Origin of the sequence: Mycobacterium persicum (genome assembly GCF_002086915.1) — a bacterium.
Taxonomy (GTDB): Bacteria; Actinomycetota; Actinomycetes; order Mycobacteriales; family Mycobacteriaceae; genus Mycobacterium; species Mycobacterium persicum.
This window is the reverse complement of the sequence record NZ_MWQA01000001.1, coordinates 1,740,115-1,843,912: the sequence shown is the minus strand read 5'-3', so window position 1 is coordinate 1,843,912 and position 103,798 is coordinate 1,740,115. Positions and strand designations below refer to the sequence as shown.

Genomic DNA, 103,798 nt, shown 5'->3' with positions numbered 1-103,798 from the left:
ATCACCTGGAAGTTGCGACCCAACTGGGTGATGAACTCCTGGCAGGCCACCGAACCGGCGCCGCCCCAGAAGTCGCCGGCAGCCAGCACATCGCGAACGATGGCCTGGTGCTCGGCCTCGAGCGACGCCGCCTGGGCACGAATCGTGGCGCCGTGGGCGTCGACATCGCCGAACTGGTAATTGATGGTCATTGGTCTTGTCCTCCTGAATCGAAGCTGTCGGGCCGGGGCTAGCTGCTGAGGATCTGCTGGGAGGCTTGCTCTTGCTGCTCGTAGTTGTTGGCGTCACGGACCAGGCCGTCACGGACTCCGTGCAGCATGTTCACAATGTTGCGGAAGGCCTGGTTCATCTGGCCCATGGTGTCCAGCGAGGTGGCCTCGGCCAGACCGCTCCAGCCCGCGCCGGAGATGTTCTGCGAGGACGCCCACATCCGGCGGGCCTCGTCCTCAACCGTCTGAGCGTGCATCTCGAAGCGGCCCGCCATCGCCCGCATCGCGTGCGGGTCGGTCATGAAGCGTGCGGTCATGGTTCCTGTCTCCTTGTCTCGCAGTCTGCAGTTTTAAGAGTTCTAGCACGTGATTGGTGCGGTGGTAGCCGCTTCGCGGAACACATTACGGCGCGCCGGTTAATTACCGGCCTCGAACGAGTGACATATCCCCCATTTCTTCGCCGGGTCTTATCGCGGCTACACGACGACCTGTTTGGGCATGACGATCGGCTTGAAGCCGTAGCGCGGCCCGGCGTACGCACCGGCGCCCTTGGCGGCCGCCGCCATTCCGGGCATCCCGGCCATTCCGGAGACCGGTGCGGCTTCCTCCGGGACGCTCCAGCCGCTGCCGGACAACAGGCCGGCGGTGGAAGCCGCCGCAGGTGTGGCGCTCGACCAGCTGGCCGGCACCGACAAGCTGCCGACCAGTGACGCCTCGCCCAGACCGGCCGAGACCGCTCCGGCGCCGGCCGCCGGTGCCACCGATTCCGCCAGCCCCGCGCCCGCAGCGGCGGCCGCGCCGGCGGCACCCTCGACGGCTTCGGCGGCTGCCTCCGTCGGCGCGAGGGCATTGGAGAGAAATATCGCGTTGGGGATCGCGGCCATGACGAACCATGCGGCGGTGTTGATGCCGCCGTTCAATATGTTCGCCACCATCGGAATCGCGAGCAGGTCGTCGATGCTTTGCATGATTCCGGTCAGCCCGGTTGCGTCGGCAACCGAGGTGATCGGGGAGGCCAGGCTCATTACCGCGTTGGGCAAGTCGGTGATCAGGCTGCTCAGACCAACCTGGTTGACCGTGGCAGCCGCAGCGGCCTGACCGACCGCCGCCGACTGGGCGGCCAGCCCACCGGGGCTGGTGCTCTGCGAAGGCGTGGTCAGTGGGTTCAGGGTTCCGCAGCCCGCGGAGGAGGCCGCATAGGCGTACATGGCCATGGCGTCTTGGGCCCACATTTCCATGTAGTGGGCCTCGGTGGCCATGATCGCCGGCGTGTTGATGCCCAGGAAGTTGGTGGCGACGAGCGCCGCCAACAGCGCCCGGTTGGCGGCGATGATCGGCGGCGGTACGGTCGCGGCAAACGCCGCCTCGTATGCCGCCGCGGACGCCATGGCCTGCGCGCCAGCATGCTCCGCCGACGCGCCCGTATAGGTCAACCACGCTATGTAGGGTTGGGCCGCGGCGGCCATCGACAGCGACGCCGGGCCGAGCCACTGCTCGCCGGTCAGCAACGTGACGATCGACTCGATCGAGGCCGCCGTGGTGTTCAATTCGAGGGCCAGGCCGTTCCAGGCCGCCGCGGCGGCCAGCAGCGGGCCGGCACCGGCGCCCGCGTACATGCGTCCGGAGTTGATCTCAGGAGGCAGAGCTGCGAAATCCATTGGTTCCCACCTTTTGAGTTAGTCTCACTCGTTGATTTGTGCAATTGCGCTGTGCGCAGCGCCTATACGCTCACCGGTTTGGGCATGACGATGGGTTTGACGCCGTAGCGCGGCGCACCGAAGCCGGCGCTGTTGCGCGCGGCCGAGGCCAACCCCGGCACGCCCGGGTAGAGCACACCGGGAGCGGCTTGTGGGGCGGCGGCGGTCCAGCCGGCGCCCTGCAGCGCTCCGGCGGTGGTGCTCGAGACCAAGGTGGCCTGTCCGGCCCAGTTGGGCGGCACCGACAAGAGACCGATCGACGACGCCTCGCCGATTCCGGCCGCGACGGAACCTCCACCGAGCGCCGCCTCCGCCGCACCGAGCTCGCCCAGTGCGGCTTCCCCGCCGAGGAAGGAGTCGGCGGCAGCCGCCTCTTCGGCGGGTAGCAGTCCACCGCCTGCCAAACCGAGCAGGTTCGAAGTGGCGGACGCCCAGTTCCCCATCCCGATGTTCATCATGTTGGCGAAGCCGCCGTTGAACGAGTCCGGAATCATCCCGGAGGTGCCATCGATGAGGCCGCCGATGCCCGACGTGAGTCCGGAGAAGGGCGAACCCGCTGCCGCCGAGTTGAGCGACTCGGTGGCACCGTAGGTACCGGCGCTGAACCCCAGGGTGTTGACGAACATGTCGTGCATGGCCGCGGCCTCGGCGCTGACCTGCTGGTAGAGGGTGCCGTATGCGGTGAAGAGGGCCGCTTGCAGCGCCGAAACCTCGTCCAGAGCCGCCGGAGCTATCGCAGTGGTAGGCACGGCGGCGGCCGTGTTCTGTGCGGTCAATGACGTGCCGAGTGCCCCTAGCTGCGTGGCCGCGGCTGTCAGCTCTTCCGGCACTATCTGCAGGAATGACATTGGTGCCTCCTAATGTGAAACATGGCGACCTGTTGACTCCCCGGGTCAACCCTGTGTGTTTGCGTAACGACCCCTGTGTATTGGCGTAACGCTAACCAGCCATGTCCCCACATTCGGCGCTGAAAGGCATAGGGTGACAGACGTTTACGGCCTCTTAACGCCGACGCCGGCAGTTTTAACAAGCTCCTTGCGGGCGATACGGCCATGTCATATGACCCCGATGGGCGCCCCTGTAGTCAGGCACGCGGCGGGCGATCCTACTCAAACTCCGGCCGAGGCGCACGCTAGTGTTTTGCGGGTTCGTATCCAGGAGTGGATGTCTCGTGCCCGGTCGTTCGCGCGCTACATTCGCCGCCTGGCCCCCATAGCCCAATTGGCAGAGGCAGCGGACTTAAAATCCGCACAGTGTCGGTTCGAGTCCGACTGGGGGCACGGGAAAAGGCCTGGTCAGCGGTCTACCGTTGGGTAGCGCCGTCGCTCGGCGGACGAGGAAGCCGGCGAAATTCCGGCGCGTGGCGCCGCGGCTGCGCTGTAGCTAGTTGTCGCGGTCGCTGGGATGCTGGCCAGTGACGAGTCGCGTTACATCACCGGGCAACACTCGCCATCGATGCCGGTTCATTCTCAACGGGAACGGCTGTTCCCGCCGTGAGGACGATGCGATGAAGCAACTGATGGGCGGCTGATATGCGGTTCACCTTCTCGGACTCGATGACGCGTTCGGAGTATCTGCCCCGCCTCGTGACGGCGGCGGAATCTGCGGGGTATCACGGGTTCGCCATCCCCGATTCCATCGGCTATCCGCAGCATTCCGATGCTGTATACCCGTATACCGCAGACGGTGACCGTAGCTTCCTCGAGGACAAGGAGTTCATCGAGCCGTTCGTGCTCGCCGCCTACCTCGGAGCGATCACCCGACGCAGCCGCTTCAACACCTTCGCGTGCCGTCGATGAAGGTCTGTCCGGTACCCACTCGCCCCGTTCCGCTGTTGATCGGCGGCCACTCGGAGGCCGCCCTGCGGCGCGCGGCCACCAAAGCCGACGGGTGGATGCACGCGGGCGGTCCGAATGACACGCTGGAGTCGATGCTGGGCAAACTGCGGGCGTTTCGCGCCGAGGCGGGAAAGTCGAACGAGCCCTTCGAGATTCATGCCGCCAGCCCCGACGGCCGCTCGGTTGACGGATGCAAGCGGCTGGAGGACCTGGGTGTCACCGACGTCATCGTGGGTTTCCGAAATCCCTACACCAAGGGTGAAGATCCGCAGCCGCTGGCGGGCAAGGTGGCCAAGCTCGAACGCTTCGCCGACACCGTCATCGCCAAGGTCAACCCCTGAAAGGACGTCGTGAAAAACATCTTCTACTTTGACTGGCGCACCTGGTGGGCGATGGTCCGCCTGGTTCGCTTCGAGCAGGACCCTGCCCGGCGTCGGCGCCAGTACCGCACTCTGTGTGTCGTCGTCCCGGCCATGGCTCTTCTGCACACGGTGACGTTCGCACTCGACCCGATCGTCTTTCCGGCGTTGCGGCGCACCGACATCCGACAGCCCATCTTCGTGGTGGGTCACGCCCGCAGCGGCACCACCTACGTGCACCGGATGCTCGCCAATGATCCCCGGTTCTCCTATGTCCTGCTGTGGGAGATGTTTTTCCCGTCGCTCATTGAGAAGAAGGTGTTGCGGGCGATGTTGCGGTGGGACCAGCGGCTGGGTGGCCGGCTGCGCAGGCGCATCGACGCCCTCGATGAACGGCTTTTCAGCAAGAGCAACCAAGTTCACGAGTCGGGGCTGTTCGCGCCGGAGGAGGACGAGTTCCTGCTGACGATGTCGTGCGCCTCAGGCTATTGGGTGGTGCAGTATCCCCGGGCTCAGCACCTCGACTTCTACTACGTCGACGACCGGTGGCCAGCGCGCAAGCGGCGCCGGGTCATGCAGTTCTACAAAGAGTGTGTGCGCCGCCAACTGGTCCTCAATGGTCCCGGCAAGACGCACCTGTCCAAGGCGCCGGTTCACTGCGGCCGCGTCGAAAGCCTGATCCAAACCTTCCCGGACGCCAAATTCGTTGTGCCGGTGCGCAATCCCTACGAAACGATCCCAAGCCTACTGAAGCTGATGCAGTTTGCCTGGTCGGCCCGTAAGCAATCGGAGCGCGACATGCAGGCGTCGTTCCGGTCGTTCGTGGAGTCGTCGTACCACTACTACCAGCACCCGTTGGACGTGCTCGACGCCCACCCCGAGGTGCCCAGCGTGATCCTGAACTACCGCGACCTGGTGACCGATCCGTCCGGCACGATGCACCGGGTGTACGACAAGCTCGGTCTTGACATGCTCCCAGAGCAAGAGAAGGCGCTCGCGGCCGAGAAGGGGCGTGAGTACCGATCCGGTCACTCCTACAGCCTCGAAGAGTTCGGTCTGGAAGCCGACGCCATCCGCACCCATCTGGCGCCGTTGTTCGATCGGTTTGGTTGGGAGACAAACCATGTCGGATGACCACGCCGCCGCATTGCGCGGTGCCTGGGACGAGATGATCCAGCGGTTGGGCAGGGCGCGAGATGCCCTGGAATCTCCCGAGTTATACGCTCCGCCGCAGTCCGGGCCGCGCGAGCTCGCCGAGGGTTATCGCTATCTGCTCGGCTTCGTGCACTCGGCTGTGGAGCGCGCCTTCTTCGGTGATCCCGCGTTTCCGTACTTCCGCCGCGCCATCGGGGTGCTCGACAAGGCCACCATCGACAATGCCGACGCGATGTACCTCTCGACACCCATCGACGGCCGGTATGAGTACCGGATCACCGGGCAGGTGCCGGACTCGCGCCACTGGCGCGGTGAGCCGCCAGCGCCGTCGGGTGCCATGGCGCCGCAGTACCTCATCGTCGAGGCCCATACCGGCTACGCCGGCGACACCGGCGACCTCGCTGAACTGCAGCCGGGCGTGCGCGGCAACACCGGAAAGCTGGATTCCGCCGAGCTGGCTATCGGGCAGGACGGACGTTTCGACATCCTCCTGGCCCCCGAGCGGCCGTCCGGGTACTCGGGGAATTTCATCTGCACCCAACGCATTTCAACGGGCTCTGGCGTTCAGTATTTCGCGGAGTACGTGACCGTGCGGGCGTTGTATCACGACTGGGAGGGCGAGGAGGCCCCCGAACTGCTGATCCACCGGCTCGACAAGGTCGGTGAACACCCGCCCGCACTGGACCCGGCCACTGCGGCCGAAGCAATGCGCCGCGTCGGCGAGATCGTCGACAACCAGACCCGGTTCTGGAACAAGTTCTACGACGTGGTGCTCGAGGCGCACGGAGATCGCAACGGCGACGGACTGACCTTCATGCCCCGCAACGGGTTCAACGCCCCGGCCGGTGCGTCACTGGCCACCGGCGGAGGACAGAGCACCAACGTCTACTCCGGCGGGATGTATGACCTGGCCGAGGATGAGGTCCTGCTCATCGACACCGAAGTGTTCGAACCGCCCGCCTACATGGGCTTCCACCTGGCCAACGTCTGGGGCGAATCACACGACTACGCCAACCACGTCAGCAGTCTCAACGGCACCCAGGCCCGCCGCGACGACGACGGGCACTACCGTTACGTCGTCGCCCACCGCGACCCCGGTGTGCCCAACTGGCTGGACACCACCGGGCTACGCCGGGGCTTCATGACCATGCGTTGGACCTATTCCCAGCCGACAGAGCGGCTGCCCGTGGTGACGGCGCGCAAGGTCGTTTTCGACGAGATTGACGATCACCTACCGGCGTCGACACCCAGGTTCTCGCCCGAGGACCGGCGCGAACAAATCCGTGTCCGCCAGGAACACGTCCAACGTCGCTACCGGCAGTACTGAGTGGGCTCCGGGCTCGAACCGCAACGCCGAAGGATCCGGCGCCCGGGAACCCATCGAGGGTCGGCAGAGGGCCTCGACACTGTGCATTGAGGTCCAAAGTCCCTGTACGAGGAGCACCTCGAAGAACGAGCGTGGCTTCATGATGCGTATGAGCTGCATTGTTGCCGCCATGGTTGCGACCGCCGTGAGTACCGCCGCGCCGGCCAGCGCCGACCCGCTGAGCGACCTGACGGGCTTGCTGCCGGCGGGCTACGCCAGCGGCGTATGCAAACCGACCGCTGCTGGGGCGGCACTTGCCGCTGTGAGCTGTGGGGCCAACTCACTGCCCGGCGGCCCGACGGCGGCAACCTATCGGCTGTTCGGCGATGACAAAGCGATGCAAGAGGCTTTCGCGTCCGCCTTGAGTGGTCCGGATTGGACGCCTGCGGCGTGTCCCGGCATGCGGTCGTCGCTTCCCATTCCGCTGACGAAATCCGACGGCACCAGATACGGGTCGGTAGTCTGCGGGCGCGCGAGCACCTTCCTGCAAGACCGAGATGGCGGCATTGCGTGGACGCGAGACGCTGACAAGCTTCTCGGCGTGGCATATGTGGGATATCAGGGCCAGGCGTATCCGGCCGGTCTGTTCGAGTGGGTGCGGGCGCAGCAGACCTAGAGTCCTTATCGCGCCGCCGGCACCCACGCAAAGCTGTCCGCGCCGGTGTCGATCCGGGTAGGGCTGCGGTTGTCGAGATCCGTTACCACCAGCCAGTTACCGGAGGAAGTGTCCAGGTAGGCGACGAAGTCGCCGGCACCCCACACCGGTGCCTGGGCGGCGTTACAGACGCGCCCTCCGCGAGGGGAGTCTTGGCAGATCGACATCACCGCGCCGTCGGTGACCGTGGTGCGCGGCAGCGACGAACCCGCGTCGAGGACCTGGATCGTCTTCGACGGATCGGCGGCGCTTCGCCCGGCAGATTGCGTCGTGAACGCCACGGCGCCGGAGCCCAAGACCGCGATGTCGCCGTAGTGCGAACCCGGCTTGGTGAACAGCGGAGTGGGTGTGGGCAGCTTCCCGCCGATTTCGGCGGCGGCTGCCACGGAGTAGATGCCGCCAGTGCGGACGGCGAATGAGGGCACGCCCGCGTCCAGCCCGGATGCGTCGCCGTTGGCGAACAGTATTGCCTGGCCGTCCTTGGTGTAAGTCACCGAGGAGGCATTCGTGTCGGTGGCGGCAGGCGTGGATTCACCGCCGACGGCGAGGACGTTGACATCCGCCGGCCGCACGTCGCTGCGTGCCTGAACCCAGGCGATGTGGTGGCCGTCGGGCGCCCACGCGAACCCGGATTCGGCGAACAGCTTCTGTTGTGTGGGTGCGAGCGCACCGGTGTCGGCCGCCGCGACCAGCAGGTAGCCGCCGTCCACCGCCCCACCGGTCGGGTTGTCGACGAAGGCAACCTGTTTTCCGGTCGGTGACCATCGGGGACTGGCGACCATTGGCGGTACGTCGCCGCCGCCCCGCGTAAGGGCGGCTGGGTCCACCAGGCGCCGCGGTCCGCCGACGGGTTCCAGTTGCGGTGACAGGTCGAGTATCCACAGTTCACCGCCATAGTCGGCGGCTGTCGCCTTGCGGACGAATGCCACCTGCGACAGGTCCGGGGCCGGCGCCGGCTGCGCGTCCGCAGGTCCGTCCGTCAACTTCCGGCCGGGGGTACCGGCAGGTTCGCTGACGTAGAGCGACCCCGCCTTGGTGTAGAACAGCGCACCCGGTCGAATGGTCATCGGGGCAGTTGTCCGGGACGTCGGGGCCGGTTTCGCTGGGGTCGGATTCGTCCTGCTCGCCGAATTGCATCCGGCCAAAGCCAGCACGGCCAGCAGCACAGCCCACCGAGCGTCCCGGCGCCGGATGGTGGGCGTCGCCCGACTGTGGGCACCCATGCCGAACGGTTAGTCGCCGTCTTCGATGATGTGCATCGCGGCTTCCTCGGCCGAGGCGGCGCCGCCGCTGATGCCGACGTCCTCGGCGACCAGCTCTGCCTCGGTGTCTTCGCCGAAGCCCAGGTCAGGCGCCACAAGGCGGCCCGCTCGGGCCCGTCCGACCTCGCTGCGCTGCGGAAACTCGGCTTCGCGCTCGGCTTCGTCGGAGCGTTGCCGTTCGTCTTCGTCCAACAACACATCAATTCGCGACGCCGGATCCGGTTCTTCCTCAGCAAGCAGCTGGTCCAGTGTTTCGGAGGGGCCGAAGGCGCCGGGTGCGTACGGACGCTCCGGCGGGGAGTAACCCTCGTCGAGGATGTCGTCGACGCCCCGGTCGATCAGCGTGTCCTCGGGCTGAAGCTGATTGTCGTCTTCGGTGCCGTATTCACCTGCCGCCGGGCCGGCCCAATAGGCATTGCTCACGGTGTCCCTCCTCCAAATCCTGATCGCGCGGAATCGTTCGACTCGCGGGCAATCCACAACTTAGAGCTTTGCGAGCGTTCCACCCTAGGGCCGTTGGGCCTTCATGGGCGGCGACGTTGGGCTCGTCGGCCATACCCGCAGCCGCGAATGAGCTGCCTACTCGACCACCGACCACTTGTCTGAGCTTTCCCATATCCCGCCCTTGCCGGACTCCGAACCTGTGCAACTGCCACCGCGCGTCGAGTGCGCCTCTCCGGGTCCCCCCCGCATCGCCACCGTCCCGTCCAGACTGAAGACATACGTAACCGGATCCGACGTATCCGTGGTCCAGATGCACGAGCGATCCGCCTCGTCGGGATACCTCTGGTGCGTGGTCTGCGTTCCCGTCAACGTAACCCCGGACAAAGTGCCGGTCACGGTTCCTTCCTACGACAGCACCAGGTACGACGGCTCCATGCTCAGGGTGCAGGTGACCGCGTTGCCGTTGACGTAGCAGTCGTGTACGGCGCCGTAGCGTTGGTCGCCGATACGGAAGTGGTTCATGGGCGGCAGGCCGATGCTGGACGAGGTGGTGCTTGCTGGTCCGTCCTTGCGGCCATCCTCCGGCTTGGCTACCGGCCTACCCGTCGTCGTTGAGTGGCAGCCCGCAAGCCAGAGCGTGACCACCGTCATCGCCGCGACGGCGCCCGGTGTTGCTCTATGTGCAGGTATCTGCATGATTTCCCGATTTCGACGGTGCTGAGTGGTTGCGGCTAGGTGAGCGCTGATTTCGTCGTCGAGGTTGGGGTCGGCGGGACCGGCTTCCCGCCGCCACCGGCACCTCCGTGTCGGCACGCATTGAACGCCTCGACGCACCGTGACGCATCCTCCGGCAGGACATATCGGACCCGTAGAGGCCGATCCTGACGTGGGCATGCAGGCAGTCGCGCAGGTCGCTGGCGCATGTGGGGGAGGGGGCGGGCGATGGGGCAGCCGCGGCCACCCGGACGTCCATAGGTAAGTCTGCTGTGGCAGCGGCAGACCCACGGCCGGCTGTCAATAGGGACTTTGGGCCTCGCAAAGCTGTCCGGGAACGCTGTTCGACTGTTTCGGGTGCTGCCCGCATAGCCACACGCCAACTACCTGCGAACTGAGGTCGGAAGTCCCTATCCGGCGAGCGCCCCAGCGAACGAGGGTGCCCTTATGATCCGGCATCGCGCGCATCGTTTCCGCTCTCGTCGTCACCGTGTGTCGCCGTGGCGTTGTTGGTTGCTGGCCGGGCTGGGCCTGACGGTGATCTCGGTCGCGCCGGCGGTTGCCGCCCCGCCCGGGGACGACAACCCGCCGCGGGATGACCTCGACCGCTATCCGCTCGCGGCCGGGCTCTACGAAGGTGTTTACGGCAGCCTCACGCCACAGACGCCCAACTTCTGGGGGTACTGGCTCTACTTCAAAACACCCGGGGGATGGTCGTGCGGTCTAGCCCCCAACGGCGGCCCGATCGGCTGCGACATGGTGCCCGCCGACGCGCCGCCGGGCACCAACCAGACCTACGCCGATGCCGCTCATCCCGCCGCATACCGCCAGTCGAGCACTTCGACCTTCACCCGCGACGTCCCCGTGCTTCCCGCCGGTCAGCGGCTGCAGAGCCTCGGTGCCAAGTGCGCCGTCACCGACACCGGCGCGGTGCAGTGCGAGACGGAAGGCAGTCACGGCTTCATCCTGACCGCCGGCCACGGCGTGCTGTGGTAGCTGCGCGCCGCGGTTGCGGCACCGGCCATAAACTGAGCCTTCGTGGGAATGCTCTTTGGTTTCGCGCCGTGGATCGTTTACTGGGTGCTGGTCGGCAATGTCCCGTTCGAGATCGCCGTTGCGGTCGCGCTGTTGATCGCGCTGGCGGTGTTCGCGGTCGGGCGGGCCACCGACAAGCCCGGCCGAACGATTGAAATCGCTGCTGTCGCAACGTTTTCGGTACTTGCGGTGCTGACCTTTGCGCTCAGCGAGCCGGCCATGGCGCGGTGGATACAGCCGCTGAGCAACGCGGGGATCTTGCTCGGCGCGCTGGCCGGCCTGCTGATCGGCAAACCGTTCGTCCGCGAGTTCGCCGCGGCCGAACAACCGCCCGATGTGGTCAAGACCGAGCTGTTCGACAGGATGACCGTGAGGTTGACCTGGTTGTGGGTCGCCGCGTTTGCCGGTATGACGCTGTCATCGGCGATCCCGCCGGTCGTGCTGCGCGACGCTACGATCCTCGACACGAAGACGCCGCTGTCGTTCCTCTGTTACTGGGTCGTCCCGTTTTCGCTGTTGGGTCTGGCGTCTCTGGCGTCTCGGCTCCTGTCCGACCGGATGCTTGCCGGGGTGGGCGATGCCGTCCGGGAAACCTCCTTCGTCGCCTACGACGAAGCCACCATCGATGAGCTGTATTACCTTGCCCAGGAGCACGCCAATCGCGAAGTCGGCCCAGGTAAGGAGGCCTACAACGTCAAAGTCGGAGGGATGGGCACGCCGCTGACGGGCGACGAGTCGCGCAAGTCATGGCCCTCGACCTACAAGGTCCGCGACAAGAAGCACTAGCAAATGTCGGCTCCCGTTACCCGCGCGACAACTTCTCCTGCTAAATCATGCCCATGGCGAATACGACGAGATGGTGGGTTGCGACGGTAGCGGTATCGACAGCGCTGACGGCCTGCTCGTCGAGCACGTCCGACTTCAGGGGGGCGCATCCGGGCAAGGTGGACCTGAGCACCAAGGCCGGAACCGTTCTCACGATCACCCCCGACCGGATGCTGGCCGCCACCGGTGGCCTGACACCCGTGGCCTTCGGCACGCCCGCGCACGGCAAGCTGGCATACGCCGAAAACGGGGCAATGACCTATACCCCCGATGCCGGCTTCACCGGTACCGACGAACTCGCCGTTACCGTCAGTCGCGCCGTCAAGACCTACGCCGAGAATCAGCTGCCGCTGGTCACCATGGGCGGTGTCGCCATCAAGGCCAGCGCGCACGGGTCCGCGATCGCCGCGGTGCCCGGCGATTCCGACGAAATCTACGGCCTCACCGACCGCGGCCCCAACGTCGCCGGGCGTGCCCCGAACGAAAAGGTGTTCCCGGTACCGGATTTCCAGCCGCATATCGCCAAGCTCAAGCTGACCGACGGCGTGGCCACAGTCGAGCGGACTATCGCACTGCGCGGTCCGGACGGGTCACCGCTGGTCGGGCTAGTCGACCGGCAGGCGAATACCGGTGAGTCGGCGGTGGACCTCAACGGCACGCCGCTGCAACCTTCGGACTACGGAGTCGACCCCGAGGGCCTGGTCGCCACACTCGACGGCAATTTCTGGGTGTCCGACGAGTATGGCCCCTACCTCATCCACTTCGACGCCAATGGCAAAGAGCTGGAACGTCTTTCACCGTTTGACACCACATTGCCCAAGGAGTTGTCGCTGCGCAGCCCCAATCACGGAATGGAAGGACTGACCATCAGCCCCGACGGCACGATGCTGGCCGGGATCATGCAGTCGGCGTTGCAGACGCCGGGGCTGCAAGGCCCGGCGAAATCGGTGCCGCTCGCCCGTATCGTGACCGTCAACGTCGTCGACCCCCAAATCGTCCACGAGTATCTGTATCCGCTGGCCAATCCGCAGGACACCGACGTCTCGGTATCGGAGATCACGGCGCTGAGCGCCACCACCTTCCTGGTCGTCGAGCGGGACAGCAAGCCTGCGCCCAATGCGAACAAGAAGATCTACGCGGTGGACATTGCCGGGGCCACCGACGTCGGCCCCCGCTCGACGGTGCCCGGTGCGTCGTATCAGCCCGACGCTGGCGGCCTGCTCGTCAACGGTGTTCCTATTGAGACCGCCGTCGGAGTCAGTACCGATACGGACGCCGTCGCCAAGCTCAGGGCCGTCGGGATCACCGTCGCCGCCAAGACGCTGAAGCTCGACCTTGAAGCTCTGTTGCGAACCCTGTCGGCCAACGGTGATTTCTACGGGCACGACAAGATCGAAGGCCTCATCACCCCAGACGGCGGTAAGACACTCGTCATCGCCAACGACAGCGATTTCGGACTGGCCGGCCTGGCTTCGGCGACCCCGCCGATGCGGCTGCGGCCCAAGATCCTTCCCAATGGGACGGAGGACAACGGCGAGATCCTGGTCGTCGACACGACAGCGCTGCCGGCGAAGACCGAATCGGTGACGATCGCGATCAAAGTTCGCTGAACGTTCAGCCGGTCAGCGGCCGCAGCCGAAACACCCTGATCTGTCGCGGAGCGCACTTGGTTCGATAGCGCTCGTAGCCGGCGTAGAAGTCGGTCGCGATGGCCCATGCCCGGGCGCGCTCGTCGCCGGTGAGCAACTCGGCCCGGTATCGCCTGGGCGGTCCCTTGAACTCGACGGTGCATTCGGGGTGCGCCAGCAGGTTGGCGCTCCACCCGGGATGGTTGGCCCGCCCGTAGTTGGAGCCGATCGCCAAAAGCCCGTCGGAGTCTTCGAGAAACGTCAATGGCTGGGTGCGCGGCTTGCCGGACTTGGCGCCGGTCGAGGTGAGCAGACCGACCTTGTCCCAGCCGACCGAACTCAGCCGGCCATTGGTGCGTGGGATCAGTGTTTTGTCGATCCGCGGCGCGACATGGAGGACGAACAGCGTCCCCACCGGGCTGATCAAAGTGCGTTCCATCAGCGCCTCATCGAGCCGCAACCGCCGCCCGCGAATCGGGCTTTCCCGCCTCAGTGCCACGGCTCGACGGTACTCGATAGGTTGGACGGGCGGGGGCGAGAAGTGACTGCGCCAGAGACAAGGAGTGTCGCGATGAACACTGTCGGTCCGGATGCGATTCGCGCGGAGACGATCACGATCACCGGGCACCGCGGCGATGAGATCGAGGCCTACCGGGCCATGCCGCTCGCCGAGGGGTCACGCGGCGGCATCGTCTGGATCCACCACATGCCGGGCTACGACCGCGAGACCAAGGAGTTCGTCCGGCGGCTCGCGGTCAACGGTTACCACACCGTGGCGCCCAACCTCTATTCCCGCGAGGCCCCGGGCGCCGAACCGGACGATGCCGCCGCCGCGGCCCGGGCAGCCGGCGGTGTCCCCGACGAACGGCTGGTCGGCGACGTCGCCGGCGCGGTGGAACACCTGCGCTCGCTGCCCGGGGCAAACGGCAAATTCGGCGTCATCGGGCACTGTTCGGGCGGGCGGCACGCCTACCTGGCGGCATGTTCGCTGCCGTTCGACGCCGCCGTGGACTGCTACGGCGCGTTCATCGTCGAGGACCCGCCGGAGGGGATGCCCAAGACCATGAAACCCATCCTGAACCTGGCGGCCAACCTGAGCTGCCCGCTGCTGGGGTTGTTCGGGGTCGAGGACCGGTTCCCGGCGCCCGCCGGGGTGGCCGCACTGGATGCCGAGCTGACCAAGCTGGGCAAGTCGCACTCGTTCACCTCCTACGAGGGCGCGGGTCATGCGTTCTTTTCCGTCGACCGGCCGGCATACCGCCCGGAGGCGGCGCTGGACGGTTGGCGACGCATCGACGAATTTTTCGCTACCCACCTGAAAGGCTAGGTGTCCCAACGCATGTGCACTTATCTGACCGAACACCTGGCGATCGACGGCAGCGCCAAGGGCGCGACCGGGTGGTTCGACGCCAGCCGGGCCACGGTATATGTCGATCATCCGGTGCATGCCCGCTACGGCCACACGGTGAACATCGATGTGCTCAATCCGGAGCTCGGCCCGTCCGCTCGGGTCGCGCTCGAACTCACCGAGGAAAGCGCGCTGTCGTTGGCCGACGCAATCCGCACGGCGATCGCCCACGCGCCGGCCGGCCTGGCGTCCAAGGACCAGTAGGGAACAGATGGTCAGCGAGCACGACTACCCGCAGCTGGCGGCCGCCCGCGGACGCATCGAGCCGGCGCCGCGCCGCGTCCGCGGCTTTCTTGACGGCGAATTGGTCTTCGACACCACAGCGGCCCGCTATGTGTGGGAATTGCCTTACTACCCAACGTATTACGTGCCGATCGTCGATGTCCGCAGGGAATTCCTGCGCGACGAGGACCACCCTCAAGAAGTTCAGTTCGGTCCGTCGCGGTTGTATTCGTTGGTTGGCGCAAATCGGACCCACCCGTCGGCCGCGCGGGTATTCGACGCCGACGGCGACGGTCCGCTCGCGGGCACGGTGCGCTTCGACTGGGACCCGCTGCGGTGGTTCGAAGAGGACGAGCAAATCCATGGCCACCCGCGCAATCCGTACACCCGCGTGGACGCGCTGCGCTCGCACCGCCACGTCCGGGTGGAGCTGGACGGCGTCGAACTCGCCGACACCCGCGCGCCGGTGCTGGTGTTCGAAACCGGTTTGCCGACCCGCTACTACGTCGACCCCACCGACGTCGCCTTCGAACACCTGGAACCCAGCTCGACGCGGACGCTGTGCCCGTACAAGGGAACGACATCGGGCTACTGGTCGGTGCGGGTCGGCGACACGGTGCACCCTGACCTGGCGTGGACCTACCAGTACCCGCTGCCGGCCGTCGCCGCCATCGCCGGCATGGTGGCGTTTTACAACGAAAAGCTCGACATCCTTGTCGACGGTGTCGTGCTACCACGGGCGCGCACGCACTTCAGCTAACTGCCGGGTGCCCGGGCCAGGCCCCGGCGCCGCCGGTCACCACGAGCTTGATTTCGCGTCGGGGAATCACCGCGATGCCCCGCGGTATCGATCGGGGCGGGCTTCTGCGTCGTTCGCGGCGCGGCATGATCAGCGCCACGGTGCGCATCATCGTTCCGATCGCAATTGCCAGTTCATCATGGGCGAACGCGGCTCCAAGGCAGCGCCGGTGCCCGCCGCCGAACGGCAAGTACGCGAACGGGGTCGGCTTGCTGTCGAAGAAACGATCGGGATTGAACCGATACGGATCGTGCCACAGGTCATGACTGAAATGTATTGCAGGTATTGCAATTCCGACGGTATCGCCGGCGCTGAATTGCATTCTGCCAACCGATCGCGGTTCGACGAGCGTGCGCAATATGATCGGCACCGCCGGATGCATCCGCAAAGTTTCCTTGATCACTGCGGACAGATACGGCAATCTCGGCATCTCGTGCGGCGCCGGATCGGTGGACAACTCCTCGGCCAGCCGGGCAAGCACGTCGGTGTCGCGATGAAGGTGATAGAGCGCCCACGCCAGGGCGGCAGCGGTGGTGTCATGCCCAGCGATCATCATGGTCCGCAGCTGCTGTTGCAGGTCCTGATCGTTAACCGGAGCGCTTTCGCTCTCGGTTTCGTGTAACAGCTGGCTCAGGACGGAACCGTTTGTGGCACAGGGACATCGGCGGTCATGCTCCAGCTGGGCGGAAAACAGGGTCTCAAACTGCGTTCGCAGGCGCTCCAGTCGAGCCCAAGGCCCCAGGCCGGCAAGGTTTCTGCGCAGGGCCGGCAACAGCATCAGCGGGGCGGTGTTTGCGTTCATCAGCTCGGTGACCACGTGGGCGAATTCGTCGGCGCGATCGTGGCGTAGGCCGAGAACGGTTTCGATGATGATCCTCAGGGTGATCTTCCTGGCCGTGCGGTGCAATGGGACTCGGTCACCTGGGCGCCAGTCGGTTATCTCGGTGAGTACCGCTGTCGCCATCGTGTCGGCCCGTCGCCGCATGGGAGCACCCTGAAAAGCGGGCGAGAGCAGGCGGCGCTGGCAGCCGTGCTGCTCACCCGAGGTCAAGATGACGGAATTCGGCCCGACGATCGACTCGATGGGATTGGGGGTCGGCGCGCACAAGGCCTCACGCGGCATGGTCAGAATCCGCCTGGAGTCCTCGGCGGTGGTGAAAAAATGTACTCGGCCAAGTCCTGGGAAGATCACGACGAACGGGTCAGGCCGGTCGCTCTGCCGGCGAAAGTAGGTTTCCGGATCGAGCCCGGCGCGAACCGATCGCAGCCCGGTCGCAAGACCTACCGTCGGCGAAGCCGGCCATGCCGACCCTCGTCCCTCCGGCGGCAACCTCATGTCTTGCAATACGAATCAGCAAATTAATTAGTTCACTAAATTATAGTGCGCGCATGTTGAATAATCCCGGTACACAAGAAAGTACGAAGTGAGTTCACTGTGCTGTTGAGCACCGTGCGGCTATGCACTAGATCAGTGGACTCGATACGAGGCGGAGCTTTCCAGTTCCGCTGCGACGCGCTTGGCAACGTGCTTGGACTGCTTGGCAACAAAGCCGAGCAGCCCAGGACGCGACTGGAAGCCGATGAAGCGTAGGCCCGTATCGGCCGGCGTCACACCCGCCGTCCTCGGTAGACCGCGTTCGTCGAGTACTCCGAGGTGCCCGACCATGGGCTCCAAGCCATGCAGATAGCCCGTCGCGCAGATCACCGCATCGGGTTGCAGCCGTTGGCCATTGGCCAGCCAAACGCTGGCACCGTCGAATCGTTCGATCGTCGGGACCACCTCGAACGAACCGTCGCGGATCGCCTGGATCACTTCCTTGTCGACGATCGCCGGTGCCCGCCCGAGTCTGATCCCTCGGGCGAACACGCCCTCGGCGGGCACCGGTAATCCAAATGCGGAGAGATCGCCGATGGTCAGCCGACGTCCAAATGCCGCCAACCTGTCGGCGAGCCAAACCGGCGCGTGGAAAAGCGGTGTCGCGATGAGATCGGCCGGCAGTCCGCCCGGCAACGAACGAAGCATGATGTTGGGCGTGGTAGGCACCGCCAGCCAGGCTTTTGCCGCTCCACCGGTAGCCACATCGTGGACAATCTCCATCGCCGAGGAGCCGGCCCCCACCACCAGGACGCGCTTACCTTGGTACGGTGCGGGATTGCGGTAAGCCGCCGAATGAAGCAACTGCCCGGCAAAACCGTCGATGCCTGGCCACCGGGGAATTCGGGGGGTGTGTTCGTACCCCGTCGCGATGACCACTTGCTGGCAATCAATAGTCCCGGCTGTGGTGCGTAGCCACCAGCCGTTGTGGCGGCGGTCGATTCGGCATACCTCGGTGTTGAGCCGCAACTCAATGCCGGCTTCGCAGGCATGCCGCTCAAGATGGTCGACGACTTGGTCGCGGGTCGGAAAGACAGGCGTGTTCCTGAGATAGGGGCGGTCGGGGAGATGCGAGAACTGCTTGCAGGTATTGAGTTTCAGCCTGTCGTAGCGTCCTCGCCAGGATGAGCCGACAGCATCGGATCGATCGACAAGCAGCGGGCGTAAGCCGCAGTCGCGCAAGCTCAGCGCCATCGACACGCCGGCCGGGCCTGCCCCGACGACGACGACCGGACGTTCCACTGCGCCGGTCACGACGAGCCCGGGTGGATTTCCTTGCATGCCTTGGTCACTCAACTTTCAATCGGTGGTTGGCAGCCGGCCAGGTTTGAAACCGAACACCGTCGAGGTAGGACCGATGAGGTGGCGGACCTTGACTCGGGTGAAACCACCGGCGCGAAGCATGTCCGCGCATGCACGGGTGGACGACTCGTAGCCCTCGCGCGATTCCAGCATGATGTTGAGGCTGGACAGCAGGCTCTGGTAGTTGTGTCGTCGGCCGGGTCTGATCATCGCGTCGTAGACGATCACGGCGCCGCCCGGCGGGGTCGCGGTGTACGCCTTGGCCACCAACTCCTGGCGAATCTGGTGATTTCGTCCGTGGAACACATGACCGAAAGAGATCACGTCAGCGCTGGGCAGTGACACTTCAAGGAAGTCGCCCGCACTGAAATGCAGTCTGTCGTGGAGCCCGAATGACGTTACATACTCTTCGAACACCGGTCGCACCGCCGGTAAGTCGAATCCGATGCCACGTAAATGCCGATGACTCAATGCGATTCGGACCGGCAGCGCGCCCTGTGCGCAACCGATGTCGGCGAAAGTGCGGAAGCGCTGCCACGGAAACCGCGCTGCCAGCAGCGTCGCCTCTCCGGTCGAGATGCCGGTCATTCCGGCCAGAAAACCCCTCAGCGCCAGCGGGTCACGGTACATCATTGAAAAGAATTCGTTGTCCCCGCGTTCCTCTTCCGCCCCGGGCCGACCGGTGCGCAGCAGGTCGTCGAGGCCTGACCATAGGTCGTACAAACGCTTGCTTGACAGTTCCATCAGTCCACCCACATAACTCGACTTGGCCCGATCGAGGAACATGGCGCTGCGTGCTGTGTTGGCATACCGCCCGGCCCTGTCGCGTCGCAGCAGTCCGGCGGCGACCAAGGCGTCGAGAGCGGTACCCGCGGCGCGCGGATGCCAGCCCAGGACGTCGGCCAATTCCCGCTCGGCCATCGGTCCGTGAGCCAGCTCGGTGAACACCCCGGATTCCACCGCCGAAAGGATCAGCCGCGACGACCAAAACGACATCCCCATCGCCACGATGTCTTGCGGACCTCCGAACCGGCGCAATAGTGGCCCCAGGATTGGATTTTGGAAGGCCCGCATCATGAGCCGCTCGCGTCGGATGTCGGGTGTGCGGTCACGAGCTGGAACGGTGGAAGCCGCATCGAGCACCATCGCGTCGCGACCCCTTCCGATTGTGTTGGGAAGCTGGGTATGTGGAATGAAACGGAGGCGGACGCCTGATGGTTCAATCGATCGACATCCTCACGCGGCAGGTCACCAGCGGCGGCGGGAACGTACTGCGGGCCGGGCCGGCGACCCTGCCGGCCAAGAGGTTCGGATGTTCTTGGCTCGGCCGACACCGACCGATCACCTAGCGCGTCGGTCGCTGGTTCGGTGTGCCCTAGCTGACTCCGCCATTGACCCGGTATTCGGTGTGACTTTTTCCTCTCCCCGGCCGCAAATATAAGAATTTCTTATCTAGCGCTCCTCTGGCCGATCCCCAATGCGGTAGCTAAATGAGATATAATCGCAGTTAAATCACCTTTGATTCGTTTGCTGACAGCGTGGTTATGAAATGGCCGACTTTCGCATTCTGAGCGTATGCTGAGTCGCTGATGTGACATAGTTAACAATGGCGAATTCAAATCCTATTTGCCTGGAATTCAACGGCTAGACTCTCGCAAAGACGCTGGAAGGACAGCACATCGGATGCTGGCGTCCGGCTAATCGCGGGGGGTCAGGTCGCACAGAGCAGTCGCGATGTCTGAAGCCCGCGCAACACAGCAAAGGCGGTGCCAACGTGAGCGATGTGAACGGCCAAAACCCCGGCTGGGATGAACAAGATGACGCACAGGTCCAGCTTTTCGGGTCAGGCGCCACACCCGATTTGCCGGCCGCGGTCGAGTGCCGGGTGAACAACGGCCCCATCGCCGCCATGGCCATGAGCCCCGACGGCAGCCGGCTGCTGGTGACCAATTACAGCGACCACAGCGTGTCGGTCATCGACACCGACACCTGCCGGGTGGTGGAGACCATCGCCGGCGTCAACGAGCCGTTCGCCATCACCACCGGCAGTGCGCCGGCGGAGCGGGCATACGTCAGCATCGTGTCGCCGGCCTACGACTCAATCGGCGTCATCGACGCGTCCACCAACACCCTTGCCGCCACCCACCCGCTGACGCTCAGCGTCAGCGACCTCACCGTCGACCCCGGCGGCAACTACGTCTACGCCAGCCGGAACGGCGCCCGCCGTGCCGACGTCGCTGTCCTGGACACCGCCACGGGCGCCGTCGAGGCCATCGACATCGCGACCGCCCCGGGCGCCACCGCCGAGTGCGTGCGGATCAGCGCCGACGGAAGCCGGCTCTACGTCGGCATCAACGGTCCTTCCGGCGGCCAGCTGGTCATCATCGCGACCCGCGCAGAGCGCGACGCGGATCGTGGCGCCGCCGGCCGCCCGCGCTGGCGCCGCAAGAACCCCAGAAACCCGCACGGCGGCCAAGACGGTAAGCCGCAACTGCGCGTCGTCGACACGGTCGACATCGGTTCGGCGGTTCGCGATGTCGCGGTGAGCCCCGACGGCGCGACCGTCTACGTCGCCAGTTGCGGAACCGACTTCGGCGCCGTAGTCGACGTCGTCGACAGCCATGCCCGCAAGGTCACCGCTACCCGCAAGATCGACCAGATCGGTGGTTTGGTCACCCGCCTGACCCTGAGCGGTGACGGTGATCGGGCCTACCTGGTGAGCGAGGACCGGGTCACGGTGCTCAACACGCTCACCCAGGACATCGTCGGCACCGTCCGCGTCGCGCAACCGTCCTGCGTCATCGAGAGCCGGGACGGCGGCCACCTGTACATCGCCGACTACGCCGGCACGATCACCATGGTGCCGGTCGCCGCGACCGTTCCGGGCATCGGCGACGCCCGCGAGTACGAGGCGTCGACCGAGTGGATCATGCCCGAGCTGCTGCAGTACGAGGCGGCGCTGGCCTGACGGTCGCGGCCGGGACGCTCCGGCCCGGCATTGAATGCGGTTCTCGGGGGAACCCGTTCTCATGACTTGCCCGCGGCGATAGCATTCGCCCGACCAGACATGAGGCGGTGCTGCGCCGTGACCCGTAAGGCGGTACCTCGATGTACAGCACGATGCAGGAATTCCCGCTGACCATCACCGCGATCATGCGGCACGGCTGCGGGGTCCACGGCCTACGCGAGGTCGTGACGGCCACCGGCGATGGGTATCGGCACACCAGCTACCGCGAGGTGGGGCAGCGCGCCGCCCAGCTGGCAAACGGATTGCGTCGCCTCGGGATTACCGGGGACCAGCGGGTGGCCACCTTCATGTGGAACAACACCGAACATCTGGTGGCCTACCTCGCCGTGCCGTCGATGGGCGCGGTGCTGCACACGCTGAACATCCGGCTGTTCGCCGAGCAGATTGTCTACGTGGCCAACGAGGCCGAAGACCGGGTCATCCTGGTCGACCTCTCCCTGGCCAAGCTGCTGGCCCCGGTGCTGTCCACACTCGACACCGTGCACACCGTGATCGCCGTCGGGGACGGCGACACCGCGCCGCTCGAGGAATCGGGCAAGACCGTGCTGCGCTACGCCGAAGTGATCGACGGCGAGTCGGCCGAATTCGACTGGCCGCAGCTCGACGAGTATTCCGCGGCCGCGATGTGCTACACCAGCGGCACCACCGGCAATCCCAAAGGTGTTGTCTACAGCCACCGTTCGAGCTTTCTGCACACCATGGCAACGTGCAGTACCAACGGCATCGGAGTGGGCTCCAGCGATCGGGTGCTGCCGATCGTGCCGATGTTTCACGCCAACGCGTGGGGCCTGCCGTATGCGGCGCTGATGGCCGGCGCGGATTTGGTGCTACCCGACCGGCATCTCGACGCTCGATCGCTCATCCACATGATCGAGAACCTGCGGCCCACCCTGGCCGGCGCGGTGCCGACCATCTGGAACGACGTCATGCATCACCTGGAGAAGGACCCCGGCCACGACGTGTCGTCGCTGCGCCTGGTGGCCTGCGGCGGCTCAGCGGTCCCGGAATCGCTGATGCGCACCTTCGAAGAGAAGCACGGCGTCCAGATCCGCCAGCTGTGGGGCATGACCGAGACCTCGCCGATGGCCACCATGGCGTGGCCGCCGCCGGGAACCCCGCCGGACCGGCACTGGGCCATCCGCTCGACGCAGGGCCAGCCGGTGTGCGGGGTGGAGGCCAGGATCGTCGACGACAATGGCCAGGTGCTGCCCAATGACGGCAAAGCCGTGGGCGAGGTAGAAGTCCGCGGGCCGTGGATCACCGGCTCGTATTACCTGGGATATGACGAGTCGAAGTTCGACTCCGGGTGGTTGCGCACCGGCGACGTCGGCCGCATCGACGAGCAGGGCTTCATCACGCTCACCGACCGGGCCAAGGACGTCATCAAGTCCGGCGGCGAGTGGATTTCGTCGGTCGAGCTGGAGAACTGTCTGATCGCGCATCCCGAGGTGGTCGAGGCCGCGGTGGTGGGTGTGCCCGACGAGCGTTGGCAGGAACGGCCGCTGGCGGTGGTCGTGACCCGTGAAGGGGTCCAGGTGAGCGCCGCGGATCTCCGGAAGTTCTTGGCGGACAAGGTAGCTCGGTGGTGGCTGCCCGAACGATGGGCGTTCGCCGACGAGATTCCGCGCACCAGCGTGGGCAAATACGACAAGAAAACCATCCGCTCCCGCTACGGCGACGGCATCTACGACGTTGTCGAGGTGCATAACTGAGCGCCCCGGGCCGCCACCCGCTGTGCGCGAGCAGTCATAGAATCGCATAGCCACGCGGCAAAACGTGCGATTGTGTGTCTGCTCGCGAGGAAGGTGAGTTCGAGGACATGAGTCTGCGGGTCGTTCAATGGGCAACCGGGTCGGTGGGGGTCGCCGCGATCAAGGGTGTGCTCGAGCATCCAGAACTCGAATTAACGGGCTGCTGGGTGCATTCCGAGGCCAAGAACGGCAAAGACGTCGGTGAGATCATCGGCACCGCACCGCTGGGCGTCGTCGCCACCAACAGCGTCGACGACATCCTGGCCCTCGATGCCGACGCGGTGGTCTATGCGCCGTTGCTGCCCAGCGTCGACGAGGTCGCGGCGTTGCTGCGCTCGGGCAAGAACGTCGTCACTCCGGTCGGGTGGTTCTACCCGAGCGAGAAGGAAGCCGTGCCGCTCGAAGTGGCCGCGCAGGCCGGCAACGCGACCCTGCATGGCGCCGGTATCGGGCCCGGAGCGGCCACCGAACTGTTTCCGTTGCTGCTGTCGGTGATGTCGACCGGCGTGACTTTTGTTCGCTCCGAAGAGTTTTCGGATCTGCGAAGCTACGGGGCACCCGATGTGCTGCGCTATGTCATGGGGTTCGGCGGCACCCCGGACAGCGCGCTGACCGGGCCGATGCAGAAACTGCTCGACGGCGGATTCATGCAGTCGGTCCGGCTGTGCGTCGACCGTCTGGGCTTTGCCGCCGATTCCAAGATCCGCACATCGCAGGAGGTCGCCGTTGCGACCGCGCCGATAGACTCGCCGATCGGGATCATCGAACCGGGCCAGGTTGCCGGTCGCCGGTTTCACTGGGAAGCGCTCGTCGGCGACAAAGTGGTGGTCGAGATCACCGTCAACTGGTTGATGGGGTCCGAAAACCTGGATCCGCCATGGTCTTTCGGACCGCAGGGAGAGCGCTACGAGATCGAGGTGCGGGGTAATCCCGACACCTTCGTCACCGTCAAGGGGTGGCAGCCGGACAGCGTGGCGGCCGGGCTGCAGAGCAACCCGGGCATCGTCGCCACCGCGGCGCACTGCGTCAACGCGATCCCCGCGACCTGCGCGGCCCCGGCGGGTATCCAGGGTTTCTTCGACCTGCCGTTGATCACCGGCCGGGCGGCCCCGGATCTGTCGCGATGACCACCGGGGGGCACCGTACCCGATATCGCGGTTAGAGTTGTCCGGAAGTCGATTTCGAGATAAAGGGGATGGGCAACTGACACGCTCTGTCGTAGTCGAGCAATCGCGGGCAATCCCGGTTACCGTCGAGGACGCCTTCAATCGAACGCTGCCGATAGCGCTGCCGGTGATCTGTTCTCGGTGGTATGGGGTGATCCCGCCGATCAAAGAGGTCCGGGACCAAAGCGGCGATTGGGATGCGGCGGGCCAAACCCGTGTCATCGCCATGGTCGGTGGCGGCCTGGTGCGCGAGACGCTGACCAACGTCGATCCGCCGCGATCGTTCAGCTACACGCTGACCGACATCAAAGGCCCGTTGGCGCCGCTGGTCAGCCTGGTGGAAGGCAAGTGGAGCTTTGCGCCGGCGGGGACGGGAACTAGGGTCGCCTGGCAGTGGACCCTGCATCCCAAATCGGGCGTCAGCGCACCGCTGCTGCCGCCGTTCGGCAGGATGTGGAAGGGCTACGCCCGCATCGTGTTGGAGAAACTCGCCGAGCAACTGGTGGGTTGAACGGCGGCGCGCGGCTACTGCGCCGGAGCGGCCTCAGCCCAGCGTCGGGCCGTACACCTGCCGGCCGGCGAGAAACGTCGCGCGTACCTCGAGATCGGCGATCTCCTCGGGAGCGACCGTCCGCGGGTCCTGCGACAACACGACCATGTCGGCGTACTTGCCGACCTCCAGCGAACCGATCACGTCGTCGGCGAACAACTGCCACGCCGCGTCCAGCGTCTGGGCGCGGATCGCCTGCTCGACCGTCAACCGCTCCTCGGGCGCCAGTACCCGCCCGCTCGGTGCGGCACGGGTGGCCGCGACGCTGATGTTGCGCAGCGGTTCTTCGGGGGTGACCGGCGGATCATTGTGCAGCGATATCCGCAGCCCGGCGGCCACCGCGGAACCGGCCGGCGCCCAACGTGATCCGCGCTCGGGCCCGAAAAGACCGTCGACCAGGATGTCGCCCCAGTAGTGGATCTGGTCGACGAACAGGCTGGCGGTGACGCCGAGGTCGGCGGCGCGGCGCAGTTGGTCCGGGCGCAGCATCGGGGCGTGTTCCAGCCGTAGCCGGTGGTCGGTTCGGGGATGCTTGCGCAATGCTTCCTCGTACACGTCGAGGATGGTGTCGACTCCGGCGTCACCCATGACGTGACAGGCCATCGGCCAGCCGAGCGGGAAGTAGGCGTCGACGATCTCGGTCAACTGCTCGCGGCTGTAGTTGGCGTGCCCGCAGGAACCCGGCGCGATGCCCATGGCGCGGCTGGCGCCGGTGTCGAGATAAGGAGCCGACAGGTCGATGTTGCCGATCCACGGCGAGCCGTCGACCCAGATCTTGATGCCCACCTGGCGCACCATGTCGTCGCCGTTGTCAGGGGTCATGTCGGTGGTCAGCGCGGCGGTGGAGATCTCGTAGGTGCGCAGCCGAACGGTCAGCTCACCCGCGTCGTTCAACTGGGCAAGCATCGGGCGAAAGGTGGGCTCGAACGCCATCTCCGAGCACGTCGTCAGGCCCGCCTGATTCAGCCGCGCGCACTCGGCGCGCAGCATGGCGGGGTAGTCGGCCGGGTTGATCGCTCCGGCGACCAGTGGCAACAACGCTGCGGTTTCCTCGGCGGTGCCATCGAGCTCGCCGTTGGCGTCGCGACCGTACTTGGCGCCCTTGGGGTTTGGCGTATCACGGGTGATCCCGGCCTGTCTGGCGGCAGTCGAGTTGAAGTAGGCCTTGTGGCAGGAGTTGTGGAAGATGACCAACGGGGTGTCGGCGGCCAGATCGTCGAGCCAGTGCAGGGTCGCTTCCGGGAGACCTGGTTGCAGCAGCGGATCCCAGCCGAACAGGTACGCGCCCGTCGCACCTCGTGCGGCGACTTCCCGCCGAATCGCGCCGACCACCTCGCCCGCGTCGCGGACCGTCACCGGGCGGATGTCGACCATCCGGTTCGACAGCACCATGGACTCCAGCAGCGGATGCCCGTGCGCCTCCACCAGCCCCGGCATGACACAGCCCGATCCGAGGTCGACGACCGGCGTGTCGGAGCCGACCCAGCCCTCGACATCCGACCAGTTGCCCACCGCGACGATCCGCCCGTCGTTGACGGCGAGGGCTTCGGCGGTCGGTCGCGCGTCATCGACGGTCAGTACCGCGCCGCGGATCACGAGGTCAGCAGCTGCCATGGGTGGCCTCCCACCTGATATGCCGCCGGCAACCGGGACGCCACCGAGCGCTAGCCCGTATTTGACCACACCGGACGGCGGCACTCATGACTGCCGGTGCGTGCCGAGTGCGCCGGGGCCGGCGACTTCAGATTGGGTAACGTCGAGGCCATGTGCCGACTCTTTGGCCTGCACGCCGGGAATGAGGTTGCCACGGCGACTTTTTGGTTGCTGGACGCCCCGGACAGTCTGGCAAGGCAAAGCCGCAGAAACCCCGACGGCACCGGGGCGGGGGTGTTCGACGAACACGGTCGGCCGCAGTTGCACAAGGAGCCCATGGCGGCTTGGCATGACACCGCGTTCGCGACCGAGGCTCGCGAGCTGTCCGGCACGACGTTCCTCGCTCACGTGCGCTACGCGACGACCGGTTCGCGCGACGTCCGCAACACCCACCCGTTCTTGCAGGACGGCCGGATGTTCGCGCACAACGGCGTGGTCGAGGGCCTGGACGTGATCGACGGACGACTCCGCGAACTCGGCGCCGCGGACCTGGTGCTCGGCCAGACCGATTCCGAGCGGGTGTTCGCGTTGATCACCGCCACGATCCGCGCTCACGGCGGCGACCAGTCAGCCGGCCTGGTCGACGCCTTGCAATGGTTAGCCGCGAACGTGCCGATCTACGCCGTCAACGTGCTGCTCAGCACCGCCACCGACATGTGGGCGCTGCGTTATCCGGACTCTCATGAGCTCTATCTGCTGGACCGGCGCGATCCGTCGTTATGCGGTCCGGAATTTCACCTGCGCAGCAACCGAATTCGCGCGTGGTCGGCGCACCTGTGCACTCGGCCGTCGGTGGTTTTCGCCACCGAGCCGATGGACGAGGATCCGCGTTGGTCGTTGCTCGGCCCGGGCGAGTTGGTCCATGTCGACGCCGCGCTGCAGCTGACCCGCGATGTGGTGCTGCCGGATCCGCCCGGTCGGCTGCTGCGGCGGTCAGATCTTGGCTCGTCGGTGATGGCAGAGTAGGCCGAGGTGGTAGGCAGACGGGCGCTCGTGCTGGCCGGCGGCGGCCTGGCCGGAATCGCTTGGGAGACAGGTGTTCTGCGCGGCGTCGCCGAGCAGTCGCCGCCGGCGGCCCGGCTGTTGCTGGATTCGGACGTACTGCTGGGGACATCGGCCGGATCGGCGGTGGCGGCGCAGATCGGCAGCGGTCGGCGCCTGGAAGACCTGTTCGATCTGCAGCTCGCCGAGACGTCGACCGAGATCGACCCCGGCGTCGACATCGACGCCATCACCGCGCTGTTCCTGCAGGCCCTGCGGGAGCCGGGGGAGCGCGGGCCACTGCAGCGGATCGGGGCCGTGGCGCTGGCGACGCATACCGTTCCCGAGCCGGTTCGCCGTGCGGTGATCGCCCAACGCCTACCGGCTCACCACTGGCCGGACCGGGACCTGCGTGTTACCGCAATCGACACCGCCACAGGCGAATTGGTGGTCTTCGACCGCCACTCGGGTGTCGACCTTGTCGATGCGGTGGCCGCCAGCTGTGCGGTGCCGGGAGCCTGGCCGCCGGTGACGATCGCGGGCCGCCGCTACATGGACGGCGGCGTGGCCAGCTCGGTCAACCTCGGCGTCGCCGACGACTGCGCGGTGGCGGTGGCCTTGGTGCCGTCCGGCGCGGAGACGCCGTCCCCGTTCGGCCCGGGACCGGCCGCCGAGATCGCGGCCTTCCCGGGCAGCGCATTCGCGGTGTTCGCCGACGAGGAGTCGCTGGCGGCGTTCGGGCCCAACCCGCTGGATCCGCGTTGCCGCGCAGCTTCGGCCATGGCGGGGCGAGAACAGGGCCGTCGGGAAGCGGCGGCCCTCGCCCGCTTCCTGGGTGTCTGATTCAACCCTCGATCGCCGGCGGGGCCGACTGTTGCTCGTCGGCGGCTTCGAGCGCATCGAGGGCACGCGCGGCCAGGGCCCGACCCGTGGCGATCACCTCGACGGCCCGGTGGAACTCCAGGCTTCGGCAGGTCGCACGCGGCACCTCGATCAGCAGGTCGGCGGGATAGGCCGCCAGCGTGTGGCGTGCCAGCGCGGACTGGGCGATGTCGATGGATCGGTTCATCACCTCGAAGCCGCCCATTTTCGGGACTTCGGGTGCGGTGTCCGCGGTGTCGGCGTCCTCGCCCTCGTCGGCATCCGACCAGGCATCCGGTTCCTGGGACCCCCCGCCGAACCGGCTCAGCACCGCGCGCGCCGTCGGCCGGTCGAGTAGGGCCCGGGCGGCGCTGACGTCCAACAGCGCCGAGGTGCTGCGGACCACCCGGTTCAACCACTCGGCGGTGACCCCGGGTTCGGAGCCGCGTGGCAACCCCGCTTCGCTGCCGTTGAGGCTGACCGCGATGGTCAGGTCGGCATTGACCGCGGCGATCGGCGCGATCGGCAGCGGATCCAGGATGCCGCCGTCGGCGAGTAGGCGCCCATCGAGTTCGTGCGGGGCGATGACCCCGGGTATCGCGATCGACGCGCGGATGGCCTCGTCGAGAGGTCCGCGCTGAAACCACACCGACTTGCCCGCCAACAGGTCCGTCGCCACCGCCGTATAGGGGATCGGCAGCTGTTCGATGGTGACCGGGCCGAGGATGTCGCGCACCGCGTCCAGGATCTTCTCGGCCCGCAGCACTCCGGCCGCGGTAATGGACGGGTCCAGCAGTCGCAGAATGGTGCGTTGTGTCAACGACTTCGCCCAGTCGGTGAACTCCTCCAGCCGCCCGGCCGCGTGCAGGCCGCCGACCAGCGCCCCCATGGAGGAGCCGGCGATCCCGACGATGTCGTAGCCGCGCTCCCGCAGCGTCTGGATCACCCCGATGTGGGCGTAACCACGGGCGCCGCCGCTACCGAGCGCCAACGCGACGCGACTCGGAGACGATCCGCGCACGCGCACGGCTGCTGGCCCGGTCATCCCTTCATTCTGCGTGGCCTTCATGGCTCCCGCGGAACCGGTCGGCAGTTTCTTGCAGCCGTGATCGCAATTGCGCGACCGGCTGGAACATGGCTACCCGCATTCGTTGTTGGCCGCCGCGACCGCCGCCACGATCACCGCCGCCTGACGCGCCGGGGTCAGTTCCGCCCAGCGGATGTTCCAGCTGCCGGCAACGCCGGATTGCGAGGCCTGCACCATCGCCAGGTACGGCTCGATCACGGCCTCGCCGGTGACGGGCTGGGTCTGCATCCACACCTTGGCGGCATGGCAGGCCTGGAAGTATTGCTCCTCGGTCGACTCGGCGGGCACGTCGACCCGGGTCGTCACGCCGGTGGGTGAGACCCCGACAACACCCGGCGGCAGCGAACTCGGGGCGGTTGGTGATAGCGCCGACGACTTGGCCGAAGACGACGACGCGGTCCTATCGCCGCCGGTGTGCCAGCAGCCAGTGACAACCGACACGCTCGCCGCGACAACCAGCGGCCCCCACAGGTAGGCGCACGCCGGGCCCCGAGGTCGCGATCCGCGCATGGTGCCAATTTATGCAACACTGGCGGCCGTGATGAAGTGCGTCGGATTTTTCGAGTGTTGTCGGCCCTGACCTGCCGCCGATAACCCGATCCGTTTTCGCACATTGGAGTCCCTTCCATGGCTATGCCACTTCTCACCTCACCTGCCGTTGCATCGCCGTTCCCCGGGCCCACCTGGCTGCGGGTGCCCGACCTGTTGCACGCCACCGACCAAGTCGCCGACGACGTGCTCAGCGGGCGCTATGACCACCTGCTGCCCCGGGGCGGCCTGCCCGAGACGGAGCGCTGGTTTGCCCGGGTTCACGGGGACGACGACCTCGATATCTGGCTGATCAGCTGGGTGGCCGGGCACGCCACCGAATTGCACGACCATGGCGGTTCGATCGGGGCGCTGACGGTGCTGTCCGGGTCGCTCAACGAATACCGGTGGGACGGCCGGCGGTTGCGACGCCGCCGGCTCGATGCCGGCGATCAGGCCGGGTTCCCGCTGGGCTGGGTGCACGACGTGGTGTGGGCGCCGCGGAAAGTGCCCGTTACCCAGCCGGCCGTCGAGCCACTGTCGGCTGCCATACCGCCGACGTTGAGCGTGCACGCATATTCGCCGCCGCTGACGGCGATGTCGTATTACGAAGTCACCGAACGCAATACGCTGCGCCGCCGGCGCACCGAGTTGACCGGCCAACCCGAAAAGTCGTGATGAGCCGGATCGATCGGATACTGGACACCGCGCGTAGCCGGTATCGGCGGCTGCCCGCCGCCGAGCTGCCCCAAGCGTTGCGACGCGGTGCGGTGCTCGTCGACATCCGCCCGCAGGCCCAGCGGGCGTTTGAGGGGGAGGTGCCGGGTGCGTTGGCGATCGAACGCAACGTCCTGGAATGGCGGTGTGACCCGACCAGCGACGCCCGCCTGCCGCATGCCGTCGACGACGACGTCGAATGGGTGATCCTGTGCTCGGAGGGCTACACCTCCAGCCTGGCGGCGGCCGCGCTGCTGGACCTCGGGCTGCACCGCGCCACCGACGTCATCGGTGGCTACCACGCGCTGGCCGCCGCCGGCGTGCTCGCCGACTTGAAGCCGCGGGGCCGCTCAGCCTGACGAGCCGAGCGGCTTGGCGTCGGAGTGCAGCACCGGCCGTAGGCGCTCGGTCATCTGCTGCGTCCAGCCGGGTGGCGACAGTATCGCGGCCCAGGCGTCGGCCGCATCGGCGACGTAGTGGTGCCCGTGTCCTGGCGGCACCTCCACTGCCACCGCCATGTCGGCGGTGACTTGCAGGAACGTCACCACCGGGATCCAGCGGGTCTGCGGCAGCACGTCGTAACCGCGCGGTTCGCGCAGCCAGTCGGGCTTCTTGAACAACAGGTCGGGCGTCCACCACGCGATCGGATCCGAGGCGTGCTGCAGATAGACCACGCGCGGCCGCCCCCACGGCTCGTCCGGACGTCGCAGATCACTCGGGCGCGCCACGAACCGCACATTGGCGCCGTGGTGATAAATCGGCAGCCACTCCGGTGAACCGGGATCGCGGGTAGAGGTCAAGTCATTCCAAATGGTGTTGTTGAAGGTCGGGCCGCTGAACAAGGCGCCGTCGGTGCGGGCGAGGACATTGTCGAGAGTCATGAACGGCGCCTCGCCGCCGAAGGATCCGAGACTCTCACCGAACACCACCAGCTTGGGACGCTTGAATTCCGGCATCTGCCGGATCAACTTGTCGACCGCCTCGAACAGGGCCTGCCCGGCATGCCGGGCGTTCTCCTTGTCGACCAGGAACGACAACCAACTCGGCAGGTACGAATACTGCATGCTCACGATCGCGGTGTTGCCGTTGTAGATGTACTCCAGCGCGTCGGCTTCGGCCTCGTTGATCCAGCCGGTGCCGGTGGTGGTCGCGACGGCGACGACAGTGCGTTGTAGACCGCCGGTGCGCTGCAATTCGCGCGCTGCCAGCTCGGCCGTCTCCGTAATTCCGTTGGCCGAGTCCAAGCCGGCGTAGGCCCGGATCGGCTCGGTCGCCGGGGTTCCGTTGAACTTGGTCAGTTCGGCGACGGTGGGACCGGCCTCGACGAAGATGCGGCCCTGGTGACCCAGCGAGTCCCACGTCACCAGTGACTGCGGGCCGCCCGATCGCAGCGACGTCTTCGGCGGCGCCGTGTTGGGGTTCATCTCCTCGTTGACGGAGGCAAAGGTGCTGTTCATGGAGCGCATCGCGAACTTGAGCACGACACCGTTGAGCAGCGTGATCGTCAGCGCCACCAGCAGGACCACCACGATGGTCGCCGATACCCGGAACGGCGCGATCCGGTCGACTTGCCCCACCAGAAAACCGAACAGCCGCCGGATGAACTGGCCGATCTCGACAAGAGTGAATAGCGCGATCAGCGATACGGCCGCGGCCAGCGGGTAGTCGTACCACTTCAGGTGCTCGACACCCATCAGGTCGCGCACGTCGTCCTGCCAGACGTGGAACCAGATCGCCATCAGGACCATGCCGACCGCGCCGACCGCGATCAGCGGCAGCCACACCCAGCGCGGTGGTGGCGGGCTGAAATTCTGCGAGCGCATATACCGGACCAGCCAGACCGTGAAGACGCCCAAGCCATACCCGATGGCGCCCGAGATGCCGCTGACCAGACCCTGGTAGAGCGGACCGCGCGGCAGCAGTGACGGCGTCATGGAGAACCACAGGAAAATCAACCCGAGCGCGGTGCCGGTGAAGGTGTAGTGGCGTATCCACCACGCGTTGCGAACCGCTTGCGGCTCAGGCGTTTTCGCGGCCGGGACGGCGGACGACTCGGCGCCGGCGGTTTTCGGTTCCGGGCCGGTGTCGGTGCTCGTCGCAGAATGCGGTTCGCTCATCGATGGGTGAAATGAGGCAGCCGCTTCTCGATGAAGGCCGCCATGCCTTCCGATTGATCGTCGGTGGCGAACGTGGAATGGAAGAGCCGGCGTTCGTAGAGCAGTCCCTCGGCCAGAGTCGATTCGAAGGCTCGGTTGACGGCCTCTTTGGCCATCCGGGTGGCTGACCGTGACAGCTGCGAGATGGTGCTGGCGACGGCCCTGGCCTCGGTCAGCAGGTCATCGGCCGGCACCACCCGCGAAACCAGGCCACTGCGCTCGGCCTCGGCGGCATCGATGGTGCGCCCGGTCAGGATGAGATCCATGGCCTTGGCCTTGCCGATGGCCCGGGTCAATCGCTGCGAGCCCCCCATACCGGGCAGCACACCGAGCTTGATCTCCGGCTGGCCGAACTTGGCGGTATCGGCGGCGATCAGTAGGTCGCACATCATGGCCAGCTCGCAGCCGCCGCCCAGCGCATATCCGGCCACCGCAGCGATCGTCGGAGTACGCACGGCGGCGAGTTTGCCCCAGGCGGCGAAGAAATCGGCGTCAAACGCGTCGGCGAACGTCAACCCGGCCATTTCCTTGATGTCGGCCCCCGCTGCGAACGCCTTGGCGGAGCCGGTGATGACGATCGCCCCAATGCCCGGATCGTTGTCCAATTCCGTTGCCGCGCTGGTTACTTCGTTCATCACCCGGCTGTTGAGCGCATTCAGCGCCTGCGGGCGGTTCAGCGTGATGGTGCCGACCCGCTCGTCGCGCTCGACCAGAATCGTTTCGTATCCCATGGATTGCCTTCCTAGAAGCTCAAGTCGTCATCGACCGGCTCGAAATACGCTGCCACGTCAGCCTTGGTGATCTCGGCCAGTGCCGACGGCGACCATTTCGGCTTGCGGTCCTTGTCGATCAGTTGCGCGCGGATGCCTTCCACCAGATCGTGGGAGCGCAGCGATGCCGACGACACCCGATAGTCTTGGAGCAGAACGTCTTCCAGCGTTTCCATGGTGGCGGCGCGGCGAACTGCCTCCAACGTCACCGACAGCGCGATGGGGGAGCGGGTGGCGATCAGCTCGGCGGCGTCGTTAGCCGGTTGTGAACCATGGTCGCGCAGCTCGGCGACGATCTCGGCGACGGTATCGCCGGTGTAGCACTCGTCGATCCAATCGCGTTGTGCGGCAAGCTCACTGGGTGGAGGGTCGACGGTGTAGTGGGCAAGTGCGCTCGCCACGCCGTCGGAGGTGATCGCGGCGCGGAACGCGTCGAGGTCGGCGTGCGGCACGTAGTGGTCGGCAAAGCCCATCGCGATGGCGTCGGCTCCGGAAAACGACGCTCCGGTCAACGCGGCGTGCAAACCCAGCGCGCCCGGCGCCCGGGACAGCAGATACACCCCACCCACGTCGGGGATGAACCCGATGCCGACCTCGGGCATCGCGACCTTGGAAGTGTCGGTGACCACCCTGACGTCGCCGTGGGCGCTGACGCCCACGCCGCCGCCCATCACGATGCCGTCCATCAGCGCCACGTACGGCTTGGAGAACCGGCCGATCTGGCCGTTCATCAAGTACTCGGCGCGCCAGAACCGCCGCGCCTCGACACCGTCCTTGCGGGCGCTGTGGTAGACCGCGACGACGTCGCCGCCCGCGCACAAGCCGCGTTCGCCGGCCCCCGAAACCACCACGGCACGGACTTCGTCGTCGCCTTCCCAACGAATGAGCACCGTGCTCAGCAGGTCCACCATCGTCTGGTTCAGCGAATTGATCGCCTTAGGGCGGTTGAGGGTAATCAAGCCGACGCCACCGTCGACCTGGGTCAGAACTTCGTCGGATTCGCCCGTCACGGCCTCAGTCACGCCCTAGTCTCCAATCGCAGGAATCCGTCCCAAGTCTGCCCATGAGTTTGACGAGCAATCTAGATCGTGACTCGCCCCGGGGTGCCCGCGGGGCTAAGGTTTATCTTGAGCCGGACGACAAAACAGCAGCTCCGCTGGGAACCCGGCCGGGCCACTGATCGTTGAGCAGGTGTTCGCACAACTCGAAGCTGAAGTCCGAAGCTTCCGAAGCTGTAGTCATATGTGGAGCCACAAGAGAGGATCCGACGGTGCGGGAGACAAGTAACCCGGTATTTCGTTCGCTGCCGAAGCAGAGGGGCGGATACGCACAATTCGGTCCGGGCCTGGCCCAGCCGGGATACCCGGCCGACCCTTACCCTGCTCCCTACCAGGAAACCCGGGCTGCGCGCCCGCTGACCATTGACGACGTCGTCACCAAGACCGGCCTGACCTTGGCCACGCTGACGGCCAGCGCCGTGGTCTCCTACTTCCTGGTCGCCCAGAACCTCAACCTTGCGATGCCGCTGACCCTGATCGGCGCGCTCGGCGGGTTGGCGCTGGTGCTGGTGGCCACCTTCGGTCGCAAACAGGACAACCCGGCGATCGTGCTCACCTACGCCGGACTCGAAGGCCTGTTCCTGGGAGCCTTCTCGTTCGTCATGGCCAACTTCTCGGTGGGTTCGGCCAATGCCGGAATGCTCATCGGAGAAGCGGTCCTGGGCACTCTGGGCGTGTTCTTCGGCATGCTCATCGTGTACAAGACCGGGGCCATTCGGGTGACGCCCAAGTTCACCCGGATGGTGGTCGCTGCCCTGTTCGGCGTGCTATTCCTGATGCTCGGCAACTTCGTGCTGGCGATGTTCCATGTCGGCGGCGGCGAGGGTTTGGGCCTGCGCAGCCCCGGTCCGCTGGGCATCATCTTCTCGCTGGTGTGCATCGGTATCGCGGCGTTCAGCTTCCTGATCGACTTCGACGCGGCTGACCAGATGATCCGCGCGGGAGCGCCGGATAAGGCGGCATGGGGTATTGCCCTCGGCCTGACCGTCACGCTGGTCTGGCTTTACATCGAGATCCTGCGCCTGCTCAGCTATCTGCAGAACGATTAGATCGGGCGACAAAAAGCCGGCACGTACGTGCCGGCTTTTTGCTGCGCTGTGTGCGGTGGTGGCGTCGAGTGTGCGGTGGTGGCGTCGCCGGTCGGCGTGTCTTCACCCCAGACGCACGGTGAACGCCCAGAACGCACACTCGACCCGGCCAAAACGCTGGCTCGATCGGCTGGCCGGAGCTCCGCTAACAGCTAACTGAGCCGCTCGATCACCATCGCCATGCCCTGGCCGCCGCCCACGCACATCGTCTCCAGACCGAATGCCTTGTCGTGGGTCTGCAGGTTGTTCAGCAGGGTGGTGGTGATGCGTGCGCCGGTCATGCCGAACGGGTGTCCCAGGGCGATCGCTCCGCCCGAGACGTTCAGCTTGTCCTCGTCGATGCCCAGCTCGCGGGCCGATCCCAGCACCTGCACGGCGAAGGCTTCGTTGATTTCGACCAGGTCAATGTCGTTGATGGACATGCCAGCTCGTTCGAGTGCCTTCTTGCAGGCCTCGATCGGGCCGAGGCCCATGATCTCAGGGGACAAACCGCTGACGCCGGTGGACACGATGCGTGCCAAGGGCGTCAGACCGAGCTCCTTGGCCTTGGTGTCGCTGGTGATCACCACCGCCGCTGCGCCGTCGTTGAGTGGGCAGGCGTTCCCGGCGGTCACGGTGCCGTTGGGCCGGAACACCGGTTTGAGCTCGCTCACCTTCTCGTAGGTGGTACCGGCCCGGGGGCCGTCGTCAGCGCTGACCGTGCTGCCGTCCGGGAGCCTGACCGGGGTGATCTCGCGCTGGAAGAAGCCGCTCTTGATCGCCTCCTCGGCGCGGTTCTGGCTGCGTACACCCCAGTGGTCCTGGTCTTCGCGGGAGATGCCGGTGAGGATTGCGACGTTTTCCGCGGTCTGGCCCATCGCGATATAGACGTCGGGCAGCTTGCCGTCGGCGCGGGGGTCGTGCCATTCGTCGGCGCCGGCGGCCGCAGCAGTGGAGCGTTCCTGGGCCTCGTCGAAGATCGGGTTCTTGGTGTCCGGCCAGGAGTCGGAGTTGCCCTTGCCGAACCGGGAAACTGTCTCCACCCCCGCGGAGATGAATGCGTCGCCTTCGCCGGCCTTGATCGCGTGGAATGCCATTCGGGTGGTCTGCAACGACGACGAGCAGTACCGGTTGACCGTGGTGCCCGGCAAGAAGTCATAGCCGAGCGCAACCGCGACGACGCGCGCGATGTTGAAGCCCGACTCGCCGCCGGGTAGACCACAGCCCATGATCAGGTCGTCGATCTGGTGTGGGTTCAGCGCGGGGACCTTGTCCAGTGCGGCACGCACTATCTGCACGGCCAGGTCGTCGGGCCGCATGGTGACCAGCGAGCCTTTCATGGCGCGGCCGATGGGCGAGCGGGCGGTTGAGACGATGACGGCTTCCGGCATGACGGACTCCCTCCATTGGGGTGTGCGAAGCAAAATCTAGCTTGGCGACGATGCGGCCCGCGAAGCGGGGCGAGGAGGAGTCCGGCGATTGGGTTGGGCCTGGCGACGATGCGACCCGCGAAGCGGCCACCCCCGAGCTGGCGGGCTAGACGACCCCGGCCGAGCTCAGCCCCCGGCCGGTGCGGCGACGGCTGCGGGCACGGTCGGCAGCGGACGCCGCCATAGCCGCGACATGATGCTGCCTCGGGTGGGCTCACACCCGCGTGCCGGCGCAGCGGGTCGGAATGGCAGCTCACCCCCCGGGCGGGCGATCTTTCCGCCCAGCGCGTCGCGCAGGGCGAGCAACAGCTGGTCGGCTGCCAACGCGTAGGCGGTGGCCGACGGGTGGTATCGGTCGGCGGAGAACATGCCTTCGGGAGCGGCCCGGAATTGGGGCGCGAGCAGGTGTGCCAACGGCACCGGCACCCCACCGGCAGCTTTGACCGCGACGGTCTGGGCGCGGGCCAGCCGCGTGGCACGGGTGTGTGCCAGGGAACGCAGCGGCTGCGGGATGGCCGTGATGACGCCGAAGTCGGGACAGGTGCCGACGACCACGGCCGCGCCGCGGGCGCGCAGTCTGCGCACCGATGAGGCCAGCCGCTCGGCGGATTCTCCGATGCGGTTGAGGGACGTGACGTCGTTGGCGCCGATGATGATCACCGCCGCGTCCGGCGGCGGTCCGGCCACGAACATCGCATCGACTTGACCGCTAACGCCTTTCGAGGTGGCGCCGACGATGGCTTTGGTGCTCAACCGGACCCGCTTGCCGGTCTGCTCGGCGAGTTTGCGTGCGATCAGCACCCCCGGGACTTCCTCGCCGCTGGTACATCCGTATCCGCACGCCGTCGAGTCGCCGAACATCATCAGGTGCAGGTCGAACGGTGTTCCGCGGCGCCACCGTTGCACCGGCCCGCCGCCGCGGGTGTAAACGCCATCGGCACGAGGCGGCATGTCGCAGGCTCGGGGAATGACCGTGCGCACGTGTGTCGCCTGGCCGACCAGCAAGTTACGTGCGCCCAGATAAGCCGTGCCCGTCGAGGCAAGTGCACCTGCTGTGGCCAAAGCGATAGTCGAACGTCGCGGCACGCTTATGCCCACGAGACCAGTTTAGATCGGCTTCGCTGTTTGCGCGGGTAGCTGACAAAACAGGTGAATTACGGTGCGGATCAATTGTGATATCGAATCAGACGCTACGATCGTTGGCTCGGGAATATGCTGTCAAGCTAAGTCGGACGAGTTGGCTGACCGCCTCGGGGGCGCAGGTGAACCGGACGCTCAACCTTTTCGTCACATGCTGTATCGGACTACAACGGCGTAGGAAGTGTTGAGCATGACGGCACCGAACAGGGTATCCGGTTCCCCCAGACATCCGATTCGCCCACGCGACGTGCTCAAGGCACGTAGACTACAGGCACGTAGATTTGCCATCAGCGACGGCGCTCCGGTTGAGGTCGTCGAGTCTGGCCCAAGTATTGCTGCGCGAGTTGCTACGCTGACGTCGCGGCTGACGATCCGGCCCGTCCTCACTGTGGGTAGCTACGTTCCGCATGTGCCGTGGCCATGGGGCCTGATCGACCACGCGGCCAAGATGCTGCTTCCGGCACCAGTAACCGTCAGGGCCTCAGTGAGCTTGCCGAATGCGTCGGCGCAACTGGTCCGGGCGCGCGGCGTGCTGCCCGCGGACGGCACCCGGCGAGTGGTTCTGTATCTGCACGGCGGCGCGTTCTTGACCTGTGGAGCAAACTCGCACGGACGGCTCGTCGAGTTGCTCTCACAGTTTGCTGATTCGCCCGTCCTGATCGTCAACTATCGGCTGATGCCCAAGCACTCGATCGGGATGGCGCTCGACGACTGTCACGACGGCTACCGTTGGCTGCGGCTGTTAGGTTACGACCCGGAGCAGATAGTACTGGCCGGCGACTCCGCTGGCGGCTATCTCGCATTGGCGCTCGCGCAGCGGCTGCAGGACGAGGACGAGGAGCCGGCCGCTCTGGTGGCGATCTCGCCACTGCTACAGCTGGCAAAGGAGAACAAGCAAGCGCACCCGAACATCAAGACCGATGCGATGTTCCCGGCGAAGGCCTTCGATGCGCTCGGCGAATTGGTTGCTAGCGCAGCCGCCAACAACGCTGTCGACGGCAAACCCGAGGAGCTTTACGAGCCACTGGAGCACATCCGGCCGGGCCTGCCGCGAACGCTGATTCACGTGTCCGGATCCGAGGTGCTGTTGCACGATGCACAGCTAGCCGCGCGCAAGCTGGCGGCGGCCGGCGTGCCCGCCGAGCTTCGGGTCTGGCCCGGCCAGGTGCACGACTTCCAGGTCGCAGCGCCGCTGCTGCCCGAGGCGGTGCGCTCGCTGCGCCAGATCGGCGAGTACATCCGGGAAGCCACCGGCTAGCAGCTGGATGTACGCGGTCCCAAACCGCCTGAGACCATGAACGTATGCGGATCGCGCAGCACATCAGTGACCTCATCGGCGGCACACCACTGGTCCGTCTGAACTCGGTCGTCCCGGGCGGGGCCGCGACCGTTGCGGCAAAGATCGAATATCTCAGCCCGGGTGGCAGTTCCAAGGACCGGATCGCGGTGAAGATGATCGACGCCGCGGAGGCCAGCGGACAGCTCAGACCGGGCGGCACCATCGTCGAACCCACCTCCGGCAACACCGGGGTCGGGCTGGCGTTGGTGGCTCAGCGCCGCGGGTACCGGTGCGTGTTCGTCTGTCCCGACAAGGTCAGTGAGGACAAGCGAAATGTGTTGCGCGCCTACGGCGCCGAGGTAGTCGTGTGCCCGACGGCGGTGCCGCCCGCCGACCCGGACAGCTACTACAGCGTCTCCGACCGGTTGGTCAGGGAAATCGACGGCGCCTGGAAGCCCGACCAGTACGCCAACCCCGAAGGACCGGCCAGCCACTACGCCACCACCGGGCCGGAAATCTGGGCCGACACCGACGGCAAGGTCACCCATTTCGTCGCCGGCATCGGCACCGGCGGAACGATCACCGGCGCGGGCCGCTATCTCAAAGAGGTGTCCGGAGGTCGGGTGCGCATCATCGGCGCCGACCCCGAGGGATCGGTGTATTCGGGCGGCACCGGCCGCCCCTATCTGGTCGAGGGGGTCGGCGAGGACTTCTGGCCGGCGGCCTACGACCCTTCGGTTCCCGACGAGATCATCGCGGTGTCAGACGCCGACTCGTTCGACATGACCAGGCGGCTGGCCCGCGAGGAAGCGCTACTGGTGGGCGGGTCGTGTGGGATGGCGGTGGTGGCGGCATTGAAAGTTGCCGCAACCGCCGGACCCGACGCGCTGGTTGTCGTCCTGCTGCCCGACGGCGGCCGCGGCTATATGTCGAAGATCTTCAATGACGCGTGGATGTCGTCCTACGGATTCTTGCGGAGCCGTCTCGACGGGTCGACCGAGGAAGCCACCGTCGGTGATGTGTTGCGCCGCAAGTCCGGTGCGTTGCCCGATCTGGTGCACACCCATCCGTCGGAGACGGTGCGCGACGCGATCGGGATTCTTCGCGAGTACGGGGTGTCGCAGATGCCCGTCGTCGGCGCCGAGCCGCCGGTGATGGCCGGCGAGGTTGCCGGCAGCGTATCCGAACGCGAATTGCTGTCGGCCGTTTTCGAGGGCCGCGCCAAGCTGGCCGATGCCGTGTCACAACATATGAGCCCGCCGCTGAAGCTGATCGGGGCCGGCGAATTGGTCAGCGTGGCCGAAAAGGCGTTGCGGGACAGCGATGCGTTGATGGTGGTGGAGGAAGGCAAACCGGTCGGCGTGATTACCCGCTACGACCTGCTGGGTTTCCTGTCCGAAGGCGCGGGTCGACGCTGAGTGACCGCGGGGATAGCCACCCGACACGGCGCTGCCGGCGGCTTTCGCCCAGCCTCCCAACGGCATCCGACCTCAGGTACTGTAAGGCCGCCTCAAGCGAACCCTGAGTGGAAGGTTGCTCCCATGACCGATCAGCCGCCCCCCGGCGGGTCTTACCCCCCACCGCCACCGCCTCCCGGCTCTTCCGGCGGGTTTGAGCCACCGTCCCAGCCTTCGCAGCCGAGCGGCGGCTCCTACCCGCCGCCGCCTCCGCCTGGCGGGTCTTATCCGCCGCCACCCCCTCCCGAGGGCGGCTATCCGCCACCGCCGCCTCCGTCGGCCGCCGGCTACGCGCCGCCGCCGCCCGGGCCGGCGATCCGCTCCCAGCCGACGGAGTCCTACACCCCGTGGATCACCCGCGTACTGGCGTTCCTCATCGACACCGCTCCGATTGTCGTCGTCTACGGCATCGGCTGGGTGATCGCAATGGTGACCCAGCAGTCGTCGTGCGTCACCAGCGTCAATCAGTACGACGTGAGCCAGTACTGCTATGCGCAGGACTCGATCATCGGTGTGCTGGCGCAAGGGCTGGCGTCGCTGGCGATACTGGCCTACTGGGTGTGGAACTACGGCTACCGCCAAGGCACCACCGGGTCGAGCATCGGCAAGTCGGTGCTGAAGTTCAAGGTGGTCAGCGAAACCACCGGGCAGCCGTTGGGCTTCGGGATGTCGCTGGTACGCCAGCTCGCACACTTTGTCGACGCGATCATCTGCTACGTCGGCTTCCTGTTCCCGTTGTGGGACGCCAAGCGACAGACGCTGGCTGACAAGATCATGACCACGGTCTGCCTGCCGGTCTGACCCCGGCAGCGACTCGGCAAGGCGCTATCCCGGTCGTGACACCACGGCCCGGGGTAGCGCCTTGCTATTAGGCTGGCCACCGATGAATGACGACCACCGGCGGCATCACCGGTTCAGCGGGCTAGCCACCAAAGCCATCCACGCCGGCTACCCGCCCGATCCGGCAACCGGAGCCGTCAACGCTCCGATCTATGCCAGCAGTACGTTCGCCCAGGACGGTGTCGGCGGACTGCGCGGCGGCTACGAATACGCTCGCACCGGCAACCCGACGCGGGCCGCCTTGGAGGCGTCGCTGGCCGCCGTCGAGGAGGGCGGGCACTGCCGGGCGTTCGGCTCCGGGATGGCGGCCGCCGATTGTGCGCTGCGGGCCATGCTGTCACCCGGGGACCACGTGGTCATCCCCGACGACGCGTACGGCGGCACCTTCCGGCTGATCGACAAGGTGTTCACCCGGTGGAACGTCGAGTACACGCCGGTGGCGCTTTCCGATCTGGATGCGGTGCGCGCTGCGATCACCCCGCGCACCCGGCTGATCTGGGTGGAAACACCGACCAACCCGTTGCTGTCGATCGCCGACATCGGCGGGATCGTCCAGCTGGGCGCGGAAAGCTCCGCAAAAGTTTTGGTGGACAACACGTTTGCATCGCCGGCGCTGCAGCAGCCGTTGACGCTGGGCGCCGACGTGGTGTTGCACTCGACCACCAAGTACATCGGCGGGCACTCCGACGTCGTGGGCGGTGCCCTGGTCACCAACGACGAGGAGCTGGACCAAGCGTTCGGCTTCTTGCAGAACGGGGCGGGAGCCGTGCCGGGTCCGTTCGACGCCTATCTGACCATGCGCGGGCTGAAGACCTTGGTGCTGCGGATGCAACGGCACAGCGAAAATGCTGGTGCCGTAGCCCAATTCCTCGCCGCGCATCCCGCGGTCGGCAGTGTGCTGTACCCGGGGCTCCCGGACCACCCCGGGCATGACGTCGCCGCGCGGCAAATGCGCGGCTTCGGTGGCATGGTCTCGGTGCGCATGAAAGCGGGGCGGGAAGCCGCCCGGAATCTATGCGCCAACACCGAGGTCTTCATCCTGGCCGAATCGCTGGGCGGGGTGGAGTCGCTGATCGAGTATCCCGCCGCCATGACCCATGCGTCGACGGCTGGTTCGCAGCTCGAGGTTCCCGACGATCTGGTGCGGCTTTCGGTCGGCATCGAGGACATCGACGATCTGCTCGGCGATCTAGAGCAGGCGCTCGGCTAGGCGCACCGACGGCTGACCGGATGTTCGGGCGCGATTACGAGTGATAGGGCTCGGCGCTGACCAGGGTGACCTCGACGGTGTTGCCGTTGGGCACCTTGTAGCTGCGGGTCTCACCGACCTTGGCGTCGATCAGCGCGCCGCCCAGCGGTGAATTCGGCGAGTAGACCTCGAGCTTGCCGTCGTTGACGCCCTCTTGGCGGGTGGCGATCAGGAACGTTTCGGTGTCGGACTCGTCGCCGTTGTAGTAGACCTTGACGACCGACCCGGGCAGGGCCACCCCCGACTGCGTGGGCGCTTCGCCGACCTTGGCATTGCTGAGCAGGTCCTGTAGCTGACGGATGCGAGCTTCCTGCTGGCCTTGTTCCTCGCGAGCGGCGTGGTAGCCGCCGTTTTCGCGCAGGTCACCTTCCTCACGGCGGTCGTTGATTTCGGCGGCGATGATCGGACGATTCGCGATCAATTGTTCGAGCTCGGCCTTGAGTCGGTCATGTGACTCCTGGGTCAACCAGGTCACCTGAGTATCCGTCATCTCGTCGCGCTCCTTGTGTTCTCTTATGCGTATTCGCATAAGGTGCTGATCCCGCTGTCGGTGTGCGGGTTCCCGCCCCGTTGCTGTCACGCCGTTTTGCTCACGGCCGTTAATGCAGCAATACACGGTCCAAAGCAGGACCGTGCATCCAGCAATGTTACCACTGCGCAAACACTCGGTGACGGCATCTGCGCAGTTGGGCTCACGAAGAGCCGGAAGATGTGCCTCAAGACGAGCGCAGATATGCGGGCACGTCTGTGCCGCAACCATATATGTCCGCCATCACCGGCGGCTTGCTCGATTTCAGCGTCGTCGTCACCTGCACGGTGTTTTGATCCGACGGTGCCACCAGCACTTCGCGTCGACCCGTCTCGCTGCCGTCGTGGGCGCGAACCCGGACAATGCAGTCCACGGGTCGTGACGGGTCTTTGCGGGTCACGCTGATCGTCACCGACGCCGTTTCGTTGTCGATCACCCGATAGGCGGCCAGCGAGCCGGTGACGTCACTGGTGCCGATCCGTTGGTAGGCGATGAAGGCCACGGCCAATCCGGCCGCCACGGCCGCCACCGACAAGGTGGTGGCCAGGCGCCGCCGCGACCGGCTGGACAGCCGCGATCGACCGTAGCGGGCTTCGGGACGGGAAACGGGTACTGGTTTCATACCTGGATGGTTGCCTGGATGGTTGGCGGAGTCCGGGGTGCGGCCGAGGAGGATGGGACGATCGAGAACTGGAATTATAGGGTCGCAACCGGGCGAGCAGCAGAGCGGCCGGCCGGCACAGGAACTAGGGAGCACGTGAGCGAACTGCGGTTGATGGCGGTGCACGCCCACCCCGACGACGAGTCCAGTAAGGGTGCGGCCACCCTGGCCCGCTACGCCGACGAGGGTCATCGGGTGTTGGTGGTGACCTTGACCGGCGGCGAGCGCGGCGAAATTCTCAACCCGGCGATGGACCTGCCCGACGTGCATGGCCACATCTCGGAGATCCGCCGCGACGAGATGGCCAAGGCTGCCGAGATCCTCGGTGTGGAGCACACCTGGCTGGGCTTCGTCGACTCCGGACTTCCCAAGGGCGACCCGCCACCACCGCTGCCCGAAGGCTGCTTTGCGCTGGTCCCGCTGGAGGAGTCGATCGAGGCGCTGGTGCGGGTGGTTCGAGACTTCCGGCCGCACGTGATCACCACCTACGACGAGAACGGCGGGTACCCGCATCCGGATCACATTCGTTGCCATCAGGTCTCGATCGGCGCCTACGAGGCGGCCGGCGACTACCGTCGATTCCCGGATGCCGGTGAGCCGTGGACGGTGTCCAAGCTGTACTACATCCACGGCTTTTTGCGGGAGCGGATGCGCATATTGCAGGAGGAGTTCATCAAGCGCGGCCAGGAGGGTCCGTTCGCGAAGTGGCTCGAGCACTGGCATCCCGACCACGATCCCTTTGCCAACCGGGTGACGACGCGCGTGGAATGCTCGAAGTACTTCGCGCAGCGTGACGACGCGCTGCGCGCACACGCCACCCAGATCGACCCGAACGCCGAGTTCTTCGCCGCTCCGCTGTCCTGGCAGCAGGAGCTATGGCCGACCGAGGAATTCGAATTGGCGCGCTCGCGCGTTCCCGTCCGCCTGCCGGAGACGGAGTTGTTCGCCGGGATCGAGCCGGACCAGTGAACGGCGTTTTGCTCAGCGTGATTGCAGACGATGCCCCCCGCAACCACGGCCCCGATTTCGGTAAGGCCAGTCCGGTGGGGCTGCTGGTCATCGTGCTGCTCGTGGTCGCCACGCTGTTCCTGGTGCGATCGATGAACCGGCAACTGAAAAAGGTTCCCGAATCGTTCGACCGCCAGCACCCCGAGCCCGACCAGGCCGCCGACGAAGGCACCGACCCGGTCACTCCCGACGAGCCGCCCGGTACCGACGGTAAGGGATCCGCGCGACCACCGGGACCCGCCGATGACCCCGGCTGATCCGACCGGAGCCAATACCCTGGCGGCGGCCACCAGCCCGTACCTGCGGCAGCACGCCGACAACCCGGTGCACTGGCAGCAATGGACGCCGCAGGCCCTGGCCGAGGCGGCCGCGCGCGACGTGCCGATCCTGCTATCGGTGGGTTACGCCGCCTGCCACTGGTGTCACGTCATGGCTCACGAATCCTTCGCCGACGACGAGGTGGCCGCCGCGATGAACGCCGGATTCGTCTGCATCAAGGTCGATCGCGAGGAACGACCGGACATCGACGCGGTCTACATGAACGCCACCGTCGCGCTGACCGGGCAGGGCGGCTGGCCGATGACCTGTTTCCTCACCCCCGACGGCCGACCATTTTTTTGCGGCACCTACTACCCGAAAGATGCTTTCCTGCAACTGCTTTCGGCTATATCCGAGACCTGGGAGCAGCGCCGCGACGAGGTCGAGCAGGCCTCGGACCATATCGCCGGCGAGCTGCGCTCGATGGCGTCCGGCCTGCCCGGCGGCGGGCCGGACGTTGCGCCGCAGTTGTGCGATCACGCCGTCGCGGTGGTGCTGGGTGACCAGGACACGGCTCACGGCGGCTGGGGCAGGGCACCGAAATTCCCGCCGTCGGCGTTGCTCGAAGGGCTGCTACGACACTACGAGCGCACCGGTTCCTTGGAAGCGCTGCAGGCGGTGTCGCGCACCGGCACCGCGATGGCCCGGGGCGGCATCTACGACCAACTCGCCGGCGGCTTCGCCCGATACAGCGTCGACAACGCTTGGGTGGTACCGCATTTCGAGAAGATGCTGTACGACAACGCGCTGCTGCTGCGCGCCTACGCACACTGGGCCCGGCGTACCGGGGATCCGCTGGCCCGCCGAATCACCGCCGAGACCGCGCGGTTCTTGCTCGACGAGCTGGCCGACGGTGACATGTTCACGTCATCGCTGGACGCCGACGCCGACGGCCGCGAGGGCTCGACGTACGTATGGACCCCCGCGGAGCTGACCGAGGTGCTCGGTGCCGATGACGGGCGTTGGGCCGCAGAGGTTTTCGAGGTCACCCGGTCCGGCACCTTCGAACATGGGGCCTCGGTGCTGCAGCTACTCAGGGACCCCGGCGACCCGCAGCGTTTCGAGCGGATCAAGGGCGCGTTGTTGGCGGCCCGGCTCACCCGTGTCCAGCCGGGGCGCGACGACAAGGTCGTCACCTCCTGGAACGGGCTGGCAATTACCGCGCTGGCCGAGGCCGGCGTGGCATTGCCGGAGCCACGACTGGTGCAAGCCGCGCAGCGCTGCGCGGCCGCGCTGCTGGACTTGCACGTCGTCGACGGCCGGTTGCGGCGTGCCAGCCTGGGCGGGGTGGTGGGCGACAGCGCCGCCATCTTGGAGGACCACGCGATGCTGGCCACCGGTCTGCTGGCGCTGTACCAGCTGACCTCCGATGCGGCCTGGCTAACGGCGGCTAGCGGCTTGCTCGATACGGCGTTGCAGCATTTTGCCGACCCGCTGCATCCGGGTCGGTGGTTCGACACCGCCGACGATGCCGAGCAGCTGATGTTGCGGCCCGCCGACCCGCTGGACGGGGCGACACCGTCCGGCGCGTCGTCGATCGCCGAGGCGTTGCTGACCGCCGCGCACTTGGTCGAGCCTGGCCGCGCCCAGCGGTATCTGCAGGCGGCCACGGACACGCTGCGCGAACATGCGGTATTGCTGGCCCGGGCGCCACGGTCGGCGGGTCACTGGCTCTCGGTCGCCGAGGCGGCGATACGCGGGCCACTGCAGATCGCTGTCGCGTGTGCCGATCCGCAGTCACCGTTGTTGGCCACCGCTCGCCGGCTCGCGCCGGGAGGGGCGATCGTCATCGGTGGCCCGGTGGGCTCGTCGGCGCTGCTGATCGACCGGGACCGGGTGGGAGGTGCCGACGCGGCCTACGTGTGCCGGGGACGAGTCTGTGACCTGCCGGTGACGAGTTCAGACGAACTCGTCGCCGCTCTGCAACCGCCGGGATAGTAGCGTGCCCCCCATGCCGGACCGCACCGACAGAGCCCGGGCGATCGCTGACACCGTCCACCGTTACATCGCGGTGCTCAACGACGGCGGCGTCGAGGACTTGGTCAGCTTCTACGCCGCCGACGCCACTCTCGAGGATCCCGTCGGTGGGGAGGTGCATATCGGCACGCAGGCAATCCGCGGCTTCTACTCGGCGATTGCCGGGCTCGAGCGGGTCTGTGAGTTGGTGTCGCTGCGGGTTTCCGGCAACGAGGCGGCGTTCCAGTTTCGGCTGACCGTGACGGCGGGCGACAACGCAATGCGGGTGGAGCCCATCGAGGTGATGGTTTTCGACGACCGCGGAAAGGTCACCGCGATGAAGGCGTACTGGTCGGCCGACGACGTCACCCGGTTTTAGCCTGCCGACGATCCCGGCCGCGGCGCGGGCGGCTAGAACACCACAAACCACATCGCGATGTAATGGCAGATCGCCGCGACCGCGGTGCAGGCGTGGAAGAACTCGTGATAGCCGAACGTCGATGGCCACGGATCTGGCCACCGTACCGCGTAGAGAATGCCGCCGACGCTGTACAACGCGCCACCGACGAACAGCAACACCAGCGCCGTCACCCCCGCGTTGTGCAGGATCGTCGCGGTGTACCAGACGGCCACCCAGCCCAGCAGGAGATAGAGGGGCACGCCCACCCAGCGCGGCGCGGTCGGCCAGAACATCTTCAGCAGCACCCCGGCGATCGCACCACCCCACACGATCGACAACACCACTCGTCCGGCGTGGCCCGGCAGGGCCAACAGCGCAAACGGCGTGTAGCTGCCCGCGATGAACACGAAGATCATCGAATGATCGGCGCGCTTCATCCAGGCGCGGGCCGACGGGGATTCCCAGTTAACTCGGTGATAGGTGGCGCTGACGGTGAACATCACCACGGTGGCCATGATGTAGGCCAACGTGGCCAGCCCGGCCTTGGTGGAACTGACGGCCCACGAAACCGCGACCAGCGACGCCCCGGCGAATACGGCGGCGCCGGCCGAGTAGACGTGGATCCAGCCCCGGAAGCGGGGTTTGGTCAGGGCCCGGGTAACGCCTTCGACGATGTGGTGGGCAGCATTGGACGGTGTCAGCCCGTGTGATTCGGGTGCTGCGGCGGTAGCCGTGCTGGCCTGGCTGCTCATGTCTCCCATCTCCCCGTGGTGTTATTGCCGGTAACGGTCACAATCACCCTAGTCGGGTCGGTCGTCGCAGACCGTTACGACGTGGGCGCGCGTGCGGTGATTTTGGCCGGATCAAGGCCGGAATCTGGTGTACATCACAGTAGTCTGGATTCTCGTGGAGATCATCCCGCCGCGGCTCAAAGAGCCGTTGTATCGGATTTACGAGCTTCGGTTGCGGCAGGGTCTGGCCGCCACTCGATCCGAATTGCCGAGACACATCGCGGTGCTGTGCGACGGCAACCGCCGCTGGGCGCGCAGCGCGGGTTACGAGGACGTCAGCTACGGCTACCGGATGGGTGCCGCCAAGATTGCCGAGATGCTGCGGTGGTGCCAGGACGCCGGCATCGAGATGACCACCGTCTACCTGCTTTCCACCGAGAACCTGCAGCGTGATCCCGACGAGCTTGCCGGACTCATCGAGATCATCACCGACGTTGTCGAAGAGATCTGCGCCCCGGCCAACCGCTGGAGTGTGCGTACCGTCGGGGATCTGGGGCTGATCGGCGAGGAGCCGGCCCGTCGGGTGCGTGATGCGGTGGAATCGACCCCCGAGACGGCGTCGTTCCATGTCAACGTCGCGGTAGGCTACGGCGGGCGCCGGGAGATCGTCGACGCGGTTCGGGCGTTGTTGAGCAAAGAATTGGCCAACGGCGCCAGCGCCGAGGAGCTGGTCGAGGCGGTGACCGAAGACGGCATTTCCGAAAATCTCTACACCTCGGGCCAACCCGACCCGGATTTGGTGATTCGCACCTCGGGCGAGCAACGCCTGTCTGGTTTTCTGCTGTGGCAAAGCGCCTATTCGGAGATGTGGTTCACCGAAGCACACTGGCCCGCGTTCCGCCGAGTCGATTTTCTGCGCGCGCTGCGCGATTACAGCCAGCGCCATCGGCGGTACGGCAAGTAACCCGTGCCGATCGCAAGCGCGGCGAAGCCGGGCGTAGCGGGTCGGCACGCATCGGACCCCGTGCCAAACTGGATGCATGGCTGCGCTGTCGGCGGCGGTGTTCACACTGAGTCTGTGGCTGGGGCTGTATCTTTTGGCCCGTGATCCGCGCAAGCCGGTGCTGGTGTTGGCAGCGACCGGACTGTGCGGTTTCGCGCTGGTGGTGGCCTTGGATGCGGTGCGCACGACCAGCGTCGGGCACGCCGCGCTGCTGAGCCGACTGGAGATCTACCTTGTTGCCGTCCCCGGCGTCGCGTGGTTGGCGGTGCTCCTTGAGCTGGCCCGGCCGTGCGACAGCTGGCGGGCCCGCACCCGCGAGGTCATGCTCATCGGTGGTGTCGCGGCGCTGACCCTGTTCGGTGCGACGATGGCGGGCGGCGTCACCGGCCCACTGCGGGCCGGCCACCTGATGATGTTGGCGGTGATATCCGCGTCCACCCTCGGCGCGATGGCGGTCGCGGTGCTGCGGCCCGCGCAGCCGACGCCCGTCGTTGGCGTGGTGATCGTGGCAACCCTGTTCTTCGCGCTGGCCAATGCCGTCCTGGTCATTCCACTGGGCCTGGTGCCCAGCTGGCTGGCTCTGGCGTCGACGGGTTTCGACGTCTTGGCGCTCGGGGTGGCGGTTGCCCTGTGGGACGCCTTCGACGAGGGCCAGGCGTTGCGGGCAGACATGCTGCGCTCGTTCTTCGGAACACTGGCGGTGGCGGTGTTGTTCGGCGGTCAGGCGCTGATCGGATTGGCGGTGACCCGCACTGAACCGACGGCGCAGACCGCGCTGACGGTGCTGCTTTTCACCAGCCTGGCGATCGCGATCATCGTGCAGGTGCTGGCCGATCCGCTGGCCGGGCTGCTGGACCGGCTGGCGTTTTCCCGGTCGCCCGCGCTGCGCGCCGACCGGGCCGCGCTGCGGCATACCGGGGCGGGTTTGCCGCTGCGGTCGGTGAACCCCCTCGCCGACATGGACGACGACACCTTCGTCCGGCTCACCCGCCGGGCGTTGGGCCACTACGGCGATCTGACCAAACTTGTCGCCAGCCCGCTGACCGCGTTGCCGGTGATCGATGAGCGGTTGGCCGCACGCGGGGCACCCGATCATCCTTTGGAGCGGGCCAACGAACTCAAGGCGGTGCTGGCTGACGGCATTGCCCGGCTCAAGCCGCGCGGCGCCGGCGATTTCGGAACCACCGAACATTGGCGTTACTACAACTCGCTGTATTTCCCCTACGTCGTGGGCGTGCGCGCCTACGCGCAAAACGCCACCGCTGCCGGTTTGGACGCGACCGCCCGCCAAGCCTGGCAGTGGCTGGTCACCGAGGTGCCGCAGCGCTCACTGCACAACTGGCAGAACGCCGCGGCTCGGCTGATCGCCGCCGATCTGCGCGGGCGGATCACCGTTCCCAGCGATTAGCCCGGGCGCCGGCCGGCGTACCATCCTCAGCGTCTTGAGCGTCGAATTCCTTGTTGGGCAGGGCGAAAAGGGTTAGTCATGGCAGCAAAGCTTCCGCCGGCCAGGGTCGCGCGGATCGTCGAGTCGGTGCGGCATCATCTCGGTCGACTGCATCGTGGGCTGGTTCCGGCACCGGTTGCGCTGATGGAAATGATCCTGCAGGCGTGGGCGGCACAGGCGATCGCCGTCGCCGCGGACCTCGGTATCGCTGACGCGCTCGCCAAGGGGCCGATGACCGCCGAGGAACTCGCGGCAGCCGTCGGCGCCGACGCCGACGCCGTCAGCCGGTTACTGCGAGCCCTGATCGGACGCGGCGTCTTTCGGCGGTGCCGCGACGGCCGCTACGCCTTGACCCCGCTGGCCGAGGCTCTTCGCAGCGATGCCGACGTGTCGTTGGCAGGGATGGCTCGATTTGTCGGGGCTCCTGCTCATCGAGAGCACTGGAGCCGGCTGACGGATGCGGTGCGCAGCGGTCACACCATCGTCCCGGCATTGCGCGGCAAGCCGTTCTTCGACTATCTCGCCGGCGAACCGGCGCTCAACGAAATCTTCAACCAGGCCATGACAAGCTCGTCGGAACTGTCGATCGCGCCGGTGGTCGCCGCCTACGACTTCAGCGACTGCGGCACCGTCGTCGACGTCGGCGGCGGACATGGCCGGCTGTTGGCCGCGATCCTGAGGTCGGCGCCGCAGGCGCGTGGCATCCTGTTCGACCTTGGTCATGTGGTTGCCGGAGCCCCCGACCTGCTTTCCGAACACCGGGTCGCTGACCGGGTTCGGATCGAAGCTGGTTCGTTCTTCGGCGAGATACCGACCGGCGGCGACGCCTACGTCCTCAAGCACATCATCCACGATTGGCCCGACGACGACGCGGTGCGAATCCTTCGCAACGTCCGTGCCGCGGCGGCAGCGGGCACGAAGGTCTTGCTCATCGAGCAGGTGATTCCGCCGCACGATCGGGAATTCATGGGCAAATGGGTCGACCTGGAGATGCTGCTGCTCGCGGACGCGCGCGAACGCACCGCCGACGAGTACGGCCGACTCCTCGGGCGCGCGGGCTTTCGCATGACCCGGGTGGTGGCAACCGCCTCGCCATACAGCCTGGTCGAGGGCATCGCGGTGTGACCTTGGCCCGTCGATGGCAGTAGCTGGCAGTGCCATGCGTCGATCTGGCAGTGCTCGGGCGGCACGGTGAAACCTGTTCGACCAACCGCCTTCCACACAGCCAAGGGGTAATAGCATGACCGCTCTTTCCGATCCGACAATCCGGCCTCTGTACGACTCGACGGACTCGCTGCTGCGGTTCGCGATGCGCGCCGATGCCACCTTGACGGGACTGGCGGGTTTGGCCGTCGCCGTCGCCGCCGACCCGATTTCGCAGATGACCGGCCTGACGTCCGGCCAGGAGTACAGCATGGGCGCTTTCTTCGTGCTCTACGGCCTGGTGGTGTTCGGACTTGCCGCGCTGCCGAACCTGCGCCGGGCCGGCATCGGCGTCATCGTGAGCAACGTCGTCTACACCCTGGCCGCAGTCGTGGCTGCCGAGCTGGTGCCCATGACCGCCGTTGGCGTGGCCGCGACCCTGGCCAGCGGCGGATACACGGCGTTGTTCGCCGGTCTGCAGTACCTGGGGGTGCGCCGACTGGCCGCCTAGCCACCGTGCCGCTGACGCGGGGTGCCGCTCTATGCCGTGGACGCCCCGCGTCAGCCCATTCCGGCCGCGCTTTCGGCACAAGCGGAAAACGTCGCGGGCGGGCTGTTGTTCGGCAAGCACGGATTTTGCGGCCCATCGCCGGTCTGAGTCGGCACCGGCTCGAGGCGGGCCTACTACAGCTTGCGCAGCCGCAGCCGGTTGATCGAGTGGTCGGCGTCTTTGCGCAGCACCAGGGTGGCCCGCGGCCGGGTCGGCAGGATGTTCTCGACGAGGTTGGGCCGGTTGATCGACCGCCAGATCTCGCGGGCGGCGACCACGGCCTGCGGGTCGGACAATGCCGAATAGTGGTGAAAGTGTGACTCCGGGTTGGCGAAGGCCGTGCTGCGCATGGCCAAGAACCGCGACACGTACCACTGCTCGATGTCCTCGATGCGCGCGTCGACGTAGAGGGAGAAGTCGAACAGGTCCGAGACCATCAGGGTCGGTCCGGTCTGTAAGACGTTGAGCCCCTCCAAGATTAGGATATCCGGATGGCGGACCACGTGTTTGGCCCCCGGAATGATGTCGTAGTGCAGATGTGAATACACGGGCGCACACGCATATTCCGAGCCCGACTTCACCGAGGTCACGAACCGCATCAGCGCCCGGCGGTTATAGCTCTCCGGAAAACCCTTGCGGTGCATGAGGCTTCGCCGCTCCAGCTCGGCGTTGGGGTAGAGAAAGCCGTCGGTGGTCACCAAGTCCACCCGCGGATGATGGTCCCAGCGGGCAAGCAGCGCCTGTAGCACTCGTGCGGTGGTCGACTTGCCGACGGCCACGCTGCCGGCCACACCGATGATGAACGGCACCGGCCGGTCCGGGTTTTGTTGCGGCTCGCCGAGGAATTCGGCGGTGGCGGCGAACAACCGCTGACGGGCGGCGACCTGAAGATGGATGAGCCGGGCCAGCGGCAGATACACCTCTTCGACTTCCAACAGGTCGATCTGCTCACCCAGACCACGCAGGCCGACCAATTCCTCTTCGGTGAGGGCCAGTGGGGTCGACATACGAAGCGCGCGCCATTGCTTTCGGTCGAACTCGACATACGGGCTCGGCTCGCTAAGCCGTGGCATGGTGTCAGTCTTGCAGGGATCGACGCGGGTCTGACGGCTGGGCCGGGTAAAGCGCGTGGCAAGGCCACGGTGAAGCGCCGGGCTATCAGCGACGACCGGACCCGGCGGACAGGGTCGCCGACGGGTACCCGGTTTCCTGCCTGACGGGGGTGAGACCTCCGGTAGCCGCGGGCGACCACGGGATCGGGTGCGCCGAACACGATCAGCCGCGAAGCGGCGCCCTCGATAGACTGGCGCGCGTGACTGCCGCACCTGACGCCCGTACTTCTGCCCACGTAAGGGCTTCCGAGACCAGCTCGGTCATGTCCGCCCCGCTGGCCGAGGTCGACCCCGATATCGCAGAGCTGCTGGGCAAGGAACTCGGCCGGCAACGAGACACCTTGGAGATGATCGCCTCGGAGAATTTCGTGCCGCGATCGGTGTTGCAGGCCCAGGGCAGCGTGCTGACCAACAAGTATGCGGAGGGGCTGCCGGGCCGGCGGTACTACGGCGGTTGTGAGCACGTCGACGTGGTGGAAAACATCGCCCGGGACCGGGCCAAGGCACTGTTTGGCGCTGATTTCGCCAACGTCCAGCCGCATTCGGGCGCCCAGGCCAACGCCGCGGTCCTGCATGCGCTGATGACCCCGGGGGAGCGGCTGCTGGGTCTGGACCTCGCCAACGGCGGCCACCTGACCCATGGCATGCGGCTGAACTTCTCCGGCAAGTTGTACGAGAACGGGTTCTACGGTGTGGATCCCACGACGCACCTGATCGACATGGACGTGGTGCGTGCCAAGGCGCTGGAATTCCGCCCCGAGGTGATCATCGCCGGCTGGTCGGCCTACCCCCGGATTCTCGACTTCGCGGCGTTTCGCGCCATCGCCGACGAGGTCGACGCGAAGTTGTGGGTGGACATGGCGCATTTCGCCGGTTTGGTTGCCGCCGGATTGCATCCCTCGCCGGTGCCGCACGCCGACGTGGTTTCCACCACGGTGCACAAGACGCTCGGCGGCGGCCGTTCCGGCATGATCCTGGGCAAGCAGGAGTATGCCAAGGCGATCAATTCGGCGGTGTTCCCCGGCCAGCAGGGCGGACCGTTGATGCATGTGATCGCGGGCAAGGCGGTCGCCCTCAAGATCGCTGCCACCACCGAGTTCGCCGACCGCCAGCGGCGCACCCTGTCCGGTGCCCGGATCCTCGCCGAACGACTGCTCGGTGACGATGTCGCCAAGGCCGGTGTCGCGGTCGTCAGCGGCGGAACCGATGTCCACCTGGTGCTGGTCGACCTGCGCAACTCTCCACTGGACGGCCAGGCCGCCGAGGATCTGTTGCACGAGGTGGGAATTACGGTCAACCGCAACGCTGTGCCCAACGACCCCCGCCCGCCCATGGTGACCTCGGGCCTGCGGATCGGAACGCCCGCGCTCGCGACCCGCGGGTTCGCCGACGCCGAATTCAGCGAAGTCGCCGACGTGATCGCTACCGCCCTGGCCGACGGCAGCGCTGCCGATGTCCCGGCGCTGCGCGCCCGGGTGACCCGTCTGGCCAGGGAGTTTCCGCTCTACGAGGGCCTCGAGGACTGGAGCCTGGCAGGTCGCTAACCTGCGGCGAAACCGTTGTCAGCGCGATCACGCGGGTAAGCCACGACACGCGCAGCCCCAATTTCACGAAACCTGTGTCGTCGGGTTACAGTTACCGCATGGCACAGAAACCTGTCGCTAATGCGCTGACCCTAGAACTCGAGCCTGTGGTGGAAGAGAACATGGCTCGACATCTTGACACCGAGGACATCTGGTTCGCCCACGACTACGTTCCGTTCGACCGGGGTGAGAACTTCGCCTTCCTCGGCGGACGGGATTGGGATCCGTCCCAGGCGACGTTGCCGCGGGTCATCACCGACGCCTGCGAGATACTGCTGATCCTCAAGGACAACCTGGCCGGCCATCACCGCGAGCTGGTCGAGCACTTCATCCTCGAGGAGTGGTGGGGCCGCTGGCTTGGCAGGTGGACCGCGGAAGAGCATCTGCACGCCATCGCGCTGCGCGAATACCTCGTGGTGACCCGCGAGGTGGACCCGGTCGCCAACGAAGAGGTCCGGGTCCAGCACGTCATGAAGGGCTACCGCGCCGACGCGTACACGCAAGTGGAGACCCTGGTCTACATGGCGTTCTACGAGCGCTCCCTTGCCGTGTTCTGCCAAAATCTGGCCGCACAGATCGAGGAGCCGATCCTGGCCGGGTTGATCGACCGGATCGCCCGGGACGAGGCGCGCCACGAGCTGTTCTTCGCCAACCTGGTGACCCATTGCCTCAACGTCACCCGGGACGAGACGATCGCCGCGATCGCGGCCCGCGCCGCCGACCTCGAGGTCGTCGGTGGCGACATTGACGCCTACCAGGACAAGGTGCAGAAGGTGGCCGAGGCCGGGATCTTCGGCCCGCAGCAGCGGCGGCAGGTGATTTCCGATCGCATCACCGCCTGGGGTGTGGCCGATGAGCCCGCTCTCAAGCAGTTCGTCACCGGTTAGCCCCGACCTCCACGGAGCACGTCGGCGCGCCTGTCCTGCGGGAGCGTCGTCACCGGAGTAGCGTCGCAGTCGATGGTCAGCGACATGCTCTGCTGCCAGGGCGGCACCTTCCGTCACTACAACGGCAGGACCGGCCTCGGTCCTGGTGCCGCGGCCCGCGCCGACACGCTCGTGTGGGTTCGCGCGAGCGTCATTCGCTCGAGGAGCGTTTCGTGACCGATATCCGGACGTATGTGCTCGACACCTCTGTGCTGCTGTCCGATCCCTGGGCGTGCAGTCGGTTCGCCGAACACGAGGTGGTGGTTCCGCTAGTGGTGATCAGCGAATTGGAAGCCAAACGCCATCACCACGAGCTGGGCTGGTTCGCCCGCCAGGCGCTGCGCTTGTTCGATGACCTCCGGCTGGAGCACGGACGGCTGGATCAGCCCATTCCCGTTGGTGCCCAAGGCGGTACGCTGCACGTCGAACTCAACCACAGCGACCCGGCGGTGCTGCCCGCCGGCTTCCGGACCGACAGCAACGACTCCCGGATCTTGAGCTGTGCTGCCAACCTCGCCGCCGAGGGCAGGCGCGTCACGTTGGTCAGCAAGGACATCCCCCTGCGGGTCAAGGCCGCCGCGGTGGGCCTGCCCGCCGACGAGTACCACGCACAGGACGTAGTCGCCTCCGGATGGTCGGGGATGCGCGAGATCGAAACCGCTGCCGAGGAGATCGCCGCTCTGTTCGCCGATGGCGAAATCGACCTGGCCGAAGCCCGGGACCTGCCCTGCCACACCGGGATTCGGCTGCTGGGCGGTAGTTCGCATGCGCTGGGCCGGGTGAACCCGGCCAAACGCGTCCAGCTGGTTCGCGGTGACCGCGAAGTGTTCGGGCTGCGCGGCCGGTCCGCCGAGCAACGGGTAGCGCTCGACCTGCTGCTCGACGAGTCGGTGGGCATCGTCTCGTTGGGTGGTAAGGCCGGCACCGGAAAGTCGGCGCTGGCGTTGTGTGCGGGCCTGGAGGCCGTGCTGGAGCGCCGGACCCACCGCAAGGTGGTCGTCTTCCGCCCGCTGTATGCCGTCGGCGGCCAGGAGCTGGGCTACCTGCCTGGCAGCGAGAGCGACAAGATGGGCCCCTGGGCCCAGGCCGTCTTCGACACGCTCGAAGGGCTGGCCAGCCCCGCGGTGCTGGACGAGGTCCTGTCCCGGGGGATGCTCGAGGTGCTGCCGCTGACCCACATTCGGGGCCGCTCATTGCACGACTCGTTCGTCATCGTCGACGAGGCCCAATCGCTGGAACGCAACGTGCTGCTGACGGTGCTGTCCCGGCTGGGCACCGGGTCGCGGGTGGTGTTGACCCATGACATCGCGCAGCGCGACAACCTGCGGGTCGGCCGCCACGACGGGATCGTCGCGGTGATCGAGAAGCTCAAGGGTCATCCGCTGTTCGCCCACATCACGCTGCTGCGCAGTGAGCGGTCCCCGATCGCCGCACTGGTCACCGAGATGCTGGAAGAAATCACCGGGCCACGCTGACGGGTGTTACGCCGGGATCATCGAGCGTGCGTCCTGGGCTGCGGTTGTGTGTCCAGGGCGGCGAAATTCGGCGGATTTCGCCTTGAGCACCCGCTCGACGCCGCGAGCGCACACTCGACGCCCGGTAAACTTCCTAGGTGCCCAAACGACCCGACAACCAGGCCTGGCGTTACTGGCGCACGGTCATAGGTGTCGGGGCGGCCGTCGCGGTGCTGGTGATCGGCGGGCTGACCGGTCACGTCACCCGCGCGGACAACCTCAATTGTTCGGTGGCCAAGTGTGTGGCGCTGACCTTCGATGACGGGCCGGGACCGTACACCGACCGGCTGCTGCAGATCCTGAAAGACAACGACGCCAAAGCGACGTTCTTCCTGATCGGCAACAAGGTGGCGGCCAACCCGGCGGGCGCCAAACGCATCGCCGACGCCGGCATGGAGATTGGCAGCCACACCTGGGAACACCCGAACATGACGACGATCCCTCCCGAGGACATCGCCGGCCAGTTCGCCAGGGCCAACGACGCCATCACCGCGGCCACCGGCCGCACACCCACGCTGTACCGTCCGGCGGGCGGTCTGTCCAACGACGCGGTGCGGCGAACCGCCGCAACCTTCGGCCAAGCCGAAATCCTTTGGGACGTCATTCCTTTCGACTGGGCCAACGACTCCAACACGGCGGCTACCCGGCTCTTGCTGATGAGCCAGATCAAGCCGGGCTCGGTGGTGCTGTTCCACGACACTTACTCCAGCACCGTCGACCTGGTGTACCAGTTCATCCCGGTGCTCAAGGCCAACGGCTACCGGCTGGTGACGGTCAGTGAGCTGCTCGGGCCGCGCGCGCCCGGGAGCAGCTACGGCAGCAGGGAGAACGGGCCACCCGTCAACGAACTGCACGACATCCCGGCCGCCGACATCCCGTCGTTGCCCAACACCCCCTCGCCCAAGCCGATGCCCAACTTCCCGATCACCGACATTCCCGGCCAAAACTCGGGTGGGCCGAACAACGGTGCGTAGCGCTCGCGCCTCCGCAGCCGAAGCGCATCCACCCAGCGCCCGCAGGTTGTTGGCTCACTATGCGCTCGGCCTCGCCATCGCCTACGTCCTCGCAGTCCTCGACGCCTCGGCCGTCTTGATTCCGCTGAGAGGCCACACCTACGTCGACTTCGCCGAGAAGAACATGGCGTTGGTATCGGTGTTGGTCGTGTTGGGGACGGTCGGCGTCGCGGTGGGTGGCGCCCTCCTCCTGGCTCCCACGCTGCGGTGGTTCGTCCCGGGCGACGAGCCCACCCCGCGGCAGCGAGAGGCCGCGATCAAACTCGGCGGCCGCCAGTCGGCCATCCTGATAGGTGCTTGGTCAGCGTCTGGCTCGGTGCTGATGCTGATCAATCATGCTGATGGCGCCAAGATATTGCTGCCCATTCTGCTCGGTGTGCTGATAGGTGGACCCGCCGCCGCGGGCACCGGATTGCTGCTCGCACAACGCACCCTGCGGCCGATCATGGGAGTGGCCACCCGAGGATGTCAGCCGCGCCTGACGGTCCCCGGCGTGTTGGCGCGACTGGTCCTGTTGTGGTTATTGTGCAGCGCGATCCCCATCGGGGTGATCGCCGCCTTTGTCGTGCTGCGGTCCTATGGCTGGCTGATTCAGGAGACGGCATCGCTGGACGTGCCCATCTTGGTGGTGTCGCTGGCAGCGCTGCTGCTTGGGCTGCCGACGATGATCCTGACGTCGCGATCCATTTCCGATCCGCTCGACGAGATCGTTGACGCGATGGCGCAGGTCGAACACGGCAACATCGCCACCTACGTCGGCGCCTACGAACGCTCCCAAATAGGGCGACTGCAAACCGGATTCAACCGGATGGTCGCCGGGCTCGAGGAACGGGAGCGGCTGCGTGACCTGTTCGGCCGCTACGTCGGCACCGACGTGGCCCGCCGGGCCATCGAAGAGGGCTCGTCACTGTCGGGCGACGTGGTGGAGGCCGCAGTCCTCTACATCGACCTGGTGGGTTCGACGCAGCTGGCCGAAAATCGTCCGCCGCAAGAGGTGGCTCACGTGCTCAACGACTTCTTCCGGATAGTCGTGGACGCTGTGGACGAATATCAGGGCCTGGTCAACAAATTCGAGGGTGATGCGGCGCTGGCGATCTTCGGAGCGCCGCTGCGCACGAGCAAACCGGCGTCGGCGGCGCTGGCGACGGCACGTGCGCTGGCGAGCCGATTACGTGAGCTGCCCGTGGTCGACTTCGGGATCGGCGTGTCGGCAGGACGGGTGTTTGCCGGCAATATCGGCGCCCAAAAACGGCACGAGTACACCGTTATCGGCGACGCCGTCAATGAAGCCGCGCGGCTGGCCGATCTCGCCAAAACATCGGACCGGCGCATCCTGAGCTCGGCGGCGGCCGTCGAGCGCGCGGCCGAGGACGAGCGTAGACGCTGGGCCGAGTGCTATTCCACGGTGCTGCGTGGCCGCTCCGAAGCCACGCACATTTCGGCACCAGTCGGCGATGCTTAGTGGGCGACTGCGACCACTCAGCTAGGCGTTGGGGGGGCGGTCGGCGGACGAGCCGCCGACGACGTCGACGCCGGTGCGGGCGAACTCGTCGATGCCGCGGTCTGGCTGGCGGGGGCGCCCGGCGCCTGGCTGACCGCGATGGTGCGCATGTGTGCGCCGGGCAGCTCATCGGCTGTGGTGGCGGCGAAATCAACCCGCAGATCGTAGAGATGATCGGCTGTCTGATATTTGAACGCGATCGGAATGTAGGGCTGCTGCTCGAAGCCGGCCACCATGTTGGGCGCGCCGAAGACGGCTCCGACGTCGGTGGCGGTACTGTCCCAGGTCCATCCTTCGGGGAGTTTGCCCCGGTAGAGGTATTTCTGTTCGCGGATGTCGTTGTACAACACGACGCCCACCACGGTGGCGTGTTCGTCAGGAACCAGCCCGAACCCCTCGTTGGGCACCCGGACGACATCGGTCAGCGCGCGGATATCCTGCGGGTCCGGGGTTGACTGTTGACAAAGCTTTGGGTCGCCGTAACAAACCCGTCCGGGTCCGCCGGGCGCCGAGTTGAGGTAGTCCCGCAACGTCGGGTCGGTCAGCATGTTTTTTCCCAGTGCCCATTGCCAAATCTCGCCGCTGGGTGTCGCCGGCACCGCGGCCGCGGGGACCGAGATGACCGCCCAGGCCGAGGTTAATACCGTCAAGACCGCCGCCAAGGCGAGGCAGCACTTGCTTATCGGTCGAGCCATATCGGAAGTATGGACGCGCGGGCGCGATTCGTCACGATTTCGACACCTTCAGCGCGGCGATGACCTTGCTGATCGTTGCCGCCGAGCCGGCGTCGCCGATGGGTGTGGCGCCCATGAAGATAGTGACCGGTTTGGTGTCGACCGCGACAATGGTGACGGTGTCACCCTTCACGTGGCGTGAGGTGTCGGCAATCGTGATGTCGGCGTCCACCCGGGCCGCCTTGACTCCGTCGACCGTGATCGACGACGTCTTCGTCGGCCCCAGGGTGGGCTGGGACTGCGAATAGCCCGGGCCGCTGGCCACACATTGCATCAGCTTCGATGCTTGTTTGCCGACGTCCATGCTGGAGACGAAGTTGGTGATGGCGACTTCGGCCTGCATCATCCACTGGCTGGCGCCGGGCACCTCTTGGCCGACACCAACGGCCTCGATCAGGTTAGGGCTCTGGTCGTCGGAGAACGGCGCCCAGCCGGGTGCCACGCTGGAAGGGAACGACAGTTTGCCGGCGCTGATCGTGCCGTCGTCGGGTTTGTCGCCACCGGACACGTTGGGCGTGCAGTCGGTCGCGGTCTGCTGAGAACCGTTGGGCGGAGAGGTCGGGGCGCTCGTCGTCGCCGACGATCCCGGGGAACTGGCCGTGGTCGAGCTGTCGCGATGGTTGAGCACCACCACCAGAACGATTACCAGCGCGATCACCCCCACCAGCGCGACGCCGGCGAGGATCAGCCACGGCATCTTCGAGCCGGGCGGCTTCGGCGGTGGTCCGGGCGGATACTGGCCCGGGGCCCAGCCGGGCGGATACTGCTGGCCGGGTTGCGGATACTGCTGGGGCTGATAGGGCGCCGCGCCGTAGGGATCGGTCCCTTGAGGGTTGGCGTACGGGCCACCCGGCGGGTACGGATACGAGCCGCCGCCCGGCGGCTGGCCACCCCAATAAGGTTGCTGCCCATACTGATTCGGATCTTGACCGTAAGGGCCGCCCGGGGGAGCCGTCATCTGCTAACCATCCTCGCTTCTGTGGGCTACCTCAGCGGAGGCAGCCGCGTGACGCCGGCATCGGCCGGTCTAGTCGTCGGCCGCTTCGACCTTGGCCATCGCCAACACGTCCAGGCGGCGGTCAAGCTCCTCGATCGAGAGTTTGGCGCCCACCAGGCCGCGATCGATGACGGTCTGGCGGATCGTCTTTCGCTCCTTGAGTGCCTGCTTGGCGACGGCGGCCGCCTCCTCGTAACCGATCGCCGAGTTCAGCGGTGTCACGATCGACGGTGACGACTCAGCCAGCTCACGCAGGTGCTCGACGTTGGCGGTCAGCCCGGTGATGCAGCGCTGCGCGAACAACTTTGAGACGTTGGTCAGCAGCTTGAACGACTCGAGGATGTTGCGGGCCATCATCGGGATGTAGACGTTGAGTTCGAAGGCGCCGTTGGCGCCGCCCCAGGCCACCGCGGCGTCATTGCCGATCACCTGCGCGGCAACCTGGGTAACCGCCTCCGGGATAACCGGATTCACCTTGCCCGGCATGATGGAGCTGCCCGGCTGCAGATCCGGCAGCCGGATTTCGGCCAGCCCGGTCAACGGGCCGGATCCCATCCAGCGAATGTCGTTGGCGATCTTGGTCAGTGACACCGCGATGGTGCGCAGCGCGCCGGATGCCTCGACCAATCCGTCCCGCGCGGCTTGGGCTTCGAAAGAGTTTGCCGCCGTACGCAATTCGGACAGGCCGGTCTGGTCCACCAGTACCGAGACCACCTTGACGCCGAAGCCCTCGGGCGCGTTGAGGCCGGTGCCGACGGCGGTGCCGCCGATGGCCAGTTCGCCTAGCCGAGGCAGGGTGGCGCGCACTCTTTCGATGCCGGCCTCGATCTGACGGGCATATCCGCTGAACTCCTGGCCGAGGGTGATCGGGACGGCATCCATCAGGTGGGTCCGGCCCGACTTCACCACCGTCTGCCACTCCAGAGCCTTGGCCGCCAGCGCATCGTGCAACACCTGCAGGGCCGGGATGAGATGAGAGACCGCGGCCTCGGTCGCCGCGATATGGGTTGCGGTCGGGAAGGTGTCGTTGGACGACTGCGACATGTTGACGTCGTCGTTGGGGTGCACCGTGACCCCGTTGGCGGCGGCGATGCTCGCGATCACCTCGTTGGTGTTCATGTTGGAGCTGGTGCCCGAACCCGTTTGGAAGACGTCGATGGGGAACTGGTCGTCGTGTCGACCGTCGGCGATCTCGGCTGCGGCGGCGATGATGGCGTCGGCCTTTTCCGGCGCCAGCAACCCCAGGTCCTTGTTGACGTGCGCGCACGCGCCTTTCAACAGCCCCAGGGCACGGATCTGGGCGCGCTCCAGGCCCCGCCCCGAGATCGGGAAGTTCTCCACCGCACGCTGGGTTTGTGCGCGCCACAACGCTTTCGCCGGCACCCGGACCTCGCCCATGGTGTCGTGTTCGATGCGGTAGTCGGTGTCGTTCTCAGAGGCACTGTCGGCCATTGATCAGATCCTTGATTGTGGGGAACGGTTACGGCAGAGGGTAGGCGGCATTGGTGTCGCCGGTGAAGTCGATGGCCGAGTATTCGTTGAGCTTCGAAAGCCGGTGGTAGGCCTCGATCATCCGCACCGTGCCCGACTTCGACCGCATCACGATCGACTGGGTGGTGCAGCCGCCGGGGTAGTAGCGCACCCCCTTGAGTAGGTCGCCGTCGGTGACCCCGGTGGCGCAGAAGAAGACGTTCTCGCCGGCGACCAGGTCTCTGGTGGTCAGCACCTGGTCGAGGTCGTAGCCGGCGTCGAGCGCCTTGCGCCGCTCGGCCTCGTCCTTGGGCGCCAGCTGGGCCTGGATCGCCCCGCCCATGCACCGGATCGCGGCGGCGGCGATGATGCCCTCCGGGGTGCCGCCGATGCCGGCCAGCATGTCGGTACCCGACTCGGGCCGGCACGCTGAAATCGCGCCGGCGACATCGCCGTCGGTGATCAGCCGGATCCGCGCCCCGGTGGCGCGCACGTCGTGGATCAGCTGCGCGTGCCGTGGACGGTCCAGGATGCACACCGTCATGTCGCGCACCGACAACTCCTTGACCTTGGCCACGGCCCGGATGTTTTCCGAAATCGGGGCGGTGATGTCCAGCACGTGTGCGGCGTCGGGGCCGACGGCGATCTTGTTCATGTAGAACACCGCCGACGGGTCGAACATCGCACCTCGGTCGGCCACCGCCAGTACTGAAATGGCGTTGGGCATGCCTTTGCTCATCAGCGTGGTGCCGTCGATCGGGTCGACGGCGAAGTCGCATTCCGGGCCGTCGCCGTTGCCGACTTCTTCGCCGTTGTAGAGCATCGGCGCATCGTCTTTTTCGCCCTCGCCGATCACTACGACCCCGCGCATCGAGACCGAGTTCACCAGCTCGCGGATCGCGTCGACCGCCGCGCCGTCGCCGCCCTCCTTGTCCCCGCGGCCCACCCAGCGCCCGGCGGCCATGGCGCCGGCCTCGGTGACCCGCACCAACTCGAGGGCCAGGTTGCGGTCCGGAGCTTCGCCGCGCGGCGGCCGGCTGGGCGAAGGGTCGGTTTTCGCAACCGTCGCCGGCGACGAACCGGATCCCTGTGCAGTCATGGTTGCTGATTGTCCCAGAAGCGAATCGCGCGACACGAGCTGGGATACTGGCCAGGTGACTGTTGAGCCGCAGCCGGCCCCGAAGCCGGCCAAACCACGGTTGCTGCACGACGGTCGCGACATGTTCTGGTCGCTGATGCCGCTGGTGATCGGCTGCATTCTGCTGGCCGGCATGGTCGGGATGTGTTCGTTGCAACCGGGCGGAACGACCCGGGGACGGATCCCGTCCTACGACGCGGCGACGGCACTAGGGGCAGACGCTGCGACACTGGGGTTCCCGGTCAGGCTGCCGGTATTGCCGACGGGATGGCAATCCAACTCCGGTGGTCGTGGCGGCATCGAGAACGGCCGGACCGATACGTCGGCCGGTCAGCGGCTCCATGCAGCCACCTCGACCGTGGGATACATCAGCCCGACGGGGAGGTACCTCAGCCTGACCCAGAGCAATGCGGACGAGGACAAGCTGGTCGGTTCCATCCATCCGGGCATGTACCCCACCGGGACGGTCGACGTGGGCGGAACGAGCTGGGTCGTGTATCAAGGTGCCGACAAGAACGGCGCCCTCGAGCCGGTGTGGACCACCAGGCTGGCCAGCCCCGCCGGTCCCACCCAGGTCGCGATCACCGGAGCCGGCAGCGCCGAGGAGTTCCGTACGCTGGCGACGGCGACGCAATCCCAGCCGCCCCTGCCGGCGAGCCGATAGGAGGGACGTAGCTTGAGCGGACCCGAGGCAGACCTGTCCGGGTGGTCGGCGTCGCCATTCACCGGCGGCGGCTACACACACCAGGTCTATCGCAGGGGCTCCGGCCCCGGCGTGGTGCTGATCCCGGAGATCCCGGGCATTCATCCCGGGGTGCTGGGCCTGGGTAATCACTTGGTGGACAACGGGTTCACCGTGGCCATACCGTCGCTGTTCGGTGAGCCGGGCAAGGCGGTGTCGGCCGGCTACGTGGCGGCCACGATCAGCCGGGCGTGTGTGGCCCGGGAATTCGCGGCGATGGCCACCAACAAGCAGCGCCCGGTGTCGCAGTTTCTTCGCGCGCTGGCGCGCGACCTCAACGCGTCGACCCCTGGTAAGGGTGTCGGCGTGATCGGCCAGTGTTTCACCGGCGGCTTCGCGCTGGCCGCCGCCGTCGACGACAGCGTGCTCGCCCCGGTGCTCAGCCAGCCCTCGGTGCCATTGCCGCTGACGCCCGCGCAGCGTCGCGACCCCGGGCTGAGTGAATCCGAACTTCGAGTCGTCGCCGACCGCTGCGCCAACGACGGCTTGTGCGCCATGGGGTTGCGTTTCAGCGAGGACAAAATGGCGCCGCGGGAACGGTTCGCCACGCTCAAGCAGCGACTCGGCGACGCGTTCGAGGTGATCGAGATCGACTCCAGCCCGGGCAATGCGGACGGCTTCAGCCGGATGGCGCATTCGGTGCTCACCGACGAGGTCCGCGAGGTCGACGGTCAGGCGGCTTACGAAGCCCGCAAGCGGGTGGTCGAGTTCCTCACTGAGCGGCTGAGTCGGTAGCCGCGCCGGCCGGGGTGTTCCCGGTGCGGCGCGAAAGCCACTTGCGACGGGTGGGTGGGTCGTGGTGCTGTTTGAGTTCGACTCCCTTGTAGACCGCCAGGTAGACGTCGATGGTGGTGACGATGAGGATCATCAGCACCGGACCGATGATGATGCCCCACGGTCCGAACATGCCGATGCCGGCGAACACCGAGAGCAACATGAGCGCGGAGTTCAGCCGGGCGTCGCGCGGAACCAGGATCGGTCGCAACAAGTTGTCGATGTTGGTGACTACCAGCAGGTGCCACAGCACCACGAACACGCCGCCGGCGATGTTGCCGTAGAAGATCATCCCGATGCCAAACGGGATCGTCACGATCCCGCCACCCAGCGGAATGATCGACAGCGCGGTCAACACGATCGCGAAGATGAAGAACCCGTGGTGAAATCCGGCGAGGTAGATGGACGCGGCGCCGGCCACTCCTTGGCACAGGGCGATGACGAACTGGCCGTTGACGGTGCCGCGCACCATCGAGCCCATCTTGCGCAGGTACAAATCGGTGACTTCCTCGCCCAGCGGGTTGAGCTGGCCGATCAGCGTCCTTAATCTGTCCCGGTTCAGCAGTAGCGCCACGAAAACATACAGAAAGATGATGGCCGACGTGACCGCGCCGGCGAGGCTTCCGGCCGCGCCCTGCAAGACATGCAGCAACCAGGTGCCAACGGTGCGAGCCGCCGAGATCATCGTGTTGCGCAACATCTCGGGAGTCACGGTCACATGCAGAAACGGCACCCGGGCCAGCAGGTCGTTGACCAGGTGCAACACCTTGTCGCCGAGTTCGCTGGGATCGGTGGTCTTGAACCACTCGGCAACGTTGTCGACCATCCGGGCGACCTGGACGACGGCCAGCACCACCAACAGCGCCACCGGAATGAAAACAATGGCCAATGCCGTCAACACCGTGCACGTTGCCGACAAGCCGGTGCTCAGCCGCTTGTTGAACCAGGTGAACAGTGGGGTGAACAGATAGGCGCCCACCGCCGCAACCACGATGAGCACGAAATAGTCACGCAAGAAGTAGGCGCCGAACAGCAGGGCGACCAGCGTGAGGACCGCCAGCGCGCGCTTCTGGGTGAGCGTGAATTCGGTGTTCATCTTCGGACCGGGGCTGCCCTCCGCATCGGTGCTTGTGCGCAACCTTAACCGGAGATCCCCTGGCGGCTGGGGTCGAATTTCTCGCAGGCTGCTGGTGAGCCGAAGTCTGCCCACAATGTCAAGACGAGCCCATTTCACGACATCTGGCGTGTCTTCGCTGGAATCGGGAGTGCGCCCAGGACAACGGGCGAAGGATGAACGTCGGCAGGTACGGCCTCAGCCGGACAGGACCGGCGTGCTTGGACGTTCTCGCGGTTGTCGTGGAGGGGTCGCGCCAGACTTGTCAGAAAATATCAAACAGCGCACAAGAACTATCTTGAAACCGGGTTTATAACGGATATTGCGCGCCACAACATCGAGCAGTTAAATGGAGTTGGCAAATATTGATGCCGGTGTATAGCCTCGACCCGTCCTGTAGCCCAGGTTCTCATCGATCGTCATCCGTCCCCATATCCGTGTGGGAGAAGTCGACAATACTGCCTGGAAAGATACATGAGCTTGGTCCGTGCAGGGTTCCGATCAACTGCTGAACTACCAATGCATTCACCGTTGCCCAACCGTGCTGGCTGACTGCTTCGGATGCGATCCTGGTTATCGCCCACGTGCTCGCGCGGGTCGCGAGCGCAATGATGGCGCCGGGCTGTAGCTGCTTGACTAAAAAGTTAATCTTCACCTGGTGTTACCTAACTGACGTCGACATTTCGGGCAGGCCGTTTGACTTGGAGGCCGTGGTCCTACCGATGACATCGTCGGCTGGCCGAGACAATTACCGCAGTTAGGTGGCCATTCTTCGGTGTCCGTTGAAGCCGCAGCGACGATTGGACCGCCCGATCCGGCCGCATCTCATGGAATTGCTTTGACGCAGCGAGCATGTCTACTGCCGCAGTATAGAGGGGTAACGCCGATCTGCTGATCGCGTTTTTCAATGAATTGATATATCTCAACTATCAAAAGTGTTAGAGACGCATTGATAACCCGGCTCATTTCGGGAAGCAAAACCGTGAGTTAGTAGGCATTTGGGCATGCATCTGTTATCGGTTATACTGCGAGAGTAGCGGCTTGAGATGGCAATTACGCCATGCGATTCCGCTGCATGGGACACACGAGCCGGCGGCACACATCAGCTCATAAATTTAACCCAGCAATGACGGGCTCAAGCTGAACGCATAGGCTGTCGATCAGCAAACTAACAGGAAGGCGAATATAAACCACATATATCTTTCAGCTTCACCCGTCATAGTTGTGTCAGCCGGCCACGTCGAGGCGTCCCGGCAGAACAACGGCAAAGCATTGTTCATTCATTGCTTTTGCTGCGCTACGGGGTCGCTACGGGGTCGTGGTGCTGGCCAGCGCACCCCGCAGCTGCGATGTCTCGATCAAGAGGCCGGCATCAGGCCAAAGCGATCCAAGCGAAATGGGAGGAACTCACGTGACAACTTCAGATCGTTGCCGGCATGCGGCATCCCTGGTTGACGGTGAGGTCGTCGAGGAGTCAGACCTGGGCTCGATCCGACGCCTGACGGCCGACAACTTTCCGATACTGCGCGGAATGTCCATCAAACGGGTGGTCATCAATCCGGGCGTGATGCGCACGCCGCATTGGCATGCCAATACCAACGAGTTGACCTGTTGCGTCTCGGGAACGTCGCTGGTTTCCGTCCTTGACACCTACAGCCAGTTCGCGAGTTTTACCGTCAGTGCCGGAGACATGTTCCACATCGATTCGGGATCGCTGCACCATATCGAAAATATCGGCGAGGATGTTGCGGAGTTCATCATCGCGTTTCGCAGTGAGCGGCCGGAGGATTTCGGTCTGGGCGCGGCGTTCGGAGCGATGACCGATGCGGTGCTGGGCAATACCTACGACCTGCCGGCGTCGGACTTCGCCGCACTGCGCCGCGAGACCATCGATCGCCCGTTGGCCGCACGGATCGGTGAGCCGAATGTTCCTTCTAACGCCTGGTTCAACGATCCGCACAAGTTCTCTGTCGAGGCGCAGAGCCCGCCGGTCGGGCTTGCTGTCGGGTCGGCACGGCTGGCGCGCGTGCAATTCTGGCCGGCGTTGAAGGACCTGTCCATGTATTCGCTGCGGGTGCGCGAGGACGGAATGCGCGAACCGCACTGGCACCCCATTACCGCCGAGATGGGTTACGTGAAAGCAGGTTCGGCGCGAATGACGATCATGGATCCCGATGGATCGCTCGACACCTATTACCTCAACCAGGGCGACGTGTACTTCGTTCCACGCGCCTACCCACACCACATCGAGGTCGTCGATGCGCCCGACATCCACTTCACGATCTTTTTCGACCAGCCCACCCCGGGGGATATCGGGTACCGCGCGTCGATCAGCGCGTATTCGCGGGAGGTCCTTGCGGCCACGTTCAACACCCATATCGACGACCTGCCGCAATTCCCGTTCACCAACATCGATCCGTTGATTGTCACGCGAAGTAATCCGGTCGACGAACGAGGGGTTGGGGAGTGACGGTGTCTCCGTCCTGGGAACTTCCGTACGCGTGGCCCCGCACGCCGGTGCTGGCACGCAACGTCGTGTGTGCCTCGCAGCCACTCGCGGCGCAGGCCGGGTTGCGAATGTTGGCCCAGGGTGGTAACGCCGTTGATGCTGTCCTGGCCACCGCGATCACGCTGACCCTGGTGGAACCAGTTTCTAACGGCATCGGTTCAGATGCTTTCGCGATCGTGTGGGACGGTGGGCAGTTACATGGCCTGAACGCCTCAGGTCGCTCACCTGCCGGGTGGACGCCGGAGTATTTTGGCGGGCAAGAGGTACCGAGCTTGGGCTGGAATTCGGTAACCGTACCCGGGGCGGTGTCGGCGTGGGCTGAATTACACAAGCGATTTGGGAAGCTGCCGTTCGCCGCTCTTTTCGAGCCCGCAATCCACTACGGGCGCAACGGGTTTCTCGTCTCCCCGACGATCGCCAGACAGTGGGCGGCTCAGGTGGCGTTACTGGCTGGTCAGCCTGGCTTCGGTGAGGCGTTCCTGCCGAACGGGCGGGCGCCCCGGGCCGGCGAGGTCTTCCGGTTGCCCGACCACGCGCGCACTTTGGAAGAGATCGCGACCAGCAACGGGGTTGCGTTCTACCAGGGTGGGCTAGCGGAAATCATTGCGAGACACGCAAAGTCGCACGGTGGAGTGATGACAGTGGAAGACCTTTCCGCCCATCGGGCGGACTGGGTGACACCGATCAGCCATGATTACCGGGGCTACCGGGTCCATGAGATTCCGCCGAACGGTCAGGGCATCGTCGCGCTGATCGCTTTGGGTATTCTGCAGCACTTCGACATGGCTGCGTTGGGTGTCGATTCAGCAGACAGCGTGCATGTCCAGATCGAGGCGATCAAACTGGCCTTCGCCGATGCGCTGGCCTACGTCGGCGACCCCGACTACATGCGGCTCACCCCAGCACAACTCCTCAATGAGGATTACTTGGCCGGTAGGGCGGCACAGATTGACATGCAGCGGGCGCAGTCGTTTGAAGCCGGCATGCCAACCGGTGGCACGGTTTACCTCACGGCTGCGGACAGCAATGGGATGATGGTGTCGATGATCCAATCGAACAACATGGGCTTCGGTTCTGGCGTGGTGATCCCCGGCACCGGCATCTCTCTGCATAATCGGGGCGCGAATTTCGTTGCGGCGAAAGGGCACCCAAACCAGGTGGGACCCGGGAAGCGGCCCTACCACACCATCGTGCCCGGGTTCGTGACCAAGGACGGCCGACCCGTCATGAGCTTCGGGGTCATGGGTGGCACCATGCAGCCACAGGGCCAAACCCAAGTCGTTGTTCGAATCGTTGACTTCGATCAGAATCCCCAAGCTGCTTGCGACGGTCCGCGTTTCCGGGTGGTGCAAGGTATGCAGGTCACCGTGGAAGATGGCTTTCCCGCGGCAACCATTGATGAGCTGGCTCGGCGTGGGCATGAGTTCGTCACGGTCGACGACTACAACCAATTCGGTAGCTGCCAAGCGATCTGGTGCCTGGACGACGGCTACCTGGCCGCCAGCGATCCCCGACGCGATGGCCAGGCGGTCGGGTTCTAGCGTGACGTGTGCGCCGGTTGCTGGGTCGGGCCAACTTTCGCACTGACTGTTGGCTCGGTTGTGTGGGTGTGGTTACACCCGTTGGGCTGGTCGAGGGCTGCACACGGTGTCTGGACACAACTGCGCGCGCGACTGTGCGAGCCGGGCTATCGGAGTCGATGGGCGACCAGTCGCTAACCTGACGTCAGGCATGGGAATGGGAGTTTCAGGGTATGGCGATCGACGACCGTGTGGTCGAAACCAGCTACGGCCCGGTCCGGGGCACCGACGACGGCACCACGACTACCTGGAAGGGCGTGCGGTATGCCGCGCCGCCGCTGCGCGACCTGCGCTTTCGGGCGCCGGAGCCGCCGAAGCGATGGACCGAGGTGGCCGACACCGTCAGCTTCGGGCCGGCCTGCCCGCAACCGGTCATTCCCAACATGCCACTCGATTTGGGCGCGCCTCAGAGCGAGGACTGTCTGCGGCTGAACATCTGGGCCCCAGCGGGCGCCGGGCCGGGCGCAGGCAAGCCCGTGATGGTGTGGCTGCACGGCGGCGCCTACCTGCTCGGGTCGGGTAGTCAGCCCCTCTACGACGGCCGGCGGCTGGCCGCCAGTGGCGACGTGGTCGTGGTGACGATCAACTACCGGCTCGGCGCGCTGGGCTTTCTCGACCTGTCAACGTTGCGCGCGTCGCGACGATTCGACTCCAACGTCGGGCTGCGGGACGTGTTGGCCGCCCTGCGCTGGGTACGTGACAACATCGCGGGCTTCGGCGGCGATCCCGGCAACGTCACGCTGTTCGGCGAATCCGCGGGAGCCGGGATCGTCACGACGCTGCTGGCCGTCCCGGCAGCGGCGGGGCTGTTCGACCGCGCGATCGCCCAAAGCTCCCCGGCCACCTCGGTATACGACCGCGACCGGGCGCAGCGGGCGGCGATGTGCGTTCTCGGCAAGCTCGGAATCGGCACCTCCGAGGTGGACCGGCTGGTCGATGTCCCGATCACCGCGATCATCACCGCGTCGAAAGAAGTGTTCGACGAAGTGCCCGTCCGCAACCCCGGCACCCTGGCGTTCGTGCCGATCGTTGACGGCGACGTGTTGGACGACTACCCGGTGAAAGTGGCGCAGGAGGGCCGCTCCCATCCCGTCCCGTTGATCATCGGCACCAACAAGCACGAGGCGGCGCTGTTCCGGTTGATGCGTTCGCCGCTGATGCCGATCACTCCGCGCGCGATCACGTCGATGTTCACCCAGATCGCCGCCGAACAGCCCGACCTGCAATTGCCCACCGAGGAGCAGATCGGGCAGGCCTATTCGCGCATCCGGCGCAAGGCGCGGCCGCTGAGCATCGCCACCGACGTCGGCTTCCGGATGCCCTCGGTGTGGCTGGCCGACGGACACCGCAGGGTGGCGCCGGTATATCTTTACCGCTTCGACTATTCGACGCCGTTGCTCAAGTTGCTACTGGTCAATGCCGCGCACGCCACCGAATTGCCTTATGTCTGGGGCAATCTCGGCGGACCCCACGACCCGACGCTGCGGCTCGGCGGGGTCAGGACCGCCAAGGCGGTCTCCGGCAGAGTGCGGACCCGGTGGGTCAACTTCGCCAGGCACGGTAAGCCGGCGGGCGAGCCGGACTGGCCGGCGTACGACGACGCCGACCGGGCCTGCCTGGTCATCAACAGAACCGACAGCGTTGCGCGCGATCTCGACGGCCACCTCCGAGCTGCCTGGGGCGGCGAGGTCGTGGGCTTCCGCTAGCCGCGGGTGGATCGAGAGGTGGGTGCGGTGAGCTCCAACGCCCAGACATCGCGAGCCTTGGTCCTGGAGGCGCCGCGCCGCCTGGTTGTCCGGGAGCTTGCGGTGCCGGAGATCGGCGCTGACGACGCGCTGGTGCGGGTGGAAGCCTGCGGATTGTGCGGCACCGACCACGAGCAGTACACCGGGGCGCTGAGCGGCGGCTTCGCCTTCGTTCCGGGTCACGAAACCGTCGGGATCATCGAGGCCATCGGGCCGCAGGCAGCCCGGCGCTGGGGCGTGGCCGCCGGCGACCGGGTGGCGGTCGAGGTGTTCCAGTCGTGCCGGCAGTGCGCAAACTGCCTCGCCGGTGAGTACCGGCGCTGCGAACGCCACGGTCTGGCCGACATGTACGGCTTCATCCCCGTCGACCGCGCACCCGGCCTGTGGGGCGGTTACGCCGAATACCAATACCTGGCGCCCGACTCGATGGTGTTGCCGGTCCCGGCCGGCCTGGATCCCGCGGTGGCCACCCTATTCAATCCACTGGGAGCCGGAATACGCTGGGGTGCAACGCTTCCAGGCACCGGCGCCGGTAACGTCGTCGCGGTGCTCGGACCGGGTGTCCGCGGACTGTGCGCTGCCGCGGCGGCCAAGGAAGCCGGCGCGGGATTCGTCATACTGACCGGGGTGGGTCCCCGTGACGCCGACCGGCTGGCGCTGGCCGGCGAGTTCGGTGTTGACCTCGCCGTCGACGTCGCGACGGACGACCCGGTCGCGGCGCTGGCTGGGGCGACCGGCGGGCTGGCCGACGTCGTCGTCGACGTCACCGCCAAGGCGCCGACGGCGTTTGCGCAGGCGATCGCGCTCGCGCGGCCGGCCGGGACGGTCGTGGTCGCCGGCACCAGGGGCATGGGAGCCGGCGCGCCCGGATTCTCGCCGGACCTGGTGGTGTTCAAGGAGCTGCGTATCCTCGGCGCTCTCGGGGTGGACGCCACCGCCTACCGGGCGGCGCTGGTGATGCTGGCATCTGGTCGCTACCCGTTCGAACACCTGCCGCGACGCTGCGTGCGCCTCGACGACGCCGAGGAGCTGCTCGCCACCATGGCCGGCGAGCGTGATGGCGTCCCGCCCGTGCACGGAGTACTCACGCCATGAGTCCGCACCGGGCTGACCTGCGCTTCGTCATCATCGGCGCCGGCATGGCCGGGGTGTTGGCCGCCATCAAGTTGCGCGAGGCCGGCTTCACCGATGTCAGCGTGTATGAGAAGGCCGGGCGGCTGGGCGGAACCTGGCGGGAGAACACCTACCCTGGCGTCGCCTGCGACGTGCCGGCACACCTGTACACCTACAGCTTCGCCCCGAACCCGGAGTGGAGTCACGCGTTCGCGCCCGGGCCGGAGATTCTGGCGTATTTCGAGGGCGTCGCACGCCGCTACGGCGTCGAGGAACTGGTCCGCTACGGCCACGCGGTGCGCCGCCTCGAATACGACGGAAGTTGTTGGCGCATCGAGACATCCACCGGCGAACGCGACGAGGCCGACGTCGTCATCGCCGCCACCGGCGTGTTGCATCACCCGCGCTACCCAGATATCAACGGGCTCAACGAATTCGGTGGCAGCATCTTCCATAGCGCCCGCTGGGACCACAGCGTGCCGCTGGCAGGCATGCGAGTCGGGGTGGTCGGCACCGGCTCGTCGGCGGTGCAGATCACCGGCGCCATCACCGAAGTCGTGCGCGAGCTGCATCTGTTCCAGCGCACCCCGCAGTGGATCCTGCCAGTCGACAACCCGCCCGTCGACGATGCCGACCGCGCACGCTACCGGTCCGACCCGGCGGCGCTGACCCGGCTGCGCGCCCAGCTGAACCGGGACTTCGTCCAAAGCTTCGCCAACGCGGTCGTCGACGCCGACTCGCAGGCACTGCAGGCGCTGCAACGGGTGGCCCACGCCAACCTCGAGGACAGCGTCGCCGACCCCGGACTGCGGGACAAGCTGCGGCCCGACTACCGGGCAGGGTGCAAGCGGCTGATCATCTCCGGCAACTTCTACAAGGCGATCCAGCGGCCCAACGCCCATCTGGTCACCGAGGGCATCGACCGCGTCGAGGCCGACGGGGTACGCACCTTCGACGGAACGCTGCATCGCCTCGACATGCTGGTGCTAGCCACCGGTTTTCGGGTGGATCGTTTCTTGCGCCCGATGGATGTGGTCGGCCGCGGCGGTGTGCGTCTCGACGATGTGTGGGCACAACGGCCATTCGCCTACTTGTCGGTGTCGTTGCCCGATTTCCCCAACCTGTTCATGCTCAACGGGCCCAACGGGCCGGTGGGCAACTTCTCGCTGATCGACGTCGCCGAGGCTCAGATAGCTTATCTGATCCAGCTTTTCGAGCTACTGGCCGACGGTCGGTGTCGCCAGATCAGTGCCGGTCGCGAGGCCACGGCACGCTTCGAAGCCGACCGCATCGAAGCGGCGAAAAAGACGGTGTGGGTGACCGGCTGCCGCAGCTGGTATCTCGATGACCGCGGCGTTCCGGTGGCATGGCCGTGGACGTTCACCCGCTTCCGCGATGTCATGTCGCGTCCGGCCCTCGACGACTACGAATTGCGGTAGGGCGGTGCTGATCAAGTTGCCGTACTCAGTGGAGTCCCAGCGGGCGCAGTGCCCCGTCGAAAGCGCAGGTGAGACGCTGATTGACGAGCCGCCGGGGGTCTGCGAGCACTGATCCAGGTACGGGGACCAGGAGCCGGTGATCGTGATCCGTATCGGCGCCTCGCCTGGGCAAGCCCACAGCGACAAGCAGTGGGCTGCGGGGGAACTTCGGCCCGCTGACCGCCCAGCCGCAACCCGGCAACCAAGAACACACTGTGGGCCACCGTGCAATATCGAGGCCTATCCAGAGAAATATACGCCAAATAGCTGATGGTTTCCTTTGGGCAATGCCGTATTTCTGAAAATGTCACGTTCGCTTACATCGGATGATTTAGCGCGTCAACGCTGAGGTGGTAGAAGGATGTCCGCAATGGCCATGCCATATGTCTACAGTGGTGAGGTTTGCATCATTTCAGCCGGAATTGTCCACCCAACTGCGAAGCGGCGTCTGATATCCGTGTGGATAGCGGGATAGCCCCTCTTGCATGACGGCTGCGACCATGGTTCCATTCCGGTCAAAGATTTTGCCCTGGACCAGGACCCGTCCAGATTGCGCCGATGGTGACGACTGATCATAGAGTAGCCATTCGTCGGCGCGAAACGGCCGCATGAACCACATCGCGTGATCTAGCGGAGCCATCTGAAGATGCTGCAAATCCCACTCGTGAAATGCCTTGAAGGCTTCGTCGTCCAGCGCCTCCACCCCGCGGATATCAGGCAGATTTTCGGGTGCAGGCGCAGGTGGAACCGGGTCCTGATGGGCGATGCCGTCCTGCGCTGTGTGATGGCCCAACCAACCGGATCCGGCGAGGCTATCCCTATGATGCCCATTGCGCCGCGGACCGTGGGATCGCGTTTCGCCACGCCCGCGGAGGTAACCACCCGCGGCGGTATCGGCGCTGAGATCCCGCGAGCAGGGATCGGATAACGGCCGCAACGGCGCGCACACGTTGCCCAACAACGACATTCGTAGACCCCAGGAGGATGAGCCGTGTCATTTGTGACCATAGAGCCGCAAGCATTGGAATGCGCCGCAACGGATTTGGCTGCTATCGGTTCGGCATTTAGCGAGGCCAGCGCCGCCGCCGCCGTCCCCACCACAGGGTTACTGCCCGCCGGCGCCGACGAGGTATCGGCGGCGATCACCACCCTGCTTGCCGGCCATGGCCAACGGTGGCGCGCCTTCAGCAACGACTACGAGTGGCTGCACCAGCAGTTTGTCGACCTGCTCAACGGCGGCTCGATGCGGTATTGGATCACCGAGATAGAAAACGCCGCCCAGAATGCCCTCAAGACAGCCAATGCCGATAGCGAATGGCTCGTCGGGCGCCCGATCATCGGCAACGGCGCCAATGGACTCAATGGGACCGGGCAAAACGGCGGCGCCGGCGGATGGCTGTGGGGCAACGGCGGTAACGGCGGATCCGGCGCAGCGGGTCAAAACGGCGGCAACGGCGGCGCAGCAGGGCTGTTCGGCCATGGCGGCAACGGCGGAGCCGGCGGCACCGGCGCCAACGGCGGCGACGGCGGCCACGGCGGACTACTTGTCGGCAACGGTGGCGCCGGCGGAGCCGGTGGAGCCGGAGCCGCGACTATCGCCAGCGGCCGCGGTGGGGCCGGCGGAAACGGCGGAGCGGCCGGACTATTCGGCAACGGAGGCGCCGGGGGCGACGGCGGCAAGAGTGTCGGCGACGGTGTACGCGGCGGCTCGGGTGGAAACGGCGGCGACGGTGGGCTGATTCTTGGCAACGGTGGCGACGGCGGCAACGGCAGTCCGGGCGGCGGTCACGGCAGTCTCGGCGGCAATGGCGGCAAGGGTGGCGACGCTCACCTGTTCGGCAATGGCGGCAACGGTGGCAATGGTGCGAATGGTGGCACCGGAGGTGCCGGGGGCCAGGGGGGCATGCTGTTTGGGAGGCATGGCAAGCACGGTGTCACGCCGTTCTACTCCGCGTCAGCGTCGCCCACCGCTTACTCAAGCGAGCAACCGGCTGATGACATCGAAAGGTTCGTTGCGCATTAGCACGGTAGCGCGGATCGGCTGGGAGCGCGGCATCAACGAAGTCGGATGGCCGCCGATCCTCCGCCGTTCTAGCTGGGGCGCGCGCTATTCCGGCGGTGCTGCGTCGACGACCGACACCAGATGGGGCTTGGCCGCCGCCTTGACCTGCTCGAAAAGATCCTTGTAGTAGGGGAGACATTCGGCTATGGCCTGCTCGGTGGTAAACAGCGGATGGTAGCCGAGATCGCGCTCGGCCTTGGCGATCGAAAAGTAGTTGTCAAGGTAAAGCCGTTCCACCGCAAGGGGTTCCAGTGGCGGCTTCGGCAGCCCGAACCGGAAGTGCAGCCACTGCCACGCTGACATCAGGTCGCGCACCAGGCGGCCGGATACCCTTATCCGCGGCCAACTTTCGCCGCACGCGGTGACGACCGGCCGGGCGAACTCGAACATGTTGATTGGCTCGGCGTCGTTGATGAAGTACGCTTGCCCGGGAGCCGTGCCCCCGGGGACCAAGTGCTGCGCGGCCAGAATAAAACCGTGAATCAGGTTGTCCACGTATGAGTTGTCCAGCCGGGCCGATTTGCGGCCGACCAGCACCTTGACCTGGCCCTTGACCACGCTTTCGAACAGCTTGCGGAACATCGTCTGATCGCCGCGGCCCCAGATGCCGCTGGGCCGGATAGCGCACGTGAGCATACCGTCAACGCCGTTCTGCGACAACACGAATCGCTCGGCGGCTACCTTCGTCTCGGTGTAGAGGTCGTTGAACCGGCTGGTGTAGGGCATCGTCTCGTCACCGCCGGCGATGTTCTGACCGCCCATCACCACGCTGTTGGACGAGGTGTAGACGAACCGCTGCACCCCCGCACGCTGCGCGCCGTACACCAGGTTCTCGGTGCCGCCGACGTTGACCGCGAAGCTGCGTTTGCGGTATTCGTCGGTCACCGATGCGCCGCCCATCAGTTCGATGATGGCCGCGGTGTGGAAAATCGTGTCGATGTCGTCAACTGCGGTGGCGCAGGTAGATGCGTCGGTGATATCACCCTGCAGCACCTCGAGGCTCGGGTGTGGAGGCAACGGCGACGGCGCGCGGTCGAAGGAACGCACCTGGTATCCCCGCTCCAGCAGCGTGGTAACCATGTTGGCCCCGACGAAGCCTGAGCCGCCGGTTACCAGGACGCGGCCGAGTTCAGTTGTCAACGATGCATCACCCATGCGGCGAAGCATAACTAAAACGTGTTCCAGTTTGGAATACGGATTGGCCAGTTAAACCGGCGCAGGTCGGTGTGCGTCAGTTCTCGGAAGCGCCGCCGGCCGCCAGCGCATCGGTCACCCGTTTCCGGGCGCCAGCTAAGTGCTCCTCACATCTTTTCGCAAGTTGCTCGCCTCTTTCCCAGAGCTTCAGCGACGTATCGAGGTCCAGGCCGCCCTGTTCCAGCAGTCGCACGACCTCGATCAGCTCGTCCCGGCACGCTTCATAGCCGAGCTGACTAATGGGTGTAATAGAGCCGTTCCCGTCGTGGTTTTCGTGGTTTTCGTCAGCAGCCATCGGTATGTCCTTCACTGAGCGCCGCAAGGGCGCCGTCGGCAACCCGCACCCGCAGCCTGGTGCCCGCCGGCGCGTCGTGGACCGACCGCAGCACCCCCGTCGGTTGTCCGGCGGCCGAAAGTCTTTGCACGACGGCATAGCCGCGGGCGAGTGTGGCCGCCGGTCCCAGCGTGGTCAATCGCGCCGACAGGTGGCCGACCCGTTCGGTCTCGGCAGCGATCAACCGGTTGATGTCGCGGCGAACTGCGGAGCGGGCCCGCTGAATTTCGTCGTGGCGCGCGGTGAGCGCCTTCAGCGGGTCGGCCAGCACCGGGCGGTTGCGCAGGTGGGCCAGTGCCCGCTCCTCACGAGAGACCCAGTTGCGCAGCGCTTGGGCGCTGCGCCGGCGCAGGTCGACGATCAACCGCTGCTCGGCTGCGGTATCGGGGACGACTTTCTTGGCCGCGTCGGTGGGGGTGGCGGCCCGCAGATCGGCGACCAGGTCACAGATCGGGTTGTCGGGTTCGTGACCGACCGCACTGATCACCGGTGTGCGGCAGGCCGAAATCGCGCGGCACAGCGTCTCGTCGGAGAACGGCAGCAGGTCCTCGACGCTGCCGCCGCCGCGGGCCAGCACGATCACGTCGACCTCGAGGTGGCGATCCAATTCGCGCAGCGCCTCGACGATCTGCACGACGGCACTGGGTCCCTGCACGGCGGTGTTGCGCACCGCGAACCGCACCGCGGGCCAGCGCGCGGCGGCCACCGTCGTCACGTCCCGCTCGGCCGCGCTCGCCCGGCCGGTGATCAGCCCAATCATGTTGGGTAAGAACGGGATTGGGCGCTTAAGCCGCGGGTCGAAGAGGCCCTCGGCGTCCAGGAGCCGGCGTAACCGTTCGATGCGCGCCAGCAACTCGCCGATGCCGACGGCCCGAATCTCACTGAGCCGCAACGAGAATGTGCCGCGCCCGGTGTAGAACGACGGCTTGCCGCAGACCACCACCTGGGTGCCCTCGGTCAGTTTCACCGGTGCACCCAGTATCAGGTCACGGGGGCAGGTGACGTTCAGCGACATGTCGGCTGCCGGGTCGCGCAGCACCATGAACACCGTCTTGGAGTTCGGCCGCATCGTGATCTGGGCCAGTTGCCCCTCGACCCAGACCGTGCCCAGTCGATCGATCCAGCTCGCGACCCGGATGGCTACCGCGCGGACCGGGAACGGATTCTCGGCCGAGTTCGCCTCGGAAGTTCGGGTCACTTGGCGGTCGCGCGGGTGATCCTGTTGGCCAGCAGCGTCTGGAACGGGGCGCGCGCCTTGGTGGCCTGCTCGTAGGCCAGCAGAGCTTCGAGATCGTTGACATCCAGCGATGGCAGCCGGGCCCGCAGCTGGGCCAGGGTCAGCGACGGATAGTCGAGTTCACTCGCGATCGCGGGTGCCGGGACCGCCGAATTCGACGACGTGTTCGGTTGTCTGGCCGGTATCGGCTTGGTCGGGGAATCGGCGGCCCCGGACTCATCCGGGTCGGACACCGAATACAGCGCGAACCGTCCCGCGGACCGACGGTCGGCGCCGGCGGCGTCGGCGCCCGGCAACGCCGTGAAAGACCCGTCCCAGCCATCGCCGGCGTCGAGCTGGTCCTCGTCGAAGGTCGCCCATTCCGGCTGCTCGTCCTTCGGCGGGAACAGCGTCTCCAATGTGCTGTCGCCCTTGATGACCAGCTCGGCAAGGTTCTGTTGAAACCGCATGACCAGGTGCGCGGCCTGACTGATCAGCGTCATCGGGTACATGAGAATGGTGCGCGGCAGTTTGATCGTCTCCTCGACGGCGACTGTCGCCGCGCCGACCAGTAGCCGAACCCCATACGGTGCAGTAGCCATGGGTCCAAGACTGCCTCAAGCGGCGGCTAAGTCCAAGCGGGGCGGCGATGAGGCGGGGTTGTGTCATGGCTGTGTCGCGGCCGGCGGGCGGAAAGTACCCTGGATGCATGGTGCCGACTGTCGATATGGGGATTCCCGGTGCGTCGAGGTCGGCGGGCTCGCTAACCCACGCCCCAACCCGCAAGCGGGTGCTGTTGGCCGAGCCGAGGGGTTACTGCGCAGGTGTGGATCGAGCCGTCGAGACGGTTGAACGCGCACTGGAAAAGCACGGCGCTCCCGTCTACGTGCGGCATGAGATCGTGCACAACCGCCATGTGGTCGACACGCTGGCCGCAGCCGGTGCGGTGTTCGTCGAGGAGACTGACCAGGTTCCCGAGGGAGCCATTGTGGTGTTCTCCGCGCACGGGGTGGCGCCCACGGTCTATGCGGCCGCGGCCGAACGCAACCTGCAGACCATCGATGCCACCTGTCCGCTGGTCACCAAGGTGCACAACGAGGCCAGGCGCTTTGCCCGCGACGATTACGACATCCTGCTGATCGGTCACGAGGGCCACGAAGAAGTTGTCGGCACCGCCGGGGAGGCGCCCGACCACGTGCAGCTGGTCGACGGGGTACAAGCCGTCGATCAGGTGACCGTGCGCGACGAGAACAAGGTGGTGTGGCTGTCGCAGACCACGCTGTCGGTCGACGAGACCATGGAGATCGTCGAGAAACTGCGTGAGCGGTTTCCCAAACTGCAGGATCCGCCCAGCGACGACATCTGCTACGCCACCCAGAACCGGCAGGTGGCGGTTAAGGCGATGGCGCCGGAGTGCCAACTGGTGATTGTCGTCGGCTCCCGCAATTCGTCGAACTCGGTGCGGTTGGTCGAGGTGGCGCTGGGCGCCGGGGCCAAGACCGCCCACCTGGTCGATTGGGCTGACGACATCGACTCGACATGGCTGGTGGGCGTCACCACGGTTGGTGTCACGTCCGGGGCGTCGGTTCCCGAGGTGCTGGTGCGCGGCGTGCTGGAACGGCTGGCCGAATTGGGCTACGACATGGTGCAGCCGGTGACCACGGCCAACGAGACGCTGGTATTCGCCCTGCCGCGGGAGATCCGGTCGGCGCGGTAAACCCCGCCCGTCTTAGACGTCGTATTCCCAGGAGTCAGACTGGGGCCTGCGCGGTGTGCGGGAACGATTCCGGCGATCAGGCGGCGACTCGTCGCGCGGCTCGTCATAGGGGACGGAGCCGCGGTAACGGACCTGCGAGATCGGGTGGTGGGTGGGGTTGGCGCCGGTTGGCCCGGCCGGGGCGGAGCGCCGCCGCGGCGGCTCATAGGGCTCGTACCGGGTCCCGCGCCGCTCATACCGGTTGGCCGGCTCGGCCGGCTCGGGCGGCTCGTAGGCGCCGGAGGGATCGAAGCGGCTGCTGCGTGGGGCGGGCCGTTCGTAGGGATTGCGGCGGGTGTGCGGATCTCGGCGCGTCTCCCGCGGCGGCTGGGCGCGTAGCTCGGGGTCGTCTTGAGGCCGCGGCCGGCGGCGTGATCGAGGCGGCGGGTCGGCGACGGCGTCATAATCGCGTGCCGGCGCCGGACGCCGGCGGCGCGGACGTTCGGCGCCTGGATCCGACTGACCATCCGCCGCCGTTCGGGCATGCCGGGATCGGGTCCGATCAGTGCGCCGGGCGGTCCGGCCGCTGCGGGACGTACGGCCGGTCGTGCGGGCCGGCTGTGCGCCCTGGTCGGAAGCTTCCTCGGTGGTGTCGCCGGGGGAGAGCCATCCGCTGAATTTGGCCGCCAACCCGCTGATCGCAGACTTTCGCCGGGTGGTTGTCGTCGTGGCGTCGCCGGCTTTCCCGGCTGTGGTGATGCGCTGGGTCATGCCGAAGTACCACCGGATCAGGCCGATCAGCAGCACGCCACCGGCGGTACCAAGCATGTGCGGGAAGCGCTCGATAAGCGGATAACCGCAATTGATCAGCAGATCTTTGAATTTGCCGATCTTGCCCCCGTGGAACAGCCAGTAGGCGCCGGGCACCGCGAAGAAAAGGATCAGCGGTGGCTGGATGACCGCGGTGAACAAGCCCGATTGGCGCACGGCCAGCACCGCCGTCACGCAACCGGCGACGTAAAAGCCGGTGAAGACGTGCGTCAACTCTTTGTGGCCGGCGTCGAACGCGTACCCCACGGCGGTGGCTGTGACGGCTATCAGCACGGCCCCCCACCAGGGCACCCCGGGGATGGTGGGGACGATGGAGCGGTGACTTGGCTCCACCGCTGAACTCGCCCGCTGCGCTGACACATGTAGACCGTACCGGCTGTGAGCCCGAAGGCTCGTCAACACCTCGCCAGCGGCCGGCGGCGTGCCATCCGCAGCCGATGGCGCCGCCCGCGGGGCAGCCGTCACATCTGCCCCAGGAGCCTCTTTGGCGGAGTCAGTCCACAGTTTGCCCGTGGCAGCGTGACGCGCCGCTTACCCGGGGCGCAACGAACGGGGGATGCCGCTGTGACCGACGTCATAAGCGGTGACGCCCGGACGGCAGGCAGGGTGCCGGGGCGCTGCCGTCCTACACTTGGGTCCCTGTGAGCCTGAGCCTGGGAATCGTGGGTCTGCCCAATGTCGGAAAGTCGACCCTCTTCAACGCGCTGACCCGCAACGACGTGGTCGCGGCCAACTATCCGTTCGCGACCATCGAGCCCAACGAGGGTGTCGTTTCGCTGCCGGATCCGCGCCTGGACAAGCTGGCGGAGCTCTTCGGATCCGAGCGCATCGTCCCCGCGCCCGTGACCTTCGTCGATATCGCCGGCCTGGTCAAAGGGGCATCGGAGGGGGCCGGTCTGGGCAACAAGTTCCTCGCGCACATCCGCGAATGCGACGCCATCTGTCAGGTGGTGCGGGTGTTCGCCGACGATGACGTGACCCACGTGGCCGGCAGGGTCGACCCGCAATCCGACATCGAGGTCGTCGAAACCGAGCTGATCCTGGCCGACCTGCAGACTCTCGACCGTGCCCTGCCGAGGCTGGAGAAGGAAGCTCGCACCACCAAGGAGCGCAAGCCGGTCTATGACGCGGCACTGGCCGCCCGGCAACTGCTCAACGGCGGCACCACGCTGTTCGGCGCCGGTGTGGACGCCTCGGTGCTGCGCGAGCTGAACCTGCTGACCACCAAACCGTTCCTGTACGTGTTCAACGCCGACGAGGCGGTCCTGACCGATGCCACCCGGGTCGCCGAGCTTCGTGCGCTGGTCGCGCCCGCCGACGCCGTCTTCTTGGATGCCGCCATCGAATCGGAGCTGGCCGAACTCGACGACGAATCGGCCGCCGAGCTGCTGGAGTCGATCGGGCAGACTGAGCGCGGTCTCGACGCGCTGGCTCGGGCCGGGTTTCACACCCTGAAGCTGCAGACCTTTCTGACCGCCGGACCCAAGGAATCGCGGGCCTGGGTGATCCATCAGGGCGACACCGCGCCCAAGGCGGCCGGCGTGATCCATTCCGACTTCGAAAAGGGCTTCATCAAAGCCGAGATCGTGTCCTATGACGACCTGGTTGCCGCCGGGTCCATGGCGGCGGCCAAGGCGGCCGGCAAGGTCCGGATCGAAGGCAAGGATTACGTGATGGCCGACGGCGACGTGGTGGAGTTCCGGTTCCAAGCGGCGTCTGGTCAGCAGAAGAAGGCATAGTTAGCTGTGTCATCCCCGCTCAGGGCTTGAAATCCCGGAGGTCCTCTATCAGCCGGGCGACGGGCTCGTTCGATTCCGGCGCCCGGCACGTAGCTGCTTCGCTACCAGCCGCTACAACTACCGCCGGGATCGGAAAATCGCGAATTACCAGGCGCCGACCGTGCACAACTGCTCGTTACAGGTCGTCCGTAACGCAAGCGCCGACCCCCTCAAGTACGTGATGAAGTACTTCAGCATCAAGGCTGACAAGCGCACCTTCCGACGTGGAGAATCTGGGCGAGAACATCACCCAACTCGAAGAGGCAGTCAACAACCTCAAACAGCGTGAGGCGAGTATCGCCCAGTCGGTCAATCCGCCTGCATTCATCCTGAAGCACTACGCAGACGAGTACATGAGGCATGTGGGAGTCGAACTTTCGCCGATTAGCGTTCCGTATCCCGTGTATGTCTTTGAGTACGTCAGTGCCGGTGGGAACAGCTCGCAGCGAACAACCGTCACGTTAGACACCCCAACGATCGACGCGCTCATCGAGACCCTTTCTCAGAAGATCCGCTGGAGAAAGAGTGCTGCCGGTCAACGCGTCGCTGATGACTTCAAAGCTGCGCAACTCCATAAAGGCGCCTGACAATCACACCCGCCGGTCCTGCACGGTGTCGCTCGCAGCGGAGCCCCATCTCCTTCTCGAGGTGGACCACATTGTCCCAGTCTCCAAGGGCGGCTTGTCCACACCGGAAAATCTGCAGACCCTTTGCTGGCGTTGCAACCGGAGGAAGGCGAACAAGCTTGCGTCCGCCTGATGGCGTCACGCATACGCGAGATACGTGCAGAGGGGCGTGCAAGCAAGGCCGCCGAGCGGCCGTGATTCTCAGCGCCGACGACTATGACTCGATCATGGAAACCTTGGCGATCCTCAGCGATCAGGAGTTGATGCGTGAGGTCCGGGCAGCCGAGGCCGAGGCTGAGAGCGGCGAGATTTACTCACTCGACGAGGTTACCGAGGAGATGCGCGCCGCCGGTCGGCTTCCGCGATGACCTATCAGGTCGAATTAACCAGAGCGGCGAAGAATGCGTTGACCGATCTCCTACCGGAGCCGGTAGCTATCGCTTGCTGGGAGTTCATCCGAGGTCCGCTCGCCGAGAACCCTCACCGAGTCGGAAAGCCACTTCGTGATCGGTTGGAAGTCCGGTACTCGGCCCGCCGGGGAGAGTTTCGGGTGATCTATCGGATTTTCGACGAGCGTGTCGTCGTCCGAGTCATACATATGGCGCATATCGCGCATCGGCGAGACGTTTACCGGTAGGGGCGACGTGGTCGCTGACGAAGCGATATCGAAGCATCCGCCGGCTCGTCACGGCGCCAACGTCAAGGTCGACCGACCCTAGACCGGGCCCGTGCGGGTGGACTATGTGTTGAGGGTGCGACAAGTGAGGGCCTCGAATGGCTGAATCAATGCGCACGGCGCAACAGGTTCAACGCCAAGCGGCGGCCGCGCAGCGCGAGCAGGCTGACCTGCGCCGCGTCCTAAGCGACGGGCCGAACGGTGGTCGCTGATCACCGCGCCGATGCGTTCGACGAGCTTGAACGCCGAGCAGCCGAACTCGACGAACGCGAGAAGGCGCTGCAACGACGCGAGGCTGGACTGGCAAGACGCGAATGGCTCGCTTCCGAGCGGGATCGGATAGCGGCGGAGCGGGACCGGCTCGCCAACGATCGCGAGTTGTCCGCCGACGAGCGAGAAAGATGCGCAGACCAACGCGAGGGAACCGCCGCCGACCGGGAACGTGAGCGCTTGCAGCGTGCCGCCGACCGAGAGAAGCGGCTGCGAGCCCATGCCGCTCGGGAACAGGCCGAGATCAGGCGTCAAATGGACGAGTCCGAACGAGAACGATGCGCTCAAATCGACTCGGACGAATAACCGACGTGACGCGGTCGAGTAAAGCCCGGCCGCCAAACTCGGTCAGGACGGCGGGTTTCCTGCTCGCCGAGCTGGCTTCGGCCAGCAGATTCGCCGCCGTCGGCCGCGCGGCGCCGGAATCAGTCGACACGGCAATGTGATGGATGTGGTCGATGAGAACAACGGTGACAGTCCGGCCGCGCCCGACCGGTTAACCAGTCGGTGGACCGACCAGGGCGCGGTCCAATGAGTGAGCACGCAGTTGCGGCGACAATCGCACGCATTCGCCGCATTGCCCCATTTCTACTGGTCACACCTCTTTCTGGCGATAACCTTGTGATTAAGTAGCGGTTTGCTGAGTACGCATTGAGCCTTTCTGTTTCAATTCCTAGATAAATGCGTGACAAACCTGCTGTATATGCAGGTCAGACGATTATCTGGTTAATCGTGATAACCACCACATTATTTGGTTTCCTATGCATATTGTCGGTAGTGTCCCTGGCCATGATTGCTTTGGCAACGCTGTTGACGCTTATCAACCAGGTTTCGGGAACCCCCTATATTCCGGGTGGCGATTCGCCGGCCGGCACCGACTGTTCGGGGTTGGCTTCGTGGGTGTCGAATGCGGCTACGGACCGGCCTGTTTTCGGCGATCGCTTCAACACCGGCAATGAGGAAGCCGCTTTGGCGGCCCGGGGCTTTCAACAGGGCACTGCTCCCAACGCCTTGGTGATCGGGTGGAATGGCGGTCACACGGCCGTCACCTTGCCTGACGGCACCCCGGTCGCCAGCGGTGAAGGTGGCGGGGTACGTATCGGTGGTGGTGGTGCCTACCAGGCTCAATTCACCCATCACATGTACCTGCCGCTGGATGCCGACGCGGTCGCGGCGGACGCGCCTCCGCCGGATGCGCCCGCTGTTTTGGTCGATGCCGTGGACCCGGGCGACGCGCCGGCCCCGGCGCCCGACGATCCGGGTCCGATAGGCGATCCGGAAATGGTGAATACATAACTAATCGGTTGCTGTGTGACGCGGGCAACAGCAATTCTGCGACCTGGGTCACATATGTCATGCCGCGCAAATAAACGCAGCCACGCCCTATCGCAATTGTGCGCCCAATCACAATGCGGTTTGGGGGCGTGGTTGCGCCATTCTGTGAGGCACGAATTTGTCACGGCCGCCGGGCTGCCGAATTCGATTTTGGTGGAGGCGGGGGATCCGTTCACGCTGAGGTTTAGGCTCGATTCGACGGTCGATGCTTCATACCATTGCCGCGACGGAAGGAGCTTTGCCGGTGACATCCCAGGCCGCCGAGCCCGGCACCGCCTTGGGCCGGATCATCGCCGCCACCCAGGAGGCGGTAACCGCCGACCGGGCAAACGGGCGGGTGGTAATCCAGGCTTCGGCCACCGCGCACGACGCGGTGGCCAGCACGGTACGCCTCGGCCAATATCGGGTCGAAGTCGACGAGCCGCCACCCCTCGGGGGCGAGAGCAAGGCCCCCAATCCCGTTGAGTACTACCTGGCCTCGCTGCTCTCCTGCCAAATCGTCACCTGGCGCTTCTGGGCGGAAAAGCTTGGGATCGCGGTCGACGACATCACCGCGCATGCCGAAGGTGATCTCGACGTGCAGGGCTTCTTCGGATTCGACGACAACGTCCGCTCCGGCTTCCGGGAGGTCCGCGTGGTGATCAGCGTGACCGGGCCCGAAACGCCGGAACGCTATCGCGAGCTGCAGCAGGCAGTCGACCAGCACTGCCCGGTGCTGGATCTGACTCGAAATGCGACGCCGGTAACCACTCGAGTGCAGCTCAGCTGAGCAGGGTCTGCTGGGTATTCTGGCCCTGCTTGCCAGGCATCAGGCCGGTTGCAGAAGTGGGGAGCGGCAATGATCTTCATCGTCGTCAAGTTCGAAACCAAGCCCGAGTGGACCGAGCGCTGGCCGGAGCTGGTGGCGCCGTTCACCGCGGCCACCCGCGCCGAAGCGGGCAACCTGTGGTTCGAGTGGTCGCGCAGCCTGGACAATCCGGCCGAATACGTTCTGGTCGAAGCCTTCCGTGACGGTGACGCCGGCGCGGCCCACGTCAACAGTGATCACTTCAAGCAGGCCATGCAGCAGCTGCCGCAGGCGTTGGCGTCCACGCCCAAGATCATCAGCCAGACCATCGACGCCACCGGATGGTCGGTCATGGGGGAGATGTCGGTCGGCTAGCCGACGATCACGGCGATCTCGTTGCCCAGCCGGTAACCCGGCGCCAGCGGTAGCGTGTCGCCGCTCCAGAACTTGCCCGGGTCGAACCAGTTCGCGTCCTTGTCGGTGGCGAGCAACCCCATCTCCTCATAGGTGATGGCCACGGTCTCGGCGCAGTACGCCGTCTCCAGCCCCAGTGCCCGCCGGGTTGCCTTGCGTCGTCGGGTCTGTTCGCGGACCTTGTTGTCCACTACGGGTATTCCCCGGATCCAGTCGTTGAGGGTGGGAAGCCGGCCACGCAGCCAGCGGCCGGTCAGCCGAGCGGTGGTCGGAAACGCGGTGCCGTCCATCCGCGCGATCACCCGCAGTAGTTGGTTTTCCTGTTCCCGGTTGGCATACGGGGTCAGCTGACGCAGCCAGCACCGCTGCTGGTAGCGCCCCGTCCATTGCTCCACGACCCCGCGGGCGTCGTTGAGCTGCACCCCCCGATGGTGGGTGCCGGTCCACACGTCGACGAGCTTGTCGCCCAGTTCGGCATGCCAGATCAGCGGCGGCAAGTCGTCGATGGCCACCGTCATACCGACGTGGTTCACCGGGCTGTTGGTCAACGTCTGGATGGCGCGGTCCGGCCCGGACCGTCCCCGAAACAACCACAGATCGCCGGTCCGGGTTTCGTTCAGCGCCTGGTCCAACGTGAGCGTGCTGGATTCCACCCCAGCACCATAGGCAGACATAGGCTGTCGTCATGCGCAGCATCTGGAAGTGGCTAGGCCTGGCCGGTGTCGCCGGCGTCGTCGCCGGAGGGGCGCTGGTGGTGCGCGACGAACGCAAGCGTCGCGCCTACACCGCCGACGAGGTCCGGTCCCGGCTGCACCAGAGGCTGGCCGAATCCGGCGCAGACGGCCTTCAGTCCCCGTCGGACACGGGCGGGGACGCCACCGCGAACAACCGGTAGCTGCCGGAGAAGCCCTTCAATTCGACGTCGCGGCCCTCATCGAAACCGATGTCGTCGCAATCGCCGACGGCGTCGCGAACCGGTTGGCTCACCAGGATCTCGCCGCCGGTGGCCTGCCCGGCAACCCGGGCCGCCATGGCGACGTTGCGACCGAACAGGTCGTCGCCGCGGCGTACCGAGCGGCCCATGTGGATGCCGATTCTGACCTTGATTACGTTGCGGCGCTTACGCTTTGCTTCCCTGTGCAGCGCATCCTGGATGTCGATGGCGCACCGTAGAGCCTGTTCGGCCCGGGCGAAGGCGACCATGAATCCGTCGCCTTGACTCTTCACCACGTGGCCGGACCGGCGTTCGACGAGCTCGTGAATCATCTTGTCATGTGCGGCAATGAGTTTGACCCAGGCTCGATCACCGATTCGCTCGTTGAGCGCGGTGGATTCCTCGATGTCGGAGAACAGGATCACCACGCGACCGTCCGGCGTGACTCGCGCCAGGTCCGGTCGCTCGACTTCGGCCCAGTCCGCCAGGTCCTCGATCGAGCTGCGTACGGCAGCGCCGAAGCCCTCCTTGCGCACCAGGTTTGCGGTCTGCCATACCGTCTTGACGGCCTCGCGGCCACCGGACAACAACCAGTTGCGGGCATCGGCGCGGCGTCGCAGCTCCTCGACCTCCTGACGACTGCGGCTCAGCAACCGCCACAGCACGACCAGCCCGACGGCTTCCGCCACCGCGATCCCGGCCAGCACATAGACCGCGATGTGCAGCGCAGCACCGGAGCCCAACACCCGGTCCATTCTTCCCGGGCCCGGTTGAGTCGATCTTGTCGGGCCAGGGGGCAATGTCTAGGGTTGAGGTCGGCCACCACGGGGAAGTAGCTGTCAAGCCGTTGGGTGACTTTCGCAGATGACGTCCTGGAGGTGGGCATTGGCCGGTAGCGCATCTAGCGCTTCAGACGTGTTGGTGATCTTCGGAATTACCGGTGATCTGGCCCGTAAGATGACTTTCCGCGCGCTGTACCGGTTGGAACGTCGGGGGTTGCTGGACTGTCCGATCGTGGGTGTGGCCAGTGACGATATCCCGGTGGACAAGCTGGTCGAGCGGGCCCGGGAGGCCATTGGTCAGTCGGGGGAGAAGTTCGACGACAAGGTGTTCGGCCGGTTGGCCAGCCGGTTGTCCTATCTATCGGGCGACGTGACCGACAGCGCCTTGTACACCTCGCTGGCCAAGCAAATAGGTTCCGGACATCGCCCCCTGTACTACCTGGAAATGCCGCCTGCGTTGTTCGCCCCGATCGTCGAGAATCTGGCAGCGGCCGACCTGGTTCGGGGCGCACGCGTCGCGGTGGAAAAGCCCTTCGGCCACGACCTGGCCTCGGCGCGCGAACTCAACTCCAGGCTGCGCGCGGTGCTCGACGAAGAGCAGATCCTGCGCGTCGACCACTTCCTGGGCAAACAGCCCGTCGTCGAGCTGCAGTACCTGCGATTCGCCAATCGCGGCCTGGCCGAGTTGTGGGATTCCAAGAGCATTTCCGAGATCCACGTCACCATGGCGGAGAATTTCGGCGTCGAGGACCGCGGCTCCTTCTACGACGCGGTGGGGGCCCTGCGTGACGTCGTGCAGAACCATCTGCTGCAGGTGCTGGCGCTGGTGACGATGGAGCCGCCGGTCGGCGCCAGCGCCGACGATCTCAACGACAAGAAGGCCGAGGTGTTTCGCGCGATGCCGGCGCTGGAGCCGGCGCGTTACGTGCGTGGCCAGTATCGGGGCTACGGCGATGTTGCCGGGGTGGCGCAGAATTCGCAGACCGAGACCTACGTCGCGCTGCGGACCGAGATCGACAACTGGCGCTGGGCGGGCGTACCGATATTCCTGAGGGCCGGAAAAGCATTGCCGGAGAAGGTGACCGAGGTCCGGATGTTTCTGCACCACGTTCCCGGGTTGGCGTTTCTGCCCAACCGCCGGCCGCCCGAACCCAACCAGATCGTGCTGCGCATCGATCCCGACCCCGGGATGCGGCTACAGATTTCGGCCCACACCCACAATGCGTGGCAAGACATCCACCTGGACTCCTCGTTCGCCGAAGACCTTGGTGAGCCGATCCGTCCCTATGAGCGACTGCTGCACGCCGGATTGCAGGGTGATCGCCAGCTTTTCGCCCGCGAAGACAGCATCGAGGAGACCTGGCGGATCGTGCAGCCGGTGCTCGACAACCCGGGCGATGTCCACCAATACGACCGCGGTTCCTGGGGACCCGAGGCCGCGCAGACGCTGCTGCGTGGTCACCGCGGTTGGCAACAGCCGTGGCTGCCTCGCGGCGCAAAAACAGGACAGTAAGGGAGACGAAATCATATGCAGCTAGGGATGATCGGTCTGGGCCGGATGGGCGCCAACATCGTCCGCCGAGTGGTCAAAGGTGGACACGAATGCGTGGTGTACGACCACAACTCCGACGCCGTCAAGGCGATGGCGGGGGAGGACAACACCACTGGGGTGTCGTCCCTGCGGGAGCTGCGTGACAAGCTCTCCGCGCCGCGAGTCGTGTGGGTGATGGTGCCCGCGGGCACCATCACCACCGGGGTCATCGAGGAGCTGGCCGAGACCCTGGAGCCCGGAGACATCGTGATCGACGGCGGCAACACCTACTACCGCGACGACATCACCCATGCAAAGCTGCTGTCCAGCAAGGAAATTCACTTGCTGGACACCGGCACCAGCGGCGGCGTGTGGGGCCTGGAGCGTGGCTATTGCCTGATGATCGGCGGGGATGCCGGCGCATTTGCCCACGCCGAGCCGATCTTTGCCACCGTCGCGCCGGGGGTGGAGGCGGCGCCGCGCACGCCCGGCCGCGACGGCGAGGTGGCGCAGTCCGAGAAGGGCTACTTCCATTGCGGGCCGTCGGGGGCCGGACACTTCGTCAAGATGGTGCACAACGGCATCGAGTACGGCATGATGGCCTCCCTGGCCGAGGGGCTGAACATTCTGCGCAATGCCGACATCGGCACCCGGGTGCAGCAAGGTGACGCCGAGACCGCGCCGCTGTCCAACCCGGAGTACTACCAGTACGACATCGACATCCCCGAGATCGCCGAACTGTGGCGCCGCGGCAGTGTGATCGGCTCGTGGCTGCTGGATCTGACCGCGATCGCACTGCACGAATCGCCTGAGCTGCAGGAGTTTTCGGGGCGGGTCTCCGATTCCGGCGAGGGCCGGTGGACCTCAATCGCGGCGATCGACGAGGGCGTGCCCGCGCCGGTGCTCACCACCGCGCTGCAGTCCCGGTTCGCCTCGCGCGATCTCGACGACTTCGCCAACAAGGCGCTGTCGGCCATGCGGAAGCAGTTCGGCGGCCACGCCGAGAAACCGGCCAACTAACCGGCGGCAACCGTCCGTCTGACGAAGTCCACCACCACATCGCTGAAGGCGTCGTTGTCGTCGCCCGCGGCGGTGTGTCCGGCGTTGGACAGCTCGACGAACTCCGCGCGCGGCACTTTGGTCAGAAAGTCCTGGACCGCTTCCGGGCTCACCACGTCGGAGAGTTTGCCGCGGATCAACAGAATGGGGATCTTCAGGTTCACCGCGGCCCGCTCGAAGTTCTCGGTGCGCAGGTCCGGGTCATCCAGGGGGGCGGTCATCATCGCCGGATCCCAGTGCCAGTACCACCTTCCGCCGCGCTGCCGCAGATTCTTCTTCAACCCCTCGGGACTGCGCGGCTTGGTGCGGTGCGGCAGATAGGCCGCGACCGCATCGGCGGCTTCCTCGAGCGAAGCGAAACCGTCAAGGTTGGTGCGCATGAAATCCCGGATGCGGGCGCTGCCGTCTTTCTCGTACCGGGGTACCACGTCGACCAGCACCAATCCCGTCACCCGGTCGGGGCCTGCGGCGTCGGCGACCAGGATGCCGGTCAGCCCGCCCATGCTGGCCCCGATCACCACCACATGACGACCGATCGCATCCATGACCTGCAACACGTCCTCGGTGAGGGTCTCGACGGCGTAATCCGCGGCCGGCGCTCGATCGCTGTCCCCATGTCCACGGGTGTCCAGCGCGACGACGTGAAACCCCTCGTCGGCAAGGATCTGACCGGTTTTCTTCCAGGAGAACCGGTTTTGGCCGCCGCCGTGCAACATCAAGATGCTCGGCCGGTCAGCCGCCTCGGCGCCGCGGTTCCATTCGTCGGCGACCAGCGTGATTCCCCCGGCGCCGGGAAACTCGACGGTGCGGGGGCTGCTCACGGTGCTCACGCATTCCGACGTTACCTAGTTCGTTTAAGCACCTTCATCCAGGGTGGCGACGTGGGCCATGGGTCAGGTTCGCCGCGGCGACCGCCGGCACCCGGCCTCACAGCAACTTCACGGCTGACACCCACCCGTCCGCAATGGCGCATATGTCATCCTAGGTTGACAAATATTGAGCGGCCTTGCCGGCCAGGGCGACCTGGCGCGGACCAAAGGAGTTCTTATTCTTACGCTTTCACCTCGGCGCCAGGCATCCCGACCGGCCGCCCGCGTGTCGTCGTTCACGCCGCGGGTGTGGCTGGGACCGATCATCGTCGCCGTCGCGCTGATGTACGGGTTGGGTCTGTTCTATGTCGGCGGCACCCTTAACCCCGGCGCCAACCTGCGACACTTTCCGATCGCGATCGTCAACCAGGACACCGGGGTGACGGGCCGACTCATCGCCGACGGGCTGGCGGCCAATATGGACAAGAACCAGTTCGACGTCCGGGTGCTGCCGGCCGATCAAGCGCGCGACCAACTCGAGACCGGGAAGGTCTACGCGCAGGTCTTGCTGCCCTGGGACCTGTCCCAGCGACTGTTCGCGTTGCCGGAGGCGACGTTGCAGCCGGGACAACCGCTCAAGCCGGTCATCACCATCTCGACCGGTCCGCGGGCCGGCGCCGTCGCCGCCGTCATCGCCGAGAAGGCGATGCGCAAGGCATTGGCGGTCGTCAACGCCAGGGCCGGCACCATGCTCACCGCGCAACTACGACGGCACAGCGACGGCGCACCGGTGCCGGGAGGGGCCCTGATGGTGCTGGCCAGCCCGATCGACATCGACACCACCGGGGCCGAGCCTGCCGACGGCGGGAGCGGACTGTATTACTCGTTGCTGCTGGTGATCGGCGGCGTTACGGCCGCGATCGTGGTGCGCCCGACCGCCGCGGCGTTGCTGCGTTCGGCGCCGGCAAAGTATGGGCGATGGCGGCGGTTGGCCGACCGAATCAGGGTCTCCCGGCTGCAGGCGTTGCTCGTGGAGTGGACGCTACTGTCGCTGCTGGCCGTGCCGACATCGGCGGTCTGCCTCTGGATCGCGGTCGCGCTGGGTATGCCGGCGCCGCAGCTGCTCGCGGTGTGGTTGTTCGGTGCCTTCATTGTCGCCACGGTTGGCGCCATGTCCACCTCGCTGATCGCGACCCTGGGCACCTGGGGCGCGTTGCTCAGCGTGTTCGTGTTCATCTTCCTGGGGATTCCGTCGGCTGGTGCCACCATCCCGTTGGAGGCCTCGCCGCGGTTCGTGGCCTGGCTCGCCGAATTCGAACCGGTGCGCCAGGCATTTCTGGGCTGTCGGTCCTTGCTCTATTCGGACGGCGCCGGCGGCGCCGAGCTGATCCGAGCGGTCACGGTGTGCGCGCTCGGCCTGAGCATCGCTTTGTCGGCCGGTGCCTTGGTCACCTACATCCGCGACCGCGACGGGCTGCTCCGCATCGAAGCTTCTGCCACCCGCTGACGCCAAGGCCGCCATTCGGGCCATGGGGGAGCCCACAGCACCAGCAGCGAGCGGCGCGTAGTCACGCCGGGCGTGTGGTTCTGAACAATGTGCGGTGAGTGTTCGTCGTCGCCGGGGTCTATCACAGCGACGACGCCCCGACGACACGGAGACTGCCATGCCATCGATCACGCCCGCACTCTGGTTCGACCACAATCTGGAAGAGGCGGCCCAGTTCTACACCTCGGTGTTCCCGAACTCGCACGTCGAGAATTTCAACCGCTACACCGAGGCCGGCCCGGGTGAACCGGGCGCGGTGGTATCGGGCACCTTCGTCCTGGACGGGGTGCGGTTCGTCGGCATCAACGGCGGCCCGGAATTCCGCTTCACCGAGGCGGTGTCCTTCATGGTCGACTGCAAGGACCAGGACGAGGTCGACTACTACTGGGACCGGCTGACCCGGGGCGGCGAGGAATCGCAGTGCGGCTGGTGCAAAGACCGCTTCGGGCTGAGCTGGCAGATCGTCCCGGCCCGGCTGCACGAGTTGCTCACCGACCCCGATCCTGCCGTGGCGACCGCGGCGACCACCGCGATGCTCGGCATGCGCAAGATCGTCATCGCCGAATTGGAGAGGGCCGCAGCGCAAGTGTGAGCTCACTCGGTGAGCCGGGCGATCCATTCGATCGCCGTATCGATGATCGGCGCGACGTCGCCGGGCTTCTCGCAGTCGGCGATCATCAACGACGACTCGGCCATCGTCGCCATCAGAAGGCGGCTCAGCAGTTGGCCACGCGGCGACGTGTCCGGCGGCAGCACGACCAGCCAGCGGCGGAAGGCGGCCGACATCCGGTCGCGGCGGACGGTCTCGAACCCGGCGGGCGTGTCACCGGACGACAGCACCCTGGCCCGGCATCGGTTGTCCCACATCGCCTCCAGGTAAGCCCGTACGTGAAGTTGCAGTGCGTGTCGCGGGTCGGCGCCGTCCGGGCCGGACCTGGAGGCGTGCTGCATCGCCGCCTCGATACGGCGTTCCACGTCGTCGGCCACCTGCTCGAAGATCGACAGAAACAGTTCGCTCTTGCCGCCGAAGTGGTGGTAGATGCTGCCGATGCTGGCGCCTGACCTGGCCACCACGTCGGCCATCGTCGCCGCGGTGAAGCCCCTGGCCGCGAAAACCTCGGTTGCCGCATCCAGGATCCGCCGTTGCGTGGCGCCCGTTTTGGCCCATCGGCGGACGGTGTCCGCGTTGGTCACTGAACCCGCCCGCATGTCAGCCGACCATCTCCGGCAGCATCCGCAGCGAGCGGGACTCCAGCCGGGACGGGCCACCGGTCATGTCCCAGGATCCCGCCGCGACCAACATCGACTCCGCCCCGGGACCGGTATACATCCGGCCCGATTTGACTTCTGGGGATAGCGAGGCCAACAGCATCGTTGCTTGGTCCTCCCGTTGACGGCTCTGAAATTCAGGGTGCCGCGACGGCGGCGCGACGTCTGTCGGCCGAGCGGCCACTCCGGGGATGAATGCGGTGTCCCCCGATCGAAGGTCTTTTTGTCCCCCATGCATCCCGGTTACGTTGGATCATGCGCGGGCCGCAGGTGGCGACAGGAGTCAACATGAGGAACCAAGCTGCCCTGCCGGGCGCGACGCCCGGCATGATTGGCAACGCCGCGACCGACCACGCCAACGCCGACCAGGAAGCCAGTCATGTCTGAACCCCACTGGATCGACGTCCCGGGAGCCGACGCCGATCTCAAGGCCCTGACCTGGGGTCCGGCCGACGCCCCGATCGCCCTGTGCCTGCATGGCTTTCCCGACACCCCGTACGGCTGGCGCAAGGTCGCTCCTCGGCTGGCGAAATCGGGATGGCGGGTCGTCGCACCCTTCATGCGGGGCTATGCGCCGTCGTCGATCCCGGCCGACGGCTGTTATCACGTCGGCGCGCTGATGCACGACGCCCTGCGGGTGCGCGCGGCCGCCGGCGGGACCGACGACGACGTGGTGATCGGGCACGACTGGGGCGCGATCACCGCCACCGGTCTGGCCGCGATGCCCGACAGCCCGTTCGCCCGGGCCGTCATCATGTCGGTGCCGCCCGCGGCGGCATTCCGCCCGCTGGGCCGGGTGCCCGACCGCGGGCGGCTGGCCCGCGAGCTACCGCATCAGCTGTTGCGCAGCTGGTACATCGTCTACTTCCAGTTGCCCTGGCTGCCCGAGCGGTCCGCCGCGTGGCTACCGCCGCTGTTGTGGCGCCGGTGGTCGCCGGGTTATTACGCCGAGGAGGACCTGCGCCACGTCGACGCCGCGATCGGCACACCGGAGAGCTGGCACGCGGCGCTGGGCCCTTACCGGGCCACCATCCGCAACACCCGGCCGCCGGCCGGCTACGCCGAGTTGAACCGATGGTGGACCGAGCCGCCACGGTTGCCGAGCCTGTATCTGCATGGTCGCGACGACGGTTGTGCCACACCGGCTTTCACGCATTGGACGGAGAAGGTGCTGCCCGCCGGCAGCGACGTGGCGATCGTCGACCACGCCGGGCATTTCCTGCAGCTGGAACAGCCGGAGAAGGTGGCCGAGCTGATCCTGACGTTCGTCGGCACACCCGGCTGAGGCTGTGGCGGCACACCGGATGGCGGCCGTCGACGCGCAGTTCTACTGGATGTCGGCCAAGATTCCCAATGACCAGTTCCTGTTGTACGCCTTCGACGGAGACGCCGTGGCTGCCGAGCGGGCCATCGCGCAGCTCCTGGACCGGGCCCGCGCCTGTCCGGAGCTGCGGATGCGGGTCCACGACCGGTCTGCCCTGAGTTATCCGCGGTGGGTTGCCGCGGGTGTCGAGCGCGAGCAGGTGGTCCGCCACGGGCCGACCGACGGCAGCTGGCACGGCTGTCTGGCGGCGGTCGCCGCGCTGGCCGACGAGCAGCTCGATATTCGCCGGATGCCGTGGCGGGTCCACGTATTCACCCCGGTGACCGGGATTCCGGGGGTCGGCGGCGCGGGCACCGTCGCGGTCGTCCAAGTCGCGCATGCGCTCGGCGACGGCGCGCGCGCCTCGGCGATGGCGGCCTGGCTGTTCGGGCGGGCGGCTCCGGTGGCGCCGGTCACCGGGCCCCCGCGGGGTGTCCTGCCCTGGCGGGCCGCCGCAGCGGCCCGCATGCACCGTCGCCTGGTCCGCGACACCAGGGCCGGGCGGTTGGCGCCGGGTGCCGGTTCGCGGCCGCTGCTGCCCACCAACGCCCGGCCAGAGGGTGTGCGAGCGGTGCGCACCCTGGTGCGGCAGCGCTCGCAATTGCCCGGTCCCACGGTGACTGTCGCGGTGCTGGCCGCCGTGTCCACGGCGCTGTACAGGCTGCTCGGCGGGTCGGCCGAATCGCTGGCAGCAGAAGTGCCGATGGCTAAACCGGGTGTGCCGCGAGCGCATAACCATTTCGGCAACGTCGCCATCGGCCTGTATCCGGCGCTCGGTCACACCGAGCGGATTGGGCGGATTGCCGCCGACCTGGCCAATGCCCGTCGCCGCATGCAACATCCCGCCGGGCGGGCGGCCGACCTGGCCTTCGCTACCATTCCGGCAGCGCTACTACGTTGGGGAGTAAGCAAATTCGATGCTGACGCCCGGCCGGCGCAAGTGGCCGGCAACACCGTGGTGTCCAGTGTGCACCGCGGAGCCGCCGATCTTCATTTCGGTGCCGCGCCGGTGGTGCTGACGGCTGGCTATCCGGCACTGTCACCGGCGATGGGGCTGACTCACGGGGTGCACGGCATCGGCGACACGATAGCGATCAGTGTCCATGCGGCCGCGTCGGCGATACCCGACATCGATGCCTATGTGGAATTGCTCGACGCGGCGCTGCGATGAATACTATTGGGCATCACCAGATCTGGCCGCTTCTTCGCGAGTCAGGCCCACGGCCAGGATCAGCTCCTCATGCAGTTCGAACCAGACAGTGTGATAGGAGTCGATGAGCGGCCGGCTGAGCCAGCCGATATCGCCGGACCTGACCTTGTCAAGTGCGGCAGTGAGTTTCGCCGAGTAGGCGCGCAGCCGCGGCAGCTGTGCCGCTGCCGCCGCGATGATGGGTAGTACGCGCCGGTGCACATCGTCGAGACGGGCCAATACCGCAGCGTCATAACCGGCGTCGTCGTGAACATTGGGTTGGCCGCCCTTGAGTTGCCAATCCGTGACCACCACTTTGAAATCGGCATTGACGCTACGAAACTCGTTGTAGGCGGCGGCCATTGCCGCCGGGTCGACCTCCTTGCGTTCCTCGGCGAGCAATGCATTGAGCCGGGTGCGGCCTTCGGGGCTGATCCGCAACGTGGCGCCGGCGACCAACAGACTCGATGCGGTGAGCTGATCGACGATTTCGGCGATGACGCGGTGATCTTCACCCAGCGTGGTAGCCAGGTCGGCTAAACTCACCCGGCCCTTCAGGCGGACGGCCTGTAATACCTTGACGTGCATTCCGGATGCTGTGGGGTTGACTTGGCTTGCGGTTTCGTCGTGCATGTCACCGGGTTTCGTCGTTGTCAGGGTTACCTCAGCTCCGCGGGTCTGTTTGCGGACTGCGGTGATTCGCTTAACCTCGCATCGTTTTCGCAGGCCGGCAAGAATGCGAACAACACCTGTCCGCCAAAATACAAAATCCAGTTCGCGGCATACAGGTCGAATATCGGAATATTTCGATCCTGCCCCGGTGCCAGCCACGTGCTGAACAGGTACAAGTCTGATAGCGGGAGAAGCAGCCCGCCGATCAGTACGGGCAACGCTCGCAGGCTGAGTCGGTTCGCCCAGAAATACCAAATACTGAAGCCGATCATCAGGGTATAGATGACGAGGTTGAAAAGGAAGCTCCCAACCTCGAGGAACTGATGACCGGCAACTGGCTCCGGCACGTACGAGATCCAGCCCACAGTGTTGGCCACCGCAATGATCATCACGACGAACCAGCGCATGGGGTAACCTATTCCGCCACGTTGCGCGAGCCTGGGCTGGGAAAAACGGTAGAGGACGTAAACGTACAAGATGTAGCCGGCGCCGAACAGAATGATCGCGACGGACAGCTTTTGGCTGATGGGTTCGATGCCGGATATGGCGCTATTGACCACGTCTCCCACGGCGCACATTGCCATCCCCGCGATCAGGATGCGCGTATACCGTGCCACCTGCTGGGAAAGCTGCTGCTGATAAGCCAGGCGTACGGCGATGACAAAGAGCATCAGAGCCACATGCCACATGTGATAGATCGTCGTAGGTGGCCGGGAGATATTACCTATCCAGAGCACCTCTGTTGTGACGCTGAGGGCGAGCAGGCTGAAAAGTATCGTGGCGTAGGGGAATCTCATGGGCGCCAATTCTTGAGGCGGGTTCGGAAGTGCGCGATGGCCCACGGCCATCGTCGAGTCTGAGCAGTGCCGAGAATCCTCACAGTGGCCCGACTGTATAGCACCGGACCCGATCGGAAATCGAGAGGGGAAATGACCAGCGTCCGGTGGCTATGCGCAGCCGACTGGTTTGACCGCAGCTGCCGTCGGGCATGCCTGCTCACGCTCTCAGGTCGGTGACGCGGGCCCAAACTTCGGGGGTGTCGTGCGTCGACGCCGCTCGAATCGGTGCGCGCTATGACTGCGAGTGTTGGTGGGGGGTTGTGGAGGTCTTGGGGGTCCCGGGTGGGTGGCGGTTGGTTGTCGCCGCTGGTGTCCACGCGGTGGATTAGCAGGGTAGTGTGCACTGATTGCTTGATGCCCCAAGGTGTTTGGGGTTCGATACGGTGCCGGTGGTGACCGGTCCGGGTAACCAACGCTCGTTGGTTGGTAGTGGTTGGGGTTGGTCGCAAACCCGTAAGCTACCCCCCACAGGTGGGGCATTAAGCTCACCGGTTCCACTCCACCAGCTTCATCCGCACGTCGACACCTGGTCCGAGCTTCTGCTTGAGACCCTGCATAAAACCCCACTGACGCACCGCCTGGTCGGCCAAACGCCGACATAGCCGCTCCACTGCGTCGACCGGCTGGTTTTCGTAGTCGATATCACCGCGCGCCTCCAAGGTGTCCGTCGCGGAAGCGACGGTACCTCGTTTTCTGGCAGCAGCACCGCGAGCTGACGCTTGTCCACCAGCGCCACCCACCGCATCTGTGCAGGCAGTTTGGGGAGCGTCGTTTCGTCCCCGGCTGGGTACGTCATGTGCGTTCCTGCCTGAGTTCCTTCAGTTCCACGCGGATACCACCGCCGGACGATGACCTCTGCGGACAGCGCTGCCTCATAGCCGATTCCCCGCAGTGCAGCACTTCCCTGACGCCTCCCCTATTGCTGGCCCACGTGGGCGGCGCCGAACCCGCAACGCTTCATGAGATGGGCCATTGAGGACTGCCAATTTGTTGCGGAACTCTCGGATATTTGCACCTTGGCGAGCTCAATCCCAGACCATCGAAGCTTGCAAGAATAGGCCCCAAAGGAATTCCGCCCCATAGCGGTCTTCGTTCCACAAGAATTCATAAGTTTCCTCCGCGGGAAGGATGTCGTCGAATAGCGGCCTTTTGGTACGTCGAATAGCCGGACCGAAACGCTCATCAAATTCGGGAATGTCGCAACTCCAAGCTGCCAGCTGGGCCGGAGATTCGACATCGAGCGATGTGTGCTCGGTGTGCGTGTAACCCGCTGACTCAAGTAGTCCGTTCGCGTCAGCGTGGGCGTTGAATTTGAAGCCGGGCCACAACACGCTGTTGTACTTCAGTGCTGTGGCGTCCTCGTCAAGAACTCCTAACAGTGTCTTCATGTCTCGAAATCGCGATGTCGCTTCGCTGAGGGCTTCTGCTACCCGATCGTGAATACGTACTGCCTCGTCCAAAGATAGCCCTGCCTTGTCCAGCTTGGCATCTAATAGGCCCCGGGTATCTTTTAAAGACAGTCGCGGCTTCATGGTCATCAGGAGATAAACCTCGAAGTTGACTACTGCTGCATGCAAAGTTGCATTCATCGCCTACTCCACTACTTCGGCAAAAACTGATAGAGGTCGCCGCGAAATACAGAAAGCGTTCCGTCCGGGGCTACCATGATAGCTTCCCCGAACTTCAGGTTAGCGGGTAGCACCAGCTTTGCTCCATTAGGCCCGTTGACAATACCCCCAGTTTGACCCCACGCCGCTTCCCCCGCGGCTTCGGCCACCTCCGCGGCCTGTTGCTGATTGCCGATGTGCAATTGATTAAGCCTGTCGACCAAAGTATTCAGTCTTGAGCCTTTAGGAACGTGTTCCACGACATCTTTACCGATTTGCGTGGCCTGATCGGTAATGCTCGGGCTTGAAGGCGCACCCGGTTGGTTTGATGGGGGCTCGGAACCGGGTGTACCCGGCCGCGTGGGGCCAGGGCGGGTTCGCCCTCTATGGGTATGCCTAAGTCGTTTAAGCGTGCCCGGATTGCGGTTTGGCGTTCAAGGAGAGGACCGCGCGAGGCAATGCAGGCGTTGTATTGGGCCGGCGGCAGCGGCCCGACGTTTTCGACGCCGCATCGGGCGTTCCACGCCCGTATCTCAGCGTTAACTTGGGCCCATTCTGCGAGCGCCTGCTCGGCGCTCATGTCTTTAGGGTCGACCGGCATGGGTGGCGGGGTCGGGTCACGCGGTAAGGGGAAAGATGGTGCCGCCGGGGCCGGTACGAGCCCTGGCGGGCCGAAGCCCAGCATTTGGACACCGCTGTTGCCAGTCCCGGGTGTGGTATCAGACGGCGCGGTCCTGGCGGGACCGGTGTCGAGTGTGACGGGTGCGGGGGTGGGGGGCGATGCCTGCGTGGCCAGCCCCGGCCCCGCCACCGACGCTGCCGCCGAAGGCGGGCAGGGGGCCGGCACCTGGCGGCAGCGGCACCGGCGGCGCGATGCCCGCTAGCGCGCCGGCCGCTGGTGGGGCTTGCCACGGTGGTGCAGCTGCTGAGGCCGCGGCCTGTGGTGATATGTGCCGTATCAGCGGGCTAGCGCCGGTCAAGGCATCGAGCAGCGATGATGCTGAGGGGGCTGGCGGTGATGGCGGCACCGTCGGATTCGGCGTGTGGGTGGTGGTGATGGCGGCGACGGCCTGGATGTGGCCGCGCACCGCGCCTTCGCCGCCCAGCTCACCGGCGGAGCGCGCCACGT

The 103,798-nt window shown here is 66.0% G+C and carries 100 protein-coding genes, 1 tRNA gene and 5 pseudogenes; 60 read left to right on the top strand and 46 right to left on the bottom strand.

The window, feature by feature from the left end; translation table 11 throughout:
* From B4U45_RS08230 to B4U45_RS08215, 4 genes are all read right to left on the bottom strand, one after another.
* The coding region (locus B4U45_RS08230) for a WXG100 family type VII secretion target (RefSeq protein WP_219859373.1) at positions 1-191 on the bottom strand (191 nt) is incomplete at its 3' end.
* A 38-nt stretch (positions 192-229) separates the two neighbouring features.
* Entirely contained in the window at positions 230-526 is a 297-nt protein-coding gene (locus tag B4U45_RS08225) for a WXG100 family type VII secretion target (RefSeq protein ID WP_219858662.1), read from the bottom strand.
* Positions 527-685: 159 nt separating this feature from the next.
* Positions 686-1,867 carry a PPE family protein gene (locus B4U45_RS08220; RefSeq protein ID WP_075545786.1) on the bottom strand — a complete coding sequence of 394 codons (1,182 nt, stop codon included), beginning with the start codon at positions 1,865-1,867 and terminating at the stop codon, positions 686-688.
* A 62-nt stretch (positions 1,868-1,929) separates the two neighbouring features.
* On the bottom strand, positions 1,930-2,754 hold the full coding sequence (locus B4U45_RS08215; RefSeq protein ID WP_075545785.1) for a PPE family protein, SVP subgroup: 825 nt from the start codon (positions 2,752-2,754) through the stop codon (positions 1,930-1,932).
* Between the two features lie 358 nt (positions 2,755-3,112).
* Here B4U45_RS08215 and B4U45_RS08210 point away from each other — a divergent pair.
* The 5 genes and pseudogenes from B4U45_RS08210 to B4U45_RS08190 all read left to right on the top strand — a co-directional run bounded on the left by B4U45_RS08210 (position 3,113) and on the right by B4U45_RS08190 (position 7,240).
* Positions 3,113-3,186: transfer RNA gene (locus tag B4U45_RS08210), tRNA-Leu, on the top strand.
* Between the two features lie 252 nt (positions 3,187-3,438).
* Positions 3,439-4,085 (top strand): annotated as a pseudogene (locus B4U45_RS08205) (LLM class flavin-dependent oxidoreductase).
* A gap of 9 nt (positions 4,086-4,094) precedes the next feature.
* On the top strand, positions 4,095-5,237 hold the full coding sequence (locus tag B4U45_RS08200; protein WP_241780171.1) for a sulfotransferase family protein: 1,143 nt from the start codon (positions 4,095-4,097) through the stop codon (positions 5,235-5,237).
* On the top strand, positions 5,227-6,585 hold the full coding sequence (locus B4U45_RS08195) for a hypothetical protein (RefSeq protein WP_075545784.1): 1,359 nt from the start codon (positions 5,227-5,229) through the stop codon (positions 6,583-6,585). The genes B4U45_RS08200 and B4U45_RS08195 overlap by 11 nt, the downstream gene beginning before the upstream one ends.
* Before the next feature lie 169 nt (positions 6,586-6,754).
* Positions 6,755-7,240, top strand: coding sequence for a hypothetical protein (locus B4U45_RS08190; RefSeq protein ID WP_122526502.1), 486 nt, complete (start codon positions 6,755-6,757; stop codon positions 7,238-7,240).
* A gap of 5 nt (positions 7,241-7,245) precedes the next feature.
* Here the strand turns inward: B4U45_RS08190 and B4U45_RS08185 are convergent, their stop codons facing one another.
* From B4U45_RS08185 to B4U45_RS08170, 4 genes are all read right to left on the bottom strand, one after another.
* Positions 7,246-8,346: a hypothetical protein gene (locus tag B4U45_RS08185; RefSeq protein WP_241780170.1), complete on the bottom strand. Its 1,101-nt coding sequence runs from the start codon at positions 8,344-8,346 to the stop codon at positions 7,246-7,248.
* A gap of 165 nt (positions 8,347-8,511) precedes the next feature.
* Positions 8,512-8,964: a DUF5709 domain-containing protein gene (locus tag B4U45_RS08180; RefSeq protein WP_075545782.1), complete on the bottom strand. Its 453-nt coding sequence runs from the start codon at positions 8,962-8,964 to the stop codon at positions 8,512-8,514.
* Between the two features lie 156 nt (positions 8,965-9,120).
* The gene (locus B4U45_RS08175; protein ID WP_075545781.1) at positions 9,121-9,381 is read right to left on the bottom strand and encodes a hypothetical protein; all 261 of its coding nucleotides are present in this window, start codon (positions 9,379-9,381) and stop codon (positions 9,121-9,123) included.
* A 9-nt stretch (positions 9,382-9,390) separates the two neighbouring features.
* Positions 9,391-9,798, bottom strand: a complete 408-nt coding sequence (locus B4U45_RS08170; RefSeq protein WP_131808260.1) for a hypothetical protein — start codon at positions 9,796-9,798, stop codon at positions 9,391-9,393.
* A 393-nt stretch (positions 9,799-10,191) separates the two neighbouring features.
* Here B4U45_RS08170 and B4U45_RS08165 point away from each other — a divergent pair, with 393 nt between their 5' ends.
* From B4U45_RS08165 to B4U45_RS08155, 3 genes are read left to right on the top strand one after another with little or no spacing between them, the layout of a single operon-like run.
* On the top strand, positions 10,192-10,695 hold the full coding sequence (locus B4U45_RS08165; RefSeq protein WP_122511821.1) for a hypothetical protein: 504 nt from the start codon (positions 10,192-10,194) through the stop codon (positions 10,693-10,695).
* A gap of 42 nt (positions 10,696-10,737) precedes the next feature.
* Positions 10,738-11,520, top strand: coding sequence for a hypothetical protein (locus B4U45_RS08160; RefSeq protein ID WP_075545779.1), 783 nt, complete (start codon positions 10,738-10,740; stop codon positions 11,518-11,520).
* Between the two features lie 47 nt (positions 11,521-11,567).
* The gene (locus B4U45_RS08155) at positions 11,568-13,169 is read left to right on the top strand and encodes an esterase-like activity of phytase family protein (protein WP_162877349.1); all 1,602 of its coding nucleotides are present in this window, start codon (positions 11,568-11,570) and stop codon (positions 13,167-13,169) included.
* 4 nt (positions 13,170-13,173) lie between these two features.
* On the opposite strand, the gene B4U45_RS08150 is transcribed toward B4U45_RS08155, so the two are convergent.
* Positions 13,174-13,686, bottom strand: coding sequence for a nitroreductase family deazaflavin-dependent oxidoreductase (locus B4U45_RS08150; protein WP_240316491.1), 513 nt, complete (start codon positions 13,684-13,686; stop codon positions 13,174-13,176).
* 72 nt (positions 13,687-13,758) lie between these two features.
* Here B4U45_RS08150 and B4U45_RS08145 point away from each other — a divergent pair, with 72 nt between their 5' ends.
* The 3 genes from B4U45_RS08145 to B4U45_RS08135 are packed head-to-tail and all read left to right on the top strand — an operon-like array spanning position 13,759 to position 15,577.
* On the top strand, positions 13,759-14,514 hold the full coding sequence (locus tag B4U45_RS08145; protein ID WP_075545776.1) for a dienelactone hydrolase family protein: 756 nt from the start codon (positions 13,759-13,761) through the stop codon (positions 14,512-14,514).
* Between the two features lie 12 nt (positions 14,515-14,526).
* Positions 14,527-14,799 (top strand): DUF6295 family protein, encoded by a 273-nt coding sequence (locus B4U45_RS08140; RefSeq protein WP_075545804.1) that lies wholly within the window; start codon positions 14,527-14,529, stop codon positions 14,797-14,799.
* A gap of 7 nt (positions 14,800-14,806) precedes the next feature.
* Complete coding sequence (locus tag B4U45_RS08135) at positions 14,807-15,577, top strand: DUF427 domain-containing protein (protein ID WP_075545775.1); 771 nt, start codon at positions 14,807-14,809, stop codon at positions 15,575-15,577.
* Here B4U45_RS08135 and B4U45_RS08130 read toward each other — a convergent pair.
* The 3 genes from B4U45_RS08130 to B4U45_RS08120 form a co-directional block, all read right to left on the bottom strand.
* Positions 15,570-16,952 (bottom strand): cytochrome P450, encoded by a 1,383-nt coding sequence (locus tag B4U45_RS08130; RefSeq protein ID WP_219859372.1) that lies wholly within the window; start codon positions 16,950-16,952, stop codon positions 15,570-15,572. The genes B4U45_RS08135 and B4U45_RS08130 overlap by 8 nt on opposite strands.
* 132 nt (positions 16,953-17,084) lie before the next feature.
* A complete protein-coding gene (locus B4U45_RS08125) occupies positions 17,085-18,272 on the bottom strand; it encodes a flavin-containing monooxygenase (protein ID WP_075545774.1) in 1,188 nt (395 codons plus the stop codon).
* 18 nt (positions 18,273-18,290) lie between these two features.
* Positions 18,291-19,439 (bottom strand): methyltransferase, encoded by a 1,149-nt coding sequence (locus B4U45_RS08120; protein ID WP_082275263.1) that lies wholly within the window; start codon positions 19,437-19,439, stop codon positions 18,291-18,293.
* A gap of 628 nt (positions 19,440-20,067) precedes the next feature.
* Between B4U45_RS08120 and B4U45_RS08115 the strand changes: the two genes are divergently transcribed.
* The 4 genes from B4U45_RS08115 (at position 20,068) to B4U45_RS08100 (ending at position 24,749) form a co-directional block, all read left to right on the top strand.
* Positions 20,068-21,261 (top strand): YncE family protein, encoded by a 1,194-nt coding sequence (locus tag B4U45_RS08115; protein WP_075545773.1) that lies wholly within the window; start codon positions 20,068-20,070, stop codon positions 21,259-21,261.
* Positions 21,262-21,401: 140 nt separating this feature from the next.
* Positions 21,402-23,033 (top strand): long-chain fatty acid--CoA ligase, encoded by a 1,632-nt coding sequence (locus B4U45_RS08110; protein ID WP_075545772.1) that lies wholly within the window; start codon positions 21,402-21,404, stop codon positions 23,031-23,033.
* 107 nt (positions 23,034-23,140) lie between these two features.
* A complete protein-coding gene (locus B4U45_RS08105; protein ID WP_083155713.1) occupies positions 23,141-24,199 on the top strand; it encodes an NAD(P)H-dependent amine dehydrogenase family protein in 1,059 nt (352 codons plus the stop codon).
* Positions 24,200-24,275: 76 nt separating this feature from the next.
* Positions 24,276-24,749 carry an SRPBCC family protein gene (locus tag B4U45_RS08100; RefSeq protein ID WP_075545801.1) on the top strand — a complete coding sequence of 158 codons (474 nt, stop codon included), beginning with the start codon at positions 24,276-24,278 and terminating at the stop codon, positions 24,747-24,749.
* Positions 24,750-24,782: 33 nt separating this feature from the next.
* Here the strand turns inward: B4U45_RS08100 and B4U45_RS08095 are convergent, their stop codons facing one another.
* A complete protein-coding gene (locus B4U45_RS08095; protein ID WP_075545770.1) occupies positions 24,783-26,402 on the bottom strand; it encodes an amidohydrolase in 1,620 nt (539 codons plus the stop codon).
* A gap of 150 nt (positions 26,403-26,552) precedes the next feature.
* On the opposite strand from B4U45_RS08095, the gene B4U45_RS08090 reads away from it, so the two are divergent.
* Entirely contained in the window at positions 26,553-27,407 is an 855-nt protein-coding gene (locus B4U45_RS08090) for a class II glutamine amidotransferase (protein WP_075545800.1), read from the top strand.
* 6 nt (positions 27,408-27,413) lie between these two features.
* Positions 27,414-28,265 carry a patatin-like phospholipase family protein gene (locus tag B4U45_RS08085; protein ID WP_075545769.1) on the top strand — a complete coding sequence of 284 codons (852 nt, stop codon included), beginning with the start codon at positions 27,414-27,416 and terminating at the stop codon, positions 28,263-28,265.
* A gap of 1 nt (position 28,266) precedes the next feature.
* Here the strand turns inward: B4U45_RS08085 and B4U45_RS08080 are convergent, their stop codons facing one another.
* Positions 28,267-29,328, bottom strand: coding sequence for a patatin family protein (locus tag B4U45_RS08080; RefSeq protein ID WP_075545799.1), 1,062 nt, complete (start codon positions 29,326-29,328; stop codon positions 28,267-28,269).
* 93 nt (positions 29,329-29,421) lie between these two features.
* Positions 29,422-29,880, bottom strand: a complete 459-nt coding sequence (locus tag B4U45_RS08075) for a lipoprotein LpqV (protein ID WP_075545768.1) — start codon at positions 29,878-29,880, stop codon at positions 29,422-29,424.
* 117 nt (positions 29,881-29,997) lie between these two features.
* Between B4U45_RS08075 and B4U45_RS08070 the strand changes: the two genes are divergently transcribed.
* Both B4U45_RS08070 and B4U45_RS08065 read left to right on the top strand, forming a co-directional pair.
* On the top strand, positions 29,998-30,576 hold the full coding sequence (locus tag B4U45_RS08070; RefSeq protein WP_082275262.1) for a cupin domain-containing protein: 579 nt from the start codon (positions 29,998-30,000) through the stop codon (positions 30,574-30,576).
* Entirely contained in the window at positions 30,576-30,974 is a 399-nt protein-coding gene (locus tag B4U45_RS08065) for a rhodanese-like domain-containing protein (protein ID WP_075545766.1), read from the top strand. Before B4U45_RS08070 ends, B4U45_RS08065 begins: the two co-directional genes overlap by 1 nt.
* On the opposite strand, the gene B4U45_RS08060 is transcribed toward B4U45_RS08065, so the two are convergent.
* From B4U45_RS08060 to B4U45_RS08050, 3 genes are read right to left on the bottom strand one after another with little or no spacing between them, the layout of a single operon-like run.
* Positions 30,966-32,732 (bottom strand): alpha/beta hydrolase, encoded by a 1,767-nt coding sequence (locus B4U45_RS08060; RefSeq protein WP_075545765.1) that lies wholly within the window; start codon positions 32,730-32,732, stop codon positions 30,966-30,968. The genes B4U45_RS08065 and B4U45_RS08060 overlap by 9 nt on opposite strands.
* Complete coding sequence (locus B4U45_RS08055; RefSeq protein ID WP_075545764.1) at positions 32,729-33,502, bottom strand: enoyl-CoA hydratase; 774 nt, start codon at positions 33,500-33,502, stop codon at positions 32,729-32,731. Before B4U45_RS08055 ends, B4U45_RS08060 begins: the two co-directional genes overlap by 4 nt.
* Positions 33,503-33,513: 11 nt before the next feature.
* Entirely contained in the window at positions 33,514-34,551 is a 1,038-nt protein-coding gene (locus B4U45_RS08050) for an enoyl-CoA hydratase/isomerase family protein (protein ID WP_075545763.1), read from the bottom strand.
* Between the two features lie 260 nt (positions 34,552-34,811).
* Between B4U45_RS08050 and B4U45_RS08045 the strand changes: the two genes are divergently transcribed.
* Complete coding sequence (locus tag B4U45_RS08045; RefSeq protein WP_075545762.1) at positions 34,812-35,648, top strand: Bax inhibitor-1/YccA family protein; 837 nt, start codon at positions 34,812-34,814, stop codon at positions 35,646-35,648.
* Between the two features lie 191 nt (positions 35,649-35,839).
* Here B4U45_RS08045 and B4U45_RS08040 read toward each other — a convergent pair whose 3' ends face one another.
* Positions 35,840-37,057, bottom strand: coding sequence for an acetyl-CoA C-acetyltransferase (locus tag B4U45_RS08040; RefSeq protein ID WP_075545761.1), 1,218 nt, complete (start codon positions 37,055-37,057; stop codon positions 35,840-35,842).
* Between the two features lie 165 nt (positions 37,058-37,222).
* Positions 37,223-38,182 carry an SGNH/GDSL hydrolase family protein gene (locus B4U45_RS08035; protein ID WP_089025268.1) on the bottom strand — a complete coding sequence of 320 codons (960 nt, stop codon included), beginning with the start codon at positions 38,180-38,182 and terminating at the stop codon, positions 37,223-37,225.
* A gap of 244 nt (positions 38,183-38,426) precedes the next feature.
* Between B4U45_RS08035 and B4U45_RS08030 the strand changes: the two genes are divergently transcribed.
* The 4 genes from B4U45_RS08030 to B4U45_RS08015 all read left to right on the top strand — a co-directional run bounded on the left by B4U45_RS08030 (position 38,427) and on the right by B4U45_RS08015 (position 43,022).
* A complete protein-coding gene (locus tag B4U45_RS08030; protein ID WP_075545759.1) occupies positions 38,427-39,494 on the top strand; it encodes an alpha/beta hydrolase in 1,068 nt (355 codons plus the stop codon).
* Positions 39,495-39,538: 44 nt separating this feature from the next.
* Complete coding sequence (locus B4U45_RS08025) at positions 39,539-40,933, top strand: cystathionine beta-synthase (protein WP_075545758.1); 1,395 nt, start codon at positions 39,539-39,541, stop codon at positions 40,931-40,933.
* A 123-nt stretch (positions 40,934-41,056) separates the two neighbouring features.
* Complete coding sequence (locus B4U45_RS08020) at positions 41,057-41,773, top strand: RDD family protein (protein ID WP_099184257.1); 717 nt, start codon at positions 41,057-41,059, stop codon at positions 41,771-41,773.
* A gap of 82 nt (positions 41,774-41,855) precedes the next feature.
* Entirely contained in the window at positions 41,856-43,022 is a 1,167-nt protein-coding gene (locus B4U45_RS08015) for a cystathionine gamma-synthase (protein ID WP_075545756.1), read from the top strand.
* A gap of 34 nt (positions 43,023-43,056) precedes the next feature.
* Here B4U45_RS08015 and greA read toward each other — a convergent pair whose 3' ends face one another.
* Positions 43,057-43,551, bottom strand: a complete 495-nt coding sequence (gene greA / locus B4U45_RS08010; protein WP_075545798.1) for a transcription elongation factor GreA — start codon at positions 43,549-43,551, stop codon at positions 43,057-43,059.
* 226 nt (positions 43,552-43,777) lie between these two features.
* Complete coding sequence (locus B4U45_RS08005) at positions 43,778-44,212, bottom strand: DUF4307 domain-containing protein (protein ID WP_075545755.1); 435 nt, start codon at positions 44,210-44,212, stop codon at positions 43,778-43,780.
* A gap of 135 nt (positions 44,213-44,347) precedes the next feature.
* Between B4U45_RS08005 and mca the strand changes: the two genes are divergently transcribed.
* Genes mca through B4U45_RS07985 form a run of 4 tightly spaced genes read left to right on the top strand, consistent with a single transcriptional unit; the run spans position 44,348 to position 47,912 of the window.
* Positions 44,348-45,220, top strand: coding sequence for a mycothiol conjugate amidase Mca (gene mca / locus B4U45_RS08000; protein WP_075545754.1), 873 nt, complete (start codon positions 44,348-44,350; stop codon positions 45,218-45,220).
* On the top strand, positions 45,217-45,516 hold the full coding sequence (locus B4U45_RS07995) for a hypothetical protein (RefSeq protein ID WP_075545753.1): 300 nt from the start codon (positions 45,217-45,219) through the stop codon (positions 45,514-45,516). Before mca ends, B4U45_RS07995 begins: the two co-directional genes overlap by 4 nt.
* Entirely contained in the window at positions 45,503-47,515 is a 2,013-nt protein-coding gene (locus tag B4U45_RS07990) for a thioredoxin domain-containing protein (protein WP_099184256.1), read from the top strand. The genes B4U45_RS07995 and B4U45_RS07990 overlap by 14 nt, the downstream gene beginning before the upstream one ends.
* A gap of 13 nt (positions 47,516-47,528) precedes the next feature.
* On the top strand, positions 47,529-47,912 hold the full coding sequence (locus B4U45_RS07985) for a nuclear transport factor 2 family protein (protein ID WP_075545751.1): 384 nt from the start codon (positions 47,529-47,531) through the stop codon (positions 47,910-47,912).
* 32 nt (positions 47,913-47,944) lie between these two features.
* On the opposite strand, the gene trhA is transcribed toward B4U45_RS07985, so the two are convergent.
* Positions 47,945-48,685, bottom strand: coding sequence for a PAQR family membrane homeostasis protein TrhA (gene trhA / locus B4U45_RS07980; protein ID WP_082275261.1), 741 nt, complete (start codon positions 48,683-48,685; stop codon positions 47,945-47,947).
* Between the two features lie 154 nt (positions 48,686-48,839).
* On the opposite strand from trhA, the gene B4U45_RS07975 reads away from it, so the two are divergent.
* From B4U45_RS07975 to B4U45_RS07960, 4 genes are all read left to right on the top strand, one after another.
* The gene (locus tag B4U45_RS07975; protein WP_075545796.1) at positions 48,840-49,628 is read left to right on the top strand and encodes a (2Z,6E)-farnesyl diphosphate synthase; all 789 of its coding nucleotides are present in this window, start codon (positions 48,840-48,842) and stop codon (positions 49,626-49,628) included.
* A gap of 76 nt (positions 49,629-49,704) precedes the next feature.
* On the top strand, positions 49,705-51,075 hold the full coding sequence (locus tag B4U45_RS07970; protein ID WP_075545750.1) for a hypothetical protein: 1,371 nt from the start codon (positions 49,705-49,707) through the stop codon (positions 51,073-51,075).
* 78 nt (positions 51,076-51,153) lie between these two features.
* Complete coding sequence (locus B4U45_RS07965; protein WP_075545749.1) at positions 51,154-52,239, top strand: methyltransferase; 1,086 nt, start codon at positions 51,154-51,156, stop codon at positions 52,237-52,239.
* A 115-nt stretch (positions 52,240-52,354) separates the two neighbouring features.
* Entirely contained in the window at positions 52,355-52,768 is a 414-nt protein-coding gene (locus tag B4U45_RS07960; RefSeq protein WP_075545748.1) for a hypothetical protein, read from the top strand.
* 173 nt (positions 52,769-52,941) lie between these two features.
* Here B4U45_RS07960 and coaA read toward each other — a convergent pair whose 3' ends face one another.
* Positions 52,942-53,880 carry a type I pantothenate kinase gene (coaA, locus tag B4U45_RS07955; RefSeq protein ID WP_075545021.1) on the bottom strand — a complete coding sequence of 313 codons (939 nt, stop codon included), beginning with the start codon at positions 53,878-53,880 and terminating at the stop codon, positions 52,942-52,944.
* Positions 53,881-54,182: 302 nt separating this feature from the next.
* Here coaA and glyA point away from each other — a divergent pair, with 302 nt between their 5' ends.
* The 5 genes from glyA (at position 54,183) to B4U45_RS07930 (ending at position 60,417) form a co-directional block, all read left to right on the top strand.
* Positions 54,183-55,463, top strand: coding sequence for a serine hydroxymethyltransferase (gene glyA, locus B4U45_RS07950; RefSeq protein WP_122511814.1), 1,281 nt, complete (start codon positions 54,183-54,185; stop codon positions 55,461-55,463).
* A gap of 98 nt (positions 55,464-55,561) precedes the next feature.
* Complete coding sequence (locus tag B4U45_RS07945) at positions 55,562-56,389, top strand: acyl-ACP desaturase (protein WP_075545746.1); 828 nt, start codon at positions 55,562-55,564, stop codon at positions 56,387-56,389.
* A 212-nt stretch (positions 56,390-56,601) separates the two neighbouring features.
* Positions 56,602-57,903, top strand: a complete 1,302-nt coding sequence (locus tag B4U45_RS07940; protein WP_075545795.1) for an RNA 5'-3' helicase PhoH2 — start codon at positions 56,602-56,604, stop codon at positions 57,901-57,903.
* A gap of 137 nt (positions 57,904-58,040) precedes the next feature.
* Positions 58,041-58,916: a polysaccharide deacetylase family protein gene (locus B4U45_RS07935; protein ID WP_075545745.1), complete on the top strand. Its 876-nt coding sequence runs from the start codon at positions 58,041-58,043 to the stop codon at positions 58,914-58,916.
* A 49-nt stretch (positions 58,917-58,965) separates the two neighbouring features.
* Complete coding sequence (locus B4U45_RS07930) at positions 58,966-60,417, top strand: adenylate/guanylate cyclase domain-containing protein (RefSeq protein ID WP_075545794.1); 1,452 nt, start codon at positions 58,966-58,968, stop codon at positions 60,415-60,417.
* Positions 60,418-60,434: 17 nt separating this feature from the next.
* Here the strand turns inward: B4U45_RS07930 and B4U45_RS07925 are convergent, their stop codons facing one another.
* The 4 genes from B4U45_RS07925 to glpX all read right to left on the bottom strand — a co-directional run bounded on the left by B4U45_RS07925 (position 60,435) and on the right by glpX (position 64,756).
* Complete coding sequence (locus B4U45_RS07925; RefSeq protein ID WP_131808259.1) at positions 60,435-61,151, bottom strand: hypothetical protein; 717 nt, start codon at positions 61,149-61,151, stop codon at positions 60,435-60,437.
* Between the two features lie 31 nt (positions 61,152-61,182).
* Positions 61,183-62,148 carry a hypothetical protein gene (locus B4U45_RS07920; RefSeq protein WP_075545743.1) on the bottom strand — a complete coding sequence of 322 codons (966 nt, stop codon included), beginning with the start codon at positions 62,146-62,148 and terminating at the stop codon, positions 61,183-61,185.
* 69 nt (positions 62,149-62,217) lie between these two features.
* Entirely contained in the window at positions 62,218-63,639 is a 1,422-nt protein-coding gene (locus B4U45_RS07915; RefSeq protein WP_075545742.1) for a class II fumarate hydratase, read from the bottom strand.
* A gap of 28 nt (positions 63,640-63,667) precedes the next feature.
* A complete protein-coding gene (gene glpX / locus B4U45_RS07910; protein ID WP_075545741.1) occupies positions 63,668-64,756 on the bottom strand; it encodes a class II fructose-bisphosphatase in 1,089 nt (362 codons plus the stop codon).
* A 55-nt stretch (positions 64,757-64,811) separates the two neighbouring features.
* On the opposite strand from glpX, the gene B4U45_RS07905 reads away from it, so the two are divergent.
* Both B4U45_RS07905 and B4U45_RS07900 read left to right on the top strand, forming a co-directional pair.
* A complete protein-coding gene (locus B4U45_RS07905) occupies positions 64,812-65,459 on the top strand; it encodes a DUF4245 domain-containing protein (RefSeq protein ID WP_240316489.1) in 648 nt (215 codons plus the stop codon).
* Positions 65,460-65,471: 12 nt separating this feature from the next.
* Complete coding sequence (locus B4U45_RS07900) at positions 65,472-66,272, top strand: dienelactone hydrolase family protein (protein ID WP_075545739.1); 801 nt, start codon at positions 65,472-65,474, stop codon at positions 66,270-66,272.
* On the opposite strand, the gene B4U45_RS07895 is transcribed toward B4U45_RS07900, so the two are convergent.
* Positions 66,250-67,407: an AI-2E family transporter gene (locus B4U45_RS07895; protein ID WP_075545738.1), complete on the bottom strand. Its 1,158-nt coding sequence runs from the start codon at positions 67,405-67,407 to the stop codon at positions 66,250-66,252. The genes B4U45_RS07900 and B4U45_RS07895 overlap by 23 nt on opposite strands.
* Positions 67,408-68,821: 1,414 nt before the next feature.
* Between B4U45_RS07895 and B4U45_RS07890 the strand changes: the two genes are divergently transcribed.
* The 5 genes from B4U45_RS07890 (at position 68,822) to B4U45_RS07870 (ending at position 75,811) form a co-directional block, all read left to right on the top strand.
* Positions 68,822-69,895 carry a cupin domain-containing protein gene (locus B4U45_RS07890; protein ID WP_219859371.1) on the top strand — a complete coding sequence of 358 codons (1,074 nt, stop codon included), beginning with the start codon at positions 68,822-68,824 and terminating at the stop codon, positions 69,893-69,895.
* Positions 69,892-71,475 carry a gamma-glutamyltransferase gene (gene ggt, locus B4U45_RS07885; RefSeq protein WP_075545736.1) on the top strand — a complete coding sequence of 528 codons (1,584 nt, stop codon included), beginning with the start codon at positions 69,892-69,894 and terminating at the stop codon, positions 71,473-71,475. The genes B4U45_RS07890 and ggt overlap by 4 nt, the downstream gene beginning before the upstream one ends.
* Positions 71,476-71,687: 212 nt before the next feature.
* Positions 71,688-73,220, top strand: a complete 1,533-nt coding sequence (locus B4U45_RS07880) for a carboxylesterase/lipase family protein (RefSeq protein WP_075545735.1) — start codon at positions 71,688-71,690, stop codon at positions 73,218-73,220.
* A gap of 27 nt (positions 73,221-73,247) precedes the next feature.
* Positions 73,248-74,354 carry a zinc-dependent alcohol dehydrogenase gene (locus tag B4U45_RS07875; RefSeq protein ID WP_075545792.1) on the top strand — a complete coding sequence of 369 codons (1,107 nt, stop codon included), beginning with the start codon at positions 73,248-73,250 and terminating at the stop codon, positions 74,352-74,354.
* Entirely contained in the window at positions 74,351-75,811 is a 1,461-nt protein-coding gene (locus B4U45_RS07870; RefSeq protein WP_075545734.1) for a flavin-containing monooxygenase, read from the top strand. Before B4U45_RS07875 ends, B4U45_RS07870 begins: the two co-directional genes overlap by 4 nt.
* Before the next feature lie 451 nt (positions 75,812-76,262).
* Here B4U45_RS07870 and B4U45_RS07865 read toward each other — a convergent pair.
* Positions 76,263-76,631 (bottom strand): annotated as a pseudogene (locus B4U45_RS07865) (acyl-CoA thioesterase); the annotation flags it as partial.
* Positions 76,632-76,841: 210 nt separating this feature from the next.
* Here B4U45_RS07865 and B4U45_RS07860 point away from each other — a divergent pair.
* Entirely contained in the window at positions 76,842-77,873 is a 1,032-nt protein-coding gene (locus B4U45_RS07860) for a PE family protein (protein WP_082275258.1), read from the top strand.
* Positions 77,874-77,957: 84 nt separating this feature from the next.
* Here B4U45_RS07860 and B4U45_RS07855 read toward each other — a convergent pair whose 3' ends face one another.
* The 4 genes from B4U45_RS07855 to B4U45_RS07840 all read right to left on the bottom strand — a co-directional run bounded on the left by B4U45_RS07855 (position 77,958) and on the right by B4U45_RS07840 (position 81,258).
* Complete coding sequence (locus B4U45_RS07855; RefSeq protein ID WP_075545731.1) at positions 77,958-79,079, bottom strand: 3-beta-hydroxysteroid dehydrogenase; 1,122 nt, start codon at positions 79,077-79,079, stop codon at positions 77,958-77,960.
* A gap of 64 nt (positions 79,080-79,143) precedes the next feature.
* The gene (locus tag B4U45_RS07850) at positions 79,144-79,401 is read right to left on the bottom strand and encodes an exodeoxyribonuclease VII small subunit (RefSeq protein ID WP_075545730.1); all 258 of its coding nucleotides are present in this window, start codon (positions 79,399-79,401) and stop codon (positions 79,144-79,146) included.
* Positions 79,391-80,638, bottom strand: a complete 1,248-nt coding sequence (gene xseA / locus B4U45_RS07845) for an exodeoxyribonuclease VII large subunit (protein WP_122526501.1) — start codon at positions 80,636-80,638, stop codon at positions 79,391-79,393. The genes B4U45_RS07850 and xseA overlap by 11 nt, the downstream gene beginning before the upstream one ends.
* Complete coding sequence (locus B4U45_RS07840) at positions 80,635-81,258, bottom strand: lipid droplet-associated protein (RefSeq protein WP_075545728.1); 624 nt, start codon at positions 81,256-81,258, stop codon at positions 80,635-80,637. The genes xseA and B4U45_RS07840 overlap by 4 nt, the downstream gene beginning before the upstream one ends.
* A gap of 107 nt (positions 81,259-81,365) precedes the next feature.
* Here B4U45_RS07840 and B4U45_RS07835 point away from each other — a divergent pair, with 107 nt between their 5' ends.
* Positions 81,366-82,373: a 4-hydroxy-3-methylbut-2-enyl diphosphate reductase gene (locus tag B4U45_RS07835; RefSeq protein ID WP_075545727.1), complete on the top strand. Its 1,008-nt coding sequence runs from the start codon at positions 81,366-81,368 to the stop codon at positions 82,371-82,373.
* A 12-nt stretch (positions 82,374-82,385) separates the two neighbouring features.
* On the opposite strand, the gene B4U45_RS07830 is transcribed toward B4U45_RS07835, so the two are convergent.
* Positions 82,386-83,543: a DUF6542 domain-containing protein gene (locus tag B4U45_RS07830; protein ID WP_183155043.1), complete on the bottom strand. Its 1,158-nt coding sequence runs from the start codon at positions 83,541-83,543 to the stop codon at positions 82,386-82,388.
* A 281-nt stretch (positions 83,544-83,824) separates the two neighbouring features.
* On the opposite strand from B4U45_RS07830, the gene ychF reads away from it, so the two are divergent.
* From ychF to B4U45_RS07790, 7 genes and pseudogenes are all read left to right on the top strand, one after another.
* Positions 83,825-84,922: a redox-regulated ATPase YchF gene (ychF, locus tag B4U45_RS07825; RefSeq protein WP_075545726.1), complete on the top strand. Its 1,098-nt coding sequence runs from the start codon at positions 83,825-83,827 to the stop codon at positions 84,920-84,922.
* A 103-nt stretch (positions 84,923-85,025) separates the two neighbouring features.
* A pseudogene (locus B4U45_RS30060) lies at positions 85,026-85,720 on the top strand (HNH endonuclease); the annotation flags it as partial.
* Positions 85,620-85,955 carry a type II toxin-antitoxin system Phd/YefM family antitoxin gene (locus B4U45_RS30055; RefSeq protein ID WP_338121151.1) on the top strand — a complete coding sequence of 112 codons (336 nt, stop codon included), beginning with the start codon at positions 85,620-85,622 and terminating at the stop codon, positions 85,953-85,955. The pseudogene B4U45_RS30060 and the gene B4U45_RS30055, both read left to right, overlap by 101 nt.
* Positions 85,956-86,464: 509 nt before the next feature.
* Complete coding sequence (locus tag B4U45_RS30675; protein WP_075545724.1) at positions 86,465-86,839, top strand: hypothetical protein; 375 nt, start codon at positions 86,465-86,467, stop codon at positions 86,837-86,839.
* Between the two features lie 426 nt (positions 86,840-87,265).
* Positions 87,266-87,829, top strand: coding sequence for a glycoside hydrolase (locus B4U45_RS07800; RefSeq protein WP_075545723.1), 564 nt, complete (start codon positions 87,266-87,268; stop codon positions 87,827-87,829).
* 316 nt (positions 87,830-88,145) lie between these two features.
* On the top strand, positions 88,146-88,637 hold the full coding sequence (locus tag B4U45_RS07795; protein ID WP_371687256.1) for an OsmC family protein: 492 nt from the start codon (positions 88,146-88,148) through the stop codon (positions 88,635-88,637).
* A gap of 69 nt (positions 88,638-88,706) precedes the next feature.
* Positions 88,707-89,030, top strand: a complete 324-nt coding sequence (locus B4U45_RS07790; protein WP_075545722.1) for a putative quinol monooxygenase — start codon at positions 88,707-88,709, stop codon at positions 89,028-89,030.
* Here B4U45_RS07790 and B4U45_RS07785 read toward each other — a convergent pair.
* Positions 89,027-89,722 carry a guanylate cyclase gene (locus tag B4U45_RS07785; RefSeq protein WP_075545721.1) on the bottom strand — a complete coding sequence of 232 codons (696 nt, stop codon included), beginning with the start codon at positions 89,720-89,722 and terminating at the stop codon, positions 89,027-89,029. The genes B4U45_RS07790 and B4U45_RS07785 overlap by 4 nt on opposite strands.
* Before the next feature lie 32 nt (positions 89,723-89,754).
* Between B4U45_RS07785 and B4U45_RS07780 the strand changes: the two genes are divergently transcribed.
* Entirely contained in the window at positions 89,755-89,964 is a 210-nt protein-coding gene (locus B4U45_RS07780) for a hypothetical protein (RefSeq protein WP_075545720.1), read from the top strand.
* Here the strand turns inward: B4U45_RS07780 and B4U45_RS07775 are convergent.
* A complete protein-coding gene (locus B4U45_RS07775; RefSeq protein ID WP_240316485.1) occupies positions 89,916-90,749 on the bottom strand; it encodes an adenylate/guanylate cyclase domain-containing protein in 834 nt (277 codons plus the stop codon). The two genes, B4U45_RS07780 and B4U45_RS07775, sit on opposite strands and share 49 nt — an antisense overlap.
* A gap of 118 nt (positions 90,750-90,867) precedes the next feature.
* Between B4U45_RS07775 and B4U45_RS07770 the strand changes: the two genes are divergently transcribed.
* A complete protein-coding gene (locus B4U45_RS07770; protein WP_083154525.1) occupies positions 90,868-92,298 on the top strand; it encodes a glucose-6-phosphate dehydrogenase in 1,431 nt (476 codons plus the stop codon).
* A gap of 15 nt (positions 92,299-92,313) precedes the next feature.
* Complete coding sequence (gene gnd / locus B4U45_RS07765) at positions 92,314-93,336, top strand: phosphogluconate dehydrogenase (NAD(+)-dependent, decarboxylating) (protein ID WP_075545717.1); 1,023 nt, start codon at positions 92,314-92,316, stop codon at positions 93,334-93,336.
* Here gnd and B4U45_RS07760 read toward each other — a convergent pair.
* On the bottom strand, positions 93,333-94,205 hold the full coding sequence (locus B4U45_RS07760; RefSeq protein ID WP_083154524.1) for an alpha/beta fold hydrolase: 873 nt from the start codon (positions 94,203-94,205) through the stop codon (positions 93,333-93,335). The two genes, gnd and B4U45_RS07760, sit on opposite strands and share 4 nt — an antisense overlap.
* Positions 94,206-94,470: 265 nt before the next feature.
* Here B4U45_RS07760 and B4U45_RS07755 point away from each other — a divergent pair, with 265 nt between their 5' ends.
* Both B4U45_RS07755 and B4U45_RS07750 read left to right on the top strand, forming a co-directional pair.
* A complete protein-coding gene (locus B4U45_RS07755; RefSeq protein ID WP_082275253.1) occupies positions 94,471-95,691 on the top strand; it encodes a YhgE/Pip domain-containing protein in 1,221 nt (406 codons plus the stop codon).
* Positions 95,692-95,848: 157 nt separating this feature from the next.
* Complete coding sequence (locus B4U45_RS07750; protein WP_075545715.1) at positions 95,849-96,322, top strand: VOC family protein; 474 nt, start codon at positions 95,849-95,851, stop codon at positions 96,320-96,322.
* Between the two features lie 2 nt (positions 96,323-96,324).
* Here the strand turns inward: B4U45_RS07750 and B4U45_RS07745 are convergent, their stop codons facing one another.
* Positions 96,325-96,939, bottom strand: coding sequence for a TetR/AcrR family transcriptional regulator (locus B4U45_RS07745; protein WP_075545714.1), 615 nt, complete (start codon positions 96,937-96,939; stop codon positions 96,325-96,327).
* Between the two features lies 1 nt (position 96,940).
* Positions 96,941-97,102: a PPE domain-containing protein gene (locus tag B4U45_RS30320; protein ID WP_099224760.1), complete on the bottom strand. Its 162-nt coding sequence runs from the start codon at positions 97,100-97,102 to the stop codon at positions 96,941-96,943.
* 276 nt (positions 97,103-97,378) lie between these two features.
* Here B4U45_RS30320 and B4U45_RS07735 point away from each other — a divergent pair, with 276 nt between their 5' ends.
* The gene (locus tag B4U45_RS07735; RefSeq protein ID WP_075545713.1) at positions 97,379-98,284 is read left to right on the top strand and encodes an alpha/beta fold hydrolase; all 906 of its coding nucleotides are present in this window, start codon (positions 97,379-97,381) and stop codon (positions 98,282-98,284) included.
* Positions 98,285-98,288: 4 nt separating this feature from the next.
* Positions 98,289-99,533 carry a WS/DGAT domain-containing protein gene (locus B4U45_RS07730; RefSeq protein WP_075545712.1) on the top strand — a complete coding sequence of 415 codons (1,245 nt, stop codon included), beginning with the start codon at positions 98,289-98,291 and terminating at the stop codon, positions 99,531-99,533.
* Positions 99,534-99,536: 3 nt separating this feature from the next.
* On the opposite strand, the gene B4U45_RS07725 is transcribed toward B4U45_RS07730, so the two are convergent.
* The 6 genes and pseudogenes from B4U45_RS07725 to B4U45_RS29030 form a co-directional block, all read right to left on the bottom strand.
* Positions 99,537-100,139, bottom strand: a complete 603-nt coding sequence (locus tag B4U45_RS07725; RefSeq protein ID WP_075545788.1) for a hypothetical protein — start codon at positions 100,137-100,139, stop codon at positions 99,537-99,539.
* A gap of 71 nt (positions 100,140-100,210) precedes the next feature.
* Positions 100,211-101,020, bottom strand: coding sequence for a lysoplasmalogenase family protein (locus tag B4U45_RS07720; protein WP_075545711.1), 810 nt, complete (start codon positions 101,018-101,020; stop codon positions 100,211-100,213).
* A 527-nt stretch (positions 101,021-101,547) separates the two neighbouring features.
* Positions 101,548-101,858, bottom strand: a pseudogene (locus tag B4U45_RS07715) (hypothetical protein).
* Positions 101,859-102,087: 229 nt separating this feature from the next.
* The gene (locus B4U45_RS07710; RefSeq protein WP_075545710.1) at positions 102,088-102,651 is read right to left on the bottom strand and encodes a hypothetical protein; all 564 of its coding nucleotides are present in this window, start codon (positions 102,649-102,651) and stop codon (positions 102,088-102,090) included.
* 11 nt (positions 102,652-102,662) lie between these two features.
* The gene (locus B4U45_RS07705) at positions 102,663-102,929 is read right to left on the bottom strand and encodes a hypothetical protein (protein ID WP_183154961.1); all 267 of its coding nucleotides are present in this window, start codon (positions 102,927-102,929) and stop codon (positions 102,663-102,665) included.
* Positions 102,930-103,388: 459 nt separating this feature from the next.
* Positions 103,389-103,798: pseudogene (locus B4U45_RS29030) on the bottom strand (hypothetical protein); the annotation flags it as partial.

Excerpts from the sequence above, each read along its gene's own strand:
- B4U45_RS08225 (WP_219858662.1), bottom strand. The coding sequence starts at position 526 with ATGACCGCACGCTTCATGACCGACCCGCACGCGATGCGGGCGATGGCG.
- B4U45_RS08220 (WP_075545786.1), bottom strand. The coding sequence starts at position 1,867 with ATGGATTTCGCAGCTCTGCCTCCTGAGATCAACTCCGGACGCATGTAC.
- B4U45_RS08215 (WP_075545785.1), bottom strand. The coding sequence starts at position 2,754 with ATGTCATTCCTGCAGATAGTGCCGGAAGAGCTGACAGCCGCGGCCACG.
- B4U45_RS08195 (WP_075545784.1), top strand. The coding sequence starts at position 5,227 with ATGTCGGATGACCACGCCGCCGCATTGCGCGGTGCCTGGGACGAGATG.
- B4U45_RS08190 (WP_122526502.1), top strand. The coding sequence starts at position 6,755 with ATGGTTGCGACCGCCGTGAGTACCGCCGCGCCGGCCAGCGCCGACCCG.
- B4U45_RS08185 (WP_241780170.1), bottom strand. The coding sequence starts at position 8,346 with ATGACCATTCGACCGGGTGCGCTGTTCTACACCAAGGCGGGGTCGCTC.
- B4U45_RS08155 (WP_162877349.1), top strand. The coding sequence starts at position 11,568 with ATGCCCATGGCGAATACGACGAGATGGTGGGTTGCGACGGTAGCGGTA.
- B4U45_RS08145 (WP_075545776.1), top strand. The coding sequence starts at position 13,759 with ATGAACACTGTCGGTCCGGATGCGATTCGCGCGGAGACGATCACGATC.
- B4U45_RS08140 (WP_075545804.1), top strand. The coding sequence starts at position 14,527 with ATGTGCACTTATCTGACCGAACACCTGGCGATCGACGGCAGCGCCAAG.
- B4U45_RS08135 (WP_075545775.1), top strand. The coding sequence starts at position 14,807 with ATGGTCAGCGAGCACGACTACCCGCAGCTGGCGGCCGCCCGCGGACGC.
- B4U45_RS08130 (WP_219859372.1), bottom strand. The coding sequence starts at position 16,952 with ATGAGGTTGCCGCCGGAGGGACGAGGGTCGGCATGGCCGGCTTCGCCG.
- B4U45_RS08125 (WP_075545774.1), bottom strand. The coding sequence starts at position 18,272 with ATGCAAGGAAATCCACCCGGGCTCGTCGTGACCGGCGCAGTGGAACGT.
- B4U45_RS08120 (WP_082275263.1), bottom strand. The coding sequence starts at position 19,439 with ATGGTGCTCGATGCGGCTTCCACCGTTCCAGCTCGTGACCGCACACCC.
- B4U45_RS08110 (WP_075545772.1), top strand. The coding sequence starts at position 21,402 with ATGTACAGCACGATGCAGGAATTCCCGCTGACCATCACCGCGATCATG.
- B4U45_RS08105 (WP_083155713.1), top strand. The coding sequence starts at position 23,141 with ATGAGTCTGCGGGTCGTTCAATGGGCAACCGGGTCGGTGGGGGTCGCC.
- B4U45_RS08095 (WP_075545770.1), bottom strand. The coding sequence starts at position 26,402 with ATGGCAGCTGCTGACCTCGTGATCCGCGGCGCGGTACTGACCGTCGAT.
- B4U45_RS08090 (WP_075545800.1), top strand. The coding sequence starts at position 26,553 with ATGTGCCGACTCTTTGGCCTGCACGCCGGGAATGAGGTTGCCACGGCG.
- B4U45_RS08080 (WP_075545799.1), bottom strand. The coding sequence starts at position 29,328 with ATGACCGGGCCAGCAGCCGTGCGCGTGCGCGGATCGTCTCCGAGTCGC.
- B4U45_RS08075 (WP_075545768.1), bottom strand. The coding sequence starts at position 29,880 with ATGCGCGGATCGCGACCTCGGGGCCCGGCGTGCGCCTACCTGTGGGGG.
- B4U45_RS08070 (WP_082275262.1), top strand. The coding sequence starts at position 29,998 with ATGGCTATGCCACTTCTCACCTCACCTGCCGTTGCATCGCCGTTCCCC.
- B4U45_RS08065 (WP_075545766.1), top strand. The coding sequence starts at position 30,576 with ATGAGCCGGATCGATCGGATACTGGACACCGCGCGTAGCCGGTATCGG.
- B4U45_RS08060 (WP_075545765.1), bottom strand. The coding sequence starts at position 32,732 with ATGAGCGAACCGCATTCTGCGACGAGCACCGACACCGGCCCGGAACCG.
- B4U45_RS08055 (WP_075545764.1), bottom strand. The coding sequence starts at position 33,502 with ATGGGATACGAAACGATTCTGGTCGAGCGCGACGAGCGGGTCGGCACC.
- B4U45_RS08040 (WP_075545761.1), bottom strand. The coding sequence starts at position 37,057 with ATGCCGGAAGCCGTCATCGTCTCAACCGCCCGCTCGCCCATCGGCCGC.
- B4U45_RS08030 (WP_075545759.1), top strand. The coding sequence starts at position 38,427 with ATGACGGCACCGAACAGGGTATCCGGTTCCCCCAGACATCCGATTCGC.
- B4U45_RS08025 (WP_075545758.1), top strand. The coding sequence starts at position 39,539 with ATGCGGATCGCGCAGCACATCAGTGACCTCATCGGCGGCACACCACTG.
- B4U45_RS08020 (WP_099184257.1), top strand. The coding sequence starts at position 41,057 with ATGACCGATCAGCCGCCCCCCGGCGGGTCTTACCCCCCACCGCCACCG.
- B4U45_RS08015 (WP_075545756.1), top strand. The coding sequence starts at position 41,856 with ATGAATGACGACCACCGGCGGCATCACCGGTTCAGCGGGCTAGCCACC.
- greA (WP_075545798.1), bottom strand. The coding sequence starts at position 43,551 with ATGACGGATACTCAGGTGACCTGGTTGACCCAGGAGTCACATGACCGA.
- B4U45_RS08005 (WP_075545755.1), bottom strand. The coding sequence starts at position 44,212 with ATGAAACCAGTACCCGTTTCCCGTCCCGAAGCCCGCTACGGTCGATCG.
- B4U45_RS07990 (WP_099184256.1), top strand. The coding sequence starts at position 45,503 with ATGACCCCGGCTGATCCGACCGGAGCCAATACCCTGGCGGCGGCCACC.
- B4U45_RS07985 (WP_075545751.1), top strand. The coding sequence starts at position 47,529 with ATGCCGGACCGCACCGACAGAGCCCGGGCGATCGCTGACACCGTCCAC.
- trhA (WP_082275261.1), bottom strand. The coding sequence starts at position 48,685 with ATGAGCAGCCAGGCCAGCACGGCTACCGCCGCAGCACCCGAATCACAC.
- B4U45_RS07970 (WP_075545750.1), top strand. The coding sequence starts at position 49,705 with ATGGCTGCGCTGTCGGCGGCGGTGTTCACACTGAGTCTGTGGCTGGGG.
- B4U45_RS07965 (WP_075545749.1), top strand. The coding sequence starts at position 51,154 with ATGGCAGCAAAGCTTCCGCCGGCCAGGGTCGCGCGGATCGTCGAGTCG.
- B4U45_RS07960 (WP_075545748.1), top strand. The coding sequence starts at position 52,355 with ATGACCGCTCTTTCCGATCCGACAATCCGGCCTCTGTACGACTCGACG.
- coaA (WP_075545021.1), bottom strand. The coding sequence starts at position 53,880 with ATGCCACGGCTTAGCGAGCCGAGCCCGTATGTCGAGTTCGACCGAAAG.
- glyA (WP_122511814.1), top strand. The coding sequence starts at position 54,183 with ATGTCCGCCCCGCTGGCCGAGGTCGACCCCGATATCGCAGAGCTGCTG.
- B4U45_RS07945 (WP_075545746.1), top strand. The coding sequence starts at position 55,562 with ATGGCACAGAAACCTGTCGCTAATGCGCTGACCCTAGAACTCGAGCCT.
- B4U45_RS07925 (WP_131808259.1), bottom strand. The coding sequence starts at position 61,151 with ATGGCTCGACCGATAAGCAAGTGCTGCCTCGCCTTGGCGGCGGTCTTG.
- B4U45_RS07920 (WP_075545743.1), bottom strand. The coding sequence starts at position 62,148 with ATGACGGCTCCCCCGGGCGGCCCTTACGGTCAAGATCCGAATCAGTAT.
- B4U45_RS07915 (WP_075545742.1), bottom strand. The coding sequence starts at position 63,639 with ATGGCCGACAGTGCCTCTGAGAACGACACCGACTACCGCATCGAACAC.
- glpX (WP_075545741.1), bottom strand. The coding sequence starts at position 64,756 with ATGACTGCACAGGGATCCGGTTCGTCGCCGGCGACGGTTGCGAAAACC.
- B4U45_RS07895 (WP_075545738.1), bottom strand. The coding sequence starts at position 67,407 with ATGAACACCGAATTCACGCTCACCCAGAAGCGCGCGCTGGCGGTCCTC.
- B4U45_RS07890 (WP_219859371.1), top strand. The coding sequence starts at position 68,822 with ATGGGAGGAACTCACGTGACAACTTCAGATCGTTGCCGGCATGCGGCA.
- B4U45_RS07880 (WP_075545735.1), top strand. The coding sequence starts at position 71,688 with ATGGCGATCGACGACCGTGTGGTCGAAACCAGCTACGGCCCGGTCCGG.
- B4U45_RS07870 (WP_075545734.1), top strand. The coding sequence starts at position 74,351 with ATGAGTCCGCACCGGGCTGACCTGCGCTTCGTCATCATCGGCGCCGGC.
- B4U45_RS07855 (WP_075545731.1), bottom strand. The coding sequence starts at position 79,079 with ATGCTTCGCCGCATGGGTGATGCATCGTTGACAACTGAACTCGGCCGC.
- B4U45_RS07850 (WP_075545730.1), bottom strand. The coding sequence starts at position 79,401 with ATGGCTGCTGACGAAAACCACGAAAACCACGACGGGAACGGCTCTATT.
- B4U45_RS07840 (WP_075545728.1), bottom strand. The coding sequence starts at position 81,258 with ATGGCTACTGCACCGTATGGGGTTCGGCTACTGGTCGGCGCGGCGACA.
- B4U45_RS07835 (WP_075545727.1), top strand. The coding sequence starts at position 81,366 with ATGGTGCCGACTGTCGATATGGGGATTCCCGGTGCGTCGAGGTCGGCG.
- B4U45_RS07790 (WP_075545722.1), top strand. The coding sequence starts at position 88,707 with ATGATCTTCATCGTCGTCAAGTTCGAAACCAAGCCCGAGTGGACCGAG.
- B4U45_RS07780 (WP_075545720.1), top strand. The coding sequence starts at position 89,755 with ATGCGCAGCATCTGGAAGTGGCTAGGCCTGGCCGGTGTCGCCGGCGTC.
- B4U45_RS07770 (WP_083154525.1), top strand. The coding sequence starts at position 90,868 with ATGACGTCCTGGAGGTGGGCATTGGCCGGTAGCGCATCTAGCGCTTCA.
- gnd (WP_075545717.1), top strand. The coding sequence starts at position 92,314 with ATGCAGCTAGGGATGATCGGTCTGGGCCGGATGGGCGCCAACATCGTC.
- B4U45_RS07750 (WP_075545715.1), top strand. The coding sequence starts at position 95,849 with ATGCCATCGATCACGCCCGCACTCTGGTTCGACCACAATCTGGAAGAG.
- B4U45_RS07745 (WP_075545714.1), bottom strand. The coding sequence starts at position 96,939 with ATGCGGGCGGGTTCAGTGACCAACGCGGACACCGTCCGCCGATGGGCC.
- B4U45_RS30320 (WP_099224760.1), bottom strand. The coding sequence starts at position 97,102 with ATGCTGTTGGCCTCGCTATCCCCAGAAGTCAAATCGGGCCGGATGTAT.
- B4U45_RS07735 (WP_075545713.1), top strand. The coding sequence starts at position 97,379 with ATGTCTGAACCCCACTGGATCGACGTCCCGGGAGCCGACGCCGATCTC.
- B4U45_RS07725 (WP_075545788.1), bottom strand. The coding sequence starts at position 100,139 with ATGCACGTCAAGGTATTACAGGCCGTCCGCCTGAAGGGCCGGGTGAGT.
- B4U45_RS07720 (WP_075545711.1), bottom strand. The coding sequence starts at position 101,020 with ATGAGATTCCCCTACGCCACGATACTTTTCAGCCTGCTCGCCCTCAGC.
- B4U45_RS07710 (WP_075545710.1), bottom strand. The coding sequence starts at position 102,651 with ATGAATGCAACTTTGCATGCAGCAGTAGTCAACTTCGAGGTTTATCTC.